112 protein-coding genes, 4 tRNA genes and 1 pseudogene (1 of these 117 running past the window's edge) are annotated in these 113,468 nt (G+C 58.4%); 79 read left to right on the top strand and 38 right to left on the bottom strand.

Annotation, left to right across the window (positions count from 1 at the left end; all coding sequences use genetic code 11):
* Window positions 1–71: 71 nt before the first annotated feature.
* Together PHV01_RS00005 and folE are read right to left on the bottom strand one after the other, a co-directional pair.
* Window positions 72–578 (bottom strand): molybdenum cofactor biosynthesis protein B, encoded by a 507-nt coding sequence (locus PHV01_RS00005; RefSeq protein ID WP_337289086.1) that lies wholly within the window; start codon window positions 576–578, stop codon window positions 72–74.
* Between the two features lie 151 nt (window positions 579–729).
* A complete protein-coding gene (gene folE, locus PHV01_RS00010; RefSeq protein WP_337289087.1) occupies window positions 730–1,284 on the bottom strand; it encodes a GTP cyclohydrolase I FolE in 555 nt (184 codons plus the stop codon).
* A gap of 240 nt (window positions 1,285–1,524) precedes the next feature.
* On the opposite strand from folE, the gene cofG reads away from it, so the two are divergent.
* Genes cofG through cofE form a run of 6 tightly spaced genes read left to right on the top strand, consistent with a single transcriptional unit; the run spans window position 1,525 to window position 7,201 of the window.
* Complete coding sequence (gene cofG / locus PHV01_RS00015; protein WP_337289088.1) at window positions 1,525–2,838, top strand: 7,8-didemethyl-8-hydroxy-5-deazariboflavin synthase CofG; 1,314 nt, start codon at window positions 1,525–1,527, stop codon at window positions 2,836–2,838.
* A gap of 24 nt (window positions 2,839–2,862) precedes the next feature.
* On the top strand, window positions 2,863–4,191 hold the full coding sequence (cofH, locus tag PHV01_RS00020; protein WP_337289089.1) for a 5-amino-6-(D-ribitylamino)uracil--L-tyrosine 4-hydroxyphenyl transferase CofH: 1,329 nt from the start codon (window positions 2,863–2,865) through the stop codon (window positions 4,189–4,191).
* Window positions 4,188–4,850, top strand: coding sequence for an NADPH-dependent F420 reductase (npdG, locus tag PHV01_RS00025; RefSeq protein WP_337289090.1), 663 nt, complete (start codon window positions 4,188–4,190; stop codon window positions 4,848–4,850). The genes cofH and npdG overlap by 4 nt, the downstream gene beginning before the upstream one ends.
* Complete coding sequence (gene cofD, locus PHV01_RS00030; RefSeq protein WP_337289091.1) at window positions 4,847–5,782, top strand: 2-phospho-L-lactate transferase; 936 nt, start codon at window positions 4,847–4,849, stop codon at window positions 5,780–5,782. Before npdG ends, cofD begins: the two co-directional genes overlap by 4 nt.
* The gene (gene cofC / locus PHV01_RS00035; protein ID WP_337289092.1) at window positions 5,758–6,456 is read left to right on the top strand and encodes a 2-phospho-L-lactate guanylyltransferase; all 699 of its coding nucleotides are present in this window, start codon (window positions 5,758–5,760) and stop codon (window positions 6,454–6,456) included. The genes cofD and cofC overlap by 25 nt, the downstream gene beginning before the upstream one ends.
* A complete protein-coding gene (gene cofE, locus PHV01_RS00040; RefSeq protein WP_337289093.1) occupies window positions 6,434–7,201 on the top strand; it encodes a coenzyme F420-0:L-glutamate ligase in 768 nt (255 codons plus the stop codon). Before cofC ends, cofE begins: the two co-directional genes overlap by 23 nt.
* 14 nt (window positions 7,202–7,215) lie before the next feature.
* On the opposite strand, the gene PHV01_RS00045 is transcribed toward cofE, so the two are convergent.
* From PHV01_RS00045 to PHV01_RS00065, 5 genes are all read right to left on the bottom strand, one after another.
* Window positions 7,216–7,824 (bottom strand): hypothetical protein, encoded by a 609-nt coding sequence (locus tag PHV01_RS00045; RefSeq protein WP_337289094.1) that lies wholly within the window; start codon window positions 7,822–7,824, stop codon window positions 7,216–7,218.
* Between the two features lie 49 nt (window positions 7,825–7,873).
* Window positions 7,874–9,112 carry a diphosphate--fructose-6-phosphate 1-phosphotransferase gene (gene pfp / locus PHV01_RS00050; RefSeq protein WP_337289095.1) on the bottom strand — a complete coding sequence of 413 codons (1,239 nt, stop codon included), beginning with the start codon at window positions 9,110–9,112 and terminating at the stop codon, window positions 7,874–7,876.
* A gap of 139 nt (window positions 9,113–9,251) precedes the next feature.
* A tRNA-Gly gene (locus PHV01_RS00055) sits at window positions 9,252–9,326 on the bottom strand.
* A 55-nt stretch (window positions 9,327–9,381) separates the two neighbouring features.
* Complete coding sequence (locus PHV01_RS00060; protein WP_337289096.1) at window positions 9,382–10,917, bottom strand: HD domain-containing protein; 1,536 nt, start codon at window positions 10,915–10,917, stop codon at window positions 9,382–9,384.
* The gene (locus PHV01_RS00065; RefSeq protein WP_337289097.1) at window positions 10,914–11,561 is read right to left on the bottom strand and encodes an endonuclease III; all 648 of its coding nucleotides are present in this window, start codon (window positions 11,559–11,561) and stop codon (window positions 10,914–10,916) included. Before PHV01_RS00065 ends, PHV01_RS00060 begins: the two co-directional genes overlap by 4 nt.
* 305 nt (window positions 11,562–11,866) lie before the next feature.
* Here PHV01_RS00065 and PHV01_RS00070 point away from each other — a divergent pair, with 305 nt between their 5' ends.
* The 38 genes and pseudogenes from PHV01_RS00070 to PHV01_RS00255 all read left to right on the top strand — a co-directional run bounded on the left by PHV01_RS00070 (window position 11,867) and on the right by PHV01_RS00255 (window position 45,470).
* Window positions 11,867–12,070 carry a DUF1858 domain-containing protein gene (locus PHV01_RS00070; protein ID WP_337289098.1) on the top strand — a complete coding sequence of 68 codons (204 nt, stop codon included), beginning with the start codon at window positions 11,867–11,869 and terminating at the stop codon, window positions 12,068–12,070.
* Between the two features lie 14 nt (window positions 12,071–12,084).
* The gene (gene cysE, locus PHV01_RS00075) at window positions 12,085–12,789 is read left to right on the top strand and encodes a serine O-acetyltransferase (protein ID WP_337289099.1); all 705 of its coding nucleotides are present in this window, start codon (window positions 12,085–12,087) and stop codon (window positions 12,787–12,789) included.
* A 511-nt stretch (window positions 12,790–13,300) separates the two neighbouring features.
* A complete protein-coding gene (locus PHV01_RS00080; RefSeq protein ID WP_337289100.1) occupies window positions 13,301–13,888 on the top strand; it encodes a DJ-1/PfpI family protein in 588 nt (195 codons plus the stop codon).
* 31 nt (window positions 13,889–13,919) lie between these two features.
* A complete protein-coding gene (locus PHV01_RS00085; RefSeq protein WP_337289101.1) occupies window positions 13,920–14,921 on the top strand; it encodes a potassium channel protein in 1,002 nt (333 codons plus the stop codon).
* Window positions 14,918–15,178 carry an SHOCT domain-containing protein gene (locus tag PHV01_RS00090; protein WP_337289102.1) on the top strand — a complete coding sequence of 87 codons (261 nt, stop codon included), beginning with the start codon at window positions 14,918–14,920 and terminating at the stop codon, window positions 15,176–15,178. The genes PHV01_RS00085 and PHV01_RS00090 overlap by 4 nt, the downstream gene beginning before the upstream one ends.
* 13 nt (window positions 15,179–15,191) lie before the next feature.
* Entirely contained in the window at window positions 15,192–15,857 is a 666-nt protein-coding gene (locus PHV01_RS00095; RefSeq protein ID WP_337289103.1) for a phosphatase PAP2 family protein, read from the top strand.
* Window positions 15,844–17,544, top strand: a complete 1,701-nt coding sequence (locus tag PHV01_RS00100; protein WP_337289104.1) for a glycosyltransferase family 39 protein — start codon at window positions 15,844–15,846, stop codon at window positions 17,542–17,544. The genes PHV01_RS00095 and PHV01_RS00100 overlap by 14 nt, the downstream gene beginning before the upstream one ends.
* A 30-nt stretch (window positions 17,545–17,574) precedes the next feature.
* On the top strand, window positions 17,575–18,552 hold the full coding sequence (locus PHV01_RS00105) for a polyprenyl synthetase family protein (protein WP_337289105.1): 978 nt from the start codon (window positions 17,575–17,577) through the stop codon (window positions 18,550–18,552).
* 132 nt (window positions 18,553–18,684) lie between these two features.
* Entirely contained in the window at window positions 18,685–20,493 is a 1,809-nt protein-coding gene (lepA, locus tag PHV01_RS00110; RefSeq protein ID WP_337289106.1) for a translation elongation factor 4, read from the top strand.
* Window positions 20,490–21,128 carry a signal peptidase I gene (lepB, locus tag PHV01_RS00115; RefSeq protein ID WP_337289107.1) on the top strand — a complete coding sequence of 213 codons (639 nt, stop codon included), beginning with the start codon at window positions 20,490–20,492 and terminating at the stop codon, window positions 21,126–21,128. The genes lepA and lepB overlap by 4 nt, the downstream gene beginning before the upstream one ends.
* On the top strand, window positions 21,125–22,264 hold the full coding sequence (gene hemW / locus PHV01_RS00120; protein ID WP_337289108.1) for a radical SAM family heme chaperone HemW: 1,140 nt from the start codon (window positions 21,125–21,127) through the stop codon (window positions 22,262–22,264). The genes lepB and hemW overlap by 4 nt, the downstream gene beginning before the upstream one ends.
* A 150-nt stretch (window positions 22,265–22,414) precedes the next feature.
* Window positions 22,415–23,455 (top strand): heat-inducible transcriptional repressor HrcA, encoded by a 1,041-nt coding sequence (hrcA, locus tag PHV01_RS00125; protein WP_337289109.1) that lies wholly within the window; start codon window positions 22,415–22,417, stop codon window positions 23,453–23,455.
* A gap of 87 nt (window positions 23,456–23,542) precedes the next feature.
* Complete coding sequence (gene grpE, locus PHV01_RS00130) at window positions 23,543–24,163, top strand: nucleotide exchange factor GrpE (protein WP_337289110.1); 621 nt, start codon at window positions 23,543–23,545, stop codon at window positions 24,161–24,163.
* A 3-nt stretch (window positions 24,164–24,166) separates the two neighbouring features.
* Window positions 24,167–25,258, top strand: a complete 1,092-nt coding sequence (dnaJ, locus tag PHV01_RS00135; RefSeq protein WP_337289111.1) for a molecular chaperone DnaJ — start codon at window positions 24,167–24,169, stop codon at window positions 25,256–25,258.
* Window positions 25,259–25,382: 124 nt separating this feature from the next.
* Window positions 25,383–28,004, top strand: a complete 2,622-nt coding sequence (polA, locus tag PHV01_RS00140; RefSeq protein WP_337289112.1) for a DNA polymerase I — start codon at window positions 25,383–25,385, stop codon at window positions 28,002–28,004.
* A complete protein-coding gene (gene coaE / locus PHV01_RS00145) occupies window positions 27,997–28,629 on the top strand; it encodes a dephospho-CoA kinase (protein WP_337289113.1) in 633 nt (210 codons plus the stop codon). The genes polA and coaE overlap by 8 nt, the downstream gene beginning before the upstream one ends.
* A gap of 504 nt (window positions 28,630–29,133) precedes the next feature.
* Complete coding sequence (gene rho, locus PHV01_RS00150; protein ID WP_337289295.1) at window positions 29,134–30,381, top strand: transcription termination factor Rho; 1,248 nt, start codon at window positions 29,134–29,136, stop codon at window positions 30,379–30,381.
* 140 nt (window positions 30,382–30,521) lie between these two features.
* Window positions 30,522–30,713: pseudogene (gene rpmE / locus PHV01_RS00155) on the top strand (50S ribosomal protein L31); the annotation flags it as partial.
* A gap of 129 nt (window positions 30,714–30,842) precedes the next feature.
* Window positions 30,843–31,910 (top strand): peptide chain release factor 1, encoded by a 1,068-nt coding sequence (prfA, locus tag PHV01_RS00160; protein ID WP_337289296.1) that lies wholly within the window; start codon window positions 30,843–30,845, stop codon window positions 31,908–31,910.
* Between the two features lie 2 nt (window positions 31,911–31,912).
* A complete protein-coding gene (gene prmC, locus PHV01_RS00165; RefSeq protein WP_337289114.1) occupies window positions 31,913–32,902 on the top strand; it encodes a peptide chain release factor N(5)-glutamine methyltransferase in 990 nt (329 codons plus the stop codon).
* A complete protein-coding gene (gene murA / locus PHV01_RS00170) occupies window positions 32,895–34,151 on the top strand; it encodes a UDP-N-acetylglucosamine 1-carboxyvinyltransferase (RefSeq protein WP_337289115.1) in 1,257 nt (418 codons plus the stop codon). Before prmC ends, murA begins: the two co-directional genes overlap by 8 nt.
* Window positions 34,151–34,828, top strand: coding sequence for an ATP phosphoribosyltransferase (hisG, locus tag PHV01_RS00175; RefSeq protein ID WP_337289116.1), 678 nt, complete (start codon window positions 34,151–34,153; stop codon window positions 34,826–34,828). The genes murA and hisG overlap by 1 nt, the downstream gene beginning before the upstream one ends.
* Window positions 34,825–36,114: a histidinol dehydrogenase gene (gene hisD, locus PHV01_RS00180; RefSeq protein ID WP_337289117.1), complete on the top strand. Its 1,290-nt coding sequence runs from the start codon at window positions 34,825–34,827 to the stop codon at window positions 36,112–36,114. The genes hisG and hisD overlap by 4 nt, the downstream gene beginning before the upstream one ends.
* On the top strand, window positions 36,111–37,235 hold the full coding sequence (gene hisC, locus PHV01_RS00185) for a histidinol-phosphate transaminase (RefSeq protein WP_337289118.1): 1,125 nt from the start codon (window positions 36,111–36,113) through the stop codon (window positions 37,233–37,235). Before hisD ends, hisC begins: the two co-directional genes overlap by 4 nt.
* Window positions 37,235–37,822, top strand: coding sequence for an imidazoleglycerol-phosphate dehydratase HisB (gene hisB, locus PHV01_RS00190; RefSeq protein ID WP_337289119.1), 588 nt, complete (start codon window positions 37,235–37,237; stop codon window positions 37,820–37,822). The genes hisC and hisB overlap by 1 nt, the downstream gene beginning before the upstream one ends.
* 185 nt (window positions 37,823–38,007) lie before the next feature.
* Entirely contained in the window at window positions 38,008–38,640 is a 633-nt protein-coding gene (gene hisH, locus PHV01_RS00195; protein WP_337289120.1) for an imidazole glycerol phosphate synthase subunit HisH, read from the top strand.
* Window positions 38,641–39,366: a 1-(5-phosphoribosyl)-5-[(5-phosphoribosylamino)methylideneamino]imidazole-4-carboxamide isomerase gene (gene hisA, locus PHV01_RS00200; protein ID WP_337289121.1), complete on the top strand. Its 726-nt coding sequence runs from the start codon at window positions 38,641–38,643 to the stop codon at window positions 39,364–39,366. It begins immediately after the preceding gene.
* 4 nt (window positions 39,367–39,370) lie between these two features.
* On the top strand, window positions 39,371–40,144 hold the full coding sequence (gene hisF, locus PHV01_RS00205) for an imidazole glycerol phosphate synthase subunit HisF (protein WP_337289122.1): 774 nt from the start codon (window positions 39,371–39,373) through the stop codon (window positions 40,142–40,144).
* Window positions 40,145–40,150: 6 nt separating this feature from the next.
* A complete protein-coding gene (gene hisIE / locus PHV01_RS00210) occupies window positions 40,151–40,846 on the top strand; it encodes a bifunctional phosphoribosyl-AMP cyclohydrolase/phosphoribosyl-ATP diphosphatase HisIE (RefSeq protein ID WP_337289123.1) in 696 nt (231 codons plus the stop codon).
* Between the two features lie 9 nt (window positions 40,847–40,855).
* Window positions 40,856–41,200 (top strand): histidine triad nucleotide-binding protein, encoded by a 345-nt coding sequence (locus tag PHV01_RS00215; RefSeq protein ID WP_337289124.1) that lies wholly within the window; start codon window positions 40,856–40,858, stop codon window positions 41,198–41,200.
* 102 nt (window positions 41,201–41,302) lie between these two features.
* A tRNA-Sec gene (locus PHV01_RS00220) sits at window positions 41,303–41,397 on the top strand.
* A 354-nt stretch (window positions 41,398–41,751) separates the two neighbouring features.
* Window positions 41,752–42,162: a hypothetical protein gene (locus PHV01_RS00225; RefSeq protein WP_337289125.1), complete on the top strand. Its 411-nt coding sequence runs from the start codon at window positions 41,752–41,754 to the stop codon at window positions 42,160–42,162.
* Window positions 42,163–42,602: 440 nt separating this feature from the next.
* A complete protein-coding gene (locus PHV01_RS00230; RefSeq protein ID WP_337289126.1) occupies window positions 42,603–43,082 on the top strand; it encodes a helix-turn-helix transcriptional regulator in 480 nt (159 codons plus the stop codon).
* Window positions 43,079–43,489 (top strand): hypothetical protein, encoded by a 411-nt coding sequence (locus tag PHV01_RS00235; protein ID WP_337289127.1) that lies wholly within the window; start codon window positions 43,079–43,081, stop codon window positions 43,487–43,489. Before PHV01_RS00230 ends, PHV01_RS00235 begins: the two co-directional genes overlap by 4 nt.
* Before the next feature lie 110 nt (window positions 43,490–43,599).
* Window positions 43,600–43,854 (top strand): type II toxin-antitoxin system RelE/ParE family toxin, encoded by a 255-nt coding sequence (locus tag PHV01_RS00240; RefSeq protein WP_337289128.1) that lies wholly within the window; start codon window positions 43,600–43,602, stop codon window positions 43,852–43,854.
* Between the two features lie 227 nt (window positions 43,855–44,081).
* Window positions 44,082–44,432: a nucleotidyltransferase domain-containing protein gene (locus PHV01_RS00245; protein WP_337289129.1), complete on the top strand. Its 351-nt coding sequence runs from the start codon at window positions 44,082–44,084 to the stop codon at window positions 44,430–44,432.
* A gap of 304 nt (window positions 44,433–44,736) precedes the next feature.
* Window positions 44,737–45,120: a fluoride efflux transporter CrcB gene (gene crcB, locus PHV01_RS00250; RefSeq protein ID WP_337289130.1), complete on the top strand. Its 384-nt coding sequence runs from the start codon at window positions 44,737–44,739 to the stop codon at window positions 45,118–45,120.
* 5 nt (window positions 45,121–45,125) lie between these two features.
* Window positions 45,126–45,470 carry a DUF190 domain-containing protein gene (locus PHV01_RS00255; protein ID WP_337289131.1) on the top strand — a complete coding sequence of 115 codons (345 nt, stop codon included), beginning with the start codon at window positions 45,126–45,128 and terminating at the stop codon, window positions 45,468–45,470.
* A 25-nt stretch (window positions 45,471–45,495) separates the two neighbouring features.
* Here the strand turns inward: PHV01_RS00255 and PHV01_RS00260 are convergent, their stop codons facing one another.
* Window positions 45,496–46,248 carry a DUF3047 domain-containing protein gene (locus PHV01_RS00260; protein WP_337289297.1) on the bottom strand — a complete coding sequence of 251 codons (753 nt, stop codon included), beginning with the start codon at window positions 46,246–46,248 and terminating at the stop codon, window positions 45,496–45,498.
* Between the two features lie 388 nt (window positions 46,249–46,636).
* Between PHV01_RS00260 and PHV01_RS00265 the strand changes: the two genes are divergently transcribed.
* The 6 genes from PHV01_RS00265 to PHV01_RS00290 all read left to right on the top strand — a co-directional run bounded on the left by PHV01_RS00265 (window position 46,637) and on the right by PHV01_RS00290 (window position 51,019).
* Entirely contained in the window at window positions 46,637–47,407 is a 771-nt protein-coding gene (locus tag PHV01_RS00265) for an MlaE family lipid ABC transporter permease subunit (protein WP_337289132.1), read from the top strand.
* Window positions 47,408–47,412: 5 nt separating this feature from the next.
* Window positions 47,413–48,159 carry an ABC transporter ATP-binding protein gene (locus tag PHV01_RS00270; protein WP_337289133.1) on the top strand — a complete coding sequence of 249 codons (747 nt, stop codon included), beginning with the start codon at window positions 47,413–47,415 and terminating at the stop codon, window positions 48,157–48,159.
* Window positions 48,160–48,233: 74 nt separating this feature from the next.
* On the top strand, window positions 48,234–48,674 hold the full coding sequence (gene mlaD, locus PHV01_RS00275) for an outer membrane lipid asymmetry maintenance protein MlaD (RefSeq protein ID WP_337289134.1): 441 nt from the start codon (window positions 48,234–48,236) through the stop codon (window positions 48,672–48,674).
* A gap of 56 nt (window positions 48,675–48,730) precedes the next feature.
* Window positions 48,731–50,128 carry a TolC family protein gene (locus PHV01_RS00280; protein WP_337289135.1) on the top strand — a complete coding sequence of 466 codons (1,398 nt, stop codon included), beginning with the start codon at window positions 48,731–48,733 and terminating at the stop codon, window positions 50,126–50,128.
* The gene (locus PHV01_RS00285; protein ID WP_337289136.1) at window positions 50,125–50,790 is read left to right on the top strand and encodes an ABC transporter substrate-binding protein; all 666 of its coding nucleotides are present in this window, start codon (window positions 50,125–50,127) and stop codon (window positions 50,788–50,790) included. The genes PHV01_RS00280 and PHV01_RS00285 overlap by 4 nt, the downstream gene beginning before the upstream one ends.
* Before the next feature lie 13 nt (window positions 50,791–50,803).
* The gene (locus tag PHV01_RS00290) at window positions 50,804–51,019 is read left to right on the top strand and encodes a hypothetical protein (protein ID WP_337289137.1); all 216 of its coding nucleotides are present in this window, start codon (window positions 50,804–50,806) and stop codon (window positions 51,017–51,019) included.
* A gap of 5 nt (window positions 51,020–51,024) precedes the next feature.
* Here PHV01_RS00290 and PHV01_RS00295 read toward each other — a convergent pair whose 3' ends face one another.
* Window positions 51,025–51,255: a hypothetical protein gene (locus tag PHV01_RS00295; protein WP_337289138.1), complete on the bottom strand. Its 231-nt coding sequence runs from the start codon at window positions 51,253–51,255 to the stop codon at window positions 51,025–51,027.
* Between the two features lie 146 nt (window positions 51,256–51,401).
* On the opposite strand from PHV01_RS00295, the gene PHV01_RS00300 reads away from it, so the two are divergent.
* From PHV01_RS00300 to PHV01_RS00315, 4 genes are all read left to right on the top strand, one after another.
* Window positions 51,402–53,885, top strand: coding sequence for a DEAD/DEAH box helicase (locus tag PHV01_RS00300; protein ID WP_337289139.1), 2,484 nt, complete (start codon window positions 51,402–51,404; stop codon window positions 53,883–53,885).
* Window positions 53,886–53,896: 11 nt separating this feature from the next.
* A complete protein-coding gene (locus PHV01_RS00305) occupies window positions 53,897–55,369 on the top strand; it encodes an HD domain-containing protein (protein ID WP_337289140.1) in 1,473 nt (490 codons plus the stop codon).
* A 137-nt stretch (window positions 55,370–55,506) separates the two neighbouring features.
* Window positions 55,507–55,815 (top strand): hypothetical protein, encoded by a 309-nt coding sequence (locus tag PHV01_RS00310; protein ID WP_337289141.1) that lies wholly within the window; start codon window positions 55,507–55,509, stop codon window positions 55,813–55,815.
* Window positions 55,816–55,930: 115 nt separating this feature from the next.
* Window positions 55,931–56,007 (top strand) — tRNA-Met (locus tag PHV01_RS00315).
* Between the two features lie 139 nt (window positions 56,008–56,146).
* On the opposite strand, the gene PHV01_RS00320 is transcribed toward PHV01_RS00315, so the two are convergent.
* From PHV01_RS00320 to PHV01_RS00340, 5 genes are all read right to left on the bottom strand, one after another.
* A complete protein-coding gene (locus PHV01_RS00320; protein ID WP_337289142.1) occupies window positions 56,147–56,563 on the bottom strand; it encodes a cupin domain-containing protein in 417 nt (138 codons plus the stop codon).
* 155 nt (window positions 56,564–56,718) lie between these two features.
* The gene (locus PHV01_RS00325) at window positions 56,719–57,150 is read right to left on the bottom strand and encodes a DUF6516 family protein (protein WP_337289143.1); all 432 of its coding nucleotides are present in this window, start codon (window positions 57,148–57,150) and stop codon (window positions 56,719–56,721) included.
* The gene (locus tag PHV01_RS00330; RefSeq protein ID WP_337289144.1) at window positions 57,150–57,419 is read right to left on the bottom strand and encodes a hypothetical protein; all 270 of its coding nucleotides are present in this window, start codon (window positions 57,417–57,419) and stop codon (window positions 57,150–57,152) included. Before PHV01_RS00330 ends, PHV01_RS00325 begins: the two co-directional genes overlap by 1 nt.
* A 392-nt stretch (window positions 57,420–57,811) precedes the next feature.
* On the bottom strand, window positions 57,812–58,111 hold the full coding sequence (locus tag PHV01_RS00335) for a hypothetical protein (protein WP_337289145.1): 300 nt from the start codon (window positions 58,109–58,111) through the stop codon (window positions 57,812–57,814).
* Between the two features lie 9 nt (window positions 58,112–58,120).
* On the bottom strand, window positions 58,121–58,453 hold the full coding sequence (locus tag PHV01_RS00340) for a hypothetical protein (protein WP_337289146.1): 333 nt from the start codon (window positions 58,451–58,453) through the stop codon (window positions 58,121–58,123).
* 373 nt (window positions 58,454–58,826) lie between these two features.
* On the opposite strand from PHV01_RS00340, the gene PHV01_RS00345 reads away from it, so the two are divergent.
* Entirely contained in the window at window positions 58,827–60,092 is a 1,266-nt protein-coding gene (locus PHV01_RS00345) for a Glu/Leu/Phe/Val dehydrogenase (protein WP_337289147.1), read from the top strand.
* Entirely contained in the window at window positions 60,089–61,369 is a 1,281-nt protein-coding gene (eno, locus tag PHV01_RS00350; RefSeq protein ID WP_337289148.1) for a phosphopyruvate hydratase, read from the top strand. The genes PHV01_RS00345 and eno overlap by 4 nt, the downstream gene beginning before the upstream one ends.
* 5 nt (window positions 61,370–61,374) lie before the next feature.
* On the opposite strand, the gene PHV01_RS00355 is transcribed toward eno, so the two are convergent.
* The 13 genes from PHV01_RS00355 to PHV01_RS00415 all read right to left on the bottom strand — a co-directional run bounded on the left by PHV01_RS00355 (window position 61,375) and on the right by PHV01_RS00415 (window position 74,564).
* Window positions 61,375–61,818: a hypothetical protein gene (locus PHV01_RS00355; protein ID WP_337289149.1), complete on the bottom strand. Its 444-nt coding sequence runs from the start codon at window positions 61,816–61,818 to the stop codon at window positions 61,375–61,377.
* Between the two features lie 109 nt (window positions 61,819–61,927).
* A complete protein-coding gene (thiL, locus tag PHV01_RS00360; RefSeq protein WP_337289150.1) occupies window positions 61,928–62,965 on the bottom strand; it encodes a thiamine-phosphate kinase in 1,038 nt (345 codons plus the stop codon).
* 30 nt (window positions 62,966–62,995) lie between these two features.
* A complete protein-coding gene (gene rsmA / locus PHV01_RS00365; protein ID WP_337289151.1) occupies window positions 62,996–63,979 on the bottom strand; it encodes a 16S rRNA (adenine(1518)-N(6)/adenine(1519)-N(6))-dimethyltransferase RsmA in 984 nt (327 codons plus the stop codon).
* 31 nt (window positions 63,980–64,010) lie between these two features.
* Entirely contained in the window at window positions 64,011–64,919 is a 909-nt protein-coding gene (locus tag PHV01_RS00370; protein WP_337289152.1) for an outer membrane protein assembly factor BamD, read from the bottom strand.
* A 154-nt stretch (window positions 64,920–65,073) separates the two neighbouring features.
* The gene (gene clpX / locus PHV01_RS00375) at window positions 65,074–66,321 is read right to left on the bottom strand and encodes an ATP-dependent Clp protease ATP-binding subunit ClpX (protein ID WP_337289153.1); all 1,248 of its coding nucleotides are present in this window, start codon (window positions 66,319–66,321) and stop codon (window positions 65,074–65,076) included.
* Between the two features lie 343 nt (window positions 66,322–66,664).
* A complete protein-coding gene (clpP, locus tag PHV01_RS00380) occupies window positions 66,665–67,282 on the bottom strand; it encodes an ATP-dependent Clp endopeptidase proteolytic subunit ClpP (RefSeq protein WP_337289154.1) in 618 nt (205 codons plus the stop codon).
* A gap of 27 nt (window positions 67,283–67,309) precedes the next feature.
* Window positions 67,310–68,605, bottom strand: a complete 1,296-nt coding sequence (gene tig, locus PHV01_RS00385) for a trigger factor (RefSeq protein WP_337289155.1) — start codon at window positions 68,603–68,605, stop codon at window positions 67,310–67,312.
* A gap of 29 nt (window positions 68,606–68,634) precedes the next feature.
* Window positions 68,635–68,721: transfer RNA gene (locus PHV01_RS00390), tRNA-Leu, on the bottom strand.
* Window positions 68,722–68,810: 89 nt separating this feature from the next.
* Window positions 68,811–69,968, bottom strand: a complete 1,158-nt coding sequence (gene alr, locus PHV01_RS00395; RefSeq protein WP_337289156.1) for an alanine racemase — start codon at window positions 69,966–69,968, stop codon at window positions 68,811–68,813.
* A gap of 96 nt (window positions 69,969–70,064) precedes the next feature.
* Window positions 70,065–71,561 carry a phosphoenolpyruvate carboxylase gene (gene ppcA, locus PHV01_RS00400; protein WP_337289157.1) on the bottom strand — a complete coding sequence of 499 codons (1,497 nt, stop codon included), beginning with the start codon at window positions 71,559–71,561 and terminating at the stop codon, window positions 70,065–70,067.
* Window positions 71,562–71,565: 4 nt separating this feature from the next.
* Complete coding sequence (gene cbbX / locus PHV01_RS00405; protein WP_337289158.1) at window positions 71,566–72,528, bottom strand: CbbX protein; 963 nt, start codon at window positions 72,526–72,528, stop codon at window positions 71,566–71,568.
* A gap of 123 nt (window positions 72,529–72,651) precedes the next feature.
* Entirely contained in the window at window positions 72,652–73,074 is a 423-nt protein-coding gene (locus PHV01_RS00410) for a ribulose bisphosphate carboxylase small subunit (RefSeq protein WP_337289159.1), read from the bottom strand.
* A gap of 20 nt (window positions 73,075–73,094) precedes the next feature.
* On the bottom strand, window positions 73,095–74,564 hold the full coding sequence (locus PHV01_RS00415) for a form I ribulose bisphosphate carboxylase large subunit (protein WP_337289160.1): 1,470 nt from the start codon (window positions 74,562–74,564) through the stop codon (window positions 73,095–73,097).
* 437 nt (window positions 74,565–75,001) lie between these two features.
* Between PHV01_RS00415 and rpiA the strand changes: the two genes are divergently transcribed.
* The 9 genes from rpiA to ppdK all read left to right on the top strand — a co-directional run bounded on the left by rpiA (window position 75,002) and on the right by ppdK (window position 86,556).
* Window positions 75,002–75,736 (top strand): ribose-5-phosphate isomerase RpiA, encoded by a 735-nt coding sequence (rpiA, locus tag PHV01_RS00420; RefSeq protein ID WP_337289161.1) that lies wholly within the window; start codon window positions 75,002–75,004, stop codon window positions 75,734–75,736.
* Window positions 75,733–76,752, top strand: a complete 1,020-nt coding sequence (gene fbp, locus PHV01_RS00425) for a class 1 fructose-bisphosphatase (RefSeq protein WP_337289162.1) — start codon at window positions 75,733–75,735, stop codon at window positions 76,750–76,752. Before rpiA ends, fbp begins: the two co-directional genes overlap by 4 nt.
* A 35-nt stretch (window positions 76,753–76,787) precedes the next feature.
* Window positions 76,788–76,994 (top strand): transposase, encoded by a 207-nt coding sequence (locus PHV01_RS00430; protein ID WP_337289163.1) that lies wholly within the window; start codon window positions 76,788–76,790, stop codon window positions 76,992–76,994.
* Between the two features lie 1,020 nt (window positions 76,995–78,014).
* Window positions 78,015–78,575: a ubiquinol-cytochrome c reductase iron-sulfur subunit gene (locus PHV01_RS00435; RefSeq protein ID WP_337289164.1), complete on the top strand. Its 561-nt coding sequence runs from the start codon at window positions 78,015–78,017 to the stop codon at window positions 78,573–78,575.
* A 22-nt stretch (window positions 78,576–78,597) separates the two neighbouring features.
* Window positions 78,598–79,368, top strand: a complete 771-nt coding sequence (locus tag PHV01_RS00440; RefSeq protein WP_337289165.1) for a cytochrome b N-terminal domain-containing protein — start codon at window positions 78,598–78,600, stop codon at window positions 79,366–79,368.
* A gap of 84 nt (window positions 79,369–79,452) precedes the next feature.
* Window positions 79,453–80,262, top strand: a complete 810-nt coding sequence (locus PHV01_RS00445; RefSeq protein WP_337289166.1) for a cytochrome C — start codon at window positions 79,453–79,455, stop codon at window positions 80,260–80,262.
* 21 nt (window positions 80,263–80,283) lie between these two features.
* Complete coding sequence (locus tag PHV01_RS00450; protein ID WP_337289167.1) at window positions 80,284–83,010, top strand: c-type cytochrome; 2,727 nt, start codon at window positions 80,284–80,286, stop codon at window positions 83,008–83,010.
* 72 nt (window positions 83,011–83,082) lie between these two features.
* Entirely contained in the window at window positions 83,083–83,805 is a 723-nt protein-coding gene (locus tag PHV01_RS00455; RefSeq protein WP_337289168.1) for a carboxypeptidase regulatory-like domain-containing protein, read from the top strand.
* A 93-nt stretch (window positions 83,806–83,898) separates the two neighbouring features.
* Window positions 83,899–86,556, top strand: coding sequence for a pyruvate, phosphate dikinase (gene ppdK / locus PHV01_RS00460; RefSeq protein ID WP_337289298.1), 2,658 nt, complete (start codon window positions 83,899–83,901; stop codon window positions 86,554–86,556).
* A 109-nt stretch (window positions 86,557–86,665) separates the two neighbouring features.
* Here ppdK and PHV01_RS00465 read toward each other — a convergent pair whose 3' ends face one another.
* From PHV01_RS00465 to PHV01_RS00495, 7 genes are all read right to left on the bottom strand, one after another.
* The gene (locus tag PHV01_RS00465; protein WP_337289169.1) at window positions 86,666–87,691 is read right to left on the bottom strand and encodes a cytochrome-c peroxidase; all 1,026 of its coding nucleotides are present in this window, start codon (window positions 87,689–87,691) and stop codon (window positions 86,666–86,668) included.
* Between the two features lie 81 nt (window positions 87,692–87,772).
* Window positions 87,773–88,627, bottom strand: coding sequence for a thiosulfate oxidation carrier protein SoxY (locus PHV01_RS00470; RefSeq protein ID WP_337289170.1), 855 nt, complete (start codon window positions 88,625–88,627; stop codon window positions 87,773–87,775).
* Between the two features lie 71 nt (window positions 88,628–88,698).
* Complete coding sequence (locus PHV01_RS00475; protein WP_337289171.1) at window positions 88,699–89,157, bottom strand: hypothetical protein; 459 nt, start codon at window positions 89,155–89,157, stop codon at window positions 88,699–88,701.
* 36 nt (window positions 89,158–89,193) lie between these two features.
* Window positions 89,194–90,312 carry a metallophosphoesterase gene (locus tag PHV01_RS00480; RefSeq protein WP_337289299.1) on the bottom strand — a complete coding sequence of 373 codons (1,119 nt, stop codon included), beginning with the start codon at window positions 90,310–90,312 and terminating at the stop codon, window positions 89,194–89,196.
* Window positions 90,313–90,472: 160 nt separating this feature from the next.
* The gene (locus tag PHV01_RS00485) at window positions 90,473–91,198 is read right to left on the bottom strand and encodes a hypothetical protein (RefSeq protein WP_337289172.1); all 726 of its coding nucleotides are present in this window, start codon (window positions 91,196–91,198) and stop codon (window positions 90,473–90,475) included.
* Between the two features lie 111 nt (window positions 91,199–91,309).
* The gene (locus PHV01_RS00490; RefSeq protein WP_337289173.1) at window positions 91,310–92,266 is read right to left on the bottom strand and encodes a glutaminyl-peptide cyclotransferase; all 957 of its coding nucleotides are present in this window, start codon (window positions 92,264–92,266) and stop codon (window positions 91,310–91,312) included.
* Between the two features lie 115 nt (window positions 92,267–92,381).
* On the bottom strand, window positions 92,382–93,401 hold the full coding sequence (locus tag PHV01_RS00495) for a cytochrome-c peroxidase (RefSeq protein ID WP_337289174.1): 1,020 nt from the start codon (window positions 93,399–93,401) through the stop codon (window positions 92,382–92,384).
* A gap of 260 nt (window positions 93,402–93,661) precedes the next feature.
* Between PHV01_RS00495 and PHV01_RS00500 the strand changes: the two genes are divergently transcribed.
* Window positions 93,662–94,609: a COX15/CtaA family protein gene (locus tag PHV01_RS00500; protein WP_337289175.1), complete on the top strand. Its 948-nt coding sequence runs from the start codon at window positions 93,662–93,664 to the stop codon at window positions 94,607–94,609.
* The gene (gene cyoE, locus PHV01_RS00505) at window positions 94,606–95,511 is read left to right on the top strand and encodes a heme o synthase (RefSeq protein ID WP_337289176.1); all 906 of its coding nucleotides are present in this window, start codon (window positions 94,606–94,608) and stop codon (window positions 95,509–95,511) included. Before PHV01_RS00500 ends, cyoE begins: the two co-directional genes overlap by 4 nt.
* Window positions 95,512–95,648: 137 nt before the next feature.
* On the opposite strand, the gene PHV01_RS00510 is transcribed toward cyoE, so the two are convergent.
* Window positions 95,649–97,016, bottom strand: a complete 1,368-nt coding sequence (locus PHV01_RS00510) for a sigma-54 dependent transcriptional regulator (protein WP_337289177.1) — start codon at window positions 97,014–97,016, stop codon at window positions 95,649–95,651.
* Window positions 97,017–97,276: 260 nt separating this feature from the next.
* On the opposite strand from PHV01_RS00510, the gene recA reads away from it, so the two are divergent.
* From recA to PHV01_RS00570, 12 genes are all read left to right on the top strand, one after another.
* Entirely contained in the window at window positions 97,277–98,332 is a 1,056-nt protein-coding gene (gene recA, locus PHV01_RS00515; protein ID WP_337289178.1) for a recombinase RecA, read from the top strand.
* A gap of 28 nt (window positions 98,333–98,360) precedes the next feature.
* The gene (locus PHV01_RS00520; RefSeq protein WP_337289179.1) at window positions 98,361–99,524 is read left to right on the top strand and encodes a type IV pilus twitching motility protein PilT; all 1,164 of its coding nucleotides are present in this window, start codon (window positions 98,361–98,363) and stop codon (window positions 99,522–99,524) included.
* A gap of 35 nt (window positions 99,525–99,559) precedes the next feature.
* The gene (locus PHV01_RS00525; protein WP_337289180.1) at window positions 99,560–99,988 is read left to right on the top strand and encodes a regulatory protein RecX; all 429 of its coding nucleotides are present in this window, start codon (window positions 99,560–99,562) and stop codon (window positions 99,986–99,988) included.
* 11 nt (window positions 99,989–99,999) lie between these two features.
* On the top strand, window positions 100,000–102,660 hold the full coding sequence (gene alaS / locus PHV01_RS00530; protein WP_337289181.1) for an alanine--tRNA ligase: 2,661 nt from the start codon (window positions 100,000–100,002) through the stop codon (window positions 102,658–102,660).
* Between the two features lie 95 nt (window positions 102,661–102,755).
* Window positions 102,756–103,385, top strand: coding sequence for a phosphatidylserine decarboxylase family protein (locus PHV01_RS00535; RefSeq protein WP_337289182.1), 630 nt, complete (start codon window positions 102,756–102,758; stop codon window positions 103,383–103,385).
* Window positions 103,382–104,182 carry a CDP-diacylglycerol--serine O-phosphatidyltransferase gene (pssA, locus tag PHV01_RS00540; RefSeq protein ID WP_337289183.1) on the top strand — a complete coding sequence of 267 codons (801 nt, stop codon included), beginning with the start codon at window positions 103,382–103,384 and terminating at the stop codon, window positions 104,180–104,182. The genes PHV01_RS00535 and pssA overlap by 4 nt, the downstream gene beginning before the upstream one ends.
* 1 nt (window position 104,183) lies before the next feature.
* Window positions 104,184–105,731 (top strand): 2-isopropylmalate synthase, encoded by a 1,548-nt coding sequence (locus PHV01_RS00545; RefSeq protein WP_337289184.1) that lies wholly within the window; start codon window positions 104,184–104,186, stop codon window positions 105,729–105,731.
* A gap of 15 nt (window positions 105,732–105,746) precedes the next feature.
* Window positions 105,747–106,769 (top strand): aspartate-semialdehyde dehydrogenase, encoded by a 1,023-nt coding sequence (locus tag PHV01_RS00550; protein WP_337289185.1) that lies wholly within the window; start codon window positions 105,747–105,749, stop codon window positions 106,767–106,769.
* A gap of 211 nt (window positions 106,770–106,980) precedes the next feature.
* Complete coding sequence (gene truA / locus PHV01_RS00555) at window positions 106,981–107,742, top strand: tRNA pseudouridine(38-40) synthase TruA (RefSeq protein ID WP_337289186.1); 762 nt, start codon at window positions 106,981–106,983, stop codon at window positions 107,740–107,742.
* Window positions 107,739–109,340, top strand: a complete 1,602-nt coding sequence (locus PHV01_RS00560; RefSeq protein WP_337289187.1) for a multicopper oxidase domain-containing protein — start codon at window positions 107,739–107,741, stop codon at window positions 109,338–109,340. Before truA ends, PHV01_RS00560 begins: the two co-directional genes overlap by 4 nt.
* Before the next feature lie 43 nt (window positions 109,341–109,383).
* Window positions 109,384–110,451, top strand: coding sequence for a thioredoxin domain-containing protein (locus tag PHV01_RS00565; RefSeq protein WP_337289188.1), 1,068 nt, complete (start codon window positions 109,384–109,386; stop codon window positions 110,449–110,451).
* 52 nt (window positions 110,452–110,503) lie between these two features.
* A complete protein-coding gene (locus tag PHV01_RS00570; RefSeq protein WP_337289189.1) occupies window positions 110,504–110,953 on the top strand; it encodes an ester cyclase in 450 nt (149 codons plus the stop codon).
* 37 nt (window positions 110,954–110,990) lie between these two features.
* Here PHV01_RS00570 and PHV01_RS00575 read toward each other — a convergent pair whose 3' ends face one another.
* The 3 genes in view from PHV01_RS00575 to PHV01_RS00585 are tightly spaced (at most 48 nt apart) and all read right to left on the bottom strand, a layout consistent with a single transcriptional unit that may run on beyond the window.
* Window positions 110,991–111,953, bottom strand: coding sequence for an ELM1/GtrOC1 family putative glycosyltransferase (locus tag PHV01_RS00575; RefSeq protein ID WP_337289190.1), 963 nt, complete (start codon window positions 111,951–111,953; stop codon window positions 110,991–110,993).
* A gap of 2 nt (window positions 111,954–111,955) precedes the next feature.
* Complete coding sequence (locus PHV01_RS00580) at window positions 111,956–112,951, bottom strand: NAD(P)/FAD-dependent oxidoreductase (protein WP_337289191.1); 996 nt, start codon at window positions 112,949–112,951, stop codon at window positions 111,956–111,958.
* Between the two features lie 48 nt (window positions 112,952–112,999).
* Window positions 113,000–113,468, bottom strand: the end of a protein-coding gene (locus PHV01_RS00585; protein ID WP_337289192.1) for an ATP-binding cassette domain-containing protein. 1,130 nt of this gene lie beyond the right edge of the window; the window shows 469 of its 1,599 coding nt (coding positions 1,131–1,599); its start codon lies off the right edge, out of view — the gene reads right to left on this strand; the stop codon is at window positions 113,000–113,002.

Below are 113,468 nucleotides of genomic sequence, written 5' to 3' on the forward strand. Positions count from 1 at the left end.
GGGTGGGGTATCGCCGGCCTCGCGTTTTTGCTTTCGTTCCTGCTCCGCCATGTCTCACTCCTCCTTCCGCCTCACCGAGCCGCCTGCCACACGAGGTGTTGCACCTCCGGTATCAGGAGCTTCGTCAAGGCGAGACGGACGGCATGCTCCGAGCCCGGCAGACACACGATGACCTTTCCTTTCGCCGTTCCGCAGAGCGCGCGGCTCATCAACGCGGCGCTTCCGACTTCCTGGAAGGTCAGGCTCCGAAACAGCTCGCCAAAACCGGGCAGCATCTTATCCAGCAAGGGACTGACCGCCTCAATCGTCTGATCCTTCTTGCTGAGCCCGGTCCCCCCGGTCATGATGATCAGATCGACGTCCTCGTCACACAGCTTCTTGATGACATCCCTCAGGCCTTTGGGATCGTTCTTCAGGATCATGGAGGCCTGCTGACAATGTCCGGCCTCATTCAGGAGCGATTCAATGAGTCGGCCTGAGTGGTCGTCTTCCGACTTGCGACTATCGGTGATACTCAGCCTCGCGTATCGGACCGGTCCAACCTTCTTTGCCTCTGCATGATGATCGTGAACGCCCATGGGTTCCTCAATGCAATGAAGGCGATGTTCTGCCTGGGATAATCCCCGCTCCATTCATCATAGTGGAATAACCGATTCCGGTCAATGCGGACTGCCGCAACAGGTCGCGTTCCGTCAGTGTATTCCCTTGCTGCCGAAGAGCACAGTTCCTTTATGTCGCGTGCGACCGGATCAACTGCATGAACTCGTTTCGGCTCTCGATCCGCTCGCGGAAGACCCCGTGCATCGATGAGGTCACAGCCTTGCTGTTCTGTTTCTCTACGCCGCGCATCATCATGCAGAGGTGTTGGGCTTCCATGACGACGGCTACCCCCTTTGGCCGCAGGGCCTCCAGGAGCGCGTTAGCGATCTGGGAGGTCAAACGCTCCTGCACCTGGAGTCGGCGACTGTACATCTCCACCAGCCGAACCAGCTTGCTCAACCCGACAATCTTGCCGTCCGGTAGATAGCCGACGTGGCACTTGCCGAAAAATGGGAGCAGATGATGCTCGCAGAGGGAGAAGAAGTCGATGTCCTTGACCAGGACGATCTCGTCATAGTTGTCTTGAAAGACCGCTTCGTTCAGAACGTCATTGACCTGTTTGTCGTATCCGGATGTGAGGAAGGTGAACATCCGGTCTACCCGCTCCGGGGTCTTGACCAATCCTTCCCGATCGGGATCCTCGCCGATCTCCTTCAGCAGATCCCTGATCAACCGCTCAATCATTCTTTTGTACCTCGTTTTGGCATCATCGATATCTTTGACGCTGCGTTGTGAACACTTTTAGGCTTCACCTAAAATTCTAAATGAGCATGTCTGATTGCGCAAGGAAAACCTCCGAGTCATTCCGTTGGCGCAAGAAGGGGAGCCCGGGATCACCATTGACGACTCTATAGCCCCGATGCTATAAGGTCAACGTCTGTACGGTCCCGCTTGCCTATGGCTCCTCCGCATCGGAGTGATTCCATGCAGCCGTCGCAAGGGTTTCAGGCGTTGATTCAGGCCACGCGCATGGCCAGGATGACCACTCTGCCCGGCGCCGTCCTGCTTCAGTTGGAGCGCAGCAGTGACGATTCGGCGTCGGGCGAAGCCAGCGTGGCTATCCAGGCTGCGATCGAGGAGGTAGGTGCTGGGCAGCCCCTCACGCGCGAACACGCCGTCCTGCTGCTTCAGGCTGAAGGGCGTCACCTGCTGCGTCTCCTAGAACTGGCTTCCGCCACTGCCGACAGCGGCAAGGGGCGGACGGTAACCTTCTCGAAAAAGGTCTTCATCCCGCTGACCCGTCTCTGCCGCGATCGGTGTGGCTACTGTACCTTCCGCCGGGACCCCGGGGAACCAGGTGACGGCTTTCTCCCCCCCGAGGAGGTCCTGGCCATCGCCTCTGCCGGCGCCGCCCTCGGATGTACGGAAGCGCTCTTCAGCCTTGGCGAGAAGCCGGAACTGGCTTTTCCGGCAGCCCAGCGGGCGCTTGCCGAGCGCGGATACCGGACCACGATCGAGTACCTGGCGCGGATGTGCGAGCGGACACTGGCGGAGACAGGCCTCCTGCCGCATGTCAACCCCGGAACAATGACCATTGAGGAGATGGGGATACTGAGAGGCTCTTCTGCCAGTATGGGTCTGATGCTGGAGTCGGTGAGCGCCCGGCTCGCGCAGTCAGGTGGGCCGCACCACGCCTCGCCTGACAAGCACCCGCTGCTTCGGCTCAGGACAATCGAGGGAGCAGGGCGGCTGCGGATCGCCTTTACCACCGGGATCCTGATTGGGATCGGTGAGAGCCTTGAGGAGCGGATCGACTCCCTGTTTGCCATCAAGGCGCTGCACAGGACGTTCGGCCACATCCAAGAGGTCATTGTCCAGAACTTCCGCGCAAAGCCCTTCACCCCGATGCGGGACTATCCTGAGCCGACGTTCCTCGACCTGCTCCGGACCGTAGCGGTGGCGCGTTTGATCCTGGGTCCGGAGATGAATCTTCAGGTGCCGCCGAACCTCACTCCGGATGCCTATCCCTTACTGCTCTTGTCGGGAATCAACGACTGGGGCGGCATTTCACCCCTCACACAGGATTGTATCAATCCCGAGGCGCCATGGCCACAGATTGAGGCTCTTCGCGACGGGACTGCGGCACTCGGGTATCGTCTGAAAGAACGGCTCCCGATCTATCCCGAGTACATCGTCCGCAAAGACGGATTTATCCCCTCTCCCTTGGCTCCCAGGATCATGGCGCTGGTGGACGAGGCAGGCTATCCTAAAGAGCAGGGGTTAGGGGATAGGGTATAGGGTAAAGGGAAGCGGGAGATGCCGGTGAGCAACGTAGTTCCTGACGAGCCTTGCGCACGCGATGAAGGCATTGACGGGCTGCTTGGCCGGATCGAGCCGGATGTCGCACGCCTGCTGGAGGCCGCGCTTGAGGGGCGAGAGCTTACCGCGGAGCAGGGGCTGCGCCTGGCACAGACGCAGGGGTCGGAGCTGCATGCGCTGGTCATGGCGGCCGATGAGATGCGGCGGCGTCAGGTGGGAGAGGTCGTCACCTATGTGGTCAATCGGAACATCAACTTTACCAATGTGTGCATCAAGCATTGCGCCTTCTGCGCTTTCAGCCGGGATTTCCGGGAAGAGGAGGGGTACTTCCTGCCCCTCGAGGAGGTGGTGCGACGGGCGAAAGAGGCCTGGGAGTTGGGGGCTACCGAGATCTGCATACAGGCCGGCCTGCCCCCACAATTGGATGGCCGTTTCTATATCGAGCTGTGCCGCGCCATCAAACAGGAGGTTCCCCAGATCCACATCCACGCCTTTTCCCCCGAAGAGATCCTGTACGGCTCCAGGCAATCCGGCATCCCTATTCCGCAGTATCTCATGGCCCTCAAAGAGGCTGGTCTCGATACCCTTCCCGGCACGTCCGCCGAGATTCTGGACGATGAGATCCGCGACATTATCTCCCGCGGTCGCATTACCTCTCGCCAGTGGATCGAGGTGATTACGACTGCGCACGCCCTCGGTATCCCGACCACCGCCACGATCATGTACGGCCACATCGAACAGCCGATCCATTGGATCAGACACATGGCGCTCCTGCGCGACATCCAGAAAGAGACGGGCGGGTTTACTGAATTCGTCCCGCTCCGCCTGATCCATCACGAGGCGCCGATCTACCGTCACCAGTTGGTGAAGGGAGTACGTCAGGAGGCCGCCGGTAACGAGGCGGTGAAGGTGCATGCGCTTGCGCGCCTGATGCTGGGTGCGACTTTCAAGAACATTCAATCGTCCTGGGTCAAGGAGGGCCCGAAGCTCGCCCAGTATCTGCTGACCGCCGGGGCCAATGATCTTGGCGGCACCCTGATCAACGAAAGCATCTCCACATCGGCCGGCGCACCGCACGGTGAGTTCATGCCGCCTGCCGAGTTGCGCCGTCTCATCCGTGAACTCGGGCGCGTCCCCGCGCAGCGGAGTACCACGTACCAGCTTCTTCGTGTGCACGATGGCCTCGGCGAAGAGGAGGGCCCGCTCGACCTGATCGACGACCCGGCAGCGCGTTTCGGCTCACACCGGACGCTGGCCGCCTCTCACGCCTTCCGGTACGGATATGCGGCTTCCAGCCGGGGATATACAGAGCACGAAGGGCAACAGCCGTGAAGATCGCGATCCTCGGAGGGACGGGGCGAGAGGGAGCGGGGCTTGCCTTGCGTTGGGGTGCTGCCGGCGAGGAGGTCATCATCGGATCGAGGGATGAAAGACGAGCAGTCGCGGCGGCGAAGCGCCTGAACCTGCTGCTGGGAAGGGTCGCTATCCATGGAATGCTCAATCGACAAGCTGCGACGGAGGCGGACGTCGTGGTCTTGACGGTCCCCTACGCCGCGCACCTCACCATACTGATAGAGGTCAAGGATGCGCTCTGCGGTAAACTTCTGATCGATACCACTGTTCCGCTTGAGCCCGAGGCGCTCCAGCGGCTGGTTCCGGCGCATAAGGGCTCTGCTCTGGAGGAGGCGCAGGAGTGTCTGGGGCCGAGCGTGAAGGTGGTGGCGGCCTTCCAGAATATCGCCTTTCACCTGCTGAAGGAGTTGGAGAAGGCCATCGACTGCGATGTCTTGGTGTGCGGGGATGATCCTCATGCGAGGCATCTCGCCGTCCTGTTGGTGGCAAAGGCCGGTCTGCGCGCCATTGATGCCGGCCCCGCGCGGCATGCCAGGACCGTGGAGGGACTGACCCCACTGCTCATAGGGTTAAAGCGACGCTACAAGGCCACGGACGTGGGGATCAGGATCACCGGCCTCCCGGAGCGCGAGCCATGATCCTCGCCCTGGCAGGAGGGATCGGCGGCTCAAAGCTGCTCCTGGGACTTACGCAGGTAATGGACCCTGCCGAACTTACCGTCATCGTCAACACGGCGGATGACCTGATCCTGCACGGCCTTACCATCTGTCCGGATCTGGATACCGTGACCTATACGCTGGCCGGTGTTGCGGATCAGGAAAGGGGATGGGGAATCGCGGGTGACACCTTCAATGCCCTCAGTTGGCTTGGGCGTTATGGTCGAGAAGACTGGTTCCATCTGGGGGACCGAGACCTGGCCACCCACCTGCACCGGACCGCCTTGTTGAGAGAGGGGATCACCCTCACCGAGGCCACCGACGTCATCAGGCGCGCGCTGTCTGTCCGGGTCCGGATCCTGCCGATGTCGAACGAATCGGTCTCGACGATCGTCCTGACCGACCACGGGCCGCAGCCCTTTCAGGCATACCTCGTTCGCGACGGGGCTCGTCATGCTGTGAGGGGGGTGCGCTTCGAGGGGATTGAGGCATCGCGCCCGGCACCCGGCGTGTTGGAGGCGATCGAGACGGCCGATGGGATCATCCTCTGCCCCAGCAACCCGGTCATCAGCATCGGACCGATCCTGGCCGTCCCAGGTATCCGCGAGGCGCTGAAAGCGACGAGGGCGCCCATCGTAGCGATCAGTCCGGTTGTGGGTGGCCGGTCGCTCAAGGGTCCGACCGACAAGTTCCTGGCCGGCCTCGGGCACGAGGTATCGGCCTTGGCGGTGGCCCAGCTCTATCAGGACTTCCTCGACCTGTTCATCGTCGATCGCCTCGATGCCGATCTGCTTCCCACCATCGAGGCGCTGCCGGTCAGGATGAGAGCGGCTGAGACCGTGATGCACAATCTGGAGCGAAAGATCGCCTTGGCCAAAGAGGCCCTGTCGTGTCTGGCCTCTTTTACCACCTGAACAGGCAGATGCTCGTCGCCGTCATCCCGGTCAAGGAACTTTCCCGAGGCAAGGCGCGGCTGAAGCCGTTGCTCTCGGCCCAGGAGCGACACCTCCTCTGCAAGACGATGCTTGAGGATGTGCTGGCCGTCGTGACCACCTCACCGCTGCTTGATCGTGTGCTGGTCATTACGTCGGACGCCGAGGCCGCTGTATGTGCTCGGCAGTACGGCGCTGAAATTATAGGAGAGGTGCGGCAGGTCAGGCAGAGTAGATCGGTAGAGGCTGCCGCCGCTATCTGCCGTGAGAGTGGGGCCGAGGCGATGTTGACCATCCCGCTTGATGTCCCGCGAATCAGGGCCAACGATCTCGATCGAATCGTGGAACACGGGTCCGTACCCAGGGGGATCGTGCTCGTGCCGTCCCGCAACGCGCTTGGAACCAATGCCTTGCTCGCTCGGCCACCCGAGGCGATCCCCTTCCGCTTCGGCTACGACAGCTTCCAGGCCCATCGGCGGGAGGCCGAGGCAAAGGGTCTGCCATGCGCGGTCTGCGAGCTTCCCAACCTTGGGCTGGACATTGACGAGGTTGACGATCTCCGATGCTTCATCGCGCAACCGGGTAAGACCCGGACGGATAGGCTCCTGCATCGGCTTGGGATAGGTGAGAGGCTTGGGATTGAAACAGGCGTCTGAACTGAACCTGACCGGCCTGACCGGCATCCCGGAGATTCAGACGGGCGATGACCTGGCCGCGCTGATCGTTGAGGGGGCGAGAAGGCGTGATCTGATGCTGCAACCGAACGACATCCTGGTCGTGACGCAGAAGATTGTCTCAAAAGCCGAAGGGCGCGTGGTGCCTCTTTCCGACGTGGCGCCCTCGCCGGCTGCCAGCGCCTGGGCCGCTTACCTTGATAAGGACCCGCGTCTGGTTGAGTTGATCCTCAGGGAGGCGCGACGAATCGTGCGGATGGATCGGGGGCTCATCCTCGCTGAGACCCGGCACGGCTTCGTCTGCGCCAATGCGGGGATTGACCGCTCCAATCTCCCTGGCGAGGAGACCGCGTCGTTGCTGCCGCTCGACCCGGACGGCTCGGCCACCGCGATCCGGGATCGAATCCGAACTCTCTGTGGAGTCGATGTCGCGATACTGATCTCTGATACCTTTGGTCGCCCATGGCGCGAAGGGCTGACCAACGTCGCCATTGGGGTCAGCGGCCTGATCCCGCTTTGGGATTATCGCGAGACGACAGATGACTTTGGCAGGAATCTCAAAGCGACACGTATTGCCGTTGCCGATGAGCTGGCAGCCGCGGCAGAGCTGATCATGGGCAAGACCGAGCGAATTCCCGTGGTCCTGATTCGCGGCTACCAATGCGTAAGAGGCGAGGGGCGAGCGTCAATGCTGCTGCGCCCGCCAGAGCAGGATCTATTCAGATAGTATCAGTGCCTTGCCTACCGTGGGGCCGGCGCGGCCAGCCCTTCGAGCGTCAAGGTGTGCAGAACAGACTCGGCCTGTGCTCGCGCCTTGCGGGCCTCTTTCCTTACGGCTTCCTTCGCGCCCAGTTCGCCCAGTAACTGCTCCCGCGTCGAGGTAAAGCGTCGGTTGACATCTGTGTTGAAGGTATCGGCGATCTGCGCTTTGATCGCGATGATCTCTCGATCGGATTTCACTTCTATCGCCTTTGTTCCAGCCACCTTTGCCTGGTACTGCGCCTTTTCCGCGAGCAGGCTGACCGACTCCCCGGACTTCCTGGCGCTGAGCAGGTGAGTGTCCTGCTGAGTCTGTGCCTCGGATCTGAAGGCTCTTACCTCATCCTTGGCTGCCGCAAAATAGCTCAAGGCAAGGGTGAACTCCTCGGGAGCATAGATATCCGCCTCGAAGTCCCTCGCCTCTTGGATGGCTTTTTCCGCCTCATCCAGCGACTTCATGAAGACGAGCTCTTGCGCTTCAGCCACGCCTGCCCTGAGCCACGTCGACTGGCTTGTCCAGAGCGTACACGGAACCAGTACGACCATCACGCCGAAGATCACGCGCTGAATGCCTCGCCTCCAGTCTCTCATTGTGCTGACTCCTTCGTGTGACATACGCTCCCCCTGGTCGCTGCAGGTTCTAAGATCGTCGATTGCCGAGATATCCAAACCGGCTCACGAATTCAGTCTGCTCAAGGTGTCCGCCATGCGCGAGCGTCTCAACCTGGCCTGGCGTCTCAAAATCCTGAGCTTCCAGGCGAATCATATAGGCCCGGAGCGTCTGATACGACTCGGAGTCGATATCGACGTAACGGACACGGATCTTCCCCGTCCGAAGATCCAACATCTCCCGAAACGGGATCGGGACCATCTTCCCCCCCTGGATGGTCACCATGGCCTCCGTCTGACCATCCAACAGAAAACGGGTAGCCCAATAGCCAAGACTGCGACAATACTGGATATCCAGTGCGCCGGGTGGAGCGCAGCGGAGTTCATAGCCAAGATCCTTGGCGACGATCGTGACATCGATACCTCGCCCCCGAAGGCTTTCAGTCACTCGCTCTTTCAGCACTCGTCCTAATACAAGCTCCGAGAGGCGGACATTCCCATAACTATCCCGTTCAACCGAGCCGAAATCGGTAGGATCAAGTTTATCGGCCAGCCCTTCGCTGAGAATTGCCAAGCCATGCCCCTTTCCTGAGGCGCGCCGCTTGATGATTGCTCCTTCCAGAATGTCAACAAGCGCCTGAAGGGGGACCGTCGGTTCTGGAAACTCCTCTCCGATCACCGTTAAGGTGGCGCCGGCAGCGCCACCGATGCCGAGCGCCAGATGACCTGCCCGTCGGCCCATCACTGTGACGAAGTACCACCGGTTCGTCGTCACCGCGTCCTCCATCAGGTTCTGGACGATGTCTTTGCCCAGGTTGCAGGCCGTCGTAAAACCAAACGTCGCCACCTCCTGCGGAAGCGGGAGATCGTTGTCGATCGTTTTCGGCACATGCGCGAGGGCGACCCGATCCTTCATGACCTCCGACAGCCGATAGGCCGCAAAGGCGGTGTCATCGCCCCCGATCGTCAACAGGCATGATACTCCCAGTTTATCAAGCGCCTCGACCACATTACGGAGCCTATCCGGGGATTTAGTCGGATTCTCCCTGGACGTCCGAAGGATAGAACCCCCTTCGAAATGGATCCGGGACACCTCGTCGATTTCGAGTTCCATCACGTGGCTTGTATCGCCTCGCACAAGCCACTTGAACCCATCGTAGAAGCCGAGGACACGCATCCCACGGTTACGCGCCTCTATGGTTGCAGCAGCGATCACGCCATTAATGCCTGGCGCGGGGCCGCCTCCGACCAACATACCAAGCGTTTTCATGCGCCCTCCACTGGGTACAGGAATAACCGCGGGAACATACAAGGCAATAGGTGTAGCATACGAGCAGTAACGCCCGGTGTCAACCGAACTCACAGGCTGTAGGGATAGCGCTTTGGGGGACTGCGGACGAAAATATCTTTGGAGCGGGAGACGGGACTCGAACCCGCGACGTTCAGCTTGGGAAGCTGACATTCTGCCACTGAATTACTCCCGCACCCTCTTCTGTCTAACAAAAGCGCTCACGGTTGTCAATGGTTTTTGGCGCGAGCCTACTGTGAAGAGGGCAGCGTTCCAAACAACTGCTGCCACGAGTCAAGATGCTCCTGGGCATAGGCCAGGGCCTCTTCGCGGCTGTTGGTGAGCCCCGTTGCCTGAGCCTCCCGCAGATGATCAAGCACGAATCCCAGGAAAGGGCCTGGCGCAATGCCGAACAGTTCGATCAGATCGTCGCCCCGTAGGATGGGCTGTAGCCGGCTTGCCAGAAACTCGGTTCTGTAAAATCGGAACGCCTCACGCAGGAAGACCTGATGCCGGCTGAGCTCCTCGGTTTTCCCGCCAAAGGTTGCCAGCAGATCCGCCCAGGAGTGTAACAACACAACGGGAGCAGCCTCACCCACTTCTCGAAAGAAACGATACAGCGCCCTGACGGTGACAGGCGCTCTGCTCGAAAGATGGATCGGTCGCAGATGATGTTGCTCGATGTCGGTTATGAGGCTCTTCGCCCGGCAACCCAGTCGAAGGCGTTCGCACAGGCGAGTGAGGATCGGCAGGCCGGCCTGCTCGTGCCCCAGGAACCGGACGCGACCATTCGCTAGCACGCTCCGGGTCTCCGGCTTGCCGATGTCGTGCAGGAACCCCAGCAGCTTGAGGATGGCGGTCTCGGTGACGCCCGCCTCGATTTCCCGGTCAAGCCGTTCGCGTAACCAGATCGCCTCGTCAGGAAAGAGCTGCTCAAGGTTTGTGAACAGCAGCTCGACAGACTCAAGCGTCTGAAGCGAGTGTTCCCAGAGGGGCAGACGATGCGGCGTGCTCGCCGGAACTGACTTGAGCGCCTCGACCTCCGGGACCAGTCCCTTCAGAAGCTGCAAGGTGTCCAGGTGCTCGATCCAGGGCGCTGCGGGGACCGTATCGAGAATCCTGAACAGCTCGTCACGCAAACGCTCTCCGGCCACTGTCCCGAGGAGTGATGCACGCTCGATGATCCACCGCCGAGTGGCCTCCTCGACGGTGAAGCCAAGCTCTGCAGCCAGGCGGACTGCCCTGATCAGGCGAAGCGGATCACGCTCGAATGCCGATGGGGTAAGGGCTCGCAGGCGCTTTTCCCTCAGGTCGTTCAGCCCGCCCGATGGATCGATCACAGACAGGGGGTTGGAGGTTGGGGGTTGGTGGGCAGGGGTGTCGATGCGTACGGCAAGGGCATTGACGGTGAAATCGCGAGCTACCAGATCAGCCTCGATTGTCTCGCCCTTCGGCCGACTGATGTCGAGCTGGACGATCATCCCTTCAGAGCGGATGATGACTCGAACCGTCTCCGGATCGAGACGAATGAGGCTGCCTTCCAGCGCGGCGATCAGATCGCGACCGAATTGTTCCGGTTTCCCCCAGATCACCAGATCGAGGTCGATCCGCCTCATCCTGCTACGCCTGTCCTGAGCCACGTCGAAGGAACCAAGCAGGAGATCACGCAGGTACCCACCGACCAGATACAGGGGGCCTAGCCTGCCGGCGGCCGCGACCGCCTCGACAGCCCGAAGATATGGGTTGCGCCGAAGCTCATCCACGCCGTAGAAGGATGCCGGTTTCATCGGACAGAGGGGCAGAGCCTGGAGAGGGGACAGTCGTCGCACAGGGGGGTATGCGTCTTGCAGGTTTTTTGGCCAAGCTGCTCCAGGTTCACGTACATGGAGGAGAAGATGGGGGACGGCACTATCAACTGAAGAGAGGCCTGGACCTTTTTAGGGGTCAGCGTCGGGCTCACCAAGCCGAGACGGCGTACGACGCGGCAGATCCGGGTATCGACGGGGAACACAGGTTTCCCAAGCGACACGAGCAAAATACGCGCGACTGTCTTGGGGCCGATCCCGTTGAGACGGCCAAGGAAAGCCGTTGCCTCCTCGACGCTTACGTCCCGGAGGAAGGTGAGATCGAAGTGGCCTTGGGCGTGGTGGATTTGGCTCAGGATCACTTTGATACGCGCGGCCTTGTCGTTAGCAAGGCCTGCGGAGCCGATCGCCTCAGCCAGCGCACTCTCCGGGGCTCGGTGTACCTGTTCCCACGTAGGCAATATCTGACGGAGCATCCGGAAGGCCCCGCGACTGTTCATGTCGCCTGTCTTTTGGGAAAGGATGGTAAGGATCAGGTCGTCGAGTGGATTGCTTGAAGCCCTGCGTGGCGTCTTGGAGCCGTAATGGCGTTCCAGAGCCGCGTGAATCTTGGCTATCCGATTCATTGAGGCCACCCCGTGGTCTTCATGGCTCACGATTGCGGATTGTGGATCGAAGGCGCAAGATTTGCTCCTATTCTCCATTCCGAAATCTGTCATCTACAATCTATACGGAGGGAGGCAACGGCAGGCTACCGGACCTCTGACTGGAAGTCAACAGCAATTGCTCACCAGAAAAATTCCCTTGCCATGACTGATTCTGGCCCTATATGATTAGTCTACAGGTGAATCGAGGAATCACTCACGTTGTCCTGGTGTACGAGTAGGCGACACAGGGCGGACCAGCGGTTCCTCTGAAAGGAGGCAGGTTGATGAGGATCACCGCAGAGATGAAGATCGACAATGTGGTGCGACAGTACCCGGAGACTGTCCAGGTGTTTAACCGTTACGGCGTTGCCTGCATGGGGTGCTCTGCGGCTGAATACGACAATATCGCCACCAGTGCCCAGGTCCACGGCGTCAATCTGGATCAACTTCTGCGCGAGTTGAACGAGACCGTGATCATCCGAAACTAAACCTAAAACGTCGCGTGTTCACCACACTCAAACGAGACATCCGAGCAGCCCTTGACCGAGATCCGGCGGCACGCACCGCGCTGGAGGTCCTCGTATGCTATCCCGGCCTGCACGCCCTCTACTTTCATCGTCTCGCGCATTGGTTCTGGAACGGCAATCTGAAGACCCTCGGCCGCTTCATCGCGCATGTGGGCCGATTCCTGACCGGGATTGAAATCCATCCTGGCGCGAGTCTCGGGCTGGGTCTCTTCATCGACCATGGCATCGGGGTCGTCATCGGCGAGACCTGTCAGATCGGTGAGAATGTGACCATCTATCAGGGCGTGACGCTGGGCGGCACCAGCCTGGAGAAAAAGAAGCGCCATCCGACGATCGGCAACGGCGTCGTGATCGGTGCGGGCGCCACAATCCTTGGGCCCATCAAGGTGGGAGACAACAGTCGTATCGGTTCAGGATCCGTGGTAGTGAAGGAGATTCCTCCGAACTCGCTCGTGGTGGGCGTGCCTGGCCAGGTCATCTATCGCGATGGCAAACGGGTCCCTCAGACAATCGATTTGGAGATGACTGATATGCCGGACCCTGCTGAAAAGGTGATCCGGTGCGTCCTGGAACGTCTACAGGAGTTGGAAAAGGAAGTCGAGATCCTCAAAAAGGAGTTGCCGTCTTCCCCTGCTGCCTATGCGCCTCCCTCAAGATACTATTCCCCGCGAAACGACTAGCCCGCTCCTTCCGACATAATCTTACGTTTATCCTGCCGTCGCGGCGGTGTGATTGTTGGCGACGACGTGGCAGTGACGATCGATTACGAACTCCGGGTCGCAGTAGACCAGCATCAGCACAGGCTGCTGTACTTCTTCCATGGTCAATCAATCATCGTTGTAGCGATTGGCATTCTGAAGAACGAGGGGCGAGTTCCACCGTCGGCGATTGCCCGGGCACGCAAGGCTCATGCGGATTGGTTGGAACGCTTTGGAGGTGAGACATGACGGGTAAGAAGGCAGGTGGGCGTGGCACGACCCTGAAGCAGTATCTGCGCGGCGAAATGAAGGACCCAGAGTTCCGGATCTGCATCCTTACCACGTTGATATCATGCGTATGCCCTGCTTGATGACGCTCGTGAAATCTGCTTGCGGAGTGAGAGTCGCTTTGATAGCCTCGCCCTAGCATATATCCACGGGTTACGGGGCTGCTCGCTGTACCGTGTGGGCTGGAGCTGGAAGGAGGTACGCGATGGCGGTAAAAAAGATTCTGATGCTCGTGGGAGATTTTGTTGAGGACTACGAGGCGATGGTCCCCTTTCAGATGTTGACCATGGTCGGGCATACGGTGCATACGGTCTGTCCCGGCAAGAAGGCCGGCGACACTGTGCGGACAGCCGTTCACGACTTCGAGGGAGACCAGACATACAGCGAGAAGCGGGGTCACAACTTTGCCCTCAACGCCACCTTCGCCAAGATCAGACCCAAGAATTACGACGCCCTGGTCATTCCGGGAGGACGCTCTCCGGAGTACCTTCGCCTGGACGAGAAGGTGCTTGATCTTGTGCGCCACTTTGCGAAGGAAAACAAACCGATTGCCTCCATTTGTCATGGACAGCAACTCTTGACGGCGGCCGGCGTTGTAGAGGGCAGGCGCTGTACCTCCTATCCGGCCGTGAAGCCCGAATTGATCCGGGCCGGCGCCAAGTGGGAAGAGGTGAATGCCACCTTCTCCAATGCGTATGTGGATGGCAACTTGGTCACTGCCGCAGCCTGGCCCGGCCATCCCGAATGGATGCGCAAGTTCCTGGACGTGTTAGGCTCCAAGATCGAGCCCTGAATGTCATCTTGGTGACAGAGGGATATCTCCTTTGGCAAGGCTAGGGGTTGCTGGGCTGTTCCTTGCGGCGGTCGTGATCATAGGGATCGCAGGGTATCACTTCCTTGAGGGGTACACATGGCTTGAAGCCTTCTATATGACGATTATCACCATCTCAACGGTGGGGTTTCGCGAGGTAAGACCTTTAAGTCCGGCCGGCATGATCTTCACGATCGGGCTCCTGTTCGCCGGCCTGGGAGTAGTTCTCTACACAGCAGGAACTGTTACCGCAAAAATCGTGGAGGGGGAATTCCAGCAGTTCTTCGGGAGGAAGAGGATGGAGAAGAGAATCGCCGCTTTGGCAAAGCACTATCTTGTATGCGGCTATGGTCGCATCGGGGAGGTGGTCTGCCGCGAGTTGGCGTCAAAGCCTGTTCCATTCGTGGTCATTGAGCGGAAGGAAGAGCGGGTCCGTAAGGTGGAGGAGGCGGGCCACCTGCTACTCAAGGGGGATGCCACCGATGAGAAGGCCCTCCTGGCTGCCGGGGTGATGAAGGCCAAAGGTCTCTTTGCCACCCTGCCGGTTGATGCGGATAATGTCTTTGTGATCCTCACGGCCAAGGATCTCAACCCCTCCATCTTTGTGGTGGCCAGGGCCGAGACAGAGCGGAGCGAAAGGACGCTCGCCCACGCGGGGGCTGACAAGGTGATCTCGCCCTACGCAATGGGGGGACACCGCATGGCCCAGGCGGCCCTCCGTCCTGCCGTAGTGGATATCATCGAGTTGGCCACGCACTATCAAAGCCTGGAGTTGCAGCTTGAGGAAATTGTGGTGCCGGCGGGGTCTCCCTGTGAGGGAGTCACGCTGCGCGACTCCGGGCTGTGCCAGGAGCCGGGTGCGATTGTGGTGGCGATCAAGCGGGCGTCTGGTGGCATGATTTTTAACCCCTCCACAGATGAAAAGATTGAGGCCGGGGATCACCTTGTCGCCTTGGGAGAGGCTATTCGCCTACGGGGGTTAGAGCGGCGGGTGGAACCGAGCGCGCCACGATGATGATGCGGTGGGAGGAAATGGGCCATGACTCCTGGTTCTGGGGATGGGGCATCCTCTGGATGGTCATGCTGACGGCCTTCTGGCTGCTCATCCTGTTGGCGCTGGTGCTCACGGTTCGCTGGCTCTGGCAGGCCGGTTCCGGGATCCGCTCCGTCCAGCGTCCGGAGGAGTCGGCTATAGAGATCCTCAAGAAGCGGTATGCCCGAGGCGAGATCGGGAAGGAAGAGTTCGAGGCCAAGAAGCGCGATTTGCTGTGAAAGGATAGACAGGATGCAGTCAAGGTTGCAAGATCGCTCGAGACCTCCCGAGCCTCTCGCTCGATTGTTCGACAGCAAGGTGTTGGGTTATGCCGCCGCGTTATTTGTTGTAGTGCCTTTCCTTGTGTTGTATATCGACGGGTCGGTAGCGACCTTCATCCCGTCGGTGCAGAGTGAATGGGGGTGGAAGGTAGCGAGTGCAATTACGATTATGGGATCCGGCCTGACGGACGCCGCTATTGCCGGCGCCCTCTTGGTTGTCGGCCTGAAGGCCGGAAGGCCTCGAGAGGCTGTCGTGGGTAGACTCGGATTGCTTGCGGTGATCGTCGGGAGTCTTTCTGCCCAGATCTTAAAAAACCTGTTTTGTCGGTCCCGTCCTCTGGCTGAAAAGTCGGGCCAGTTTTTCGTAGATTTTCCTTGTCTGGGGAAGGGCTCCGGCTTCATTTCTTTCCCTTCCGGCCATTCGGTAACCGCCTTTGCCCTGGCATTTGTCCTCTCCCGCGCCTATCCCAGGTATGCGTTCCTCTTCTATGGACTGGCCGGCCTGGTCGCCCTCTCCAGGGTCTATCTCGCCAGGCATTTTCCTTCTGATGTTGTGGCCGGGGCCGCTATCGGGCTTCTGGCAGGTTGGATCACCTGTCGGTTTTCGGTTTTTTCCCCTGTGCATGGGCGTACCTGAGAAGGCGGCACCTGCCGTCACCAGCGCCCCCCGATGGGTTCGAGAGGTCGCGGTGACGACCCTCCTGCTTGGTGTGGGATTTCTCCTCTTCTTTTATCGCCTGGATTCGCTCTCCCTGTTTGACGCTGATGAGCCGGCCTACGCCGAGGCGGCGCGAGAGATGCTGATCTCGGGAGACTGGATCACACCCCACTTTAATTTCCAGCCCCGCTTCGATAAACCGATCTTGATCTACTGGCTGATCGCGCTGGCTTACAAAGGCTTCGGGATCGGCGAGTATGCGGCCCGCTTCTGGTCTGCTGTCTTCGCGACCGGCCTGACGCTGTCGATCTACCTGTTCGGACGGCAACGGCTTGGCCGCCGGGGCGCATGTATTGCCGCTCTGGCCTTTGCCGCGAACATCGGGACCGTCGCCCTGGCGCGGGCGGCGGTCACCGATATGACGCTCGTCTTTTGCATGACCTGGACACTCTTCTGTTTTTTCGATGTCTATCTGGCCACAGACAAGACGCACGAGGGTTTCCTCTTTGTTGGATATCTGGCTATGGCGCTCGCCGTTCTCGCGAAGGGCCCGATAGGTCTGCTGCTCCCTGGGTTAGTCGTCGGCCTGTTTCTGATTATTCGCAGAAGGGCGCGAGCGACCCTTTCCAGGCTTCGGTTGCTCAGCGGTCTTGTTCTGGTCACCGTGATCGCCCTGCCCTGGTACGTCTTGGTCCTGCGCGAGAATGGATGGGCGTTTGCTCAAGGATTCTTTGTGCAGCACCACCTGAACCGCTACCTGGGCGTGGTGTCGGGCCATGTCGGGGGCCTCCTGTATTTCTTCCCGGTGGTCATCCTCGGCTTTTTCCCGTGGAGCGGGATACTGCCCAATGCCTTTGGCCAGCTCTGGACTATCCGAAGCCGATTGCGTACTGAACTGACCGGACGGCAGGAGCTGTTGCTCTTTTCATGGGTCTGGTGTGGCGTTGTCGTGCTTTTTTTCTCGTTCTCACGCACGAAACTCCCCTCGTATATTTTCCCCGCTTTTCCTGCGCTCGCCCTGCTGGCAGGGGCTGCGGGAGAAGCCGTCCTCGATGAGCGACAGCAGGGGGGGAGGTGGACGAAGGCATGCGACTGGCTCGTGGGTGGGATGGCCTGTTCGCTTGCCGTGATCCTCTTCTTCATGCCATCGCTTGCCGATCGCATCCGTCTCCGCGAGGCGCCGGACATTCCCCCATTTGACTTGGGGCTTGCGCCGTACGTGTTGGCCGTCCTCCTCTTGGCTGGACTTGCCCTTGCGGTCGCAGCCAGGCGAAGCGGACAGGGGAATGTGGCAGTGGCCTCGATGGCCGTCACGATGGTCCTGAGCATTGCGACGGCCGTCCATCGGGTTGCCCCGGTCGTCCATGCGAGTCTCCAGAAGTCCCTCCACGACTTCGCCCTTGTTGCCAGGCAAGAGCTTCGCCCCGGTGATCTCTTGGTGGCTTATGACCTGAACGCGCCCAGCCTTGTGTTTTACTCGGAACGACAAGTCGCGCTGATCAGAAGGGGCGAGGAAGCAGGGTTTCAGCGTCTTGCCGCCTCGTATGGGCGGCTTCTCATTGTCGCCAAGACCGCCGCAGAGACTCGCTTGCGACAGGTCCCGGACATTTTCCCCTTGGACAGGCGAGGGGGGTATGTCCTATACTCTAATCGTGACGGTTCGTGAGATAGGTCTGATTGGCGTAGAGGCGCGCGTGTGATTGCCGAGACGATTCTTTCCCCTGTGGCTCTTGAACTCGCCCTGGTCGAAGAGCGGTTGCTCCAAGACATCAGCGGCGATGTGGAGTTGATCTCCGAGATCATCCGGTATGTGCTCAAGAGCGGCGGCAAACGGGTCCGGCCTGCGTTGCTGTTGCTCTCGGCAAAGCTCTGCGGCTATGATGGCGGCTCGCGCAACATCGATCTTGCGGTGGTGGCCGAGTACATGCACGCTGCCACGCTTATCCATGATGATATCATTGATCGCGCCGACAAGCGCCGCGGACTCCCGTCGGCGAACAGCACCTGGGGTTCTCAGATCTCCGTGCTGGCGGGTGATTTCCTGTATGCCAGATCGCTTCAGATGCTGGTGATAGATGGCGACCTGGCTGTCATGCGGGCGTTTGCCGACGCGACGGTTCGGATGATTGAGGGCCAGGTACGCGAGGTCCAGATGGCCGGGAACCTCGACCTCACCTATCATGAGTATCTGGACATCATCACGTCAAAGACCGCTGCCCTGATCTCGGTTGCCTGCAGGACCGGCGCTCTGATCGCCGGCAGGCACGCGGATGAGGTGGCTGCGTTGACCGAGTTCGGCCTGAATGTGGGGATCGGGTTCCAGTTGGTCGATGACGCGCTGGACTTTGTCGCCGAGGAGGACCGACTGGGCAAGCCTGTGGGAAACGATTTCAAGGAAGGGAAGGTGACCTTTCCGGTGCTCCATGTGATGCGGGCAGGCTCGGAGGCCGATCAGGGCAGGATCAGAGAGTTGGCCGCGCAGGAGGCCATCGGAGAGTCTGATCTGGCAGAGGTGAAGGCGATAGTGGAACGGTACAGCGCCGTGTCGGCCACGATGGACCTCGTTCGTACCTACCTGAAGAAAGCCAAGACATCCCTCAGCAGCTTTCCGGATTCGGCTGCCAAGCGCTCGCTTGCCCTGATGGTCGACTTTGTCGGAGATCGAGACTGGTGATTTGGGATATAGTTGGCCTCCGGGCGCTCTTACCATGTTGCTTCGCTTTTGAACTGCTGAAAAAAGGCTGAAGGTCAATAGACTGAAGGTCCAAGTATCCTAAAAGCCTTCAGCCTAAACACCTATTTTGGTATGGCGATCAACCTGAAACAGATCCGCAACTTCTCCATCATTGCCCACATCGATCATGGAAAGTCAACCCTGGCCGATCGGATTCTGGAGGCCACCGGGGCGCTGCAGCCTCGTGAGATGGAGGCCCAAGTCCTGGACCATATGGATCTCGAGCGGGAACGGGGTATTACCATCAAGGCGAAGGCCGTTCGTCTCCACTACAAGCCGCCGGGCGGGCAAGAGTATATTCTGAACCTGATCGACACTCCCGGCCATGTGGACTTTAGCTACGAGGTCTCGCGGAGCCTCTGCGCGTGCGAGGGCGCGCTGCTCGTGATCGATGCCGTCCAGGGAGTAGAGGCACAGACGCTCGCCAATGTTCACCTCGCCATGGAGCATGACCTGGCCATCATCCCGGTCATCAATAAAATTGACCTGCCGAACGCCGATATTGCACGGGTGAAGGCGCAGATAGAGGAGACCCTGGCCATCGATGCCTCGGAGGCGATCCTGTGCAGCGCCAAACAGGGGATCGGCACTGAGGAGGTGATCGAAGCGGTCATCAAGCGAATTCCGCCTCCCGGTGGGTCCGCAGACGCTCCGCTGAAGGCGCTGATCTTCGACTCCTCATTCGACCCGTATCAAGGTGTGATCGTGTATGTCCGGTTGTACGAAGGCGTTGTGCGTCCCAGGATGCGGATATCCCTGATGTCCACCGGCGCTGCGTTCGAGGTATTACAGGTCGGTGTCTTCACCCCTCAGATGCGTCCCGTCGATCTCCTGTCAGCCGGAGAGGTTGGATACATCATTGCCGGGATCAAGGACGTACGTCACACCAGGGTAGGGGACACCATTACGGCCGAAGATAGACCTGCAATCAGGCCCCTGCCTGGCTTCAAAGAGGTCCGGCCCATGGTGTTTGCCGGTCTGTATCCGACCGAGAGCGAGCAGTACCTGGAGTTGAAGGAAGCGCTGGAGAAGCTCCGCCTTAACGATTTTTCCTTTAGCTTTGAGCCGGAGACCTCGCTGGCCCTCGGCTTCGGTTTCCGATGCGGTTTTCTCGGCTTACTCCACATGGAGATCATCCAGGAGCGGTTGGAGCGTGAGTTCGGCTTGACGCTGATTACCACCGCTCCGACCGTAGTCTACCGGGTGGCCAAGAGGGACGGATCCGTGGTTGAGATAGATAATCCCAGCGATCTTCCTCTCCAGCAGCAGATCGAACGGGTTGAGGAGCCATACATCAAGGCCTCTATCATGGCGCCGGGTGAGTATGTCGGCCAAATCTTTGGGCTCTGCCAGGAGAAGCGTGGGATTCAGTGCGGTGTCGAGTATATGGAGGGTGGTCGAGTTCTCATTACCTACGACCTGCCGCTCAACGAGATCGTCATGGATTTTTACGATCGGCTGAAGTCGGCAACACGTGGCTACGCCTCCCTGGACTACGAATTCCTCGATTATCGGGAGGGTCACCTGGCAAAGCTGGATATCCTGGTGAACGATGAGCCGGTTGACGCACTCTCCTGCATCGTCCCGAGGGAGCAGGCATATCTGAGGGGCCGAATGCTGGTGGAGCGGATGCGAGAGCTGATCCCCAGGCAGCTCTTCGAGGTAGTCATTCAGGCTGCGCTAGGCGGCAAGGTCATCGCGCGGGACAGCGTGCGCCCTCTGCGCAAAAACGTGACGGCCAAATGCTATGGCGGAGACATCACCCGTAAGCGAAAGCTGCTTGAGCGTCAGAAGGAGGGGAAGCGCAGGATGAAGCAGGTAGGCAGGGTCGAGATCCCACAGGAGGCCTTCATGGCGGTGCTGAAGGTGAAAAGCCCATGAAGCGGGAGATGATGGACGAGACGATAAAGGAGGACCAGGACCGGACCTCGAAGTCAGGCGCGAAGTCGGAGAAGTCGGTTGTTCGCCAGTATGCCGAGGCCATCATCATTGCCGTTCTCCTGGCGCTGGTGATCAGGACCTTTGTCGTTCAGGCCTTCAAAATTCCCTCCGGATCGATGCTCCAGACGCTGCAGGTCGGCGATCATATCCTGGTCAATAAGTTCCAGTTCTGGTTTACCGAGCCGCAGCGCGGTGACATTATCGTGTTCAAGTATCCCCAGGATGAGGGGAGGGACTTTATTAAGCGAGTAGTCGCCCTGCCGGGTGAGAAGCTGGAGGTTCGAGATAAACAGGTCTACATTAATGATAAACCTGTTACTGAGCCGTACGCGGTCCATTCGGATCCTGTCCTCCTCGATAATCCGGGTTCGCTCCGAGACAATTTTGGCCCGGTCGTGGTCGGGCCTGGTCAACTCTTCATGATGGGCGACAACCGGGACTACAGCATGGATAGCAGATTCTGGGGCTTTCTTGACATGAAGAAGATCAGGGGGAAAGCCTTTATTATCTACTGGTCGTGGGATCACGAGCACTTCAGGCCCCGCTGGGAGCGAATCGGGATGTTGGTGCGATGAGGAGTGGGTTTGGATTGTACATCCATATCCCCTATTGCCTGTCACGCTGTCATTATTGCGATTTCAATACCTATCGCATCGATGCGGCTGCCGTAGAGCAGTATCTGGAGGGGCTGGCGCAAGAGATTACACTTCGCGCCTCCGCTATGGCGATCCGGGACCGGCAGATCTGCTCCGTCTTCTTCGGCGGCGGGACGCCCTCAATACTTCACGCATCGCAGCTCATCGGCATTCTCGATCACTGTCGGGCCGCCTTCACCCTCGAGGACGGCGCAGAGGTCAGCCTCGAGGTCAATCCGGGGACGGTGGACCTTTCGAAACTTCGTACACTGTGGGAGGGCGGGGTGACCCGTCTGAGTGTAGGGGTCCAAGCTGTTCAGGACCGACTGCTCCATCGGATCGGTCGCGCCCATACAATCTCCGAGGCTGAACGGGCCTTTTGGTTGATGCGTGAGACCGGTTTCAGCAACATCAATCTGGACCTGATGTTCGGCCTGCCCGGTCAGAGCACGGGTGACTGGTCGGAGACCCTTGACTGGGCCATCAGCGTAGGCCCTGAACACGTCTCTGCATACGGGCTGATCCTCGAAGAAGGGACGCCTCTCCACCAGGCGCATCGTCAAGGGGAGATCGGGCTACCCGACGAAGAGACGGAGGCGGTGATGTACCGGATGGCCGTGGACAGGTTGCGTGCCGCCGACTTCGAGCATTACGAGATCTCAAACTTTGCGCGCCCAGGCTTCCGTTGTCGCCATAATCTGGTCTACTGGCAACACCAGGAGTACCTCGGTATTGGGGCGGGAGCGTACTCATATCTTGCCGGGCGTCGGTTTTTTAACGAGTTGCTGCCTGCCAGCTACATGGGCGCGATCGCCGAGCGTGGGACAGCCGTGGCCGGCGGCGAACAGCTTTCCGCTGAGATGCTGCGATCCGAGCGTCTGATGCTGGGACTTCGACTCCGGGCCGGACTGGACGTAGAGACATTCAAGGACGTACTTGGCGTGGAAGATCTCTCTGCATCTGATCGGGTTGTCCGTCTCTTGGATGATGGGTTTCTCCGCCTGCAGGGGGGGCGGGTGCAGATCACAGAACGGGGACTCCTCGTGGCCAATGAGCTGATTGTCCAGCTCCTCTGATTCCAGAGCGTATTCTCCAGCGTGCGACCAACGGCAAATCCGCTTGACAATAGTAGCCATTTTTCTTACGATTTTTTTGGTACCTTGGTATTCTTGTCAGCGGAGTGCCAAGCGTTGAAAGAATGGTAAGGGAAGGGGATTGAGGAACTGATGCGGGCGTATGAACTTACCCCAAGGGAGCGTGAGATCCTGAGGGTCATTATCCATGACTATATCACCTCCGGCGAGCCTGTAGGATCCCGGAGTATCGCCAGACGCCATCTGGACCACCTCAGCCCTGCCACCATCCGCAATGTGATGGCCGATCTGGAGGAAGTGGGCTATCTCTCTCAACCGCACGCTTCGGCCGGCAGGATCCCTACCGATTCCGGATACCGCTTCTATGTTGATAGCCTTATGCAGCGCCCGAAGTTGTCGAAGGTCGAGGAGAGCCGAATCGAGCAAGGGATCCGTCCGAGCCGAGGTGAGGCTGAGGAATTGGTGCAGGGGGTCAGCCGAATCCTCTCCGATCTATCACGATACGCTTCCGTGGTCCTTGCGCCAAAGTTTGCTCAAAACACCTGGCGACGCATTAACTTTGTTCACCTCAACCGGGAGCGGATCCTGGTGGTCCTTATGGCTGATTCCGGGCTCGTACAGCAGAAGGTCATCGCTATCGATGAGCTGATCGAGCAGCCGGAGCTGGATCGGATCTCTAACTATCTGAACAGTGTGTTGGGCGGGGTGACCCTTCATGAGGTGAGGAAGAGAATCATTGCCCGGATGGCCGAGGAACGCGATGAATTTAACCGTCTAATGCAGCGCGCTCTGGAACTCAGCAACAAGACGCTGGAGGGTGAAGAAGAGCACATCTATATTGGAGGGGCGGCCAACATCGCTCATCAGCCGGAGTTCGCCGACGTTAAAAAGATGAAGAATATCTTCGCGGCCTTTGAGGAAAAATCAAAGCTGGTGATGATTCTTGATCAATGCCTGACCCAGGAGGGATTAAGGATTATCATCGGCCGCGAAAGCGAAATACGAGAGCTGCGCGAGCTCAGCCTGATTGCCTCGCCGTACAAAAGCGGGGATCATGTTGTTGGCGTGCTCGGAATTGTGGGACCGAAACGGATCGCCTACGACCGGATGGTAGCCCTCGTCGATTGCACTGCCAGGCTCGTCAGCAAGCTCCTCACAGAGGCCGATGTGTAGTCTGTTATCAAGAGCGATGGTGGGCTGTGGAGCCAGACGGATTGATCTGATGGGTCTGCGGATGAATGAATGGGAACCGATCGAATAATGGATCAAGAAAGCGAAGAAGCTAAAACATTGACAAGCGACAACGCCCAGGAGGGTTCTGTTGCCCCTGCGACCGAGTTAGAGTCGACGATCAGCACGCTACAGGCCGGCCTCAAGGAAAAGACTGCTGAGATAGAGTCGCTCAACGACCGCCTCCTTCGCTTGCAAGCGGAGTTTGAGAACTACAAGAAGCGAGCGGCCCGCGAGCGGGGCGAGTTCGTAAGGTTTGCGAATGAAGGGCTACTCTTGGAATTGCTGCCTGTCGTAGACAGTCTGGAGCATGCTGTCGTCACGACCAGGTCGGGAATAGACGCTCAAGGTGTCGCCGAGGGTCTTGATGTCATTCGTCGGCTTTTTCAGGCAACATTGGAGAAGGCAGGGGTGAAGTCCATCGAGGCGTTGGGGCATGAGTTCGATCCGAACTTCCATCAGGCTGTGGCTCAGGTGGAGTCGACTGATGGCCGAGACAACATTGCGATCGAGGAGGTCCGGAAAGGGTACCTTCTGGAAGGACGTTTGCTGCGGCCGGCGATGGTGAAGGTCTCCAAGACGAGAGTTTCGAGTTCTGAGTTTCGAGTGTCGAGTGCCGATGAGGATGAACCCGAAACCCGGAACGTGTAAGCCATGAGCAAGCGCGATTACTATGAGGTGCTGGGGGTGGATCGGGAAGCCGCTCCCGAAGAGATCAAGCGAGCCTACCGTCGGTTGGCCCATAAGTATCACCCGGACAAGAATGCCGGCGATAAGGCGTCGGAAGAGCAGTTCAAGGAGGCTACGGAGGCCTATGAGATCCTGAATAATCCCGAGAAGCGGGCAACCTATGACCGGTTCGGGGTTGCCGGCGAAGGAGCTGGATTCGGGGGATTCGGCGATGCCGGGTTTGGGTCCGTTTTTGAGAATCTCTTTGAGGGATTTTTCGGAGGGTCTACCCGGCGGGCTACCTCCCGGGGCGCCGATCTGCGCTACAACCTTGAGATCAGCCTTGAGGAAGCGATCCTCGGAGTAGAAAAAGAGATCACTATCCCCCGGCTGGAGCCCTGTGGCGCCTGCAAGGGAAGCGGCGCAAAACCCGGGACATCCCCAACCGCCTGTCGTTCCTGCCGCGGAAGCGGCCAGGTTCGGTACTCGCAAGGCTTTCTCACGATCAGCCAGACCTGCTCGGCCTGCCGAGGCGAGGGGCGTGTCATCGAGCATCGATGCCGCGACTGTCGAGGCACGGGGCGATCCAGGTCCGATCGGTCCCTCACGGTGAAGATTCCTGCCGGCGTGGAAACGGGGATGCGCTTGAAGCTTCAAGGCGAGGGCGAGGCCGGTCCCCATTGGGGGGATCGGGGCGATCTGTATGTCGTCATCACCGTAAAGGAGCACCCACTCTTCTCACGACAGGGCGACGACCTCTACTGTGAGGTCCCCGTCAGCTTTGTCCAGGCAGCCTTGGGGGCCGAGTTGGAGATCCCGAGCTTTTTCGGGATGGCGAAGCTCAAGATTCCCTCTGGGACTCAATCCGGCGCTGAGTTCCGCATCCGGGGGAAGGGCGTGTCAAGCGTACGCGGCCATGGCCTAGGAGACCTCGTAGTCAGGATTGTCGTTGAGGTACCCAGGCGGCTGACCACGCAGCAGCGTGAGTTACTCGAAGCCTACGCCGCCCTGGAGAATGGAGACGGGAGCCCTCTCGTCAAAGGCTTCTTTGAGAAGGTCAAGAGTCTTTTTGGCTGATCTGTCCTGCCACAGGCGTAGAGGCTGAAGGTAGATAGAAGGTTTTGAGGACTCTTCAGCCTTCAGCCTAAATACCTGCTTTTAGCACTGACCGTTGATCGCTATTCTCCGAGGACGCTAACCCATGGCAGGCAGATCGCTATATCTTATCGACGGAAGTTCCTACCTGTTTCGGGCCTACCATGCGCTTCCACCCCTCAGTAACAGCGAGGGGATTCCGACCGGAGCCGTATACGGTTTCATCAACATGCTCCTGAAGATTATTCGGGATGAGCGTCCGGAGGCCCTGGTCGTGGTCTTTGATACTGCAGGACCGACCGAACGGCATGAGCGATACGCCGACTATAAGGCGAATCGCGCGCAGATGCCGGACGATCTGAGTCGTCAAATTCCTTATATCCATCGGGTGGTGGAGGCGATGCGAATCCCGCTTCTGATGCAACAGGGACAAGAGGCGGATGATCTGATCGGCTCGCTGGCAAGGCAGGCCGAGGCGCAGGACTTTCACGTGACCATTGTCACGGGCGATAAGGACATGCTCCAACTCATTGGACCCGAGATCCGGGTCTATGATTCGATGAAGGAGAAGGTCTACGGCGAATCGGAGGTCCTGGAGCGCTTCGGCGTGCCCCCTGGTCAGGTGGTGGAGGTGATGGGGTTGATGGGCGATCCGATCGACAACATCCCTGGCGTGCGCGGGATCGGGGAGAAGACCGCCAGGAGCCTTATCCAGCAATTCGGGAGCATCGAAGGGATGATCACTCGCCTGCATGAGATCAAGTCCGCGAAGGTTCGGGAGATTCTGAGAAGCCAGGTCGAGCAAGCTCGTCTCAGTCGGGATCTGGCCCGTCTCAGGACGGATCTCCAGGTGAGTGTGGATCTGGGACAGGTTGCGCTACGTGAGCCTGATAACGTCGCTCTCCAGGCCCTCTTTCGGGAGTTAGGTTTCACGGGACTCCAGCGGGCATTTACCCCCGTGACCTCGCGCAGCTCGCTCCGCATGGTCGTTATTGATCGCGAGGAGGAGATCGGAGAGACCGTCAAGGAACTCCTGGATTCCGATAGCGTGGCTATCGCTGTTGCGCGTAATGGTAGCGACTCAGGTGACGGCGAGCTCTATGGCCTTGCCTTCTGTAAAGAGCCTGATGTCGCCCTCTGTTGCTTTCCCAGTGCGATGACCGGCTCTTATTTTGAGCGCCTGCATCCTGTCTTGGCCGGCGAGAAACCCGCGAAGATCGGCCACGACCTCAAGCGGATCATAGCCACCTTCAGGAAGAAGGACGTCGTCCTGGGCGGGCTCTCCTTTGACACCATGGTGGCTTCCTATCTCCTGAACCCTAACCGATCGGATCACTCCCTTGCGGCTTTGGTGCTGGAGCAGTTGGGTATGAAGTACGAGGAGGAGCCGGGGACCAAGGATAGAGGAGACGGACGGGAGGAGGCAATGAGGCGGGCAGCCGAAGAGGCTCACCTTGCGTGGCAACTCAAAAATGTGTTGCTTCCGAGGCTTGAGCAGTCAGGGCTGCTGTCGCTGTTTAAAACGATCGAGATGCCGCTGATCGAGGTCTTGGCCTCGATGGAGGAAGTCGGGTTCAGAGTTGATATCGACCAGCTCGGTGAGCTGGGTAAAGAGTTGGAGAGCCAGCTCGGCAGGCTGGAGTCACGGATCTTCGCTCTGGCGGGCGAGCACTTTAACATTAATTCGCCGAAGCAGTTGGCGGATGTATTATTTCAGCGACTGAAGCTCACGCCGCTGAAGCGGACCAAGACCGGCTATTCCACCAATGTGGAGGTACTTCAGCGGTTGGCCATGACCCACGAGCTCCCTGCGGAGGTCCTCAATTATCGGAGCCTTACGAAACTGAAATCCACCTATGTTGATGTGCTGCTCAGGCTTGCTGATCGTACGAGTGGCCGTATCCATACATCATTCAATCAGACGGTGACCGCCACAGGACGCCTGAGTTCCAGTGAGCCGAATCTCCAGAATATCCCAATTCGCACCGAGATCGGGCGGCGGATCCGACAGGCGTTCGTTGCCTCGGAGGGTCATTGGCTCCTGTCAGCCGACTATTCCCAGATCGAGCTACGGATCCTGGCGCACCTTTCCCAGGATCAGGCGCTCATCGCGGCCTTCACGGCAGGGGCTGATGTGCATCGCAGTACTGCAGCCGAAATCTTCACGGTGCAGCCGGAGGCGGTGACGGCGGAGATGCGACGACGGGCAAAGGTGATCAACTTCGGCATCATCTACGGGATGAGTCCCTTTGGCCTGGCCTCGGAGCTCGATACGTCACAGGAGGAAGCCGCCCTGTACATCGACCGCTATTTTCAGATCTATCACGGGGTCAAGGCCTTTATTGACCGAACGATCCGCGAGGCCAGGGAACTCGGCTTCGTGACGACGCTCTGGGGACGTCGCCGGGCGATCCCGGAGCTCAAGAGCTCCGACCAGGCGGTTCGGCAACTCGGGGAGCGGTTGGCAGTGAACTCGCCGATTCAAGGATCGGCCGCAGATCTGATCAAGGTCGCGATGATCGCCATCTTCCGACGCCTGAGGTCGGAAAGGTTGGGAACCAGAATGATTCTTCAGATCCACGATGAGTTGCTATTTGAGGTGCCCGAAGCGGAGTTGGACGTCGCCAAGCGAGCGGCCACCGAAGAGATGGAGCGAGCGGCCACGCTCCGCGTTCTCCTGCAGGTAGACCTCGGGGTTGGAACGAGTTGGGCTGAGGCCCATGCTTAATGAGCAGGATGCCGAACGAATGATGGTTCTGGGCCTGACGGGGGGCATCTGTTCTGGTAAGAGTACGGTTGCTGAGATGTTTCAGCGCTTAGGCGCTACGGTCATCGACGCGGATCAGGTTGCGCATGAGTTAGTGGAGCCGGACCAACCTCTTTTCGAGGCGGTCGCCTCAGCGTTCGGTCGCGAGATTGTCGGAGCAGATGGTCGGATTGATCGCCGGAGGCTGGGTACCATGGTGTTTGCCGATCACGAGGCTCGCAGACGATTGGAAGCGATCCTTCACCCGGCCATCATTGAGGAGTGTGAACGGCGTATCCGGCAAGCTGAAGTCTCTGGGACATCTATCTGTCTTGTCAACGCTGCGCTGCTGATTGAGAGCGGTTGGCACGCTCGCTGTGACGCGGTGATCCTGGTTGAGGCGAGCGAAGCGATTCAACTCGATCGCCTGGTCAGGTCCAGGGGCCTCAGCCGAGGTGAAGCGCTGCTGCGCATCCGATCGCAGATGCCGCAGCACGAGAAGCGTTGCCATGTTCACTACGTTATCGAGAATGACGGACCGCTTAAAGAGGCAGAGCGCCAGGTGAAAGCGGTATGGAAACAGGTGTGCGCTCAGACTGTGTTGTAGGCGCTCGCCTGCGACTTCGGCAGCCTGTGATGAGCGGCATCGAATTTGGCGCAGTCATACCGAGTGGGAACTGGACCTCGAAAAAAGGCTTGACAAAGTGCATAGGCTCCACTAGGTTTAGCTTGACCATCTCGCTGAGGGTATGACTTCTTCAGAGTGTCGTTTGTCGGTCGGCCCTGAATTACGATAACGAGGTATGAGGGGGACCGACGCTGCCCAAGATCTAACTCATCTTGCTTTCCGATTCAGACCGTTGTTTCCCATGTGTCAGGCAGGGGCCTTATTCCTGGTGACCGGCTTCTAATATTTACGTGCATCACATTGCAGACTGGTCACAGGGAGAGGTGAGTATTGGGTGAAGGTCGCGAAGTAGATTCATCGTCAACAGTCTTACTTAAGGAAGAGGAGTTCGCGTAGATGGCCCCATCAGTGTCTGAATCGACCAGACGGTCCAGTGTGTCAGAAGTGAAGGAGATTGCGGCGGCGCTTCCAAGGGGTGGTTCGATGAATATCGTAGAGTTGAAAGAGAAGACCATCTCTGAGCTGAGCTCCATTGCCAGGACCCTGAACGTGGTGGGTGCCAGTGGCCTCCGCAAGCAAGAGCTCATCTTTAAGATCCTTGAGGCACAAACCGAGAAGAGCGGACTGATCTTCGCGGAGGGCGTCCTTGAGGTTCTGCCTGATGGGTTCGGATTTCTTCGAGCGCCGGACTATAATTACCTGCCTGGGCCGGATGATATTTATGTCTCGCCGTCGCAGATTCGGCGCTTTGACCTGAGGACCGGCGACACCGTTTCGGGACAGGTGAGACCCCCCAAGGAAGGAGAGCGCTACTTCGCTCTCCTGAAGGTCGAGGCGGTCAACTTCGAAAACCCGGAGCTGATCAAGGACAAGATCCTCTTCGATAACCTGACTCCACTCTTCCCGAACCAACGGATCCGGCTGGAGACCACGCAAGACGAGTTGAACATGCGGGTGATGGACCTTCTCACGCCGATCGGTAAAGGACAGCGCGGACTGATCGTTGCCCCGCCGAGGACGGGTAAGACCATTCTCCTGCAAAAGATCGCCAACAGTATTACCAAGAATCACCCTGAGGTGATCCTGATCGTTCTCCTGATCGATGAGCGGCCGGAAGAGGTGACGGACTTCCAGCGCTCTGTAAAGGCAGAGGTGGTCAGCTCGACCTTCGATGAGCCGGCTACGCGTCACGTCCAGGTGGCCGAGATGGTGATCGAGAAGGCCAAACGGTTGGTGGAACACAAGCGGGATGTGGTGATCCTGCTGGATTCTATCACACGATTGGGAAGGGCCTACAACACCATTGTCCCGCCGAGCGGCAAGGTGCTTTCCGGCGGCGTGGACAGCAACGCGTTGCAGCGTCCTAAACGGTTCTTCGGGGCGGCGCGGAATATCGAAGAGGGCGGTTCGCTCACGATCATGGCCACAGCCCTGATCGACACCGGCAGCCGAATGGACGACGTCATCTTCGAGGAGTTCAAAGGGACCGGCAACTGCGAACTTGTCCTGGATCGACGGTTGGTGGATAAGCGGGTCTTCCCGGCCATCGATATCTTCAGATCAGGCACACGGAAAGAGGAACTCCTGCTTACGCAGGAGGAACTCAATCGGATGTGGATTCTCCGCAAGGTCCTCCAGACGATGGGCGTAGTAGAGGCGATGGAACTTCTTCTCGAGAAGTTGAGGGAAGCCAAATCGAACGAGGATTTTATGAGAGCGATGAATTCGTAGGCGATTTCTCCAGGACCGATACAATCGATCAGCCCGTCCTCCGACGGGCTGTATTTTTTATTGAGAGGTCCCAGTCTTAGGGGTATAATAATTCGCGGCTAAGTAACTGAAAAATCCGGAATATCTTGGGAGGGACAACCATGAAGGCAGGCATTCACCCTGATTATCAACTGACTACGATCACATGCGCGTGCGGCGAGGTGATCCATACCCGGTCCACCGTACCCGCTCTCCGGGTAGAGATCTGCTCCAAGTGCCACCCGCTCTTTACCGGTCGACAGAAGCTGATCGACACCGAAGGGCGAGTCGATCGGTTCCGGCGGAAGTATTCCAGGAAGCCGAAGGCGGATAAATCGGCCACAGAGGCCGCCCCCGTGGAACTCCCTGCAGCAGCACCGGTGGAGGAGGCGGCCCCCTGAGCGGGAGGCCGCTCGGTTGGGAAGCTGATGTCGATGCTGCAATTGCTTGAGCGTCTGAACGCTATCGAGCAGCGATCTGCCGAGATCCTGCTGCAGATGAGTGATCCGGCTGTCATCAGTGATCAGCCTCGCTTCCAGCGGCTGGCCAAGGCGTATGCGGAACTGGAGCCGGTGGTGGAGGCATACCATCGGTATCGTAAGCTCCTGCGGAGCGTGGAGGAGGCGAAGACGCTGCTGCATGATGGGGCTGACGACGACGTGCGCGAGTTGGCGGAGGCGGAGCTTGATGAGCTGGCCATCAAGCGGGAGAAGCTTGAGGGGGAACTCACGCTTCTGTTGCTTCCACGTGATCCGGCCGACGAGAAAGACATCATTCTAGAGGTACGGGCCGGAGCCGGCGGCGACGAAGCCGCGCTGTTTGCTGCGGAACTGGTCAGAATGTACAGCCGTTACGCCGAGCTGCATGGCTGGAAGGTGGAGATGCTGTCTTCAAGTCAGACGGGGGTTGGCGGGGTGAAGGAGGCGATCCTGAGCATCGAGGGGCGCGGGGCCTACAGCCGCCTGAAATTCGAGAGCGGAGTCCACCGGGTGCAGCGGGTTCCTGTCACTGAGTCGAGTGGCCGGATTCACACCTCTACCGTCACCGTTGCGGTGCTCCCTGAGGCGGAGGATGTGGAGGTCCAGATTGATCCCAAGGAGCTTCGCATTGATGTCTTTCGCTCAACTGGCCCCGGAGGACAGTCCGTAAACACGACGGATTCGGCCGTACGGATCACCCACCTGCCGACCGGGATGGTGGTGTCCTGCCAGGATGAGAAGTCGCAGCATAAGAACCGCGCCAAGGCGATGAAGGTGTTGCGAGCTCGCCTGCTTGAGGCCGCCACGGCGGAGCAGGCGGCAGAGATTTCGCAAACGCGCCGTCTGCAGGTGGGGACGGGAGACCGGAGCGAACGGATACGCACGTACAATTTTCCGCAGGGTCGGGTCACTGACCACCGGATTGGACTCACGCTCCACAGCCTCCCGAGGATTCTGGAGGGGGAACTGCAGGAACTGATCGACGCGCTTGTGGCCAGCGATCAAGCCGAGCGATTGAAGGCCGTAGTGTGAGGATGGCGTACACGCTTGCAGAAGAAGTGCGAAGCGCGAGGTCCGAGGTGCAAAAGGAGCGTGCCCCGCACGTGTTCACCTATCGCCGTATCGTGAAGCGGCTGGCGGATAGCGGCGTAGAGAGCGCGCTGCTCGACGCGGCGTGCCTTATGGAGGCCGCGTCAGACGTCCCGCGGTGGCAGTTTATCCTGGACCCGGAGCAACCGATTCCCTCGAATAGATCTCGTCTCTTTGAATCGATGCTATCCCGACGCCTTGCCAGGGAGCCGATTGCCTATATCCTCGGGGTAAAGGAGTTCTGGTCTCTTCCTCTTGCGGTGAGCCCAGATGTCCTGATCCCGAGACCGGAAACCGAAACGCTTGTCGAGGCCGCCCTGGAAAAGGTGCAGCGTGCAGCGTGCAGCGTGCAGCATGGACCGGCATCGTCCCCAATCCCCAATCCCCAATCCCCAATCCCTGTTATCGTGGACCTCGGCACCGGTAGCGGCGCGATTGCCTTGGCGCTCGCGGTCGAGATGCCTCACGCGCTCGTGTACGCCATCGATCGTTCGCCGGGCGCCTGCCGAATCGCCCAGCGGAACATAGAAGCGCTGGGGCTGATGAGCAGGGTTCACTGCGTACAGGGTGACCTGCTTGAGCCGCTTCGGACAATCGACGGTGGGGGAGGATGTGACCTGATCGTGTCAAATCCTCCGTACATCCCTTCCGGAGACTGTGGCACCCTGTCTCCGGAGATCGCAGCTTACGAGCCTCTCGATGCCATAGATGGCGGCCCGGACGGTCTACGCTATTACCGGCGAATCATCGAAGAGGCCCCCCACTATCTTCGCGAAGGCGGCTGGCTGGCTTTCGAGGTCGGCGACGGTCAGGCGCCGGCCATAATGGAAATGGTTCGGAAGACAGAAGGCTTCGGGTCGGCCGAGGTGAGGCAGGATGTAGCCGGCCGTGACCGAGTCGTCTGTGCGCCACGGCGGGGGAGGGCGCATGGATAGACTGATTATCAGGGGTGGGGTGCCCCTCAGAGGACAGGTGGAGGCGGCAGGCGCTAAGAACGCAGCCCTGCCCGAGATGGTGGCCTCTTTGCTCACAGGGGAGTCGATCCGGCTTCATCGTGTTCCGCAACTGGGCGACGTAAAAACGATCATCGGCCTGCTTAACCATTTGGGTGTGAGTGTCGAAGGGTATGGCCAAGAGACTCTATCCCTTCGCGCCGATCGTATCGGTCAGTTTGAGGCGCCCTACCAACTGGTCAAGACGATGCGGGCATCGGTACTGGTCCTTGGCCCGTTACTGGCTCGCTTCGGGCGGGCACGGGTCTCTTTGCCTGGAGGGTGCGCGATCGGGCAGAGGCCGATCAATCTGCATCTCGCGGCTCTTGAGAAGATGGGCGCAACGGTCAGTCTTGATGCCGGGTACGTGGAGGCGAAGGCGCCACGCTTGAAGGGCGCCAGGATCACATTCGATGGCCAGACCGTCACCGGCACCGAGAATCTGATGATGGCCGCCACCCTGGCGGATGGGATCACCGTATTGGAAAATGCCGCGTGCGAGCCTGAGGTCACTGACTTGGCCGCCCTGCTGAATCGCATGGGAGCGAGAATCGAGGGTGCCGGAACTCCGACGATCAGCATCGAGGGCGCCCCACATCTGCATGGGGCGGAGCACGAGGTGATCCCGGACAGGGTCGAGACGGGGACCTTTATGGTTGCGGCCGCGATCACCGGTGGCGATGTGACCGTCAATCGCTGTGTGCCGTGCCACCTGGAGGCGGTTACGGAGAAACTGCGGGAGACCGGCGTACTCGTTGAGGAGACGGACTGCAGCATTCGGGTTGTGGGAGATGGACAAGTGCAGGGAGTCAATATCAGGACTCACCCCTATCCCGGATTTGCCACCGATATGCAAGCGCAGTTCATGACCCTCATGTCCATTGCTCAGGGAAGCAGTGTCATCACCGAAACGGTCTTTGAAAACCGGTTCATGCACGTGAATGAGCTGCTGAGGATGGGGGCGGATATCAAGGTGGTCGGCAATACTGCGTTCGTCAACGGGGTTCCCGCGCTGTCGAGCGCACCGGTCATGGCCACCGACCTGCGAGCGAGCGCATCGCTGGTTCTGGCAGGACTGGCCGCCCAGGGGATCACGACCGTCTCGCGTGTCTACCATCTTGACCGGGGATACGAGTTCATCGAGCAGAAGCTCCTCGGTCTCGGCGCCGGCATCGAGCGAGTCGCAGAATAATGGAACCCACAAACAACGACGTGATCGCCATCGCGCTGCCGAAGGGTCGGTTGCTGACCCCTGCCCTTGAACTCTTTGAGGGGATCGGCTTCTCTCGTGTGAGGGAACTTGTCGATTCACGCCGCTTGATCTGCGAGGATCGCGATCGGCAACTCCGATTCCTCATACTTCGACCGGCAGACATCCCGACCTACGTGGAGCACGGGGCTGCCGACATGGGTATCGCGGGAAAGGACCAACTCCTCGAACAGCGCCGGGATGTCTATGAGCCGCTGGACCTCGGGTTCGGTGCCTGTCGGCTTGTCGTGGCCGAGCCGGCTGCACTCCATAAGCAGGATGACCCCCATTCCTGGTCGTACCTGAGGGTGGCTACCAAATATCCGAACCTTGCAGAAGCATACTTCAGTCGTAAAGGGATCCAGGTGGAGATCATCAAGCTGACCGGTTCTCTTGAACTGGCGCCCCTTGTGGGGCTGGCCGAGCGGATTGTTGACCTTGTGGAAACCGGCCGGACCTTGAAGGAGAACGGACTGGTGGAGGTTGAGGAGATCGCCAGAGCTACGGCGCGACTCATCGTCAATCGTGCGAGTCTCAAGACGAAGTACCGCAGGGTCAAGGACCTGATCGAACAGATGCGAGAGCGGGTCGAGACGCCTGCGGCAGGGGCGCGTACATGAGGCTGCTCCAAGCTGGGTCGCAAGCGTGTATGCTGTTCTTCTCGCAGCTCAGGTCCAGACATGGGACTATACCTGCCGAGGTCGAGCAGGCCGTTCACGATATCCTGGAAACGATACGGACAGGCGGCGATACCGCCCTCTTCGAGCAGACGCAGCGGTTCGATGGTGTCCGCCTCGATGCCACCTCAGTGCGGGTAAGGCCGGAGGAGATCGGAGAGGCATACGCGGCCCTGGCACCCGCCTCGCTTGAAGCCCTCAAGATCGCGGCGTCGCGGATCAGGACATTCCATCTGCGACAGCTTCGCACCTCCTGGTTCTCAGAAGAAGACGGGGCGATCGTCGGGATGCTTACGCGTCCGCTCGGGCGGGTGGGGATCTATGCCCCAGGAGGGACAGCGGCCTATCCGTCCACAGTGCTCATGAATGCGATCCCGGCTGCGATTGCCGGTGTACAGGATATTGTGATGTGCACGCCGCCGCGCCGAGATGGCAAGGTAGCTGGAGCGGTGCTGGTCGCCGCCGATCTGTGTGGGGTTCATGCGATCTATAAGGTGGGCGGCGCTCAGGCGGTGGCGGCTATGGCCTATGGGACTGCGTCGATCCCGAAGGTCGATAAGATCGTCGGCCCTGGTAATGTCTATGTCGCGGCTGCCAAGCGTCTGGTCTTCGGGCAGGTGGGGATCGATATGATCGCCGGCCCGACGGAGTTGTTGGTCATCGCCGACGAGGAGGCCAGGGCCGATTGGGTTGCCGCCGACCTCCTTTCTCAGACTGAGCACGATCCACTTTCCAGCGCCATGCTGCTCACACCTTCCCAGCGGCTTGCCGAAGAGGTGGCGGATGAGGTGAAACGTCAGGTAGCGCTGTTGCCAAGGCGGCAGATTGCAGAGACCTCTCTCGAACAGTTCAGCGCGGCAGTCGTCGTGAAAGGGCTGGACGAGGCCGCCACCCTCGCCAACGAGGTCGCGCCGGAGCACCTGGAACTGCTGGTGAAAGACCCTTGGGGACTATTGCCCCAGATCAGGCACGCGGGCGCCATCTTCATGGGGAGCGCCAGTCCGGAGGTAGTGGGCGATTACCTGGCCGGGCCGAATCATGTCCTGCCGACAGGAGGGACGGCGCGCTTCGCCTCCCCCCTTTCCGTGGACGATTTTCAGCGCCGGACCTCGCTGATCGCCTTCAGCCGGCAGAAGCTGGAGACGCTGGAGCCAACATTGGTCGAGCTGGCCCGCTTGGAGGGGCTTGAGGCCCACGCGAGGGCAGCCTCTATCAGGAGGCTCGCATGAAGACGCCACGTCTTCTCGATCTGATAAAACCCGAGGTTCTGAGCCTCACGGCGTATCGGGCCGAGGAGCCGCGCCCCGATCTTATCAAGCTCGATGCCAATGAAAGTCCGTTTCCTCTTCCGGAGGAGCTTCGCCGGGAGCTCCGCCACGCGTTGGATCAGGTGGCAGTGCACCGCTACCCAGATCCGAAGGAGGATCGGCTCCGATCGGTTCTGGCCGCACAGCTCCAGGTGGCGCCTGAGGCGCTTGTTCTGGGCAATGGGTCTGACGAGCTGATTCAACTGTTATTGCTGGCGACGTCAGGACCTGGGACCACGATTCTCGCTCCAGTTCCGACCTTTTCGATGTATAAGCTGATCGCGAGGGCTCAGGGACTACACTTCGAAGGGGTACCTCTCGGGTCTTGCTTTGAGCCTGACCTGCCCAAGCTGATCGAGACTATCGAGCGATGTAAGCCCAAGGTCATCTTTCTGGCCACACCAAACAACCCAACCGGCGGCGTCTTCTCTGAGGCGGAGATCTTCAAGATTTTGGCCGTTGCTCCCGGATTGGTCGTTGTGGACGAAGCCTATGGACCGTACGCCGGGCGGACTATGTTGCCGTACCTGGTCGATCAGGAGCGGCTGGTGGTCCTCAGCTCCCTTTCCAAAATCGGGCTAGCCGGTCTGCGTATCGGCTACCTTGTTGCCCATCCTGCGCTCACGGCCGAATTAGAGAAGGTCCGCCTCCCGTTTAATCTTAACGCCTTCTCCCAGGCAGCCGCCGTCGTGTTGCTCAACCATCAAGAGTGGATCGATGCCAACATTCGTGAGGTGGTCCGGGAGCGGGTGAGGGTGATGAACCACCTAGTTGCGCTGCCAGGCGTCGAGGCTTTCCCGTCAGCAGCCAACTTCATTCTCTTCCGGACGACACGTCCGGGGAATGATGTATTCGAAGCAGTGTTGGGGCAGGGCGTCCTGGTGCGAAATTTAGGGTCAGTACCAGGTCTGCAAAACTGCCTGCGGGTCACTGTGGGTACGAAAGCTGAGAACGATCAGTTTTTGGATGCATTGACGAAGGCACTGAGACAAGGCGCGAGGAGCGAGGTGCAAAGAGGAATGCAAGAGATGGAGGTCGGGTGATGGGTCGGACGGCTAAGGTGTGTAGGCAGACCTCAGAGACCGATGTAGCGGTGGAGCTTAACCTGGACGGGGTGGGTCGACACACGATTCAGACCCAGATCCCATTCCTCGATCACATGCTGGCCCAACTGGCGACGCACGGCCTCTTCGACCTCAGCGTTGAGGCGCGGGGCGATCTCCAGATCGATCTGCACCATACCGTAGAGGATGTCGGGATCGCCCTCGGTGAAGCGTTCGCCCAGGCCGTGGGGGACAAGCGGGGTATTCGGCGGTTTGCCTCAGCGCTTGTCCCGTTGGACGAGGCGCTGGCCCGCGTGGTGGTTGACATCAGCGGCCGCCCCTATCTGGTCTATCAGGCGCCGCAACTGCACGGGGAAATCGGGAGTTTCGATGTCACCCTCGTGAAGGAGTTTATGCGCGCCCTCGCCATGAACATGAAGGTGAATCTTCATGTTGAGGTCCTGCAAGGTGAGAACCTGCACCACTGCGTCGAAGCGATCTTTAAGGCATTAGCCAAAAGTCTTGACCAGGCGACATCTCTCGATGCGCGGATTGCTGACGTCCCTTCGACGAAGGGGAGTCTGTAAGGGTGTGGGGCTTGGAGCTTATGGGTAGACGGCAGGCGGCTCTGCTTTATCTCGCCGTACGTCCCTGTACGGCTCGAATCGGCGATGACGGGCTGCGCTGTCCGTGCTCCGTCCGTCATCGACGACGCGTCGCCACCAGCCGCCTACCCCAGGCATGCGAAGCGTGGGGTGTATAAAGAGATGGCATGATTGCCATTATCGATTCCGGTATCGCGAACCTTCGGAGCGTCCAAAAGGGGTTCGAGCGTGTTGAGGCCGACGCGAAGGTTGTCGAGGATCCGCGGACCCTTCGGGATGCGTCCGGCATTGTCCTCCCTGGGGTGGGCGCGTTTGCCGATGGGATCAGCAAACTTCGGGATGGCGGATTTGTCGAACCGCTGCTTCGGGCGATTGAGGAGGGTAAGCCGGTTCTCGGCATCTGCCTGGGGTTGCACTTCCTGTTCAGCGAGAGCGAGGAGTTCGGGCATCATACGGGCCTCAACGTCATCAAGGGCCGCGTCGTTAGATTTAAGGATGCTGCGGTAGGGGCGATTTGCGAATCGCCCCGACTCAAGATCCCGCACATGGGGTGGAACCGGATCCGGATCGAACAGCAGGCCCCGATCTTTAAGGGCATTCCCGACGGAGGGTTCTTCTACTTCGTCCACTCCTACTATGTGCAACCGGAGGATGAACACGTGATCGCCGCCACGACTGAGTACGGCCTCCGATTCACCTCAGCGCTGTGGCGTGATAACCTCTTTGCCTGCCAGTTTCACCCTGAGAAGAGTCAAGCGTTAGGTCTGCAACTGTTGAAAAACTTCGCCTCCCTCACGTAGATGCTAGTCATTCCCGCGATTGACCTGAAAGGGGGCCAAGTCGTTCGGTTGTCGCAAGGCGACCCCCTGCGTCAAACCGCCTATTCCGCCGATCCGATCGCTATGGCCAAGAGGTGGGAGGATGAGGGGGCATCGATCCTGCATCTGGTCGATCTTGACGGCGCTTTTTCCGGAACGCCGCAGCAACTTTCGGTTGTCGCCCAAGTGGCTCAGTCGATTAAGATCCCAGTACAGCTTGGCGGTGGGTTGCGAAGCCTGGCTGCCTTGGAGCAGGCGTTCGCCTCCGGCATCGAGCGGGCTGTCCTTGGGACTGCGGCAATTGAGAACCAGGCGTTCCTGGCTGCGGCGAGCTCTCGCTACCCCGGTCGCATCCTCCTTGGAATCGATGCCAAGAACGGGAAGGTCGCGGTTCGGGGTTGGGCGGCGGACACTGATCTTCTCGCCTCCGACCTGGCGACACGATCGGCCGACCTGCCGCTGGCGGCGATTATCTATACCGACATCGAGCGGGACGGGATGCTCACGGGGCCGAACATGGACGCCTTGCGTCGACTGGCTGAGGTAACTCGACACCCGATCGTCGCGTCGGGTGGGATTGCGACGCTTGATGACCTCAGAAGGCTCGCCAAGCTGGAGCCGACGTGTATCGTCGCTGCTCTGGTCGGAAAGGCTCTCTATGAGGGTAGATTCTCGCTGAAGGACGCGATTACTGCGGCTGCGAGATAAAACTATGCTGGCCAAGCGAATCATTCCGTGTCTCGATGTCAAGGACGGACGCGTCGTCAAAGGGACGCGGTTTGTGGACCTTCGGGACGCGGGCGATCCAGCCGAGGTCGCGGCCCTGTATGACCAGCAGGGAGCCGACGAACTGGTCTTTCTCGACATTACCGCCTCCTATGAGCGGCGAGACATCTTGGTTGACGTAGTCCGGCGGACAGCCGACATGGCCTTTACCCCGTTGACCGTCGGTGGCGGGGTCCGGACGGTGGAGGACATCCGCACGTTGCTCCTCGCGGGTGCCGATAAGGTCTCGCTCAACACTGCGGCCGTCGAGCGCCCGGAGCTGCTCACTGAGGCCGCCATGCGGTTCGGAAGCCAGTGCATTGTCCTCGCCATCGACGCGAAACGTACCCCTCATTCCTCAGAATCTGCGCTCCGCTGGCAGGTGTACACCCACGGGGGGCGGACCCAGACCGGACGTGATGCAGTCGAGTGGGCGAAGCAAGGGGAGGCGCTCGGGGCCGGAGAGATCCTGCTGACCAGCATGGATCGGGACGGCACGAAAGATGGCTACGACCTTGCGCTCACGCGGGCGGTGGCCGATGCCGTAACGATCCCGGTCATCGCCTCGGGCGGGGCCGGTACAGTGAATCATCTGTATGAAGCGTTGACCGAAGGACGGGCCGATGCTGCACTGGCGGCCTCTATTTTTCACTTCCGCGAATGCTCCATCCAGGATGCGAGGGCCTACCTGCGTGGCCGGGGTATCCCGGTGCGGGATTAAAGGGCTATGGAACGATTCGACCTCACTCAACTTCGGTTCGATGAATCTGGACTGATCCCGGCCATTGTGCAGGATGCGGAAAATGGTCAGGTCCTGATGTTGGCCTATATGAGCCAAGAGTCGTTGCGACTGACTGTCGAGACCGGCCTCACCCATTTTTACAGTCGATCGAGGCAGCGCATCTGGCAAAAAGGGGAGGAGTCGGGCCATATCCAGCGCGTACGCGAGATCTATTTCGACTGCGACGAAGATGCCTTGCTGATCAAGGCCGAGCAGGTGGTGGCGGCTTGCCATACCGGACGACGGTCTTGCTTTTACCGTCGATTGCATCCGGACTCAGAGGCGCCGGAGGAGTTGACTCGACAGCAGTTCGACCCCGAGGCGGTTTACGGCGGAAGCCTCGCGATCCTCCAACAGATTTTCGATGTTATTAAGGATCGAAGGGCCAATCCGAAGGCCGATTCGTATGTCTCAGGCCTGTTCGCCAAAGGACAGGATCAGATCCTCAAGAAGGTGGGAGAAGAGGCGACCGAGCTTGTGGTGGCTTCCAAGAACGGAGGGCCGGACGAGATTATCTATGAAGCAGCGGATCTCTGGTTTCATACGATTGTCCTGCTGGGGCACCACGGGATCACGCCGTCAGAGGTGGCTCGGGAACTGCGCAACCGCTACGGCAAGAAGAGCAAGGCCGAGTACCGATAAGGCGAGGATGTGGATACCTGCCTTTTTTGTCAGATAGCCAACCGGGAACGCCCCGGTAAGATGGTGTATGAGGACGAGCAGTCCGTCGCCTTCGAAGATATCAACCCGAAGGCGCCTGTCCATATCCTAATTGTTCCTCGTCAACACCTCGCGACCATCCTCGATGCGAACCAGGCTGATGATCGGCTGCTTGGGCACCTCCTGCTGGTAGCAAACCGCATCGCGAAGCAGATCGGGATCGCGGAGCGGGGCTTCCGCCTGGTGATCAATTGTAATAGCGACGGCGGGCAGGCAGTTTATCACCTGCATCTCCACCTGTTGGGCGGACGGTCCCTCAGTTGGCATCCGGCGTAGGTCATCCCGCGCCGGTCAGAAGCACTAAGCTGCCAGCATCCTACCTGGCCTGAAACGCTGACCGAATCAACGAAGCGCTCTCAGGTCTTATCGATTCATATTGGAGGCGGAATGGGCCCGGTGGCCCTCCTGGTCTTCAAAACCAGCGCACCCGCTAATACCGGGTTGGTGGGTTCGACCCCCACACGCCTCCGCCACCCTTCCTGCAACCCCTGAAAAACACGTCGGTCCTAGCGCTTATGAAGAGTTAGCAAGGTGGTATAAAGTATGCTAGAGAACGATGGAAAACGACTAAATCGGACCTAGAACGGGTACCTATACCGGCATCAGAGTTTTCGCAGTTTGCCGATAGCCCCTATCGGTGAACTCAACCGCGACGGCCTAGCGTGACGACTCGAAAGGCTGTCTGAAACTGCTTCCGGATAGTGTCCTAGTTTAATCGAATCGATGAAAATTGAGAAGCATTCACCTCTCTGTGCTGAATTCCGAAACCCAGGGTCTCACTTTCGTATTCCTGAACATGAGCAACGATAGGGCAAGAGGAGGCCGTGATGGATGAGCACCCAATGGATACCGTTGTGCAACGGCTAGTGCGTGTGGAGCGAGAGAACCGGCGCTTGAAGCGGCTGGGCGGGCTCATGCTGCTCGGATTCACCGCCGTAGTGCTGATGGGGCAGACCAAGGGCGCAAGAGTTGTCGAGGCTGAGAAGTTTGTCCTTCGGGATCCAACCGGGAAAGTCCGCGCATCACTCAGTACCCTACCAGACAGCTCGGTGGGCTTCGCCATCCTCAGTGCTGACGGGAAAAGTCTTTCGCTGAGTGCCGAGGGAGACGGAACGATGGGCCTGACCATGTACGACAAGAGCAAGAAGCTTCGCGCTGAGATATTCACTCTGGCGGATGGCTCCGGAGGTCTAGCGCTCTACGACGCAAGTGGGAAGGTGGTATGGAAAGCGCCGTAGCCGGAACGTGAGTGAACATTCTAGTGATATATTCATATCGAATGTGATATAATGCCGTTGGGCTATGAGGTCAGAGTCGAGGAGCCTGCGAAATCGGCCTTGTATTCACTTATGAGTAAGGACCCATCCTCAGCAGCGGGAATCGTTCGAGCACTCAAAGTACTCAAGACCGATCCCGACGTCCACATTACGGGAGTCAAGTTCACCGAGTCAAAGGCCGTTGAGATCTTACGTCAACAGGGTTTTAGGGTACGCACTCTGAAAGGGTTCGATTTCTCAAGGTATAGAGTATTCTACTTCGTAGATAGAGCGAGGAGCACGGTGGTAGTCAAAGAAGTGATTCGAAGAGCCGCTGATACTTATGATCCACAGGCGCCGCACATCCAACGCCTACGGAACAACTTTGCAACACATACCTTCTTCCGAGGGAGGGCGCAACAATGAGCCTCCAGGTGGTGCGAAAGGAGTGGCCTCCCGGACCACCCATGATGTATGGCTTCGTGCCGACTACAACTCACGGCCACGTCTGGAATTACCTCATGACCGTGCACAAACGACGCCCGGAGGTCAGCCCACTGCTTGGGCCCCGCGTCCCAGCAGCCGATCCCTATGCCAGGCTCGCGCGACTAGATGACTTGATCGCGCAATTGACATCTACCGAGGCGGGCCGACACGCGTATGAACAGGCTGACCGAGAATGGGAGCAGAAGGCTGAGGAATTGATCGCTAAAGGGCGTTTGAGTCGCCTCCGCTATCGCCGTATCAAGGCAGGCTTGACGCAGGAAGTCTTGGCAGATCGGGCAGGAATTAAACAACCCAACCTCCAGCGACTTGAACGCCCGAGCTACCGAGGCCGTCTCGCAACGTACCAGCGGCTCGCGGCCGTGTTGGGTTGCGATTACCGGGAGCTTTTGCCATGACCCGCAGTAAAGAAGCGAAGCTTGATTACTGGCTGTTATGCGATACTGTCCGCCGGGAGGATAGCGGCAAGCTCATCATCGTTGGTGTGTACATGCCAGACATCGGCGTTCCAGCCGTACCCATGACGCTTCCAATGCTCTCGTTTCTCTTCAAGTGGGATTTAACGCCAGGCCCGTTGCGGGCAGGCGCTATTGCAGTGAATGGTCCCGCCGGACAAGAGATCACGAGATTTCCCGTAGAGGACAACACGTTTGGAGAAGGGCGCCAGACGGGCGTGCTCGCTTTTGGGATCTCGCCGTTCGTCATAGACAAGGCGGGAACCTTTACAGTCATATACCACGTCGGGAATAGATCCAAGACGTTGGGTTCATTCAGAGTCATACTTCAACAAACTGCGAAGCCTTAATCCCATTTCGTGAAAGCCCCGGCCTAGGATCGCTCCAGACGGCCTGGCTGGACGCGCCTTCGGACGCTCTAGGTACGAGCCTTGCGAGTCCTGCCCCCAGCGGGGAGCCCGTGCATCGGCTGCCGCTCGGTCCTAGAGCGCAGAAGGGCCTGGACCGGCTGGTGGGGGACGCCTGGCAGAGGGTGCGCGAGGATCTACTGATGCTCGCCCACACTCCAAGGCCCAAAGGGTGCGTCAAGCTCAGCACCAGTGCGTGGCGGATAAGGATTGGTGACATCCGGGTGCTCTACGACATTGACGACAAGGCGAAGGCGGTGGAGGTCTTGCGGATCAAACACCGGCGGGATGTCTACCGGGGGCTGTAGAGTGGAGGCAGAGGAAATGATCAAGGAACGCATGCCTCGGTTACAGACCGACCAAGCGGCAGCGCGTATTGGGATACTCATAGTTTCGTGGAGGTCGCTCAGGACACCACAGAGGCCACCATCCGCTTCGTCAGGCGGCCCAAGCAGGCGATCAGCATTCGGCTCGATCCTGAGCGCCAAGCTAGAGGCGATAGCAGGGGCCAACTTCTATTGAAAAAGGGAATGCGATGGAGCAAGTCAGCCAAGCGGACATCCTGAACAAAGATCCTTCTCTGGCAGAGATCGTGAGACGGCTGGTGCAGGCCTATCGGCCGGAGCGGATCTACCTTTTCGGATCTATGGCCCGCGGTGATGCAGGACCAGACAGCGACTACGACCTGCTGGTTGTCGTCTCCGATGACGCTTCGATGGAGCGACGAGACAGCGATTTGGCCTATCGGACGCTGCGCGGAACCGGGATCGGCGCTGATGTCGTCGTCTGGACCCATTCGCGTTTTGAGCGGCGCAAGCACGTTGTGTGTTCGCTTCCGGCCACGGTTCTTCGCGAGGGAAGGTTGCTCCATGCCTTGCGACCCTGAGCTTGTTGCAGAAACCCGTTCGTGGTTTGTGAAGGCTGCGCAGGACCTGGGTGCTGCGGCTCACGAGTTCACGGCGGAACCCCCCTTTCTCGCTGACATTGTCTTCCATGCTCAGCAGGTCGCGGAGAAGAGTTTTAAGGGTTTCTTGACACGTCCAGCTACGTGTTGGATATTGCGGCCAATTCAGTTCTGAGTAGCCTGGCAGTCTTAGAAGATAGGCTGCCGACATTTGTAGCCGTCTGAACCGGCTCACTGATAGTTGGCGGGCCAGGGTAATCGTGAATATCGCTGAGGTCGGCGTGAGATGCGTGAGTTAGGGAGCGTCCTACTTGTGGGAACCGGTGGCTTTATCGGTACCGTCGGGCGGTATCTACTGGGTGGCTGGATTCATCGATTAGTTCCCATGGCGTCATTCCCGGTCGGCACCCTCTGTGTGAACCTCTCAGGCTGCTTCTTGATCGGACTGTTGGGCGGTCTTAGCGAGTCTCGTCAGGTGTTCGGGCCGGAGCTTCGCACATTTATCTTCATCGGGATTTTGGGCGGTTTTACGACCTTCTCGAGCTTTGCGTATGAAACACTCGCTCTCGCCAGGGACGCCGAATTCGTCCGTGCGTTGGCGAATATCGGAGGGCAGCTCATCGGCGGCCTGGCGGCTGCCTGGGTGGGCTTTACGCTTGTCCGAGGATAAATGCGATGATACTTCCCCGTGAGGGTCACCTGCTCCGAATCTTCGTCGGCGAATCCGATAAGTACGAAGGCCTCCCCCTCTTCGAGTGGATTGTCCGCAAGGCGCGCGAGCACGGCCTAGCCGGCGCCACGGCGCTTCGGGGTCTCGAAGGGTTTGGGGCGCACAGTCGACTGCATACTGCGAAGGTCCTGCGCCTCTCATCCGATCTGCCCATCATCGTTGAGATCGTTGATACCATTGACAAGATCGAGGCGTTTCTACCGGTCGTCGACGCGGCCATTCAGGAGGGCATGGCGACCATCGAGAAGGTCGATGTACGCTTCTATCGAAGCAGGACTGATGGTAGATAATACCAGACTATCGAGCCTGACCGGCTTAATTGGCCCGTTGGAACTGAAGGTCGGCGAACGACGCCTGGGCAGTTGACTTTGTGTGCTGGGAATTGATCCAGATGGCGACACGCCCCACCTTGGGAAGTGAGTTCTGCCCGAAAAGCCGCACGTAGTCCTCGGCAACATTTCGACGCTCCTGGACCCATTTACCCAACTGCTGTTTTCCGCTCCGCAGGACCATGACCTTGATAGGGGTGACGGGGGAATAGCCGTCGGCCGTCGTTCCTGCGGGGGCATTACTGTCCCAGAGGTAACCGAGCATGGGGCTTCGCAGTCTGATAAGCGAGTTTGGGAAGATGACGTAGATCTGAGCGGCCTGATCGTTTTTACTCTTTTCGCGAACGTCACCTGCCAGAGGAAGGCGATCCACCTTCCACCGCCAGGTCAGTATCGGAAACTCTTTCAGGTCCACCTCTACTGACTTGTGCAGCCCAAAAGAGCTTTCTTCGCTCACGAGGCGGATGCCGAATTGACCATCCTTCAGAGGATCGAGCTTGATTTGATGATGGTTCTGAAAGGTTTCCAGGTCCCAGCCGACCGGGATCCCCTTCTCATCCATCGTCCCGCTGATGGGCAGGGGAATACTCGCCGGGTTGGGGGTGTGCTTTGCTGCAAACGTCATCGATACAAGTCCTAACAGTATCACTGCAAGACCGACGAGCGCAGGCAAGAACCGATGACGCGCCCCGCGTTTTGGGCAGCCCAATGTTGTTGAGGTGGTGGGAATGTGTAACATGCTCAACTCAGCCTCCTCGCCTGGGTATGGCATCCAGGCCCGGTGACGCTGTATTAGCGCTAATCGGCAATCAGCGGTCGGCATTCAGATGTTCCTGGTAGGCTGGCCATTGCACGCCGATGGCTGATGCTTATCTTCAGAAGAAATGCATACTATGATAATTTAGCCATGATTTCGGTACAAGAGTTTTCTTCGGGCAGTGTAGAACGGATAGTGACTCCAGATGGTAGCGGTAGAGGGCGGGGGCGCTCAGGGTCAGGACCAAGAGCAGACCAAGACCTCGATCAGGAAACGATAGGAAACGATTGACAACTCTGGGAGCGTATGTAATTCTACCAGCCGGTCAGTTGCTTCGCCAGCGTGCTGAGAATCTCTCCTGGAGCAGAGAATGCAGAACCCGTTGGAGGCCGTCGGACGCGCGGTTCTCAAGCAAGTTCAAGCCATGGGGCGTATGGCCATCTTCTTGGGTTCCACTGGTTTCTGGGCGGTCCGGCCACCGTTGAAGTTCAGGCGTATTGTCAGTCAGGTCCATTTTATCGGGGTGAAGTCAGGCTCTATTATTCTTCTCACCGCGGGCTTCAGCGGAATGGTCCTTGGGCTTCAGGGGTACTATACGCTCCGAAAGTTCGGATCCGAGGCCCTGCTCGGTCCGGCCGTCGGCCTGAGCCTGATCCGCGAGTTGGGACCGGTGATGGCCGCCCTGATGGTGACGGCGCGAGCCGGATCGGCCTCCGCTGCGGAGATCGGCATCATGAGGATTACCGAGCAGATCGACGCGCTGGAGGCGATGGCCGTGAATCCCATGAAATATCTGGTGGTTCCTAAGGTGATCGCGGGATTGATTGCGATTCCTCTCCTCACAGCCATCTTCGATGTGGTTGGGATCTATGGCGGCTACCTTGTTGGGGTGAAGCTTCTCGGTGTCGGCGCCGGCACCTATTTTTCCGAGATGCGGAACATGGTGGAGATAAGTGATATACGGGGCGGCTTCCTGAAGTCGGTGAGCTTCGGCCTCATTGTCACGTGGGTGTGCACATATAAGGGGTTTTATACTGGATATGGAGCCGAGGGCGTGGGAAAGGCGACAACGGAGGCTGTCGTCCTTTCGTCGGTTCTGATTCTGATCTGGAACTACTTTATGACCGCCGTTCTGTTTTAAAATGAATGATCCAGATCATTGATCTTTACAAAAGCTTTGCGCAACAACAGGTACTCAGAGGGGTCAATCTGACTATTCCCAAAGGTCAGGTTACGGCCATTATTGGACGGAGCGGAGGCGGAAAAAGCGTGCTGCTCAAGCACCTTATCGGCCTTATGCGACCGGATAGCGGTCAGGTGCTGGTCGACGGCACTGACCTTGGCCGGCTCCGCGGGAAGGCCCTGGATCTGGTGCGCGAAAAGTTCGGCGTCCTGTTTCAGGGGGGCGCCTTGTTTGACTCGCTAACGGTGTTCGATAATGTAGCCTTCCCACTTCGGGAAAAGACCAAGCTATCAGAAGGCGAGATTGCTCGGCGCTCAATGCAGCGGCTGGAGGCCGTAGGGCTTGCTGATATGGCGCACAAATATCCCGCAGAACTCAGCGGGGGAATGAGGAAGCGGGCAGCCCTGGCCCGAGCGCTGGTCCATGATCCGGAGATCATCCTGTTTGACGAGCCGACGACGGGCCTGGATCCGATCCTGCTGAATTCCATTCACCGCCTGATTCTGGATGCCCATAAGCGCTTCGGATTTACCGCGGTCGTAGTCAGCCACGAGATCCCTGAGATCTTCGACATCGCCAAGACGGTGGCGATGCTTCATGATGGGGTTATTGTAGAGCATAGCAGTCCGGAGGTGATCATGGCCTCCGCTAATCCTGTTGTTCGGCAGTTCATCACCGGGGCCGGCAATGGTCAAACTGGTCCGGAGTAGGCCAAGCGATCCATCGTGAGGGGCCGGAAAATGTTGATAGAATACCGAACAGTTCAAGACAGAGAGCGAGATCAATGAAGCGACTGACCATGGAAACGCTGGTCGGGCTATTCGTGGTGGTAGGAATCATGAGCCTGGCTTGGCTCTCGATCAGACTCGGTAAGCTTGAGGTTATCAGCGAGCGAGGGTATACTGTCCTGGCCGAGTTCGACTCGGTCGCAGGCCTGAAGAATGGGGCCGTAGTCGAGATTGCCGGGGTCGAGGTGGGCCGTGTGAAAGCGATCGGGTTGGAGAAATTTCGAGCCGTCGTTGCCATGAATATTGACCCCGGTGTCGCGCTTCAGGATGACGCGATCGTCTCGATCCGGACAAAGGGACTGATCGGCGAAAAGTATGTCCGGATCACGCCCGGGGGTTCCGATAAGCTGATCCAGCCAGGCGGTAAGCTCCGAGATACCGAAGACCCTATAGATTTAGAGCATCTCATCTCGAATTATATTTTTGGCAAGCTCTAGGCGGAAGAGATAACCTGCGAGATTACGTAGAACTGCCGCTCTCGAAGGAGGCGCCCATGATGATGAATGCAGGCCGAGTGAGACACGCGCGTTGGATCGTGCTGCCCCTGGCGCTCATGACAACGGTAGCTGCCGGGCAGCCGACGTCGGCGCAACCGCCGGAACCGAAGGCCGTCTACACCCTGAAAGATCTGATCGGGCGTACCCTGGCCACAAGCCCTGAGATCCGTCAGATGCAGAGAGGCGCCGAGGCGGCGATGGCGAAGAAGGATCAGGCCGATGCCGGCCGGTTTCCGCAGATCGAGGTGACTGCGATCGTGGGGCCGTCGTCTCGCGCCCGCGGCACCGTTGAGGGGGGGTCTCCGGACAGAAAGGACAGACCCACTGTCAACAATGTGTTCGAGCGGGTCGAGATGAAGCTGGTCCAACCCCTCTATACGTTCGGAAAGCTGACGGGTTTTCGTACGGCTGCGGAAGAGGGGGTGAAGGTCGAGAAGGCAAAGGTGGAGGAGAAGACCGCGGATCTGATCCTGCGGGTCAAGGAGCTATATTACAGCCGACTGCTGGCGAGCGATATGCTTGGGTTGATTGATGAGATCACTGAGGATCTCGACAAAGCGATCGAGAAGACGCAACGACAGCTCAAGGCTGAGGTGCCGGGCGCTGACGAGATGGATCTGTACAAGTTGAAGGCGTTCCGCGGTGAGGTCTTGAAGAACCGGGAAGAGGCCCAAAAAGGGTTCGATCTGGCCACGGGCGCCCTGATGTTCTACGCAGGTCTTGATCGCACGCAACCGTTCGATCTGGACACGATAGGGTTGGAGGTCGCCGCCAAGGAGGTGGAGCCGGTAGATCGGGGAATGGGCACGGCGCTGGAGCTACGCCCGGAGATGACCCAGGTGCGGGCGGGGCTCAAGGCCATGGAAGCGCTAGTCAAGGCAGAGGAGAGCAACCTGTATCCCCAGTTCTTCGTCGCAGTTGACGGCGTATACGCCCAGGCGGGCAATCGAACCCGGCAGCAGAACCCCTTCGCCTTTGATCCGCTGAACGATCGCTATACGGTGGTTGTTCTTGGCTTCAAGTACGACCTTGACTTCGGGATCACCCGAGGCAAGATCCGGGCGGCTCAGGCAGAGCACCTCAAAGTTGGTGAGACGAAGCAGTTTGCTGAACAGGGGATCCCATTACAGGTGCGTAAGGCTCATCGAGAGCTCGCTGAGGCGCAGGAGACGCTCAAGGCCACGGAGGACGGGTGGCGGAACGCAAAGAAATGGCTGGTGGCGGCTAAAGCGAACTATGACCTCGGGGTCGGGGAGTCCAGAGATCTGGGTCAAGCCGCAGAGGCGTACGCCAGGCTGCGGGCAGACAACTATAAGGCCATGTACAATTACAATCTTGCGCTTGCGAATATCGAGCATGCCACAGGTCGAGCGGTAAAGGAGGAGGCGAAGTGACCGCAAAGTATTCCGATGTCAGGTGCAGATGGAAGACGCTGGTGCTTGTCGGGGCAGTCGTGGGTATCTTGTGGACGCCGGGACTGAGCCTTGCCGGTTCGGCGACAGATCAGGTCAAGGGAACCGTTGACCAGGTGCTAAAGATCTTGACCGATCCGGCTCTCAAGAGTGCGCAAAAGACAAAGGAGCGACGGGCTAAGCTCCGCAAGACCGTGTTGGAGCGGTTTGATTTCTCTGAGATGTCCAAGCGCTCCATGGGCCTGTACTGGAACGAGCGTACTTCAGAGGAGCGTACCAAGTTCGTTGGCCTGTTCACCGACCTGCTGGAGCGGGCCTATATCGACCGAGTTGAAGGGTACACGGGCGAGCAGATCTTGTACCTGGAGGAGACGGCGGATGGCAATTATTCTGAGGTGCGGACGAAGATTGTGACTAAGCGAAACCAGGAAATTCCAATCTACTATCGTCTGCAGAAGGCCGACGCTAAATGGGAGGTCTATGACATTGTTGTCGAGGGTGTCAGCCTGGTGAATAACTATCGCACCCAGTTCAGCAAGATCATCCGCACTTCCTCCTACCAGGATCTTGTAAAGAAAATGCAGGCCAAAGTCGAGGGTGAGGAGGGGGCGGAGATTGGCGCTCCCAAGTCGAAGGTCCGGTGAAGAAGGAGTGGCTATGGCGGGAGATGTGCAGAACCTTTATCATAAGATTACGATCTGGTGCGCCACTGGTCATCCAGCGTACCTCTCGCCGGACATGGCGAAAAGCTTCAGCGACTATCTGCTGAATTTCCTCAAATCGGCTGAGGGGGAGAGATTCCTGCGGACCCTGGGCTATATCCGGATAGTCGAATCAGCATCGGCCGGAGACAAGCAGAGCGGGGAGATCTGATCGACTTACTTTTTCCCCTCCCGCTGTAACTCCAGAAGGATCCCTTCGAGAGACTCCTTGGCGCGTCTCGCCTGCTCCACGTGGGGGCCCAGGAACTGGATCAGCTCATTCCGCATGGTCGGTCTCAGCGGCGTGAGGAAGCGCGCGATCCCTTGCAGCGCTCCGTCGATCGCCTCTACTGCGGCCCGTATCTGTTCCCGGATTGCCTCTTCTGCCTGTGATTGTCCCTCAACCATGTTGATCTCCTTTCTGCCTCTTCACCCTATTCAGCGCTTTCACTGACCAGCTTACACGACGCACCCTCCCGGAGCAAGGGGATCACTCGAGACGAGCCGAGGTAGTTGAAGGGACGGGGGCAATCTGCTATCCTTGACAACAAAAGATGGCAAAAGGAGACAGGCCCATCGAAATCAGTTCATCGGCCCTGCCGCAGGACGCGCAGGCTCTTGTGAGTTCGTTCCGCGATCGGTACCCGTTCCCCTTCGATGCATTCCAAGACGAGGCCATTGCTCTGATCGCGGAGGGCAGCTCCGTGATCGTCTCCGCGCCAACCGGCGCGGGCAAGACCCTCATCGCTGAATTTGCGATCTATAGGGCCCTGGCTCATCAACACCGCATCGCCTACACGACCCCCATAAAGGCTCTGAGCAACCAGAAGTATGCCGATTTCACCCGTCAGTGGGGCGAAGAGACGGTGGGTATTCTCACCGGCGACGTGAAGGTAAATCCCCGCGCACCACTTGTGATCATGACCACCGAGATCCTCCGAAACAAGTTCTACGGGGGCGAGTTCGAGGGGCTTTACTATGTGGTGCTGGACGAATGCCACTACATGGGGAATGTAGGGCGGGGAACGGTCTGGGAAGAGATCATCATCAACTGCCCTCCTGAGGTCCAGCTTGTCGCCCTCTCGGCCACCGTCAGTAATATCAGCGAGATCGCTGAGTGGATCGGTCAGACGCACCGACCGATCCGGCCTATCCATCATCCGGTCCGACCAGTGCCGCTGCAGTACCTGCTCTGCGATAAGGAGGGGCAGCTCTGGCCGCCTGAGCCGGCTTCAGCCCGCCGGATTCTACAAGCTACCTTCTCAGGCCGAAGCATGTCGGAGAGTCGGGGTATCGGCCGATGGGAGCGGCGGGGGGACCGGCGACACCGTATCGTCCGCCGTCGCGGGCTCGACGAGAGCATCGCTATTGCCGTATTGCGGGCGCGCCACTGGCTGCCGGTCATCTACTTTATCTTCAGTCGATCCGGATGCGAGCGAGCGCTCGCTCGCCTCCTGGAGCGTGGCGAACCGCTCTTGGATCCCAGCAGAGGTGAGGAGGTCGAGGAGGCGATTCAACGGACGCTCTTCGACTATCCGAGCATCAGCCCTGAGAGCGATCTGAATCAACTAATCCTGCGTGGGCTCCGTCGCGGTGCGGGGCTGCACCACGCCGGCGTCCTGCCGGCTTTGAAACGGCTCACCGAGGTTCTGTTTGAGCGAGGACTGGTGCGGGTCGTCTTCGCGACCGAAACCATGAGTCTGGGGATACACATGCCCGCCAAAAGTGTGGTGATTGGAGGACTTCGTAAGCGGAGCGATCTCGGGTTCCGGGGACTCACCGTGGGGGAGCTGACCCAGATGGCCGGGCGGGCAGGGCGACGAGGGATCGATCCTGAAGGGACCTGCCTGCTGGCGCTCGATTCCGCTGAGGCGGCCGAGGACGCCGTCCGTCTGGTGCAAGGCGAGCCGGAGCCGATAGAGAGTCGATTCCGAATCAGCTACAGTAGCGCTGCTTTACTCATCGCGCTGCATCGAGAGCCGGAGGCGATCCGCAAGACCATAGAGAAAAGCTTCGGCCAGTTCCAGAATCGTCGGAAGATCGAGGTCAGCCGGAAGGAACAAGAGGGGTTGATCCGCAGGCTGGCCGACGCCGAAGGTATAGCATCCCCCTGTTGCCAGGTCAGCACGCTGATCGAGTATCGGGAGCGGCGCGCTGCGATCGAGCAAGAGCGAGAACGGCTCAGGACACTACGGGTGGCGACCGCGCGGGCCAGTCGTACAGGTGGCCGTAGCCGTGGCCGACCTGGCCCTTCATCGCTCAGTTTCTTTGTCGGAAAATCGGCTGAGGAAGGCAGGGCAAAACTCGACGCGATGGCCCTCGCCCTCTCCCAGATGCCCTGTCACCGCTGCCCGGAACGGGGGCTTCGGGAACGACAGATCAAGCAGTCGCGACGATTGGGACAGATGCTGGGGCGCCACCACCAGATGCAGCAACAACTGCAGGATTCCTACTGGGAACAGTTCCTGCGGGTTGTAACGATCCTCCAGCACTTCGGCTATCTCGAAGATGGGCGGTTAGGCGCGGAAGGCCGCCTCATCGCATCACTGCGTCACGATAACGAACTGTTGGTAGCTCGGGTCGCCTTCTCCGGCCTCCTGGATGGGCTGCTACCAGAGGAGCTCGCAGCGCTGTTCTCATGTCTGGTGGAGGAGCCTCGAACAACCGAGCAGCCTGCTGCCAAGCTGTTCCTCCGCGATCAGGCGCACCTTCGCCGGCGCGTGAAGATGCTGGAAGATCTGAGCCTGGAGGTGGACAGGGTTCAGCGGTCCTATCAGGTCGATCTTCCGGTCTCGATGCACACGACCTATCTGGCGGCCACCCATCGGTGGGCCTCGGGCGAGGACGACTGGTCGACACTGATAGAGCAGAGTTTCGGGGGGCATGAGGGTGACCTCATTCGAGCATTCCGCCGTCTTATCGACCTATGCCGACAACTCGAAGAGAGCCCAGAGTTGCCGGTAGAACTGACGCGAACGCTCTCGCGGGCAACCGCGATGCTGGATCGGGGCATTGTCTTGGAATCCGCATTGATCTAGAGGGGTCATCAATGGCTGCATCGCGCGTTACTACACCGCAGACGACCGCGAGTGGCGAATCGCCACTCGCGTCACCCTACGAAGGGGTGGCGTTACTGGCAGACCCGATCCACCGTTATATCCTTTTCACCGTCCCGATGGGTGACCGGTCGGAACGGACCGAGAAGGAGATCATTGATAGCCCCTGGGTTCAACGGTTGCGCCGTATTCACCAACTCCAGAGCACCTGGTGGGTCTATCCCTCCGGCGAACATAGCCGGTTTCAGCATGTCCTGGGGACCATGCACATGGCCGGTAAGTTCGCCAGACACCTCTATCCCAGCCTGAAGGAGACATTCGGAGAGGCGTTGCCGTCGGAGCCGTTCATCGAAGAGCTTCTGAGGCTTGCCGGGTTGCTCCACGACGTGGGCCACGGTCCCTTCGGGCATTTTTTCGATGACCACTTCCTGCAGCAGTTTCGCGTCGGCGGCGAGCGGCTGAACCACGAAATCCTGGGTATGGCCATCATCATGAAGAGGCTGGGGAGGATCGTCCAAGCGATCCGCCGAAGTCCGAGCGGGCCGTTTCTGCCGAATGAGCGGCTTGACCCCGGACAAATCGCCTTTTTGATCAAGAAGCCGGAGGCCGGCCCCGTAGTCGGTTTTCCGGACTGGTTGCTGGTGCTCCGCCCGCTCTTCTCTGGGATCTACACCGTAGACAACCTTGATTACGTCCAGCGAGACGCCTATATGACCGGCTTCTCGCTTGATATGGTGGACATCGAGCGACTGCTGCTGTACACGTTTTTCACGCCGAAGGGGCTGACCCTGCACAAAGCCGGAGAGTCGGCCCTGATGCGGTTCCTGAATGCGAAGGTTGCCCTCTATCTGAACGTCTACCATCACCGGACGACCAGAGCCATCGACTTACACGTCCAGGAGATCTTCAAGGAGACGATGGCGCGGATTGCCCCGTATAATCCGCATAAGGCGTTGGACCGATACCTGGAACTGACCGATTGGTCCATGCTCGAACGGGTGGGTGAGTGGGCCGCATCGAAGGATCCGCATGAGCGGACGCTGGGAGCGGAATGGGGAAAGATCCTGGGCCGGAACGTCAAGTGGAAGATGGCCTATGACTTTGTCTCCACCATCGAAGAGTCACAGCGGATGGTCCAGTTTCAGACTGCCACACATCTGGAGGAGGCGATCCGCCGCCATCTACCCAAGCGCCTGCATGGGATCGAGTTCAAGGTGGACATGGCTGCGCTCGATCCCCGTCCCATCAACCCGCTGGCCGAAGGGAGTAAGCGGATCTTCATGTACAATCCGGCTACCGGCGAGGTGTCGTCCAGACCCCTCATGGAGCTATTCCGCGATATTCCACCCAAGGTGGCCCGCTACCGGGTCTTCACCACAGATCGCCGGCATGTCAAGGCCCTCAGCGAGGCCTCTGAGAAGGCGCTGACCGGTTCCTCCGGCGAGTCGATCCCCACCAATATCTGAATCGCCGGAAAGCCCTGAAAAACGTTTGACATCTTGGTGAGCGCATGGCAAGCTACACAGCACGAAAACACACCGGTCAGGTGCGGCGGCGAGATGCATAACATCGTGGTCAGGGATACCGCGTGGAGGAATAGGCGATGTTCTATATGATCGAATTTGACCAGAAGCCAGGGATTAAAGGGAAGCAGGTAGCTGAAGCGTATCAGCGGTTTGCCACTCACTTCGCAAAGCTCCTCCCGCAGTTTAAACTTGTCGGTCTTTTCTCTCGTGACCTCTATCTGGGGCATCGCCCTCAGTACCTGGCGCTCTGGGAGTTCTCCGCCTATGCGGATCTCGACGCATGGGAGAAGCTCTGGACGACGGATGAAGAAGGGCGACGACTGGCCCAGGAGTTGAGCGAGCTTGCGCAAGACTGGGATGCCAAGGTGATGGCCAAGCTCATCTGAGATTGTGCTCGCCAAAGCTCCGGCAGGGCAAGTCGCACCATCCAGCCGGGGCTCCTTCCGCTTGACAAGCGTTACACAATACCGTACATACTCATTAAGATTCGCAGGCTATCGCGGCGGTGTAGCTCAGTCGGTCAGAGCACGCGGCTCATATCCGCGGCGTCACTGGTTCGAATCCAGTCACCGCCACCAACTCCTTCCGAACTGCTTCCAAGTAATACCGCATGCGCCTAGGACGCGCCCATGGACATGAAAGTCGGGCTCCGCACCCCCTCCCTCGAAGATCCAAGATCGATCCTGGAAGTTCCAAGAGCGATCTTGGATTATGCTGCTACTTCACGGGGACGGTGAGCGGTAGGTCCTTCTCCGAAATGGTGAACGCCAAGGCCTTGGCCGGCATGGTCGCGCTGAGGTTCTTCACGCGATGCACCTGTTTCGGCGGTTGATGGAACGTATCGCCTGGCTTGAAGGTGACGGGTGGCCTCCCTTTGGCTTCGAAGCTAATTGACCCCTCAAGGAGGTACGCCAGCTCTTCTCCGGGGTGGTAGTGAGGCTCGGTGGCCGCCCCCGGTGCAAACTCCACCAGGGCCAGCACAGCCTCTTTCCCTTCAATTCCTGCTAGATCCGTCTTTATGAGCACGGTCCGTTTCATCGGCGCTTGTTGCGCATTCAAGACCTGAGTCCCGATCACCCCCAGCGCGATCCCAACAATTAAGGTCAAGCTAAGCAGTAACCCCGTTCGCTTCATAATTCCCTCCTTTGTGATGTCAAGTCTTTGGCTCTCAAAGACGCTTGCTCGAATTTTTTGGAACCCGCCACTCTCCCCTCCGAGAGGGGAAGTACTGCACGAGCGCGGGTTGGATGGACGCGGTGTTTGGTATGGTTTCGATTGGAAAACATCTGCTATGCCGTACCGGATACTCTACCAATGTCTTCAATTTCCTGAAAAAGCGCGGGAAGATTGGGACGTTCAAAACTCATGTTTGGAGCAGGAATACGGTGGTGTTTGATGTCCGGTGGAATATGCTTGTGATGGGGCAGCATGGTAACCAACGTCGGGTCATTGGGATGCGGAAAATCATCGTACCAATACAGCCGCTCTTCACCACAATAGACTTCATAGCCATACGAGATGATGAGGCCCGCGTCAAAATCCACTTCTTCTCTCATGCGGAGCCGTAAGCCGTTGGTAAACATCACGTCGCCTTCGGCAATCCCGGTGTACGGGCTATCTGACCAGACGGCAACGGTTGAGCTTTGGATATTGGGCTGACTGAGCAATTCCGTGACAAAGCGACTATAGTCGCCCAGCGACCTGAGTGGGTTAGTGGCCATCAGTAAGCCGGCTGAACACGCAGGACTTTCGCCAGTTCGCGCCCTTCCATCTGCTCACGGTAGGCGGATTTGCGCCGTTGCCAAGTTTCATAAATTCCCTTCCAGCGACTGAAGTCAGCCCGGGTTTCGTCGTAGCCGTCATAATCAGCCAACTTACCAGACATGAGCGCGGCGTAAAAGTCATCACTCAACACGCCGTATTTTTCCTCATAAAGGGTCAGGCGGCGCTCAAGCAGTTTTATCTCAATGACCAACTCATAGATTTCCATTTCCAAACCTCCTCCCACTCGTTTCTACTGTCGATCGCCCAAAACGTCCCTTGACGCCGTTCTGTAATCGTAGGTCGGGTTAGCGTAGCGTAACCCGACAACTCGGCCACGGCGAAAGGCATATCAAAAGTGAACAGCGATGAGATCCTCTTTCCAGAGGGTCTCAAGTATCTCCGGTGTCGTGCTCAACTTGTGCCGGATGAATATCGTGTCTGTGCTCATTCTATCTTTCCTTTCAGGCGAACTACTGCGTATACTGACCGGCATAGTATGCGCAAACAGTGCGAACACGTCCGTGCGATTCTCGTTGCAATATGATGATCTCATGCCTTTTGGTGTCAAGTGGAAAGTGGAGCGATGATGGATAGGTACTGGTAAGGGATGGTACGGCTTTACGGGTGAGGCGTGATAGCAACAACAATAATCTCACCCCGCGTGGTCCCGTAGTGCCAGAAGATCCGGTAGGCCGCCGGCGTCTTACTCTCTGCGTAGGATGCAAAAACCTTTTCACCTAGCAGACCCTTCAGGCTTTTGTATTCGTGGGTATTGAGACTCGGATGGTGCAGGTTGGTTTCTATGAGGCCGAGAGTCTTTCGTATCGCCTTCAGGCGTTTCTCAAGGCCTTTGTCTTGCTCAAGCGCCTCTAGTTGCTTGCCTGCGGTCGGCGTGAATGTCAGCGTGAATCGAGGCAAGTTTAACCACTAATCGGTCTTGTTGTTGGCATGCTGAGCAAACGAGCCGATCTTACGTGCCTTGCCGCGTCCGGCTTCTTCTAAGCCTTGGCGCACACTCTCAAGTGAGGCCTTGCTGCTGTAAAGCCAGGCTTCATGGAGTGGAATGGTAGCTTCTGGAGAGAGCAGGATCTGACCCGCCTTGTTGCAAGCGATCTTGAAGCGCAGCCTTTCCACATCCTCGCCTATTACGGCCTGTAGGGCTTCGATAGCCTTAGTGAGGGCGATGCGCTTCTTGCTGTCCAAGGTGCCCTTTCCAACGAGCGTAAAGTGCTCGTCTAACAAAGCTTCATTGGCTGACATTATTGTGTAATCTCCTTTAGCTTCACTCCCACCGCTCGATCAAGACATACCCTCATGTCTTATCCCTATCTTGTGGACAAAAGGAATTTACCCACTTTCCCACAAATTGTCAAGTCCCGTTCTTCTTTACCTTACGCGGCAACTCGGCCCTCGCGAGATTCCTACGATAATCTCATGCCTTTTGGTATCAAGTAGAAAGTGGCGCCTTGGATAGTGACGCACATGTTTCATCTGGTCATGGAGCCTTGAGCGTGATAGTATTCGAGCGGTTTTGATGCGCTGTTGTTGGTGGAGTGATGGCGGCGCGTAGCGTCGTTGCGTTTGGCGTATAGCCACAGGCGCTAGTAACCAAGCGAGAGCAGAGGACATCAGGATGACGGCAAAGTCGCAAGAAGCTCGTTATAGTATGCTGGAGGTTGCACTGGCACAACTGGATTCGGTGGCGGAGCGACTCGCGCTTGACTCGGGCATTCACAAGCGGCTACGGCAGCCCCAGCGTTCCCTCATCGTGTCGGTCCCGACCCGGATGGACGATGGACAGCTCGAAGTCTTCACCGGCTTCCGGGTGCAGCATGACCTGACCTTGGGCCCGACAAAGGGCGGGATCCGCTATCATCCAGGCGTGGACCTGGATGAGGTGACGGCCCTGGCGATGCTGATGAGCTGGAAGTGTGCGCTGATCGGCCTGCCGTATGGAGGCGCGAAAGGGGGAATCTGCTGCGATGCGACTCGGATGTCGCAGGGCGAGCTTGAACGGATGACGCGCCGCTATACCTCGGAGATCCTTCTCGTTATCGGCCCGGAGCAGGATATTCCGGCCCCTGATCTCTATACCAACGAGCAGATCATGGCCTGGATGATGGATACCTACAGCATGCACCGGGGCATCACGACGCCCGGCGTAGTCACGGGCAAGCCGCTGTTGCTGGGAGGGTCGCTGGGCCGCGCCGAGGCTACCGGCCGAGGTGTCTACTATACTGTGAGGGCGGCGGCCCGTGAACATGACATGCCGTTAAAAGGGGCGAGGGTGGCGGTCCAGGGATTCGGCAATGTCGGTGCCATCGCCGCCAGGCTGTTGTACGAAGAAGACTGCCGGGTGATCGCGGTGAGCGATAGCAAGGGTGGGATCTATAACGCACACGGGCTCAATATTGCTCAGGTGTTGGCTGAGGATGCTGAGGGAGGCTCCGTCACCCAACACCGTGATGGCGATCGGATTTCCAACGAGGAGATTCTTGAGCTCGACTGCGATATCCTGGTTCCCGCCGCGACCGAAGGGCAAATTACGCAGAAGAACGCCGAACGTATACGGGCCAGGATCGTGGCCGAAGGGGCGAATGGGCCAACGACACCAGAAGCCGATCGGATCCTGGCGGCAAAAGGGACGGCTGTTATTCCAGACATCCTCGCCAATGCCGGCGGCGTGGCGGTCTCGTACTTCGAATGGGTGCAAGATTTGCAGCAGTATTTCTGGCACGAGCATCAGATCAATGAACGGTTGTCCGAGGTGATGATCGCCGCGTTTCAGCGGGTAGTGGCGATGTCGCGCAAGGAGCAGGTTGACCTGCGGACCGCCGCGCTGATGCTGGCCGTCAAAAGGGTGGCTGACGGCAAGCGACTCAGGGGGTTGTATCCATGACGCAGATCGCGAGGCTCATCGCCAGGGAGATCCTGGATTCCCGTGGCTACCCCACTGTCGAGGTGGACGCGGTGTTGGAGGACGGCTCCATCGGGCGAGCAGCCGTTCCCTCCGGCGCTTCGACCGGCCGGCATGAGGCGCTGGAACTAAGAGATGGGGATCCGGCCCGCTATGCGGGAAAAGGGGTACAACAGGCGATCCGCCATATCCACGACCTCATTGCCCCTGCCTTGGTAGGAAAACGGGCCGATGAGCAGGCGGCGATCGACCAGGCGCTCATCACGCTTGACGGGACCGAGAATAAGTCGAGGCTGGGCGCCAATGCGGTGTTGGGCGTCTCGCTTGCCGTCGCAAAGGCCGCCGCAGTCGCGCAAGGTTTTCCGCTCTACCGGTATCTGGGCGGCCAGACGGCGACAATCCTTCCGATTCCCCTGATGAATATCCTGAATGGTGGGGCGCACGCCGACACCAACGTGGACTTTCAGGAGTTTATGATCGTTCCTGTCGGGGCACCCACCTTTGCTGAGGCCATCCGGTTCGGGTCGGAGACCTTCCACGCGCTGGGTGGTGTGCTGGCTGGGCGAGGTTACAACACCACGGTGGGCGATGAAGGCGGTTTTGCGCCACGTCTGCGCTCAAATGTTGAAGCGATCGAGCTGATTCTGGAGGCGATCGCAAAGGCCGGGTATCAGCCCGGCAGCGACATCGCGCTGGCGCTCGACCCGGCAGCGAGTGAGTTCTTCGATGGAGGTAAGTACGTCTTCAAGAAATCTGACGGTTCGACCCGGGATGCTGAAGGGATGATTCGTTTCTACAGCGACTGGATCCGCCAGTATCCGATCGTTTCGATCGAGGATGGCTTGGCCGAGGATGACTGGCGGGGATGGAAGGAACTGACCGCTGAACTCGGGAAGAAGACACAACTGGTGGGCGATGATCTCTTTGTCACGAATAGTCACCGGTTGGCCCGTGGGATCAATGAAGGCGTGGCCAACGCCATTCTCATCAAGCTCAATCAGATCGGGACGCTGACTGAGACACTCCAGGCCATGGAGTTGGCGTGGTCTGCCGGGTACCGGAACGTGATCTCGCATCGATCGGGTGAGACCGAGGATACGACAATAGCCGACTTGGTGGTGGCGACGGGCGCCGGTCAGATCAAGTCCGGCTCCCTCAGTCGGACCGAACGGACTTGCAAGTATAATCAACTGCTCCGGATCGAGGAGGCGTTAGGGTCGGATGCGATCCTGGCGGCCCCCTTTGCCAAGGTGCAGTAAGGTGGTCACGGCCGACGGCTCCTTGAGGAGCCGCGTCCGCCAGCGGATTCGGACTCGCTCACTTGGAGTTCAGGCGCGACGCCGAGACCGGCAACCTGCCGTAAGCTCTCTTCGAACTCCTTTAACTTGGCCATCTCAAGCTTGAGTTTGCTCAGTTGTTCGGCTTGTCCTTGCAGGAGCGAGGTCATCGCGCGGTTTTCGCGCTCTAAATATTTCACACGGGTCAGGTAATACTGGCCTCGAACCAGGTTGAACAGCGTCAAGGTCGAGCCAACGGTCAGGCCCATCAGCACAATGCAGGAGAGGGCGATGATCCGCCTCGAAAGGCAAAACTGCCGCATGAGGCCGCCTTCGGTAAAGGCCATGATCGTGATGACCCCCCTAAAGCCGGCGCCGATAAACGATCCCAGCGACAACAGGCCGTGAAATATCCCTCTCAGTACCCGCATGTCCATCCCTCCTTACCAGCCCTCAACAGATTCTTACTCTTGCAGCCGAATAACTTATGGCCCTCCGGGCCATACCTGGCGCTGTCGGCTGAGTGCTGGTCGCTGACCGCTATATTCTCCGGAAATGATCGTAGCCACCGGTTAGTACGGTCGAACTGCCGTCTTGTCGCTCGAGTCGGCATCCTAAACCCGCCTCTCCGATCTTTCCAACCGCTGTGACAGTTGTCCCGTCAGGAAACATGGCGGCAATATCGGCAGGATCCCACGAAGAGGTAAAGAGCAGCTCGAAGTCTTCTCCTCCTTGAAGCGCCATGGCCAGCGGATCTTGACCGAAGCGCTGCGCGACGACTGATGCCGCCTGATCGATCGGGATCTGATCCTCTCTGATCTTCGCCGAGACCTCGCTTTCGCGGCATAGATGTGCCAGGTCAGAAGCCAACCCATCACTCAGGTCAATCATGGCTGACGCGACTCCAGCCTGCGCAAGGGCCCTTCCCTCCCGGATTCTTGGGATGGGGCAGAGATGTCGTTCGATGGTCTGTGTGAGAGCCTCCCGGAGAGAGATGGAGACGTCAAACGAGGTCTCAATCTGATCATCCCGGAGGCGGCAGCCGGCCCTGAGCGCCACGAGACCTGCTGCCGCCGCACCCAACCGGCCCGTGGTCCAAATCCGTTCCCCTGGTTTTGCCCCGGAACGTGTGACAGCCCTCCCTGCCTCCACTTCTCCTACCAGGGTCACGCCGATCGTGAGGGTGGCAGAGGCGGAAAGATCGCCGCCGATGACCTCGACCGCGAATTGCGCGCCTTCCTCCCGGAGGCCACGATAGAGCTCGTCGATGAACTCGATCTCTTCCTCCGGTGGGATGGCCAGTGCGACAAGCGCGGCACGCGGCAGACCCCCCATTGCGGCAATGTCGCTCAGATTTACTGCCATCGCCTTGCGCCCGAGACGAAAAGGCGTGGTGGTCTGCCGTGTGAAATCGACTCCATCAACAAGCAGATCGGTCGTGAGCAGAAGATCTCTGCCTGCTGTAGGCCGTAACACGGCGCAGTCGTCACCGATTCCAAGCAGGGCATCGTGTGGCCGGGGCAGCATGCTCCTGATCCGTTCGATCAGCGCAAACTCCCCAATAGCCGATACCCTCATCGAAGGCCCACCCGCGTGATCTCTTCATGCTTAGTTGTGCGCAACATCTCCTTCCTCAGAAAGAGCTTGTTGAGGTGAGATAACGTGCATCGCATACAGACGATCGGCCAGCCTGGCGAATTCATCGAGGCTCAGGGTCTCGCCGCGGCGCTTCGGATCGATGTCCGCATCCACCAGGGTCCGCTCCAGGGCAGTGGGCTCCGCTATGATGTCGGCGTGCATTAAGGCATTGCGCAGCATCTTCCTGCGCTGTCCGAAAGCAGCCCGCACGATGCGAAACAGCAGATCAGGGGATTGTACCGACACCCTGGGTCCGGGGAGCAGGTCGAGACGAACGAGGGTAGAATCAACTGCGGGCCTCGGGTAGAAGGCTGTCCTTGAGACCTGTGCCACCGCTGACACATCTGCCTCGTAGCGGCAACGGAGCGTCAAGGCACTATACCCCTCTTCATTGGGGGTGGCCAAAAGCCGTTGCGCCACCTCTCGTTGCACCATCACCAGGAGAAAGGAAAAGCACTGCCGTAGCGGGATCAACTGAAGGATGAGAGGAGTAGCCACCGAATAGGGAAGGTTTGAAACCAGCTTGGCCCGTTTATACGCTGGCAACATGTTACCGATTACGTCTATGAAATCGAATTCGAGGGCGTCATCACAGATCAATGAAACCTTAGGATGATTGCTGAGGCGATCCGCCAGCAGTCGATGGAGTCCCGGATCCCGTTCAATGGCGATCAGCCTACCCGCCCGTTCAGCAAGACCATCGGTCAGGACACCCGTACCGGGACCGATCTCCACCACGAGGTCCTGCGGCCCCACCTCTGCGGCGCGAAGAATCAGATCGCGGATCGCAGGGGAAATGAGAAAGCTTTGCCCGAGGCCTCGTTTCGGCAGCAGATGGTATTGACGGAGTAGTGTACGGGTCTCGTGCCCAAGAGAAGGCGGCCGATTCGAGTGGCTGGTCCCGCTTGCAAGGTAGGGGCGGGGTGTATCCCCGCCCGATAAACGGGAGGGCATTCAGCCCTCCCCTACGAACGCATCGCCATGGCTAGGGCGTCCCGGGTTGCCAGATCGAATTATCCAAGATCGCGTCCGTCAACTCTGACATGGTATCAGACATCGTGGAGAGCGTGGTGCTCAGGAAGCTCGCGGAGGGCTTAGGGTTACGCGGATTCTGGACAAAGGTCATGCCGATCCGTGTCGCGGCGAGTGGTGTCATCTCAGAATCCGGAAACTTCGCAATGAGACGATGAAAAGCAGCCTTAGCTGGCTCCTTCTGCTCGAGTTCCCAGAGCGACTCCCCAAGATAGTACAGGGCCTGATCCTCGTACTCGGAGCCTGAGTACTCCTTCAGAACCGACTCGAACCGCGGGATAGCCGCGCCATACGCTTGACGGTTAAAGTAAAACTTACCGACGTACAGCTCCCTCTCGGCGAGTCGCCGCTGACATTCTACTAATATGGCCTGCGCGTCCGACGCGAACTGGGAGTTACGGAATTCGCTGACCAGGGTTTGAAACTCTCTCGCCGCCTTTTTGGTCATCGTCTGATCACGATCTACCTTCTCCATCTGGCGGAAGTAAGACAGTCCCGTGTAATACTGAGCTTCATCAAGCTGCTCATGTTGGGGGAACAGTTCGATAAACCGTTGGTATTCGGCGCGTGCCTCATCGTATCTCTTCTCATCAAAGTAGGCGCGACCTACACTCAGGCGAGCCGTCGGAACCAATTCGCTTTCAGGAAATTGGTTAATCAGGCGCTGCAAGTGTTTGCGCCCATCATCGTACTTCTTCAGGGCGATGGCCGCATCAGCCAGACTCATCAGCTCCCGGTCCGAGCCGCCTTGCGGCTCGACTTGTTTCGGTGAAAGGAAGTCGAGAGTCGCGCACCCCGAGATCGAGAGAAGGAGAATCAGGCAACCCGTTACGAAGAATTGGCACCGCAAATAGGACCTCATATTGAACACCTCTGGCAGTGTGAGAAAAACCCGCCACCATCCTACTGAAGCAGACAAAAGGCTGCCGAAGAGCGATCGGATTGCAGATGTCGGATTGCTGAGTGGGCAAACAAGAGCAGAGGGGGGCGCCGTCAATCCGCAATTGATTTGGCGATCAGGCTGACTCGGCCTTCTTCTTATAGAGGATGATAGGCGGTTTCCGCTCGACCACGGTCTCGCGGTTGACAATACACTCCGCAATCCCCGACTGTGAGGGGACCTCATACATGATATCGAGCATGATCTCTTCAAGGATCGCCCGAAGGCCACGAGCGCCGGTCTGCCGCTTCGCCGCCTCCTGAGCCACAGCGCTGATCGCATCGTCGGTCAGAGTCAATTTCACATGCTCAAAATCGAAGAACCGCTGATACTGCCGCAAAAGGGCGTTCTTCGGTTCGACAAGGATCCGCACCAGCGCCTTCTCGTCAAGCTCGTGCACGACCGCCATGACCGGCAGTCGCCCCACCAACTCTGGGATAAGGCCATACCGGAGCAGGTCTTCCGGTTGGACATCGGCCAGCAGTTCACTGATCCGCCTTCCCCGTCTTGCCTGGATCTCGGCGCCGAATCCCATCGATTTCTGGCCGGTCCGATGTTCAATGGTCTTCTCCAGCCCAACGAATGCCCCGCCGCAGATAAACAGGATATTTGTCGTGTCGACCTGCAGGTACTCCTGCTGGGGATGTTTCCGTCCACCCTGAGGTGGGACATTGGCGACGGTTCCCTCCAGGATCTTTAAGAGGGCCTGTTGAACACCCTCTCCGGAGACGTCCCGCGTGATAGATGGATTTTCGGACTTACGCGCGATCTTGTCGATCTCGTCGATATAGATGATCCCTCGCTCTGCGCGCTCCACATCGTAGTCTGCAACCTGTAGCAGCCGAAGGATGATGTTTTCCACATCCTCCCCGACATATCCCGCTTCCGTGAGGGTGGTGGCATCGGCGATGGTGAACGGTACGTCCAGGATCTTGGCCAGGGTTTGAGCGAGCAGGGTCTTGCCGCATCCGGTTGGACCGATGAGGAGGATATTTGACTTGGTCAGTTCGACGTCGTCGAAGGTCATCCTGGCGTTAACGCGCTTATAGTGGTTATGAACGGCGACCGCCAGGCTCTTCTTGGCCCGGTCCTGACCGATGACATACTGGTCCAGGATCGACTTGATCTCAGACGGCTTGGGGAGCTCGCCGAGACCCTTGCTCTTTTCCTCCTCCCATTCCTCTGCGATGATATCGTTGCAGAGTTCAATACACTCATCGCAGATATAGACTGTGGGACCGGCGATCAGCTTTCGTACGTCGTCTTGACTTTTTCCGCAAAAGGAGCAGGTGAGCTTCCCCCCGCCTTTTACCGCCTTGGCCATCTACCCCTCCCCCTCGCGTTCCAGGTTTTGATCTCGAAGTGCCGGGCGAACGATCCGCCATATGCGGGTCTTCGCTTGCGCCACGCTTCCTGGAACACAATACTGTCCATGTACCCTCGATCGTGCAACGATGTTGCTCACAATGGCTACAGGGTCAACTGTAATTGGCGCAATTCTAGTGTAGTGCATCCAACGGTTCTTTACAAATCCCGTTCGCCCTGAGCCTGTCGAAGGGTGAAGTATTTTAATGGGTTCCGTTCATGGGTTCGACAAGCTCACCGCGAACGGGTTGTAAGGTATTGGTGAGTCACTATGCTAGACGAGTTAGTATAGCGTTGGCCATCTATAGCGCAGGGGCTGCGGCCGACAATGGAAGGCCCTCGCGCGAGTGGATCACCTCGTCAATCAGGCCATATTCTTTGGCCTCCTCAGGCGACATAAAAAAGTCGCGGTCGCTGTCTTTCTCAATCCGCTCCAACGGCTGGCCCGTGTGATTGGCGATAATTCGGTCCAACTCCTGTCGCATCCGAAGGATCTCTTTTGCCTGGATCTGGATGTCGGACGCCTGCCCCTGGGCTCCCCCGTAGGGTTGGTGGATCATGATCCGTGCGTGGGGAAGGGCATAGCGTTTCTTCTTGGCGCCGGCCGCCAACAGGAGCGCAGCGCCACTGGCCGCTTGACCCATACAGATCGTCTCGATGGCCGGCTTGATATACTGCATCGTATCATAGATCGCCAGTGAGGCAGTGACCGACCCGCCCGGTGAGTTGATGTAGAGGTGGATATCTTTGTCAGGGTCTTCGGCTTCCAGGAAGAGGAGCTGGGCGATCACCAGATTTGACTCGGCATCATCGATCGGGGTCCCGATGAACAGGATCCGGTCCTTCAGGAGGCGGGAGAAGATATCGTAAGCTCGCTCACCTCGGCTGGTCTGCTCAACCACCATTGGAATCAGTTGCATCACGTACGTACTCCCTTTATGTGGTGCTCAGGCGAGGGTCACGAGGTTGACCCCATCCACAACATTGGCCCGCTCATACAGAAGATCGAGCGCTTTCCGCTCCAGTAATTGCATTCGAATGGTTTCAATCCGCCCCTCCCGCTCTAGCAGCTTGCGGAAGGCTTCCGGTTTCTGGTTCAAGGCGACGGCGGTCGATTCGACCTCTTCGTGCAATTCCTCATCCGACACAACAATCCCTTCCTGCTTCGCCACCGCCTCCAGCAAGAGAGAATTTCGCACCCGTTTTAAGGCAAGCTCTCCCGCCTTGGTCCGCATCGCCTCTTCTTCACTCTGAGCGGAGGTTGCCTTGTGTCCGCCAACGCTCCGCCTCAAGTCAGTAAGGATCGCCTCGAGCTCCGCATCAACCAGCGACTCTGGAGGATCAAAGGGGTGGGCGGCACGCAATTTCTCAAGGATCTGGCTCTTCAGACGCCCCACCTGTTCCCGCTCCTTGTGCGCCAGCAGGTCTTGCTTTACCTTTTCCTTGAGTTCAGGGACATCCTTGCACTCACCCGCTGATTGCGCGAACGCATTATCCAGTGGCGGTACCCGTTTCTTCTTGACCTCTTTGAGGGTGACTCTGAAGAGTACCCGCTTTCCTGCCAGCTCCCGTCGTCCGTAATCGGTCGGGAATTCCAGGGAGAACTCCTTGACCTCTCCTTTCTTCAGACCATGGAGTTGGGTCTCAAACTCGGGGATGAACTGGTGGGCACCGAGAAGGATCGAGGCATTCCGGCCGCTTACGCCCTTGAGCGGTTTACCACCGGCAAAGCCTTCGTAGTCGACTACCAGGAGGTCTTCCTGCAAGCCGGGCCAGCCATCCATCGGCACGTACTCTGCCGCTTGCTCCCGAAGGTGCTCCAGAGCTCGATCTACCTCCGCATCCGTTGTCTCGACCTTCTCCTTGGTGATCTCAATCCCGGTGTAACCCGAGAGTTGGAGATCGGGTTTTACTTCGAAGGTAGCCCGGTAGCTGAAAGGCTTCCCCTCCTCACAGACTATCTCATCCAGTCTGGGCTCGTTCACCGGATCCAGATTGGCCTCCTTGAGCGCCTGACTATAGCTTTCCGGGACGAGTTCCTGGAGGGCCTCCTGCTTCGCCTCTTCCTTGAAGCGCGAACGCAAAACATCTCGCGGAACCTTACCGGGGCGGAAACCAGGCAGGCGGGCATTTTTGGCGAGGTGCAGATAGGCCGCCTCCAGCTTGTCCAGGAGGCTTTGGGGGGGCAATTCGATTCGAAGCGCGCGTTTGGTGCTGCTGATCTCTTCGATGTCTACTTTCATATGTATCTCGGAATTAGATGCCGGATTCATGGTGCGAGAGGGGGGACTTGAACCCCCATCCGCCAAAGGCGGACTGGATCCTAAGTCCAGCGCGTCTGCCATTCCGCCACTCTCGCGTGAGCCGCCGAGCAGGAACGAGAAAAACTATATCATACGGTGAAGCCTCTGTCTAGAAATCTACTTTCTCTGGACAGAGCTGGTCAGGTCAGTCCTGACAGAAAAGCCTCGGCAGGCGCGGGGAGAGGGCAGTGAGGATCTCGTACGGGATGGTCCCCAGTTGCGCTGCCCATTCTGCGATTGAGATATGTTCCTCCCCGTCGTGCCCAAGGAGCGTAACGATATCCCCATCGGACGCCTCCGGCACATCGGTGATATCGATCAGGCATTGGTCCATCGTGATCGTGCCCACCTGTCGAGCCCGCCGACCCTGAACGAGAAAGTCGATCCTGTTTGAGAGGGCGCGGGAGATTCCATCGCCATAGCCGATAGATACGGTAGCTAGACGCGTCCGGCGCGCTGTCCGAAAGGTATGACCGTAACTGACACCGGTCTCCGGTGGAACGGTTTTGACGAAGACGATCTTTGCTTTGAGCGCAAGGGCAGGGCGAAGAGCAACGACGGCCTGTAAGTGAGAGCTTGGGTATAGGCCATACTGAGCCAACCCGATCCGGACCAGGTCGAAATGGGTGTCGGGGAACGTCAGGGTAGCGGCAGAATTGGCCAGATGTACCAATGGAGGCCGAAGCCCCTGCCGCTGCAGCATATCCACTAACTTTGCGAACCGTGTGAACTGCTCCCTGGCTGTTGTGGGATCGACCGCGTCAGCCGTAGCGAGGTGGCTGTACAGGCTGACAACCGACACGCCCGGCAGGACCCTTATCGCGCTCAACAGCTCCTGAGCCTCCTGCCATGAGACTCCCAGGCGGGACATACCGGTATCGACCTTCAGGTGAATTGGGATCGGCCCCAGACCCGCCTCGGACAAGCGACGGGCCTGGTCGAGGCTGCAGACGGTCGGTTGCAGCCGATACTCGATAAGTGCGTCGATCTCCTCTTTGCAGATAACGGGGCCGAAGAGGAGAATCGGCGCGTCGATCCCCGCCATTCTTAGAGAGATTCCTTCTTCAACTGTGGCGACCGCAAGCCATGAGGCGCCGGCTGACAGCGCAGTCCGAGCGACCGCAACAGCGCCATGACCGTAGCCATCAGCCTTGACGACCGACATGAGCTGGGTTGACGGTTGTAGGAGCTGTCGGATAGCTGCTATATTGTGGCGGATCGCCTCGAGATCGACCTCCACCCAGGCACGGCGGGTCGAGGGAACCCGCTCGGCTGTCCAGCCGAGATCTTGATTAATGCCCATACATTCTGATCCTCAGGTACAACCGATGAGCTGTTGAACCTGTCCTGCGAACTCCCGTTCTCCCTTCGACACGCTTAGGGCGAACGGAATGGGCGTTCAGCCCAAAAACTTTCGTATCCAGGCCGCCCGGAGGATGAGATCGCTGAGGTCCTTGACATTTTCCTTTTCAACCCGTCTGATAATCGTTGCGGTGATTTCCCGGTGGGCGTGATCCTGGGAGAGAGTGGGACGGAGGAGTCGGACAGTCCTCCGGATCTCCTCCGCCTCAGTGAGGGGGAGGAGGGTGTACACCTCTTCGTTCAGATACTGCAGCGCATCCCCCAGGTCGACTTCGAACCCAGGGTCGATCTCCCGAAGCAGGGCCAGATCTTCCTGACCAAGGCAGGAAATGCCGAGGATCTCAGGAGGAAGACCTAAGGAGTAGAGGGCGGCACAGAAGGAGATGGCCCGGGGAAGCGAGACCCCGCCGATGCTCCGGCTGTAGCCGAACAGACCGATATGCAGTTTCCGCATTCGCCGCCTGGGAACGGTGGGGGCTATGTGATTCATCAGGGGAGCGATCGCTCGCACCTGGCGCTGATAACAAGCGGAGATCCGCTCAATCAGATCGACGATCCTCCCCTCCGGCTCCACCGGCTGGGCGCTCTTTCTGGGTGCGCGCTTCAAGGTCTCGATGGCCTGGATGATGGCGGGAGCCGGATAGTCGTACTTGAAGGCCGATTGGATCGTGAACGTCTGAATGCTCGGGTGCTCGGCAAGGTGTCGCTCTACGGTATCGGGTCGGAAGTTGCCCCGAAACGGGGCGCTTCCGGCCCCCAGGATCGGATAGATCGGAATTCCCAACTCCTCTTCCAGCCTGTCCAGGCGACTTAAGGCCGCCTTTACCAGGAGCCTGGCCGCCAGGCTTCCGTAGTTCAAGGCGGGATCGGATCGGGCTAAAAAGACGCGCTGGTACGAGAGGTCTTTGTCCTGAAGGTACGCGCGAATGATGGTATCGGCCTGAAGCAACGACTCCTTATCCTCGATCAAGGGGATGATCTGGATCGCGGTAGGGTGGAACTCGCCAATCCATTCTTTCAGAGGGATATCACCGGGGGTCAGAACCGCCTCCCCCTTCCCCGTGACGAAGACCTGATAGTACCGGCGCACACGGTTCAGCTCCTCCGCCGAGGTGGTCATGGGGAAGATGATTTCGAAGATGGGGGCGACATCCTCTCCGTAGAAGAAGCGGGCTACGTCGTTGGCTCTGGGGATTCCCTGGAGAACCTCAAGGAGGATCTTCCCCTGCGACTTTTCTACAGCAGGGTTTGGGACTCGTAAGGTCAGGAACATCTCCCGTCCCAGGGGAAACGCCCTGAAGAAGCCTTCGTAGGTCGTCAAGAGCTTCTCAACGACGAACTCATCGACCTCCTTCCCTTCGAAGTCCCACATCTGCTCATCACAGCCTAAATGGGAGAAGGCATAGTAGGCCTCACGGATCTCGTCCATTCCCTCCATGACAGGTCCCTGGGCGAAGAAGGGGACAGTGACGTTGTCCGGGTGCTGGGTGCTCATGCAGCGGGGGATGCGGGGGCGGGTCGCGATATCGATCACTGCGCTACTCTCGATCTGTATGCTGACTGGAATCCGGCTGATTATCCCTGAATACACGACTGACGAGAATATCTTCGGCCTCAATCGTGACCAGATCCTTTTTCGTCAGCGTATCTTTGTGCTGAGCGAACAGGCGGTTGGCCTGGCGCAGGCGAGCCCGATCAAGGGCATTCCGCACACTACGGGCATTGGCGAAGTTGGGCATCTGCATGCGCTTGAGGAGGTATTGATAAAAGACCTTCTCGGCCTCAGGGCTGAAACGGTATTGCTGCTTTTCCAACATCAGCTTGGCGATTGCGATCAGTTCTTCCGCCGTGTAGTTCGGAAAATCCAGGTGATGTGCGATACGGGAGGACATCCCCGGATTGCCCTGGAAGAACGTTTCCATACGGTCCTTGTAACCGGCCAGGATGACCACGAGGTCCTCCCGCTGATTCTCCATAACCTGAAGCAGGATCTCGATCGACTCCTGGCCGTAATCGCGCTCATTCTCCGAACGGTAGAGATAATAGGCTTCGTCGATAAACAACACGCCGCCCATCGCTCTTTTCAAGACCTCTTTGGTCTTCGGCGCAGTATGCCCGATGTACTGGCCCACGAGATCGTCCCGCGTGACCGCCGCCAAGGTGCATTTACGGATGTAACCCAGGCGGTGCAGAATCTCGGCCATCCGCATCGCGACGGTGGTCTTCCCGGTACCGGGATTGCCGGTAAAGCACATATGGAGGCTGGGCGGGCCTGACATCAGCCCCAGGCTTTTCCGCACCCTGTCGACCAGCAGTAAGGCTGCGATTTCCCGAATCCGCGTCTTAATCGGCTTCAGGCCGACCAGTTCCCGGTTAAGCTTATCAAGGATCTCCTGAATCTGAGAATCGCGAAAGACAGTATCAAGATCTACCGGCGTATCGTCAGAGAGTTGAGACGGGGTATGCTCTTCGGGGATCTGTTCGACGTTCGCGTCACTCATCGACTTCCTCGTTCAATCCCCCTCGCCCCCTTTTGGGGGAGAGGGCTGGGGTGAGGGGAGCTGTACAGTGTGGGAAGGGAAGGGGTCGAATCCCCTTCCCTTCCCATGATTGCCGATCGGTGCTCAGTCCGTATATCGCTGGCCTTCCGGTTTATCGGTAGCATAGCTGTGCACGACATAGTTGACAGTGCGGCCTTTGACTTCCTGGCGCACAAGGCCAAAGCCCGGCTCATGCGGCGGCCGGTGGACAATGAACGACAGCCGGATAGTTTCCCAGCCTTTGTTATGGTCGAAGGCGTTCACCTTGATATAGTGGTTGGGATAGGCCTTACGGCAGGCATCGATCTCATACATGATCCCCGCCGGGTCTTCCAGGTCGAACATCGGCAAGCCCCACATCTCCCAGAACGTATTGCGGGGGTGCGGGTCATCCGTAAACTCGACACTGACGGCCCATTTATTGTGTAACGCATACTCCACCTGTTTTCTGATCTGGTCGTCGGTCAGATCAGCCAGGAACGAGAACGTGCCTTGGGTAATTCGCATATTGCTTCCTCCCTTCTCACCTACACGGCCGTTGTCGTCGGAACAAAGTCCGCGGTATCGGTCGAGGCATAGTTGAAGGTAATATCCTTCCATACTTCCAGTGCCGTCCGCAATGGCTGGCACCACCGTGCGGCATTCGCCAGGATCTCCGGGCCTTCGTTGAAGTAATCGCGGCCCTCGTTGCGTGCCTGGACCATCGCTTCCAGGGCTACCCGGTTGGCCGTCGCGCCCGCCGCGATGCCGGTCGGATGACCGATAGTCCCGCCGCCGAACTGGAGCACCACGTCTTCTCCAAAGTAGTGGAGCAACTGGTGCATCTGTCCGGCGTGGATGCCGCCTGAGGCGACCGGCATGACCTTGCGGAGCGCCGCCCAGTCCTGATCAAAGAACAGGCCATTTTGCAGGTTCATCGGGGTATGGGTTTCCCGCAGGGTATCGTAGAACCCCTTGACCATATACGGGTCGCCTTCAAGCTTGCCGATGACGGTTCCGGCGTGGATATGGTCCACCCCCGCCATGCGCATCCATTTGCAGATGACGCGGAAGTTGACGCCATGAGTCTTCTGACGGGTATAGGTCGAATGGCCTGCCCTGTGCAGGTGCAGCATCATATCGTTTTTCCGCGCCCACTTGGATATTGACTGGATCGCGGTGTAGCCGATCACCAGATCGATCATAATAATGACGCTGCCCAACTCCTTGGCGAACTCGGCGCGCTCATATATATCTTCCATGGTGGCGGCGCTGATATTGAGGTAATGCCCCTTCACCTCGCCGGTAGCGGCTGAGGCGCGGTTGACCCCTTCCATCGCGAAAAGGAAACGGTCGCGCCAGTGCATAAACGCCTGAGAGTTGATGTTCTCGTCGTCCTTGGTGAAGTCGAGGCCGCCTTTGAGCGCCTCATACACGACGCGGCCGTAGTTTTTACCGGACAGCCCCAGCTTCGGCTTGATGGTGGCGCCCAGCAGCGGACGGCCGAACTTATCCAGACGCTCGCGCTCCACGACGATCCCGGTAGGCGGACCCTGAAAGGTCTTGAGGTAGGCCACAGGGAACCGCATATCTTCCAGACGTAGCGCCTTGAGCGGCTTGAAGCCGAAGACATTGCCGATAATGGAGGCGCTCACGTTGACGATCGAGCCATCTTCAAACAGGTCCAGATCGTAGGCGATGTAGGCGAAATACTGACCCGGGCTGCCCGGGACAGGATCGACCCTGTACGCCTTACCGCGATAGGCATCGTGATCGGTGAGACGGTCGGTCCACACTACTGTCCAGGTGGCAGTGGACGATTCGCCCGCCACGGCCGCGGCCGCCTCGTCCGGATCCACACCATCCTGGGGAGTGATTCGGAACACCGCAATCACGTCGGTGTCCTTCGGCGTGTATTCCGGCCGCCAATACCCCATCTGCTTGTAAGGGACTACACCTCCCGCTTTATACCGGTCTTTTGGATCCTTGTTGGTTCCTGCCTTAGCTGCTCCTGCCATGCTTGCCTCCCTTCAGTCTGCGTGTTGACTTTGTGTTACCGTCCTGATGTTTCGTTCCCTGGAACTCTCGGATGGTTTACTTCTGACCTTTATGCCTCGATGGGTCTGGTTGTTCAAACCCAACCCTGGGATGGCATTACTTTGCCACCCCTAATTATAAAGTCAAATAGAAAATCTTTGAGTCTGTCATAAAGTTTAGTTTATAGTATGTCATGTCTTTAGCGATTCCGTCCGGTCTATCAGTCTCAGGGCCTGAGGCGCTGCTTGACATCTCAACGGCCGACATAGTATAAGCTGTAAAGTGAGCCCGTCCCGTAGACTATTTGTTGTGCTTCGACGGGCTCAGCACGAACGGGAAAACATCAATTATTTCAATACACTTACCGTTCGCCCTGAGCATGTCGAAGGGTGAACGTGGGTTTACAGGACAGGCTTAGATGATCCAGCAACCGCATCCCAACAATCAACAGTTGTCCCCCAATGCCCCCGGCACGCCGAGGGCTCAGTCGTCCATGGAGAGCATAGCCCTCGAGTTCATCAAGGACGGCGATGTGGTCGGTCTGGGTACCGGACGGGCGGCGACCGCATTCGTCCGCGCCTTGGGTGATGCGGTGAAGACAGGTCTTCGGGTCACGGCGGTTTCGACTTCGCAGGTAACGGCCGCGTTAGCGGCGCAGCTTGGGATACCGCTGGCGACGCTCGACGAGGTGTCAAGTATCGACGTTACCTTTGATGGCGCGGATGAGGTTGACCCTCGACTCGATCTGATCAAGGGGTATGGCGGCGCGTTGATTCGGGAAAAGATCGTGGCCGCCTCATCACGACGGCTGGTTATCCTGGTAGGCGCCGAAAAGCTGGTACCGGTCCTGGGGAGCCGTGGCATCCTTCCAGTAGAAGTCGTGCCGTTCGGGCTGCCCCTCTGCAGGCGCCGTCTTGCAGAACTCGGATGCCGGCCGGCGATCCGCGAGCAGAATGGACAGCCGTTTGTAACCGACAACGGTAATCATATTCTTGACTGCAGTATCTCGCCGCTTCCCGACCCGGCCTCTTTCGAGCAAACGATTCTTGGAATTCCTGGAGTGGTCGGAACGGGGCTCTTTATCGGGATGGCTGACACGGTCCTGGTGCAGGACAGTGATACCGTCAGCGTGCAACACCGCGGAGACCGATGATGGGAGATCCCATGATCAATAGAGGCATCACCCTTACCCGTCATCTGCTGGACGACCGGACGCCGCTGGAGGGCGCTCTGGGCGCGCTGCTCATCAAGATCGGCTCCGCCTCGAAGCAGGTGGCGCGGGAGGTCAACCGGGCAGCGCTGCACGGCAGATTGGGCTATACCGGAGAGATCAACGTTCAGGGGGAGCAGATCGCCCAGCTCGATCTCTGGTCGAATGATATGCTCGTGGATGCGCTGAAGGAGACCGGCCTCGTCTGTACGATAGTCTCAGAGGAGATGGAGGCGCCGCTGCATGTCGATCGTAACTGCCATCCCGGAAGCTATGTGGTCTGCTTCGACCCGGTTGATGGCTCGTCGAACATCGACATCAACGGGACAGTGGGGACGATCTTTTCGGTGCGGCATCGGCGTGGTCATGGGCCGGAGCATATGGCGGCGGATATCCTGCGAAAGGGCACCGAACAGGTGGCGGCCGGCTATGTGATGTATGGTCCCAGCACCATGTTTATCTATGCCGCGGGCGATGCCGTGCACGGTTTTACATGGGATCATACGGCGGACGATTACCTGCTGTCGCATCCTGATATTCGGATTCCGCGACGGGGAAAAACGTACAGTGTGAACTGCGGGAACTACCATCGCTGGTTAGAGCCAACTCGCCGCGCGGTCGATTATCTGAGCACGCCGGACAAAGCGACAGGTCGCCCGTATTCGCTCCGCTATGTCGGGTCGATGGTGGCTGACCTGCACCGCACGCTGCTCGAGGGCGGAATCTTCATGTATCCGGGTGAAGCCGGCGGGGGCAAGAATGCCAACGGGAAGCTCCGACTGCTCTATGAGGTCGCGCCGATGGCCTACATCGTGGAGCAGGCTGGGGGACGGGCCAGTACCGGCGATGAGCGGATCCTGGATATTGAACCGTCGGCGTATCACCAGCGTGCGCCGATCATCATCGGCAGTCCCGATGACGTGGCTCTAGTCGAGGAGTTCTACCAGGGGAAGCGGTAGGACGCTTACTCCGCGATTAGTGTCCCCTCCGGGGGATGGTGGAAACCCCTCGCCTTCAGGCGAAACGAAGAGTGTGGGCGTATGGGCGTGCGCCAACATATCGCCTGGGCGCGCACACGACATGCGATCTCCAGGTCCACGTGATCTGGATCCCCAAGTATCGGAAGCCGCTGCTCGTGGGACCGGTCGCCATTCGTGTGCGCGATCTCATCCGCCAGATCGCCATCGAGCATGAGCTGTAGATCATCTCGGGCAAGGTGGCACGCGACCAGCTCCACCTGTTCCTCGTCTACCGTCCCCATCAGGATATCAGCACCATGATGCTGCAGTGGCTTGAAGGGATCAGCTCCCGGATCCTCCTTCAGGAGTCGCGCACCTTCGCAAGCTGTGCTGAGGCCGACATCTCTGGACGCGGGGCTATCTCGCCGTGCGCTCCGGGACGATTACCGATCAGATGGTTACCCAGTATATCGTCGAGCAGGAAAGGGAACCGGTCCAGGACGACAGTCGATGTCAAATCGACGACGGTCCGAAGCTCCCGCCTTCCAGGCGGTAGCTGTTCAGTTCCAATGCCGTCTCAAGCAGTTTTGCAGTCATAGTTACCTCTCGTGCTGGTCAGAGGGAGTATGGCGCCTCATTATACTCACACAAAATTTAAAAGAGGCACAATTTCCGATGATCTCTTTGAACACGGTCTAGCCGACCATTGATGCGCCGGTAGATCTGAAGGTATTGTCGCCTCTCGGCTATGTCCTGGAGGCGGTGCGGCATGAGACCGACTCAACTCCTCCTCATCATGCTGTCTGTCTCGCGTGTAAGTGTATTATTAGCGTGTTCGACGCTGCGTTAGGACGCATGCAGCCACCACAGACGGTGAATGAGCAGTTTCAGGTTCTGGGGTATTGAGTAGATTTGAGTATTACACTGAGTGCCAACTGGTAGGAAGGGCTGATTACTAAAGGGATAGTACGAGCTGCGGTGGGGGCGCACCCCCTATGGGCGCCCTTATATGCTAGGCACGGTGGAGACTGGTTGAGGACTTGACGGGTAGTGTGCTCACATGAGGTTTGATGAAGCCCTTCGGGCTGCTCCTTTTTCGCCTTTTTCATCTTGACAGGTATCCGATGCTATAATATGGATACCGCGTTTGGGGTTGAAGGAGATGGGGTTTGTGGGGAGATAGCCCTGCGAGAGCTGTCGCTGAAGGCGGGCCCAGTGATTTAGTGGCGTCGCGAAATCTGTTGTCACAGTAGAGGTAGGCGTTGGCCGATCAGAGTACCACCGGAGGGGATCGAGAAGATCAGTTGATCGTGACGCCGGAGGAGAGCAATGCGACCCTCTGGTCACGGCGGGATTTCTGTTCTCTCGCAGGGTGGTGTGGGATAGCGGCTTCGCTCGGTGTCGGCGGTGTGGCGTTCGGGCGCTTTATGTTCCCCAGAGTGCTCTTCGAGCCGGTAGCGGTCTTCAAGGCCGGCCTGCCGGAGGAGTACCCGGTCGGAACCGTGAGCGAACGGTGGAAGCAGGAAGAGCGCGTCTGGATCGTCCATGAGCCTGACGGATTTTATGCGCTTCTTGCGATCTGCACGCATCTTGGCTGTACCCCAAACTGGTTAAATGCGGAGAGCAAGTTCAAATGCCCCTGCCACGGCAGCGGTTTCCGCAAGACCGGAATCAACTTTGAGGGTCCCGCCCCTCGGCCGCTTGAGCGCGTCAAGATCACTCTGGGTGACGACGGGCAGCTTGTGATCGATAAGAGCGTACAGTTCCGCTTCGAGAGAGGCGACTGGACGAAGCCTGGGGCGTTTCTCAAGCTTAAGGTCTAGTGGTGAAAGGGTTCGATCCCGGATGCCCAACCTGAGCGAGTTAAAGAAAAAGATCGTCGAGTCCCAGCTATGGCGCTCGATGTTTCGCCATGATTATCTGGATACCCCGCGCAACCGGGTGCTGCAGATTATGGCGAATGTCTGGCTCCACCTGCACCCTCCCAAGATTCGACGTCACGCTATCAAGCTTCGCTTTACCTGGTGCATGGGCGGCATCACCTTCCTGATGTTTCTCGTGACGGTAGTGACCGGTGTTATCCTGATGTTCTACTATCGTCCGGTGGCCGAGTACGCCTATGCCGACATGAAATACCTGCAGTACGATGTCCCGTTTGGTATGATCATGCGCAACATGCATCGGTGGGCGGCCCATGGCATGGTTATCACGGTCTGGCTGCACATGTTCCGCGTCTTCATGACCGGTTCGTACAAAGCACCGAGGGAGTTCAACTGGGTCGTCGGGGTCATACTGCTGACCATCACGCTGCTGCTGAGCTTTACCGGCTACCTCCTGCCATGGGACCAGCTTTCGATCTGGGCTGTAACGGTTGGGACCAATATGGCCCGCGCCACCCCACTTCTTGGGAGTGAGGGCCCATTTGGTGAAGTGGTCGGCGTCACTCCGCGATATGACGCCAGGGCCTTCTTGCTCGGGGGCACCCTCGTTGGACCTCCTGCGCTCCTCAGGTTCTACGTGCTGCATTGTATCTTCTTACCGATCCTGATCAGCCTCCTCATGATCGTACATTTCTGGAGGATTAGGAAAGACGGAGGGATCTCGGGCCCTCTGTAGCTGTCTCGTAGATCGTTGCTGGCGCGGCGTGTTGCGCGGTCATGGTACGACAGATGCTGTGCGTGAAAGGACTGAACGAGAGCGATGGTTGAAGCAAAAGAGAACCCGGAAGCGAAACCGGCCGTACAATCTGAGGGGGCGAGTCAACCCGCAGTGCCCGATAGAGTCCATGTCTGGCCCTACCTTGTCCGCAACGAGTTCATCTGCGCGATCATTGTAATGGTGATTCTGACCGTCTGGTCGATCATGATCGATGCCCCTCTGGAGGAGTCTGCTAATCCCACCCAGACCCCCAATCCAAGCAAGGCTCCATGGTATTTCCTGGGGCTTCAGGAAATGCTGGTCTACTTCGATCCTTGGTTTGCCGGCGTCGTCCTGCCCAGCTTGATCATTGTTGGACTGATGGTCATCCCGTACATCGATATTAACCCCAAGGGTAACGGGTATTACACCTTCAGAGAACGGCCGTTCGCTATTGCGACGTTTCTCTTTGGCTTTTTCTTCCTGTGGGTCTCGCTGATCATCACGGGTGTCTTCTTCAGGGGCCCCGGGTGGAATCTATTCTGGCCGTGGGAGACCTGGGATCCCCACTTGGTCGTTGCGCTCACAAATGTCGATCTTCCCGCCTGGGGTCCGTTCAAGTGGATGGGCAACCCCAAGGTCTTTGGGGTTGAGGTGATCGGGTTTGCGTTGATCGTTCTCTACTTCAGCACGGCGGTCGTGTTTTACTACTTAAGACGGGATATGAGCGACGCTATCCGTCAATTGGGCCCCGTGCGCTACGGAATCGTTGCGTTCCTTTTCCTGACGATGATGAGCCTTCCGATCAAGGCGTTCCTCCGTCTGGCATTCAATATCAAGTATGTCTGGATGACGCCCTGGTTCAATATTTAACGCCACAGTCGAGGATGCCTGGTGCAGTCGTGGAGAGGGTGGCGCACGAGTAAGCTGGCAGAGCAGCGATCCTTACGGGTCGTGTTCTTTATTTCGAGTCTGCTCTTTGTCCTGGTTACCGGCTGGGCAGTATGGAACGAAGCGAAGACCAGGCGCCCGTGGAAAGCATACCAGCAAGAGTTCAACCGGCTGGAACATGATCGGGTCGTTCGTGAACTCGCTGTGGAACGATCGAGGTTTGATGCGCCGGAAGTTCGGACTACCCTCGCCAAGTTGCAGAAGGACCTGAAGGCGGCGCAGGCGAGGTTGGCCGGACCCGAGTCCGCTAAAGCGCAGCAACTCCTTGCGCAACGTGAGGCCGAGTACGCAGAGATAAATATGAAGGCCCAGTTTATCAAGAGCGAGCTGGATGAAGCGCTCTATTGGGTGGAGCATGCCATCCAGAGCAAACAGGACAGCACAAAGCCCCGAGCGAAGGCGGCAGCGATTGAAAAGCAGTTGCAAGGACTCACCGCGCAGGTGAATATGGCGAATACGCGGATGGAGGAAGCGCGGGAGGCCGTCAAGCGGTTTCAGGCCGATGTGGATGCCATTCAGGCCAGGATTGACGAGCTGTCTGCCCCGGTGATGACGCTTGAGCGACGATTGGAGTCAATCAGGGCTCGTCCCCTCGAGGTCAAGCAGATTGTGGTGGAGGGCTTGGCGACCAACGAGTTCAAAGAGCCTATCCTGACCGTAGATCGCTGCACCACATGCCATCTTGCGATCGATCGGCCCGGGTTTGAGCAGGCCAGGCAGCCCTTTCGTACCCATCCGTATCGGGAGGTCCTGTTTGGCCAGCATCTGATCACCCGATTCGGTTGCACATCGTGCCACCAGGGACAGGGGCCGACCCTCGATGTTGAGGCGGCGCACGGCGAGGTCCTTCACTGGGCGCGTCCGCTGCTGCGGGGCGACTTCGTACAGACGAGTTGCAGAAAGTGCCATGCTGAAAAGAAGGAGTTCGCCCTGGCGCCCATCTATTCGCGCGGCAGACAGATGGTGGAGGAGCTTGGCTGTTTCGGGTGTCACATGATGGCGGGATTCGAGAAGGTTCAGAAAGTGGGACCGGATCTGACGCGGATCGCCAACAAGGTCGATCCGAGCTGGCTGGTTCGGTGGATTAACAAGCCGAGAGGGTACCTTCCTAAGACGAAGATGCCTAATTTTGGCCTGTCTGATGAGGACGCATTGAGCATCGCCGCCTATCTTCTCAATACGTCCCAGCCTATTCCGGAGCTTCATGGCGAGTTCAAGGCTCCCGCTTCAGTGGAACGTGGAAGGGAGATCGTAAGCACGGTTGGCTGCCTCGGCTGTCATCGGGTCCCTGGTTTGGAGGCGAAGATCCCGCCAGCCGGCGCTTCGCCCGCTGTGCCGTCGGTCCATACCCTCGCAGTGCCGCCGGATAGCGAAAAAGAAGCACCGGGGGGAGCCGCCAAGACCGCGTCTGAACCGAAACCGATGAAAGCCTGGTTGGTCGCGCCTCCTCCCTCGCCGGAGAATCAGGATTTCGCGCCGGATCTCTCAAAGATAGCCAGCAAGGTGAACGCGGATTGGCTGTTCGCCTGGGTCAAGAATCCGAAACAGTTTCGGCCAACCACCCGGATGCCCAATCTGCGCCTCTCCGACGACGATGCTCGGGCAGTGACCGCCTTCCTGATGACGCTAGGGCAGAAACAAAGGGTTGGCGGTCTGGAGCAGGAGGTGAGGAAGGCCGAGCGGATCGCGGCGGGTGAGCGCCTGATTCGCAAGCGGGGCTGTTTTGGCTGTCACGACATCAAAGGGTTTGAGACGTCGGAGAAGATTGCGCCGGATCTCAGCAACTTCAGCCAGAAGCGATTGCAGGAGCTGTTCTTCGGTGAGGCAGTCCAGGTGAAGCAGACCTGGCAGGATTACACCTTCTGGAAGCTGAAGAATCCCAGGATTTATGCCACCGAACGGGTAGAGCAGTTGATGCCGAACTTCGGCTTCACCGACGAAGAAGCGAAGACGCTGAGGGTCTTTCTCAAGAGCCTCAGCACCGAGCGTGTTCAGCCGCAGTTCCAGCGAAGCCCTTCCGATGAGGAGCTGGCTATTCAGAACGGGCGAACCCTTGTGAAACGCTACAACTGTAACGGGTGTCACGTCATCGAGGGGCAGGGTGGCGCAATTGCTCCGTTCTACGCCAACGAGACCAGGATTCCGCCTCCCCTTGAGGTGGGGATGATGCATGAGGGGGAGAAAGTTCAGGCCACCTGGCTGTACCAATTCCTTGGACGACCTGTACCACTCAGGCCGTGGCTTGACGTCCGGATGCCGACATTCGGCCTCAGCATCGAGGAAGCCACCACCCTGACGAAGTATTTCGCGGTGATGGGCAAGCAGCAGGTTCCCTATGAGTACGTCTCGGTGGGGGAGCCGGCCCCTGAGCTGATGAAGGCCGGTCGATTGCTGATGTCGAAGGACTACTTTGACTGTTTCACCTGCCACCAGCAGGGTGAGAAGAAGCCCGAGGGCCCGTCGGAGGGCTGGGCGCCGGATCTCAGCCTGGCCAAGCGCCGATTGCGGCCGATCTGGATCGGCAAGTGGCTGAAGGATCCGCAGAAGATCCAGCCCGGAACCAAGATGCCCAGCTACTATCCGGACGGTCCGGACGATATTCTTGGGGGGAAGGAAGACCGACAGATTCAGGCGATCACTGAATACCTGATGCACCTGGGAGAGAACTGATTCGTCTTGTCGGCTTAATGAGAGAAGTCCAACGAAACTGAGTTACACACCAGAAGAAGGAGGCGATGCTCCATGCGCAGGAAGCGCGAACTGATTGCAGCGACCGTAATGGCGGGATTCTTCCTTGGGACCGTTGCTCAGGCCCTGGCTTATGAGGGCGGCGAGGTGAAAGACGGCGGGACGATCACCGGTACGATTAAATTTGCCGGGACCCCACCAGTCAGGAAAGAGCTCCAAGTGACCAAAGATAAGGAGGTCTGCGGCAAGGATAAGCACCTGAGCTGGGATCTCATTGTCGGTCCTCAGAAAGGCATTGAGAATGCTGTAGTGCGATTGATTGATGTGAACAAAGGGGAGAAGTGGGCGACCACGAAGGCAACAGTGGATCAGCATGGGTGTGTGTATGTGCCCCATGTCGTCGTGCTTCCGGCTGGTGGCACGCTGGATATCCTGAACAGCGATGGGATCCTCCACAACATCCATACCTATAGCTCGGTGAACGCATCGATCAATAAGGCCCAGCCGAAGTTCAAGAAGGTACTGACTGAGAAGTTCGAGAAACCAGAGATTGTCAAGGTGACCTGTGATGCCCACAGTTGGATGCTTGGCTGGCTCATTGTCTCCGACCATCCGTACGTGGCTGTTACCAACGACAAGGGTGAGTTCACCCTCAAAAATGTTCCACCGGGAAACTATAAGCTCGAGGTCTGGCAGGAGACACTCGGTAAGAAGGTGCAGAACATTACCGTCAAGCCGAAGCAGGAGACCAAGCTCGCTATCGAACTGGCAAAATAGAAGACATTATCCTGCTATGGTTGCAGGACCGACATATAGAAAACCGTAGGGGCGACTCGCGAGTCGCCCCTACTCATGGGGGAGAATATGGCGATCGCAAAGAAATACGCGTACTTTTTCGGAAAGGGTCGGGCTGAAGGAAGGGCCGAGCAGAAGAATCTTCTCGGAGGAAAGGGGGCGAACCTCCATGAGATGACTACCCTCAAGATTCCCGTGCCGCCTGGCTTTACCATCTCTACGGAAGCCTGTATCGAGTACGTGCAGCGCGGCAGGCGTTTCCCTCCCAAGCTATGGGCGGAGGTCGAGGCGGATATCGCCAAGCTGGAACGGGCTATGGGAAAGCGATTCGGCGATTCGAAGGATCCCCTTCTGGTCTCCGTCCGCTCTGGAGCCAGGATCTCTATGCCGGGGATGATGGATACGGTGTTGAACCTGGGATTAAATGACGTAACGGTCCAAGGCCTCATTCAGCGTTCACAAAATCCTCGCTTTGCTTACGATAGTTACCGGCGACTTCTCCAGATGTTCGGAGATGTGGTGCTTGGTATCAAGAAAATAGCCTTTGAGGGGCTCCTCAGCGAAAAGAAGCGGCAGAAGGGGGTCGAGGCCGACACGGCACTCAGCGCCGAAGATCTCCAGGACCTCGTTGAGCAGTTCAAAGGGGTCATTCAGCGCGAGACGGGGCAGGCGTTTCCGCGGGATCCGAAGGAGCAGCTTCGAATGGCCATCGGCGCCGTATTCGAGTCCTGGGACAACAAACGGGCCGTTGAGTACCGACGGATCTATAAGGTTCCGGATAACTGGGGTACTGCCGTGAATATCCAGGCTATGGTCTTCGGCAACCTGGGGGAGAATTCCGGGACCGGGGTGGCCTTTACCCGTGATCCGTCTACGGGGGAGAAACGCCTCTACGGCGAATTTCTTCCTAATGCCCAGGGGGAGGACGTGGTGGCGGGGATCAGGACCCCGCGTCCCATCGTGGCCATGAAGGAGACCTGGCCTCAGGTCTATCGGCAGTTTGAGCGGATCTGCCGAACCCTCGAGCACCACTATCGGGACATGATGGACATTGAGTTTACCATTGAGGATGGAAAGCTCTATATGCTGCAGTGCCGCGTCGGCAAAAGGACTGCCCACGCCGCCATTAAGATCGCCGTTGATATGGCCAAGGAGCGGTTGATCGATCGGAAGGTAGCTGTCCTGCGAGTGGAGCCCTGGCAACTCGAACAGCTTCTGCATCCCGCGATCGATCCGAAGGTCAAGGTCCAGAAGATCGCGAGTGGTCTCCCAGCCTCGCCGGGAGCGGCGGTTGGAAAGGCTGTCTTCACTGCGGAGGAGGCGGTCGAAGGAGCGGAACGGCACGAGAAGGTGATCCTGGTCAGGCCTGAGACCTCCCCGGAGGACATCGCGGGCATGGTTGCCGCGCAGGGGATCCTCACCGCCAGGGGAGGGCTTACCAGCCATGCCGCGGTGGTCGCCAGAGGTATGGGAAAAGCCTGCGTCGTCGGTTGCACCGACATCTTCGTCAACGAGGAAGAGGGATACTTCCAGACAGCGAATCTGACCGTCCGACGAGGAGATCCGATTACCATCGATGGCAGCACAGGTAATCTCATCCTTGGGGAGGTCGCGTTGACCCAGCCTGAAAAACTGACCGGTGAGTTCGGAACCTTAATCTCGTGGGCGGATCGCTTCCGAACAATCGGTGTCAGGACCAACGCGGACACTCCGAGAGACGCGCAGGTCACGCGACAGTTCGGGGCCGAGGGAATCGGCCTCTGCCGGACCGAACACATGTTTTTCGAGGGGGATCGAGTCGTCGCCGTGCGAGAGATGATTCTGGCCAAGGATGCTGATGAGCGGCGGAAGGCCCTGGCCAAGCTGCTGCCCATGCAGAAGCGGGACTTCAAGGCGATCTTCGAACTCATGGATGGCCTTCCTGTTATCATCAGGACGCTCGATCCTCCCCTGCATGAGTTCCTGCCGAGGAAGGACGAGGAGATTCGAAGGGTGGCGGAAAGCATGGGGGTGTCGGAAGAGATCCTCAAAGAAAAGGTCCGCACCCTGCAGGAATTCAACCCGATGCTTGGCCACCGTGGCTGCCGCCTCGGAATCAGCCACCCCGAGATTACTGAGATGCAGGCTCGGGCGATCTTCGAGGCGGCCTGTGAACTGAAAAAGAAAGGGAAGCGTCCATTCCCGGAGATCATGATCCCTCTCGTTGGCCACGTGAAGGAGTTTCAAATCCAGCGAGAGATCGTCATCCGTGTAGCTTCCGAGGTGATGAAAGCGTACGGCGTGAAGGTCCGCTACCTGGTTGGAACGATGATCGAGCTGCCCAGGGCCTGTATTGTGGCTGATCAGATTGGAGCGGCGGCCGACTTTTTCTCCTTCGGGACAAACGATCTGACCCAGACCGCTTTTGGGTTTTCGCGGGATGACGCCGGCCGGTTCCTCCCTCTGTATTTAGAGGAGGGGATTCTCCAGACGGATCCCTTCGCTGTACTCGACGAAGAAGGGGTGGGAGCGCTGATGCGGATAGCGATCGAGAAGGGGCGAAAGGCCAAGCCAAGCCTGGAAATCGGCCTCTGTGGCGAGCACGGGGGGGAGCCCACGTCCGTTGATCTCTGTCATCGGCTGGGCTTGGATTACGTGAGCTGCTCCCCCTACCGGGTCCCCATCGCGAAGCTGGCGGCGGCCCATGCCGTTCTGAAACGACAGGTCAAAGTCAAAGAGATGGGGGAAAAGTAGGTCGAGGAAAGACAGGTAGATAGGCTGAAGGCTGAAGACCGAAGACTGAAGACTGAAAGGAACAGAGGTTCTTACCTAACAGCCTTCAGCCTTCGGTCTAAACCCCTCGTTACTTCGGTAGCGCTGGGGCGGCCATCTGTAGCGTGGGACAGCTCAGCGACTTCAGGAACGCCACCAAATCTGCCTTTTCTGTGGCCGTAAGGTTGAGCGGCTTGATCTCGTTCGACAGATTCGGGTTCTTGATGCCGCCCTTATCGTAGAACTCGATCACGTCCTCCAGGGTCTTGACGCTGCCGTCGTGGAGATAAGGGGCGCTGGCAGCGATGTTGCGCAGGGTCGGCGTTTTGAACGTACCTTTGTCGGACTCTTTCTTGGTGATGGTATATCGTCCCAGATCAGGATTCGGCTTGTCGAAGCCGACGCCGATATTGTGGTATCGTTCATCCGTGAACGCGAAACCGGTATGGCACCGTACGCAATTCGCCTTCTCTCGAAAGAGATGAAGCCCTCGCTGCTCACTCTCTGAGAGCGCCGTATCGTCACCATCCTCATATCGGTCGAACGCTGAATTTCCACACACGAGTGAGCGCTCGAATGCCGCAATGGCCTTTGCCACACTTGATGCGGTAACGTCTGTCCCAAATACTTGTCTGAACTGCTCCCGGTACCCTCGAGTAGCGCTCAGCGTAGCAACCATTTTTTCCAAGGTGTTGCCCATCTCGATCGGGTTCTTGATAGGACCGAGGGCTTGGTCCTCAAGGGAGGCCGCTCGTCCATCCCAGAACTGCTCCTGGCTGAAGAGACGATTGATCGCCACGGGGGCGTTGCGCCCTCCGACCTGCCCTTTAATCCCTGTAGAGGTAGGACGACCGTCGGAGAACCCTTTATCCGGTGCGTGACAGGTGGCGCAGGAAACGGTTCCATCGGCCGAAAGGCGACCGTCAAAGTAGAGCTGTCGCCCGAGTTCGATCTTCTCGGCTGTCAGCGGATTGTCCGGAGGAATGTAGGCGGCTTCTTCCTGCAGTCCCAGGGGTAATGTGAGCTTGTAAGGCCCTTGTGCTCCGCTCTGGCTGAGAAAGCCGCCGACAACAATCAGGGCGGCAATGATCGATACGCCTTTTGCCCATCGCCCCATGTTTCTTTCCCTCCCGGTTTTCAGGGGATTACTGTATCAATATCCCTGCGGTAATTTACAGCCGAATAATCTCTATAACGGTCAAGAAAATATAATCTCTTGTGAAGCCTGAAACTGCTGACCGCGACTATTGGTCACAATAATCCGGATGGTCGACTCCTTCATCGCTCTCAGTTTAAACGTAATGAATGGATTATCGCTGATGGCGGGAGTCATCTCGTAACGACTTACCGGGTCATCCCCATAAAAGACCTTCATCTCTTTCACGTAAAAGGGCTCGGCGGTTTGGAGAAACTTCTCGCCTTGGAACACTAAGCCGGTCCGACTCGGATGCTTGAGCTTTATCTGTACCTGGATAATTTCGCCTCGCCTGATTTTCCCCCGCTCGACCAGCTCGGGAATTCGGATGACCGGCGGATGAATGGTGTCATCGTGTAGTGCGTCGTCCCCCCCTTCCGCAGCGGTTGCGCACCCTCCCCCTCCCTCAGGAATCGTAATCGATTGGCTCGTTGTCCAACGCCCGTGGCGGGTGCACTCGGCAATGACCCGCACAGCGGAGGTACCGCTGTGTATGCGGGCTTGAACCGAGAGATAGGCATGCCCATTGGCTGGGCTCAAGTAGAAGATTCCCTTTGAGGGGATCGGATCGCTTTCATTCAGGATCTGGAGACTCTTGATATAATGATCCGGTTCCATCGGGTGGCGTATCTCGGCTACGATCGGGACATGAGCGCCATTACGCGTAACGGACGGAACCCTGAGGATAGGCAGATAAGACTGGTCGGCAGGGGGCGGAGTGCTCGAATCATTGGGGTGTTGCACCTCAGAGGCGAAGGCATCGGCCAGCCGGCCGGTCTCTTGTGCAGTGTATCCTACAGTTGCCAGGATCGAAGCGAGACGGAGAAAGCCCCGTCTCGACATTGCGCGTTCCCCCATTGAGGTACGCCCTCCGTCTCTGTTCCCGTCCATATCTGGCATCGAACGCCGATCTATCAGAGTGCTCCGAATCAGTGCCGTCCAGGGTCAAGCTTCGAACCACGGGTAGACCAGTAGATATACGTCTCGAGAGCCTTCATGGCGTCTGAATCGGTCTCGATCTTTTCCCCTTCGGCTGCCTTCTCGATACACCAGTTGATCATATCTCGGAGCGGCGCAAACTTATTGACCTGTTCCTGGAACTTTGGAAATGTGTACGGGTGAGTATCCGACGCGAAGGGGTGACACATCGCGCATGCCATCCCGGTGTTGGAAAGGGTTACGCCAAGCCGTTTCTGTGTGGCCTCATCGCCGTGAAAGAGCAGGTCGCCAACCTTGACCTGCTCCATGAAGACCTGCTCGAATGCCTTGAGTTGCTCAGGCGTGTGCTTAGCCTTATGGGCGAATGCCGGATTCGGTCCGGATGTGACGACGAGGAGCAGGCATAGGGAGGCACCCAGTATGGTTTTCATCTTACGTGGACGCTTCATCGTGGTCCTCCTCTTGGATGTGCGACCAACCAGTGGTCACTTGTACGCGCCGTAGTACGGCCACTCACGGTCGGCGAGTCGTGGGCTCAGAATCTGATTGGCGTTATCCGCGCACCCCGAGTCCCATGGCGTCTCCCCAAGGATGTCCTTTCGCCACATCACGTAATCATTTTCGATCTTCTCCGCGGCGCTCACGGTGAGTTTCGACCAACCCACCCCATCGAAGGGATCGCCAGGATCCACTCGGACCACACACTTGGTTAAGGCCGGTACCCCTTCAGGCGCATACGGCCAAGTCCAGGAGGTGGCCAGCATCCCGATCGAACGCACCTTACCGATCTCGTTGTACAGGACTTGATGAGTGTGACCGTGGATATTAGTGACGTTGGTGAACGGCGCGAGAACCTCGTGAACCTCGCGCCAGTCCCGTACCCAGAAGTTCCAAGGCGGGTAGTATTCGTACAGCGGGTTATGGCTGAAGATCACGACCGGCTTATTCTTTGGCCAGGTGGAAAGGGTCGTGGAAAGCCATGCGAGCTGATCGCGGCCGACACCGGCCCACGCGCCGGCCACACTCCCATCCAGGGTCGCCATATGGCCCATCCGCTCTTTGGGAGTCATCTTCTTGGCCGTCCAGTAGTCCGGACCGCGACTGACTGTATCGAGCCCGATAAAGCGGACCCCTTTGTGGTCGAAGGTCCAGGAGGATTTACCGAAGAGTTTCTCCCACTTCACGCCCATATCGAGGTACCAGTCGTGCTCCCCGGGGATGAAGACCTTTTTGATGGTGACCTCTTTCAGGATCTCGGCCCCGAGGTCCAACTCGACCGGATCCCCAAGTTGCGCCAGGTCACCTCCATAGATCAGAAAATCAGCAGGTGGCGACATGGCCTGGACATCTTTCACCGCACGGGTCACCTTATCGATGAAACGCGTGTTGAGCGTTTTTGGGTACAGGTGCGAGTCGGAGATCCAGACAAACTTAAAGGCCTCGGCGCCAAAGGCCAAATCGAGGGTATTCAACCACGGGAACCATCCGGCGGTGGCCGCGCCGGCCGCTGCGCCGGCCAGTAACGATTTATGGATGAACATGCGCCGGGTGATCTCCATGGTCCTGTCAGGATGTTCACCGGGCTGCCTTAATACTCTGTCCATCTCACGGCGCTGGCTCTCGGTCTCTGCGGAAGCGCCGATCTTCCGCCACCACGCGAGTCTTGCCTTTGATCTCAGGAGTCTGAGTCGGTCACGATCACGGCCGTAATCATCCATTGCGCGAACCTCCTTCATGCGTGAGACGCATAGGTTCCGATGCCGCCTATTTCTTCAACTCGATCTGAACCGAAACCACCTCCTTTGCCTTTACGACTACTGGGGTTTCAGTGAGTCCAGTGTACTCTTGCCAGACAACGAGCGTGTAGGTTCCTGGCGGAACATCCGTAATCACGAATGTGCCGTCTTTAGCAGTGAGCGCATAGTAGGGATTATCGGCCGCATAGATCCACCCCAGCATCCAGCCATGCGCATCGCACTCCACCCGGACAATTCCGGATTTCTTGAGGGGTCGTTTGACGCGATCGCCCTGGTTCGGCAATGTGACGCTGAAGACGGTCCGTTTCCCGAGGAACCCGTGCGTGGCATGCAGGACCGGATCAGCACTAATGATCTCGAGGTCCGATCCGGCCGGTACCACCTGAACATGCGGCACGAAGTTACATTTCCGATTGGTCAGTTCGGGTGTTTTCGCGGACTGTTCCCAGGCCTTACCGCTCTCGACTTCTTTCAGGAACACGACCGCATCCTGAAGACCCCGATCCTCGTTGAGGATGATCTGAGGTTCCTCGCGGATACCTCCACAGACCTCCTGGTCTTTCGTAGGAATAATCGTCTTCATTGGCGGGGGCGATCCCTGAAACACAACCTTCCCCTTGATCGTTCCGCCGTCGCCGACTGTGACTTCCTGGTAGGAATAGGCTAGGGGTGTGAGAACGGTGAGTACAACAACAGGAGCAACACAACAGAGCAACATTTTAAAGCATCGCATCTATCGCCCTCCTTGTTGGTGCAATAAAAATTAAAGATTCAAACAGTGTTTGTCAAGATATTTCAGAATATCGCTTTAGAGTATCGACAGGAGTGAGGAACGCTTTGAGGGCTACGGACGAAAGGCGATGCCATGAGGGGCGCTCCCAACCGAAATGATGGCCATGATTTGCGCCGAGACGATATCGATTGCCGAGATCGTATCATCACCTCGGTTCGTCACATACATCCGCCGGCCAGTAGGGGAGAGGGTCAACATATCCGGACTCTTCCCGGTGGGGATGGAACGGGTTATCGTATTCGTCTTGGTGTCGATCACAGAAAGGGTATTAGAGCCCCTGTTGGCCACGTAGACATACCGGCCATCTGGTGAGACCGCCAGTCCATGGGTATCGAATCCGGTCTCGATTGATCTGACCTCTTTTAAGGAGGTCGTATCGATGACGACGACTCGACTTTCCCCTCCTGTTGTCACGTACAGATAACGCCCATCGCTGCTGAGGCCGAGACCCATTGCGTCTTTGCCGGTGGGAATTGTGGCAATGGTCTTGTGCGTGGCCGCATCGAGGACCCGTACCTCTTCATCCCCGCTGAGCGAGACAAAGACCTGCGTTCCGTCCCGGGAGAAGACGACCATTTGTGGGGCCTTTCCAACTGAAATCCGTTCGACCACCTTTTTGGTGAGTACGTCGATGATCCAGAGATCGTTAGAACCAGGGTTGGTGATGTAGGCCAGTGTGCCGTTTGGACTGAAGGTTACGGCATGGGCCCGGGTCCCCGCAGGAAGTATGGTTGTGACCTCCCGCGTTGCTGAATCAATGATGCTGATTGTATTGGAGCCTACGTGGGTCACCCACGCCGCTTTTCCATCAGGACTGAAGGTGATGTTGTGGGGCGCCTTGCCACCAGAGGGGATTGTGGTGAGAACCGCAAGCGTCTCAGTATCAATGATGCTGATGGTATCCGACAACTGATTGGCGACCCAGACCTCGGCCGCGGAAGCTGTCTTCACCCAGAGTAAACCGATGAGGAGGGTGAGGAAGATCCTGCCGACTATCCACCGGTTCATCTGGCTGTGACCATCAGGAGGAGAGGTTCGAGACGATGAGGAAAGACAGGTAAATAGGCTGAAGGCTGAAGGGAACAATGGTTCTTACCTAACAGCCTTCAGCCTAAACCCCTAGTTACTTCGGTAACGCCGGAGCGGCCACCTGCAAGTTGGGGCAGCTCAGTGATTCCAGGAAAGCCACCAGATCGGCCTTCTCTTTGGCTGTGAGGTTGAGCGGCCTGATCTCGTTCGACAAATTAGGGTTCTTGACGCCGCCCTTATTGTAGAGCTCAATCACGTCGTCCAGGGTCTTGGCGCTGCCGTCATGCAGATAGGGCGCGCTGGCCGCGATATTGCGGAGGGTCGGCGTCTTGAAGGTTCCTTTATCAGACTCTTTCTTTGTTACCTTAAAGCGGCCAAGATCCGGGTCCGTCTTGTCGATACCTACGCCGAGGTTGTGGTAGCCTTCGTCGGTGAAGTTGAAGCCGGTGTGACACGCGACACAGTTGGCCTTGCCATTGAAGAGGGTCAGGCCATGTTGGGCGCTCTTCGTGAGCGCGTGTTGATCGCCGGCTTTAAACTTGTCGAAGGCGGAGTTGCCGCAGAGGAGGGTCCGCTCGAACGACGCGATGGCCTGGGCGACGCCTTCTTTCGTTACCTTGGTGCCGAAGACTTTCTTGAACTGCGCCCGGTATCCCTGCACCTTATCCACCGTCGCGACCATCCCTTCCAGAGTATGGCCCATCTCAATCGGATTCTGGACCGGGCCAAGGGCTTGGTCCTCCAGCGAGGGGGACCGCCCATCCCAGAACTGCTCCTGGCTGAAAAGGCGATTGATCGTCACGGGGGCGTTACGCCCACCGACCTGTCCTTTGATCCCTGTGGAGGTGGGGCGACCGTCGGAGAACCCTTTATCCGGAGCGTGACAAGTGGCGCAAGCCACGGTTCCATCGGCTGAGAGCCGCTTGTCAAAATAGAGTTGTTTGCCCAGATTGATTTTTTCGATTGTCAGCGGGTTGTCCGGAGGGATGTAGCTGGCTTCTTCCTGCAGTCCAAGCGGCATCTTCAGTTTGTACGGTCCTTCAGCCTCGCTCTCCCTGATGGACAGACCCGAAACGCTAACCAGTATGCTGAGAATCCAGATCCCCCGTCTCATCTGATCCCCCCCGGTCCTCTGTAGATCACCTTTTACCTCGGCAACTGTCATCAGCAACAGGGCCGTCTGGCTTCATCACGGCGCTCTTTATAGCACATCTGAAGACGTGATACAATTGGGAAAGCCGTACTTATTGCACAGAATGGGTTGTGGGTGGCTGCAGCCTGGAGAGACTCAATGCGATGTAGAGTTTTGTAGTTGACTTCGCGTCGTAGCTCGACTAGAAAACGTAGTCTATGCCGGATCATAGCAAGAGATTAATGCCCGATACCCGTGCGCGAGGCTATAGCCCGTGGCCCCATCGATTCGCCCTGGCGACCGCGGCATCAACGTTGGTGTTGATCTTCGTCGGCGGTCTGGTCACGAATACTGGAGCGGGGCTGGCGGTACCGGACTGGCCAACCACATTTGGGTATAACATGTTCCTTTTCCCGTGGTCGCAAATGGTAGGGGGCGTTTTCTACGAACACAGTCATCGGCTGATCGGTTCCATCGTGGGCCTGCTCACCCTGGCATTGGCCTTTGTGCTCTGGGTGAGGGAGCCGGCGCGAGCGCTTCGATGGTTGGGCGTTGCTGCCGTCGGCGCGGTAATCATCCAGGGAGTGCTCGGCGGCCTTCGCGTGATCCTGATATCGACCGGAAGCGAACTCGCCGTCATCCATGGCCTGCTCGCCCAAGCCTTCTTTGCCCTCACGGTGAGCTTGGTGGTATGTACTTCCCAGGAGTGGAAGTACACGCCTCGACAGGTCCTCGTTGCTGATGCCGGAGCGATCAAGCGTCTTTGCCTCCAGACAACCGGTGTTGTGTACCTTCAGATCTTCCTTGGAGGTATGCTGACACATATCGGTGACTGGTTCCTGGTCCATCTATTCTGCGCTGCGCTTATTACCTTCCATGCTTGGCGTCTGGCGCAACGGCTCCTGTGGCTTCAAATGAATCAGGCGAAACTCGTGTGGCCCGTCACGCTACTCGTCGGCCTGTTGGTGTTGCAGCTTCTGTTGGGCCTCGGGTCGTATGTAAATCGCTTTACGTCCGTCGAAATCCCCTACGCGGTCTTTAGTCGGTTGGCGCTTCCAACTACTCACAGGATCACAGGTGCGCTGATGCTGGCGGCCTGTATTGTGCTGACGCTTCGAGTCTATCGGTTGCTGGCGTCGCGGCAGACCCTGGGCAGTCAGGAATTGCTTGCCGAGCAGGTGCGCGCATGATGCTCACATCTGCAACAGTAGGCGCCGAGTTCACGCGCGCATACAGACGAGCAGCAGATTTCGTATTGCTGATGAAGCCGCGTATCGTGATGATGGTGCTGTTGACTACATTCGTGGGCTTTTATCTTGGTGTGAGCGGCACGCCGGACTACGCGGTACTGTTGCAGGTGCTTGCCGGGACAGCACTGGCGGCGGGTGGAACACTTGCGCTCAATCAGTTCCTCGAGCGGGACACAGACGCGCGGATGGTGCGGACACGGCTTCGCCCATTGCCGGCTGGGCGACTGCAGCCTGCGGAGGCGCTCCTGTTCGGGGTGTCGATCGCAGTTGCAGGCCTGCTGTACCTGGCTATCTCAGTCAATCCCCTGAGTAGTGTGGTGGCGACGGTGATTGTGGGAAGCTATCTCTTCCTTTACACGCCGCTGAAGCGCAGGACCGTTTTCTGTACGGTGGTAGGAGCGATCCCCGGAGCGCTGCCGCCGGTTATCGGCTGGGCAGCGGCCACAGGAAGGCTCGGAATTGAGGCATGGGTGCTGTTCGCCATCATGTTTCTCTGGCAACTTCCTCATACGCGAGCAATCGCCGTGCTGTACAAGGACGATTATGAGCGGGCAGGCATTCGACTCCTGCCCGCAGTCGATCCGGATGATAAGATTACAGGACGTCAGATTGTCTGCGACTGTCTGGTCTTGTTTGTCGTCAGTCTGCTGCCGACCCTCATCGGATTCGCCGGCCCAGTCTATTTTACAGGCGCGCTTATGCTGGGTATTGGCCTGCTCGGGTGCGCGTACGCCTTTAGCCTCTGGCGATCGACGACAGACGTGAGGCGACTGCTGTTTGTATCGCTCGTGCACCTTCCAGCCCTGCTGTTACTGATGGTGCTGGATCGGGTGCCATTCTAACCAAGATGAGCGTGGGCGGGAGAACACGTTGCATGACTACAGCTTTCGAAAGACTCCGATGACCTTACCCAGGATCTGGAACCGTTGCTCTTGCGTGATCCTGATCGGCGCGAACGCCTCGTTCTCTGGTGTGAGGATCAGCTCTTCTCGCGTATCTGTAATTCCTTGATCAGGCGGGCAAGGTAGGTCCGCTGCAGACCGAGGGCGCTCGCAGCCTTTGATTGATTGCCGCCCGAACGGTGCAGGGTCTCACGGATGACCTGTCGTTTGTACGCCGCTACAGCCTCGTGGAAGTCGCGAGGTGTATCTGACGCGGACGACTCCGGTGCGCCGGCAAGGACAGTCAGCGGAAGGTCTTCAGAGGTGATCCGATCGCGGGTACTGAGGACAACGGCCCGCTCGATAAAGTTCGCCAGCTCCCTCACATTGCCTGGCCAGTGGTAGTGTTGCAGTAACTCCCATGCATCCGGTGTGATCTCTTTAATTCGCTTGCCCAGACGGGCGCAGTATTGGGCCAGGAAGTAATTGGTGAGGGGGACGATGTCCTCGGGGCGATCTCGAAGCGGGGGGAGCGAGACGGTAATGACATTGAGACGGTAGTAAAGATCCTCGCGGAACAATCCCTCGCGGATCGCCTTGTCCAGGCGTCGATTCGTGGCGGCGACGAAGCGGAGATCGACTCGTATCGGCTTCGTCCCGCCGACCCGCTCAAACTCATGCTCTTGAAGGACGCGCAGCAGCTTCGCCTGCAGGTGCGGCTTCAGATCGCCGATCTCATCAAGGAACGCGGTCCCGCCGTCGGCCAGCTCCAGCTTCCCGCGCTTGCGCTGGTGCGCGCCCGTAAAGGCCCCCCGCTCATGCCCGAATAGCTCACTTTCGAGCAGCTCTTCCGACAACGCCACGCAGTTTACCACCACAAAGGGCTGATCCCGCCTCGGGCTCCAGCGGTGAATCGAGTTCGCGAACACCTCCTTACCGGTGCCGCTTTCCCCCTGCAAGAGAATCGTCGAACTGCTGGCCGCCGCGCGCTTGGTGAACTCGATAGTATTCAGGATCGACGGACTATGGCCGATGATCGGCAGATCTTTTTCCCTGACCTCCCCCGATAGTAGGAGGTTTTGCCGCTTCAACGCCTCCCGTTCCAGCGCCTTGCCGATGACCACTTCCAGATGACCCGAACTGAACGGTTTGGTCAGGAAGTCATACGCGCCTGCCTGCATCGCCTCCACAGCCTTGTCAATGGTGCCATACGCGGTCATCGCGATGGTTGTCGTCTCGAGTCCCTCATCTTGGATCGCCTTCAGCACCTCCAGGCCGCTTTTCTTCGACATCATAAGATCGAGGAAGGTGATCGCTGGTGAGTCGTCTCTCAGTCGTATCAGGGCCTGCTCACCATCGGTCGCCTCTACGACCTCGAACCCCATGGCCTTCAGGCGATCATGCATCACCTCTCGGATGTCCTGGTCGTCGTCCGCGATCAGGATCTTGCTGTGGCTGGGGATCATTGTGCTTGCTCCGCGTCAACGAGGGTTGTCGTTTCATGAATCTGCGCCAAGGGCCGTCGGGGCAGGGTGAAGGCAATGGTTGGCGGTCTCAACTCGTAGTGAACCCTATAATGACGCTGGTCTGCTGTCAAGCAGCAAGTAGGGATGTCAGCAGCAACTGCAAGCCGCTGCGGTGCTTGACAACCTGGCTGAAATCGCATACGGTTGTCCGGGATGTTTGGGCGAAAGCGGTGCGGCCTTCTGGGCCAAGGAGGGTTGTTATGGCGGAGAAGACAGCAGAACGGGGGGAACGGAAAGAGCGGGAGCGAGCGCTGGATCTGGCAATCGCCCAGATTGAAAAATTATACGGCAAAGGCGCCATCATGAAGCTGGGCAGTTCCGGCGCGCTCCTACCCATTGCGGCCATTTCCACCGGCTCGCTGGAGTTGGACGCTGCGCTTGGGGTGGGGGGAGTCCCGCGGGGCCGCGTCATCGAGATCTTCGGCCCGGAATCTTCAGGAAAGACGACACTGGCCCTGCACATCATTGCCGAGGCGCAGAGGGTAGGCGGCTCCGCCGCTTTCGTGGATGCCGAGCATGCGCTGGATCCCGCCTATGCCCGGGCTTTAGGGGTGAATATCGATGACGTGCTGATCTCCCAGCCGGACACGGGGGAACAGGCCCTCGAGATCACCGAGGTCCTGGTTCGGAGCGGGGCCATCGATGTCATTGTGATCGACTCGGTTGCCGCCCTCGTGCCTCGGGCTGAGATCGATGGCGAGATGGGCGAGCCCACGATGGGTCTTCAGGCCAGACTGATGTCGCAGGCGCTCCGAAAGCTTACGGCGGCCATCAGCAAGTCCAAGACCTGCGTCATTTTCATCAATCAGCTCCGGGAAAAGATCGGGGTCATGTTCGGCAATCCCGAGACCACCACCGGCGGCCGGGCCCTGAAGTTTTACTCATCAGTCCGGCTTGATATCAGGAGGATCTCGAGCATCAAAGAGGGGGAGGATGTGGTGGGGGCGCGCGTGAAGGTCAAAGTAGTCAAGAACAAGGTCGCCCCTCCCTTCAAAGAGGCAGAGTTCGACATCATCTACGGCGAGGGGATCTCGCGAATCGGGGGTCTGCTGGATCTTGGCGCTGAGCACAAGGTCATTGAAAAGAGCGGGTCCTGGTTCTCCTATGCCGGAGAGCGGATTGGCCAGGGACGGGAGAACGCCAAGCGCTTCTTGGCGGACAACCCTGCCCTATGCAACGAGATTGAAGGGAAGGTGCGCGCCGCTCTGGGGTTGACCGGCTCCGTCGAGGCGGAGGTGGCGCAGCAGGCGCGTTAACGCCTCGCGGGCTGAATGGTATCGCATTATGAGTGGAGAGCTGTCTGCAGCGACGCCTTTTGACCTTGATGGTCTGCTGAGGCTGGCCATTGAGCGAGGCGCCTCGGACCTCCACCTGAAGGTCGGCGTCCCACCGGTTCTTCGAATCGACCATCAGCTCGTCCCTGCACAGGACCGACCTTGCCTCACCCAAGCCGATCTGGAAGCGACGGTCCGTCTCGTTACGACGGAGCCACAGCGACAGCGGTTTGCGCAACGCCTGGAAATGGACGTCAGCTACGGCGTTGCCGGGTTGGGACGGTTCCGGACCAACCTCTTTCAGCAGCGGGGGATGATGGGGGCCGCCTTTCGGGTCATCCCGCTCAAGGTTGAGACAATTGAAGAGCTCAATCTGCCGCCGGTCATCGAAAAGCTGGCAATGGAACCCAGGGGGATGGTATTAGTCACCGGCACCGCAGGAAGCGGAAAATCGACAACCCTGGCAGCCATGATCGGTCATATCAACAGCAATAGAACCGGTCATATCGTGACCATCGAGGACCCGATCGAGTTCTTCCATCCGGATGATCGGTGCCTGATCAACCAGCGGGAAGTCGGAATTGATACTGAGTCGTTTGCCGACGCATTACGCAGCGCGCTTCGCCAAGATCCGGATGTGATCATGGTGGGAGAGATGCGTGACCTCGATACCATCAGCACGGCGATCGTGGCGGCCGAGACGGGCCATCTGGTTTTGAGCACCCTGCACACCGTCGATGCGGCCGAGACGGTCAATCGCATCATCACGATCTTTCCGCCCTACCAGCAGAAGCAGATCCGGTTGCAACTCGCCTCGCTGCTTCGGGGGGTCATCTCGATGCGATTGATCCCGCGGGCGGATGGGAAAGGACGCGTACCGGCGGTCGAGGTCATGGTTGCAACCTCCACCATTCGGGAGTGCATCGCTGACCCTGACAAGACCAGAAAGATTTCGGAGGTCATCGCGGCCGGGATGTCGGAGTACGGGATGCAGACCTTCGATCAGTCGCTCATGAGCCTCTATCAGCGTGGCCTGGTGAGTTATGAGGAGGCGCTCCAGTGGAGCAGCAATCCTAATGACTTCGCCCTCAAGGTTCGAGGGATCGAGAGCGGGGTAGATCAACCGTGGACCGCGGAACGGAAGGGAGGCTTTCGCGAACGAAAGCTTCACTGAGGCCGAAATCCACTGAGGCGGCTTACCGGGCCGGCGTGCGCCTCCTGATCATTCGAGACAGAACGTGTGCCGAGCTTGCTCGCCTGCTTGCGGCCAGGGGATATACCCAGGCCGATACGCAGGCGGCGCTCGATCGGTTGAAAGAGCAGGGGTACCTGAACGATCAACGATTCGCGACAGCCTGGGCCACGGGTCGCCTCCGCACAAAGCCGATGGGACAGTATCGTCTGAGTAAGGAGCTTGAGGCCAAGGGGGTTGAGGTGCAACTCGTACATGAGGTTCTGGAGGAGATCTACGAAGAGGGAGAAGAGCCGGTAGCTCGTCGCGCCATGGCAGGCAAGCTGTCGGTACTTGGGCGTCTTCCGGCTTCCTCCAGGACTCTCCGGGTGGCGCGGTTTCTTCAGCGGAGAGGGTTTTCAAACGAAGTCATCTGGCGGCTGCTTCATGAGGAGCAGCGAGGGTAGCGGAACACATTATGGGGCGGTTGACAGGCGGAGAGATCCGCGAGCGGTTCTTACGGTTTTTTGAGCGAAACGACCATACGGTGGTTGCCAGTTCCTCACTGGTTCCAGCCGACGATCCGACGCTGCTCTTTACCAATGCCGGGATGGTGCCGTTCAAAGGGGTCTTCCTGGGGACCGATCCGCGTCCCTATCGGCGGGCCGTCTCGATCCAGAAGTGTCTGCGCGTCAGCGGAAAACACAACGATCTGGAGAATGTCGGTCGAACCGCCCGCCACCACACCTTTTTCGAGATGCTCGGCAATTTCTCCTTTGGCGATTATTTTAAGGAAGGCGCCATCGAATATGGATGGACGTTCCTGACGCAGGAGCTCAAGCTGCCGGCGGATCGGCTCTGGGCCACCGTGTACAAGGATGATGATACGGCATTCGACCTGTGGCAAAGGCTTGCCGGCTTGCCGCCCAATCGAGTCGTTCGCCTGGGAGAAAAAGATAATTTTTGGTCCATGGGCGAGACAGGTCCTTGTGGGCCCTGCTCTGAACTGATCTTCGACCAGGGTCCGATGGTGGGCTGCGGGCGGCCGACCTGCAGCATTGAGTGTGGGTGTGATCGCTATCTGGAACTCTGGAACCTGGTGTTCATGCAGTATAACCGTGACGCCTCCGGGACCCTCACGCCACTGCCGAAGCCGAGTATCGACACTGGCGCTGGGCTGGAGCGAATGGCTGCGGTATGCCAGGGGGTTAAAAGTAATTTTGAGAACGACCTGATCCGGCCGCTGATCGCGACGGTGGAGGAACTCTCGCAGAAGCGCTACGGGGCCGACGAGAACGATGATGTGTCGATGCGGGTGATCGCCGATCACGCGAGAGCGGTCGCTTTTGCGTTGGCCGATGGTGTGCTGCCCAGCAATGAGGGTCGGGGCTATGTGCTGCGCCGGATCCTCCGGCGCGCGCTCCGACATGGCCGCCTCCTTGGGCTGGATGAGCCATTCCTAGCCGCTGCGACCGACAAGGTAATCGACCTGATGACGGATGCGTATCCGGAACTCCCGACGAGTCGGGCGCATGTCGCGCGCCTCGCCTGGATCGAGGAGGACCGGTTCGGCATCGTGCTGCGCGAGGCGCTGCCCCGACTGCATGACCTGATTCAGAAGGTCAAAGATCAGACGGCGGAGGAGCAGGCTATCCTCTCGGGACCGAAACTCTTTGAGCTGTATGACACATACGGAGTGCCTCGGGATCTGATGGACGAGATCGCCGCTGAGCAGTCGGTTGTATGCGATTGGAACGGGTTCGAGACGGAGTTGAGACGTCAGCGGGAAAAGTCGAGGGCGCACCTGAAAGCGTTTGCGGATGTCCAGGGGGTTGCCGAGGCCTTCCACGATCTTGCGAAGGCGAGACGGACGGTATTCCTGGGCTACGAACGCCTCGAGTTGCAGGCGTCGGTCGTCGCGGTCTTGGCTGACGGCAAACAGGTCGAGCGGATCGGCGCGGGGCAGGAGGGCGAGGTCGTCCTCGACCAGACCCCCTTCTATGCGGAATCGGGTGGTCAGGTGGGTGATACCGGGTACCTTCGTGGTGAGGCGCTCCTCGCAGAGGTTCTGGATACGAAACGGCCGCTCGCAGGATTGATCGTTCACCGAGTTGCCGTGAAGCGGGGCGAACTCAGAAGTGGTCAGCGACTCCTGGCTTCGGTTGATATGAGTCGGCGCGGCACGACGGTCAAAAACCACACAGCAACCCACTTGGTCCATGCGGCTCTCCGGCAGATCCTCGGCGATCATGTGCGACAGGAAGGTTCGCTGGTTGCGCCGGATCGCTTACGCTTTGATTTCCGGCACTACGGACCCATGAGTCCCGCCGAGATCGCTCAGGTCGAGGAGACGGTCAATACGCGACTATGGGCCAACCTGCCGGTCGTGGTCGAAGAGATGCGGCTGGACGAGGCGCTGGCGAAAGGCGCTCTGGCCTTCTTTGGCGACAAGTACGGGGAAGAGGTGCGGGTGGTCGGCATCGCCGACTTCAGCATCGAGCTGTGCGGAGGAACCCACACCGAGGCTACGGGGGAGATCGGCCTGTTCAAGATCTCGCATGAGACCGGCGTCGCTGCGGGCATACGGCGAATCGAGGCCTTGACCGGCCCTGGCGCTTTTCAGCACCTGAAGCGTGAGGGGGAGGTCCTGCGTGAATCGGCTGATCGGCTGAAGAGCAAGCTTCTTGAAGTTCCTGAAAAGGTTGACCGCCTCTTCGACTCGACCCGCGCTCTTGAGCGAGAGGTCTTGCAACTTCGGGCCAAACTGGGCGCGGAGGTGGCGGAGGAGTTGCTGAAGAAGGCGATCCAAGTCTCCGGTGTCACGGTGGTGGTGGGTCTCGTCGAGCGGTGCGATCAGCGCACCCTACGGGAGCTCGCGGATCGACTGAGGGTCAAGGTCGGCAGCGGGGTGATCGTTCTGGCGACGTCCTCGGATGGACGGGTAGGCTGGGTAGCGGCCGTGACATCCGATCTTACGTCGCGGCTGCATGCCGGCAAGCTCGTGAAGGAGGTGGCGCACATCACCGGTGGGAGTGGGGGCGGCCGGGCCGATCTCGCCGAAGCCGGCGGGAAGGATCCTGATACGCTGGATCGGGCGCTCCAGCTTATCCCGGAGCTGGTCAAGCGGTTTCTCGCATGAGCCTATTGTAGACCCCATTTCCCTTGCAGGTCACAACCAGCCATGGTATAAATGAGTAAAATCACTGAACAAAAACCTTTCTGTGCGCAGTGTGGATGATGATACCGATTGCGCGGGAAGGGTGGCCATTTATCCTCATACCGCTGAGTCTGGCTGTCATCCTCTGGATTGCAGGATGGCAGGTCAGTAGCGCTATCGCTCTTGTTTTGGCCGTGTCGGTGGCGTTGTTTTTCCGTGACCCACCACGCGATATTCCGAAAGGCGAGGGACTGATTCTTTCTCCGGCCGATGGGACGATCGTCCATGTGGGTCCGTATCTCGGCCGTGAGTTACAAGAACCGGCTACTCAGATCAGCATCTTCCTGTCGGTTTTCAATGTGCATATTAACCGCGCTCCGTTTCCCGCGGTGGTCGAAGAGGTGACGTACAGGCCAGGGACGTTTCGAATCGCGTGGCAGCCTGAGGCGTCGGCAGACAATGAACAGAACCTCATCATGCTGAAGGCGCCGGAAGGTCAGCTATTGGTGAAGCAGATCGCAGGCTTGATCGCAAGACGCATTGTCTGTCGGGTCGTTCCCGGGCAAAAACTTGAGGCCGGAGAGCGGATCGGGCTGATTCGATTCGGATCGCGCGTAGATCTGATCGTCCCGGCGCGAGCGGAGCTGTTCGTAAAACGCGGAGATCGTGTCAAGGGAGGGATCAGTGTGATGGGAGCGCTTCGATGAGAAGGGGTCGTCGCCGGCGCGGGGTGTACCTCTTACCCAGTCTGCTGACCATCAGCAGCTTGCTGTGCGGGGTCTATGCGATCGTCGCCGTACATAATGATGATTACACTCGCGCGGCCATCGCAATCCTTATTGCGCTGATTCTGGACGGCCTCGACGGGGCTGTCGCTCGTCTGACAAATACTCAGAGCGACTTCGGCGTACAACTCGATTCGTTGGCGGACCTAGTTGCATTCGGCGTCGCGCCCGCTATCCTTTCCTATGCGTGGGCGATCAAACCCTATACCAAGATGGGATGGCTGTTCGGATCGATTATCCCCACGGCGCTGTTCGTCTCGAGCGGCGCTTTCAGATTGGCGCGCTTCAACGTGCAGACGCAGACGCTCGATAAGCGCTATTTTGTCGGCCTCCCGATCCCGGCGGCCGCAGCGGTTGTTGCCTCCTTTGTGCTCTTCATGCGGGAGTCGCCTTCGCTGGTCCTCTTCCAGCATGAGTTGCTCTCAGAGCGGGTGATGTCGGCGCTTATGGTGGTCATGGTCTATGCGCTGTCGTTCTTGATGGTTAGCCGGCTCCGGTACCGCAGCCTGAAGGGAATCGAGTTCAAGAAGCGTCAGCCCTTCGCCCTCCTCATCGGCCTGACGCTCGTGGTCCTGGTCATCGCTTCAGAGCCCAGCCTGGTGGCCTTTTTGTTCTTTTCCCTCTTTGCGCTGTCCGGCGTTATTCGCTTGATTCCCGCGATTAGAAGACACGTGACAGAGCCGGTGGAGCATCTGATCGGTGGGGAAGGTGGACCGTAGAATGGGCAACCAAATCCTGATCTTCGATACCACGCTCCGGGATGGCGAGCAGGCGCCCGGCTGCAGCATGAATACCAGAGAGAAGCTGGAGATGGCCCGGCAACTGGCGCGCCTGAAGGTTGACGTGATCGAGGCCGGTTTCGCCATCGCGTCCGAAGACGACTTTGAGGCGGTCAAAACGATCGCCCAGAACGTAAAGGGCGGGCCGATCATTGCTAGCCTTTGCCGGACTCGCGATCTCGACATCGACCGCTCCTGGGAAGCGTTACAGTATGCTGATCGCTCACGGATCCATATCTTCATCGCCACCTCCGAGATTCATATCACGTACAAGCTGAAATCGACCCAGGAGGAGGTCCTGCAGGCCGCCATTGCGGCGGTGAAGCATGCCAGACGCTATACCGACGATGTCGAGTTCTCGCCGGAGGATGCGCATCGGAGTGAGCAGGATTTTCTCTGCAAGGTTGTTGAGGAGGTAATCAAGGCGGGGGCCACCACGATCAACATCCCAGATACGGTCGGCTATGGCCTCCCCTGGGAGTTTGGAGCCCGGATCAAGAATCTGTTTGATCGGGTACCCAACATCGATAAGGCGGTGATTAGTTGCCACTGCCATAACGACCTTGGGCTGGCGGTGGCGAACTCGCTGGAGGCGGTCAGAAACGGAGCCAGACAGGTCGAATGCACCATTAACGGAATCGGCGAGCGGGCAGGAAACGCCTCCCTCGAAGAGATTGTGATGGCGCTGCGGACACGAAAAGACCTGCTTGACTTCGAAACCGGCATCAATACGGAGGAGATCTACCGATCCAGCAAGCTGCTCACCAGCATCATCGGGATCCCTGTCCAGCCGAACAAGGCCATCGTCGGCGCCAACGCCTTCGCGCACGAGGCCGGTGTACACCAACACGGCATGCTGCAGAAGCCTCTGACCTATGAGATCATGACCCCGGAATCGGTGGGGGTTCCTCAGAGTCGACTGGTTCTGGGCAAGCACTCCGGGCGGCACGCCTTCAAGAAGCGACTGGAAGAGCTTGGCGCGATACTGCCTGAGGAGGCTGTCAATAGGGCCTTTACCCGGTTCAAGATCGTGGCCGATAAGAAGAAAGAGGTATTCGACGACGACCTGCTGGCCATCGTCGAGGAAGAAGCCCTGGCCGCCGGCGAGACCTATACCCTTGATTATCTGCAGTTCACCAGCGGCATGAATATCGTTCCCACTGCGACCGTGCGGCTCAAGCGCGACAACGAGATCTTCCAGGAATCAGGCTGGGGGGATGGCCCGGTGGATGCGGCCTACAAAGCGATCGACCAGATCACGAAGGTCCAGGGGCGCCTGGCCGACTATTCGATCAGGGCGATCACGGCAGGGAAGGACGCATTAGGCGAGGTGGTCCTGAAACTGGAGGTCAATGGCCATACCGTGATCGGCAGAGGAACCTCGACCGATGTTATTGAGGCCAGCGTGAGAGCCTACCTGAACGCAGTCAATAAGATTGTCGGTGCGGCGCGGCCGCCAAAAGATGTAGCCGCGCCAAAGGGACTGTAAGCGCGAGGGCGTGACATGGCGAACAGAACGTACACGGTAGCGGTCGCCGGGGCCACCGGCGCGGTCGGAGAGACGATGCTTCGACTGCTGGAAGAGCGAGGCTTTCCCGTCCGACGCCTGAAGCTCTTGGCCTCCGATCGCTCAGCCGGAAAGAGCCTTACCTTTAGGGGGGAGGAGATCAAGGTCGAGAGTCTAAGCGACGGTTCATTCCATGGGATTGAGATCGCCCTCTTTTCGGCCGGCGCTACCCGCAGTCATGAGTTTGCCCCAGCGGCCGTCAAGGCCGGCGCTGTCGTTATCGATAACAGCTCCGCGTTCCGGATGCAGTCCGATGTCCCGCTCGTCGTTCCGGAGATCAACCCGAACGCGCTTGCCGGGTATCAGACCCGCGGCATCATCGCCAACCCCAACTGCACCACGATCGTCATGCTCATGCCGCTGAAGCCGCTGCACGACTATGGCCGGGTCAGGCGCGTCATCGCCTCGAGCTACCAGGCGGTGTCCGGCGCGGGGGCGAAGGGGATCGAGGAGTTGAGACGGCAGACGTTAGCCTGGGCCAAAGGCGAACCGATTGAGGTTGGGGCGTTCCCCAAACAGATTGCATTCAACGTCATTCCTCATATCGACACGTTCCAGCCGAACGGCTATACGAAAGAGGAACTCAAACTTGTCTTCGAGACTCGGAAGATTCTGGGAGACGATTCGATCGGGGTCTCTCCCACGACCGTGCGCGTCCCCGTCTTTACCGCTCATTCAGTCTCCATGAACGTCGAGACGGAGCGGAAGATCGGAGTAAAGAAAGCGAAGGAGTTGCTCTCAAAGATGCCGGGGCTTGTCGTGATGGATGAACCGGAAGCGGGCCGTTACCCGATGCCGATCCTCGCGGCCGGCAAGGACGACTGCTTTGTGGGGAGGATCAGGGAAGATCTTACGAACGATCATGCCCTCAACCTCTGGGTGGTGGGAGACCAGCTTCGAAAGGGGGCGGCCCTGAATGCCATTCAGATCGCTGAGCTGTTAGTTGACCGATATCTCTAATCAGCCGAGAGTCTTGAACTCGTCCCGCAAACTCCCGTTCACCCTTCGACACGCTCAGGGCGAACGGCATGGACATTGAAGAAGTTGACGTTTACCCGTTCGTGCTGAGCCCGTCGAAGCACAACAGAGGATTGGCAGGACTTGGACCAATCGCTCACCCTCAACACCTCACCCCCCACGCTCTTTCGAAACAATGATGTCTACTTTCAAATTGACGATTGAGTACGATGGGACCGACTATCATGGCTGGCAAGTCCAGCCGGGAATGACGACCATTCAAGGAACGCTGGAGGAAGCGGTCGCGCGGATTGTCGGGCAGCGTATCCATGTCATGGGGGCGGGTCGAACCGATGCCGGTGTTCATGCCTTCGGACAAGTTGCCAGTCTTCGAGCGCCGTTCAGTCATCCTCCAGATACCCTCCGGCGAGCCCTGACCAGCGTTCTACCCTCCGATATCGTTGTAAGTCGAGTAGAGGAGGTCGATGAGGACTTTCACGCCCAGCGATGCGCCAGATGGAAGCGGTACCGGTATACCCTCCTAACGCGCCCATACCCCTCCGCTATCGAGCGCCGTTACACCTTATTTGTCCCTCACCCCATAAAGATAGATGCTATGGCTGAGGCCGCGAGGACGCTGATCGGGACACATGATTTCAGCGCCTTTCAAGCGGCCCACAGCTCCGCCGAATCCTCGGTCCGAACGGTCTTAGTGGCCGAGTTTCGACAGGAGGGGGATCATCTGGCCTTTGATATCGTGGCGGACGGGTTTCTCCGCCATATGATTCGAATCATCATGGGGACTTTGCTGGACGTTGGACGGGGAAGATTACGGCCAGAAGATCTTAAAGTGATACTTGAAGGAAAAGATCGTAGTCATGCATCTAAAACGATTTCCCCGCATGCCCTTTGCATGCTCGAAGTGGGCTACCAGCCATTTCAGATGCATCCGGAGCAGGAGGTGTGCTTCCTATGAGTGAAGCGACTGATCTTTCCCGGAGAAGGCTATTGCAGTGTCTCGGTCTTGGCGCGGTAGCTGTGGCAGGGGTTCCGGAGTGGTTGTTTGCGGCAGGCGAACAGAGTTCTCAGGATCACCAAGGTCAATCCGAGCCGGATGTCGAGATCGGGATCACCGCGCAGCCAACCGAGGTTCCGATTCTCTCCGGTCGACCGACGAAGGTCTGGAAATTCTCAGGGGAGCTGATCAAGGGGCCGCCTGGCACCGTGAAGGATATTCCGGATAGCTATCTCGGCCCCATACTACGGTTGCGCCAAGGGCAAAAGGTTCGCATCCGTTTCCACAACAAGCTGCCTGAACCCTGCGTAATCCATCAGCATGGTCTGCATGTACCCGAGAAGGCAGACGGTCACCCAAGGCATCAGATAGGCAGCGGTGAGACCTCTGCCTACGAATTTACAGTCCTCGATCGTGCCGGCGCCTATTGGTTTCACCCGCACACAAACCACCGGACGGCTGAGCAGGCCTACTATGGTCTGGCGGGCTTGATTCTCGTAACAGATACTGAGGAGCAGTTGCTGGATCTGCCGCGCGACGAGTATGATATTCCACTGGTCATTCAGGATCGCAGCTTCGATGACCGCAACCAGTTGCGTTATATCGCGCATATGCATGATCGATGGAGGGGGTTCTTGGGTGATCGGATACTGGTCAACGGGAAACCTGATTTTGTTCTCCCGCTGGCTACCCGAGTGTATCGCCTTCGATTCCTCAACGGGTCTAATTCACGCATCTACAAGTTGGTGTGGAGTGATGGGAGTCCGCTGACCGTAATCGGTACCGATGGAGGACTGTTGGAGAGCCCGGAGATCCGCAACTACGTCATGCTGGCACCCGGTGAGCGGGTAGACCTTTGGGCAGACTTCCGCGGCCGAAAGGTCGGTGAGGAAATCACGCTGCGCAGTACCGTCTTCTCTGGTGTGATGCCCATGATGGGCATGGGTGGTGGCATGATGGGGATGGGGCGCGGCATGAGAGGCGGGATGATGGGCATGATGGGCGCCTCTTTGCCTCAAGGGACGGAGTACCCTATCCTGACGGCTCGCATGGTACGAGAGGAACCTGATCAGCGTGTCCTCCCGCGCCGTTTATCGCAGATTCAGCGCTACCGGCCGCAAGACGCTGCCAATGCCCAGAAACCCAGGTCCATTCACCTGTCGATGAGGGGTATGTCGCCACGACTCAACGGCCGCTCGTTTGAACTGACACGGGTTGCCGAAGACGAGATCATCCCGCTGAATACCTTGCAGCTACTGGAATTCGTGAATCGGGATCACCGCGCCCGCGGGATGATGATGGCCCACCCGATGCACATCCATGGTCAGCAGTTTCAGGTGCTCAAGCGGGAGATGGCCCCCGGATTCGAACGACAGTACGCTTCGGTCAGTCAAGGATTTTTGGATAACGGCTGGAAGGATACGGTGCTGGTGATGCCTGGCGAAAAGGTGACGATCCTCAAGCGCTTTGACCATTTCACGGGTCTGTATCTGTATCACTGCCACAATCTCGAACACGAGGACCTGGACATGATGCGAAACTTTCTGGTACAGGCCTAGCGCAATCTGGTTTCTGAAATCAATAAGTAAGGAGGCTATTATTATGCTGTTCATGGGAAAGAGCGGATCAGCGCGTCGGGCTGCAGCGATTGGTGCGGCCTTCCTCTTATGGGTAGTTGTGGGGCAGCGGTCTGCATTCGGCGGCGAACCGGCGGCTAAACCGGTGGAACCGGGAATGGCCGCAAGGGTGGATGGCCAGGTAGTGACGCTTGATGAACTTGAGAAGGCTCTGGCCCCGCAGCTCGCCAAGCTGCAAGAGCAGAAGTTTCAACTTATGGAGTCGAAGCTGGAGGAACTGATCACGGAGCGCCTTCTGGCGATCGAGGCCAAGCGGCGCGGGATTACGGTTGAGGAGCTATTGAAGGCCGAGGTTACTTCGAAGGCCCCTGAGGTCACTGATACAGAGATCAAGGCATTCATGACACAGAATAAGGCGCGCCTGCAGGGACAGGAAGCTGAGCTTCGCCCTAAGGTTCGCGAGTACCTGGTGGGTCAGAAACTGCAGGAGGCGCGGCATGCCTATCTGACCGGCCTTCAGCAACGCGCCAAGGTCGAGCGCTTTCTGGAAGAGCCGGAGCCGGTCCGGATCCCGGTGAGCGCGGAAGGAGCCTTTGCTCAAGGTCCCAAGGATGCGCCGGTCACTATCGTTGAGTTCTCCGACTTTCAGTGCCCCTTCTGCAGTAGAGTCGTTGCGACACTGAAAGAGGTGGTGCGGCTTTACCCCAAGCAGGTACGGTTAGCGTTCCGGGACTTCCCGATCGCCGGCCTTCACCCCAAAGCGGCGAAGGCGGCCGAGGCGGCGCGATGCGCTGGGGAGCAGGGGAAGTTCTGGGAATATCACGACCTCCTCTTTGGGTCTCAGGCTCAGGCGACGCCCGCAGACTTCAAACGATTTGCCGAGCAGTTGAAGCTCGATGCCAACAACTTCGCGACATGTCTGGATAGTGGAAAGCACGCAGCAGCGGTCGCTTCTGATGTACAGGAGGGGACGCGCCTCGGCATCACCGGGACCCCGACCTTTTTTATCAACGGGCGGCTTGTCGTGGGTGCCCTGCCATTGGAGGCTTTCCAGAGGATCATCGATCGCGAGCTTCGTCGTTCTTCGAAATAACCGACCCTGAGTCCACACTGGGAATGTAGCACTCGTATTTAGGAGGGATGACATGTCGACCGAAGACAACAAACGTCTGGTGCGTCGCCTCTACGAGGAGACCGATAAGCAGAATTTCGCGGCGCTGGATGAGTTCTTCTCCGTCGATCTTATCGACCACGATCCGCCGCCAATCCCTGATCTCAAACCCGGCCTTGAAGGGATCAAGCAGGCATTCAAGGTGTTTGCGACTGCGTTTCCCGACGGCACCCATGTCATCCATGATCTGATTGCCGAGGGGGACCGGGTGGTGGTCCGAGTAAGCGGAACCGGAACGCATAAAGGCGAGTTCAAGGGTATCCCGCCGACCGGGAAGCTGGTAGAGATGGCTGGTATTGTCATCTACCGGATCGAGAGGGGGAAGATCGTGGAGCGATGGGCGCAACACAACTTCCTTGGATTCGTCATGCAGCAGCTTGGGGTGATATCCACGCATAGGCCGGAGTCCTCACCCCCATCCTGACCAACTGAGTTGTCGGGTTACGCTGCGCTAACCCGACCTACGAAAGAAGCCGCTCGCGGATTGCCGAGACCACGGCCCCTGTCGGATCTGGTGGAGTATACGTCCAGGGTTGGAACGTATCGCTCAGCGGCTTGGCTGCGCCATACGCGATGAGTTTGCCGATGATATGGCGATGGTAGATCTCGGTCGCGCAGTCATTTATGTCCACCAGCAGCGGCTTGCCTGTGTAACTGGCTTCGGAACACATGGAGACCGAATCTCCGGTGGCGATAAACAGATCGCCATGGGCGAGGAGCGCGGGATACAAATAGGAGTCGGCTTGTTGCCAGTCGAAAAAGCGGCAATTCAGACTCGCAATCTCGTTCAGTAAGGCGGCCAGAGCTTCATTCGGGGTTCGGCGGCTATTGGTGACCACCAGGCTCCCCTGGAGCGATGTGATGATGCTTGTGACCCGTCTACCTAAGCACCGAGCATGGTCTTCGTGGAAGCCGAAGCAATAGCGGGTGTTGCCGCCAACCAGCAAGCCCACCAGGGGCCGAGTCAAGCCGGCGAACACATCTCGGTGTCGGTGGAACGCTTGGTCCAGCAGGCGGTCCGTCATCCTGTGCACCACGCCCACGGTGGTGACGACATTGGCGCCGCTCAACTGGGGGGAGGCGACCAAATCGTACTCCTGAAGCCGCAGATCGAGTTCGTCCGGAAGGATGGAAGCCAGGTACACGTTCAGCAGCCGCCCATGGAACATACCCTTGAGATCCGCAATAGGACCGATCGTATCCTCACCGGTGCCGCTCAACAGGATCACAGGTCTGGGTTCGCCGTCCCGGCAGGCATGATCGTAGCGGTCTTCCAACAGCCTGGCGTAAGTCCCGGCGTCGTCGTTGGGCAAAGGAATGATCGCGTGGCCGTAGCCCAACTGCTCGGCCACGCCGAGGCGGGCGTGTAACTCGCCGGTGTAGGCGCTGTCCACGATCCAGACCAGCGGCGTATCAACGCCCATGCTTATGCTCCCACGTCTTGGACGATGGCCTGCGCCGCTACCGCGCCGTCGGCAATGGCGGTGACGACGGAGGGATGATCGGGGCTGGCGACGTCGCCGACGGCGTACACGAACGGCAGCGACGCGCGCTTCCAGGCATCGACCCGCACATAGCCGTCGCTATTCCTTTCCAGCCCGGCCAAGGGACCGAGCCCGACGAGGAATTCCGTATTCGGGGCGAAGCCGGTGCGGGCAAAAACCCGGTCAACCTCGATGCGTTCAGCCTTGGAATCGTTTCGGGCCAACGCAATGGCAATAGCGTCGGATCCCTGATAAAAGCCGGTGATGAGTGCGCCTCCGTGTTCCTGGACGCGCCCCTGCTGGATGAGCGCTTCCACCTCTTGACGCACCATGGGCTGCGCCCTGGGCCGCGAGCGGATGATCAAATGGGTGAGGGCGGTTCTGGGGGCGAGATCCTTGACGGTAAAATGGGCGTTGTCGCCGCCGCCTATCACAGCCACCCGCTTGCCCTCAAGGGCTTCCATTGGTTCGAGATGGTCCAGGGGGAAAAACGACAAGAGGCCGGATTCATATAGCGGAAGGGCGCCCGGGATTGGATGGAGGATGTCTGAGGAGTTGACCCGCAACCCTGTTGCGATGACGAGTGCTCGTGCAAGCAGCGATGCCGTGCAGTGATGTTTGCCTTCCCGCACAACCAGGCTAAACCCGGAATCTTCCGTCATTACGGAGTCAAGCCTGGCATCAAGGCGGACGTCGATGGCTTCATCGAACACGTGCCTGCCGTACAGCTCAGCGAGCGCCGACCCCGTTCGTCCCGGGATGCCCAATATCCAACGGTTGATCCGATGAATCCCTAACAATTGCCCGCCCAGCGCCGTGCCTGGCTCGATGAGGACAGGCGAAAAACCCAGATGCTTCAACCACAGCGCGCAGGACATGCCCGCTGCTCCGCCTCCCAGGATGGCGATATTTCGAGAGGAAGAAAGGACGCTAGGCATATGCCGTCCGGGCCGCTGGTCGGCGTGCCATGTCGCCAAAGACGCGCGTCAGACCAGCGACGAAGCGTATTCCTCGTAGCTCCCTTTGAAATCCACAATCTTGCCGTGCTCGAAGTGCCATATCCTCGTACCCACTTCTTCGAGCAGGTCCTGGTCGTGCGTGACCAGCAGCACGGTGCCCTCGAACTTTTGAAGCGCCACGTTCAGCGCGTTGATAGATTCCAGATCGAGATGGTTGGTGGGCTCGTCCAGGACGAGCATGTTCGGTTTCAACAGCATGATGCGGCAGAACAGCAACCGGGCGGTTTCGCCTCCCGAAAGTGCTTCGGTCGGCTTGTGGCCTTCTTCGCCGCTGAACAGCATCTGCCCCAGCAGTCCGTGAATATCCTGCCGTGACGCATCCGGATCGAAGCGGTGCAGCCAGTCCGCCGCAGTGAGCCCCTTCTCGATCTCTCCGGTGTGGTCCTGTGGAAAGTAGCCGATCGACACTCCGTGCCCCCACGTCGACTTGCCGCTG

Source organism: Candidatus Methylomirabilis sp. (assembly GCF_028716865.1).
Lineage (GTDB): Bacteria > Methylomirabilota > Methylomirabilia > Methylomirabilales > Methylomirabilaceae > Methylomirabilis.

Bases quoted from the DNA above. Each gene is read 5' to 3' on its own strand.
- PHV01_RS00570 (WP_337289189.1), top strand. From the start codon at position 110,504: ATGTCGACCGAAGACAACAAACGTCTGGTGCGTCGCCTCTACGAGGAG.
- PHV01_RS00070 (WP_337289098.1), top strand. From the start codon at position 11,867: ATGAGGATCACCGCAGAGATGAAGATCGACAATGTGGTGCGACAGTAC.
- PHV01_RS00545 (WP_337289184.1), top strand. From the start codon at position 104,184: ATGGGCAACCAAATCCTGATCTTCGATACCACGCTCCGGGATGGCGAG.
- hrcA (WP_337289109.1), top strand. From the start codon at position 22,415: ATGCGGGCGTATGAACTTACCCCAAGGGAGCGTGAGATCCTGAGGGTC.
- PHV01_RS00280 (WP_337289135.1), top strand. From the start codon at position 48,731: ATGATGATGAATGCAGGCCGAGTGAGACACGCGCGTTGGATCGTGCTG.
- murA (WP_337289115.1), top strand. From the start codon at position 32,895: ATGGATAGACTGATTATCAGGGGTGGGGTGCCCCTCAGAGGACAGGTG.
- alaS (WP_337289181.1), top strand. From the start codon at position 100,000: ATGGGGCGGTTGACAGGCGGAGAGATCCGCGAGCGGTTCTTACGGTTT.
- PHV01_RS00245 (WP_337289129.1), top strand. From the start codon at position 44,082: ATGGAGCAAGTCAGCCAAGCGGACATCCTGAACAAAGATCCTTCTCTG.
- rho (WP_337289295.1), top strand. From the start codon at position 29,134: ATGAATATCGTAGAGTTGAAAGAGAAGACCATCTCTGAGCTGAGCTCC.
- PHV01_RS00445 (WP_337289166.1), top strand. From the start codon at position 79,453: ATGGTTGAAGCAAAAGAGAACCCGGAAGCGAAACCGGCCGTACAATCT.
- grpE (WP_337289110.1), top strand. From the start codon at position 23,543: ATGGATCAAGAAAGCGAAGAAGCTAAAACATTGACAAGCGACAACGCC.
- hisF (WP_337289122.1), top strand. From the start codon at position 39,371: ATGCTGGCCAAGCGAATCATTCCGTGTCTCGATGTCAAGGACGGACGC.
- PHV01_RS00300 (WP_337289139.1), top strand. From the start codon at position 51,402: ATGGCAAAAGGAGACAGGCCCATCGAAATCAGTTCATCGGCCCTGCCG.
- PHV01_RS00295 (WP_337289138.1), bottom strand. From the start codon at position 51,255: ATGGTTGAGGGACAATCACAGGCAGAAGAGGCAATCCGGGAACAGATA.
- PHV01_RS00230 (WP_337289126.1), top strand. From the start codon at position 42,603: ATGAGCCTCCAGGTGGTGCGAAAGGAGTGGCCTCCCGGACCACCCATG.
- dnaJ (WP_337289111.1), top strand. From the start codon at position 24,167: ATGAGCAAGCGCGATTACTATGAGGTGCTGGGGGTGGATCGGGAAGCC.
- PHV01_RS00100 (WP_337289104.1), top strand. From the start codon at position 15,844: ATGGGCGTACCTGAGAAGGCGGCACCTGCCGTCACCAGCGCCCCCCGA.
- PHV01_RS00065 (WP_337289097.1), bottom strand. From the start codon at position 11,561: ATGAATCGGATAGCCAAGATTCACGCGGCTCTGGAACGCCATTACGGC.
- hisC (WP_337289118.1), top strand. From the start codon at position 36,111: ATGAAGACGCCACGTCTTCTCGATCTGATAAAACCCGAGGTTCTGAGC.
- PHV01_RS00575 (WP_337289190.1), bottom strand. From the start codon at position 111,953: ATGGGCGTTGATACGCCGCTGGTCTGGATCGTGGACAGCGCCTACACC.
- PHV01_RS00355 (WP_337289149.1), bottom strand. From the start codon at position 61,818: ATGCGGGTACTGAGAGGGATATTTCACGGCCTGTTGTCGCTGGGATCG.
- pfp (WP_337289095.1), bottom strand. From the start codon at position 9,112: ATGAAAACGCTTGGTATGTTGGTCGGAGGCGGCCCCGCGCCAGGCATT.
- hisG (WP_337289116.1), top strand. From the start codon at position 34,151: ATGGAACCCACAAACAACGACGTGATCGCCATCGCGCTGCCGAAGGGT.
- PHV01_RS00475 (WP_337289171.1), bottom strand. From the start codon at position 89,157: ATGAAGCGTCCACGTAAGATGAAAACCATACTGGGTGCCTCCCTATGC.
- PHV01_RS00080 (WP_337289100.1), top strand. From the start codon at position 13,301: ATGGCGGTAAAAAAGATTCTGATGCTCGTGGGAGATTTTGTTGAGGAC.
- rsmA (WP_337289151.1), bottom strand. From the start codon at position 63,979: ATGCCCTCCCGTTTATCGGGCGGGGATACACCCCGCCCCTACCTTGCA.
- thiL (WP_337289150.1), bottom strand. From the start codon at position 62,965: ATGAGGGTATCGGCTATTGGGGAGTTTGCGCTGATCGAACGGATCAGG.
- PHV01_RS00410 (WP_337289159.1), bottom strand. From the start codon at position 73,074: ATGCGAATTACCCAAGGCACGTTCTCGTTCCTGGCTGATCTGACCGAC.
- PHV01_RS00305 (WP_337289140.1), top strand. From the start codon at position 53,897: ATGGCTGCATCGCGCGTTACTACACCGCAGACGACCGCGAGTGGCGAA.
- PHV01_RS00535 (WP_337289182.1), top strand. From the start codon at position 102,756: ATGATGATACCGATTGCGCGGGAAGGGTGGCCATTTATCCTCATACCG.
- tig (WP_337289155.1), bottom strand. From the start codon at position 68,605: ATGAAAGTAGACATCGAAGAGATCAGCAGCACCAAACGCGCGCTTCGA.
- hisIE (WP_337289123.1), top strand. From the start codon at position 40,151: ATGGAACGATTCGACCTCACTCAACTTCGGTTCGATGAATCTGGACTG.
- PHV01_RS00255 (WP_337289131.1), top strand. From the start codon at position 45,126: ATGATACTTCCCCGTGAGGGTCACCTGCTCCGAATCTTCGTCGGCGAA.
- PHV01_RS00510 (WP_337289177.1), bottom strand. From the start codon at position 97,016: ATGATCCCCAGCCACAGCAAGATCCTGATCGCGGACGACGACCAGGAC.
- cyoE (WP_337289176.1), top strand. From the start codon at position 94,606: ATGATGCTCACATCTGCAACAGTAGGCGCCGAGTTCACGCGCGCATAC.
- PHV01_RS00480 (WP_337289299.1), bottom strand. From the start codon at position 90,312: ATGGACAGAGTATTAAGGCAGCCCGGTGAACATCCTGACAGGACCATG.
- PHV01_RS00340 (WP_337289146.1), bottom strand. From the start codon at position 58,453: ATGTCAGCCAATGAAGCTTTGTTAGACGAGCACTTTACGCTCGTTGGA.
- lepA (WP_337289106.1), top strand. From the start codon at position 18,685: ATGGCGATCAACCTGAAACAGATCCGCAACTTCTCCATCATTGCCCAC.
- PHV01_RS00345 (WP_337289147.1), top strand. From the start codon at position 58,827: ATGACGGCAAAGTCGCAAGAAGCTCGTTATAGTATGCTGGAGGTTGCA.
- mlaD (WP_337289134.1), top strand. From the start codon at position 48,234: ATGAAGCGACTGACCATGGAAACGCTGGTCGGGCTATTCGTGGTGGTA.
- PHV01_RS00470 (WP_337289170.1), bottom strand. From the start codon at position 88,627: ATGGGGGAACGCGCAATGTCGAGACGGGGCTTTCTCCGTCTCGCTTCG.
- PHV01_RS00550 (WP_337289185.1), top strand. From the start codon at position 105,747: ATGGCGAACAGAACGTACACGGTAGCGGTCGCCGGGGCCACCGGCGCG.
- recA (WP_337289178.1), top strand. From the start codon at position 97,277: ATGGCGGAGAAGACAGCAGAACGGGGGGAACGGAAAGAGCGGGAGCGA.
- PHV01_RS00370 (WP_337289152.1), bottom strand. From the start codon at position 64,919: ATGAGGTCCTATTTGCGGTGCCAATTCTTCGTAACGGGTTGCCTGATT.
- hisA (WP_337289121.1), top strand. From the start codon at position 38,641: ATGCTAGTCATTCCCGCGATTGACCTGAAAGGGGGCCAAGTCGTTCGG.
- PHV01_RS00310 (WP_337289141.1), top strand. From the start codon at position 55,507: ATGTTCTATATGATCGAATTTGACCAGAAGCCAGGGATTAAAGGGAAG.
- PHV01_RS00225 (WP_337289125.1), top strand. From the start codon at position 41,752: ATGGATGAGCACCCAATGGATACCGTTGTGCAACGGCTAGTGCGTGTG.
- PHV01_RS00490 (WP_337289173.1), bottom strand. From the start codon at position 92,266: ATGAACCGGTGGATAGTCGGCAGGATCTTCCTCACCCTCCTCATCGGT.
- eno (WP_337289148.1), top strand. From the start codon at position 60,089: ATGACGCAGATCGCGAGGCTCATCGCCAGGGAGATCCTGGATTCCCGT.
- PHV01_RS00005 (WP_337289086.1), bottom strand. From the start codon at position 578: ATGGGCGTTCACGATCATCATGCAGAGGCAAAGAAGGTTGGACCGGTC.
- polA (WP_337289112.1), top strand. From the start codon at position 25,383: ATGGCAGGCAGATCGCTATATCTTATCGACGGAAGTTCCTACCTGTTT.
- hisD (WP_337289117.1), top strand. From the start codon at position 34,825: ATGAGGCTGCTCCAAGCTGGGTCGCAAGCGTGTATGCTGTTCTTCTCG.
- PHV01_RS00260 (WP_337289297.1), bottom strand. From the start codon at position 46,248: ATGTTACACATTCCCACCACCTCAACAACATTGGGCTGCCCAAAACGC.
- PHV01_RS00235 (WP_337289127.1), top strand. From the start codon at position 43,079: ATGACCCGCAGTAAAGAAGCGAAGCTTGATTACTGGCTGTTATGCGAT.
- PHV01_RS00560 (WP_337289187.1), top strand. From the start codon at position 107,739: ATGAGTGAAGCGACTGATCTTTCCCGGAGAAGGCTATTGCAGTGTCTC.
- lepB (WP_337289107.1), top strand. From the start codon at position 20,490: ATGAAGCGGGAGATGATGGACGAGACGATAAAGGAGGACCAGGACCGG.
- PHV01_RS00580 (WP_337289191.1), bottom strand. From the start codon at position 112,951: ATGCCTAGCGTCCTTTCTTCCTCTCGAAATATCGCCATCCTGGGAGGC.
- folE (WP_337289087.1), bottom strand. From the start codon at position 1,284: ATGATTGAGCGGTTGATCAGGGATCTGCTGAAGGAGATCGGCGAGGAT.
- PHV01_RS00430 (WP_337289163.1), top strand. From the start codon at position 76,788: ATGGTGGAAACCCCTCGCCTTCAGGCGAAACGAAGAGTGTGGGCGTAT.
- PHV01_RS00565 (WP_337289188.1), top strand. From the start codon at position 109,384: ATGCTGTTCATGGGAAAGAGCGGATCAGCGCGTCGGGCTGCAGCGATT.
- PHV01_RS00455 (WP_337289168.1), top strand. From the start codon at position 83,083: ATGCGCAGGAAGCGCGAACTGATTGCAGCGACCGTAATGGCGGGATTC.
- coaE (WP_337289113.1), top strand. From the start codon at position 27,997: ATGCTTAATGAGCAGGATGCCGAACGAATGATGGTTCTGGGCCTGACG.
- PHV01_RS00485 (WP_337289172.1), bottom strand. From the start codon at position 91,198: ATGCGATGCTTTAAAATGTTGCTCTGTTGTGTTGCTCCTGTTGTTGTA.
- fbp (WP_337289162.1), top strand. From the start codon at position 75,733: ATGATGGGAGATCCCATGATCAATAGAGGCATCACCCTTACCCGTCAT.
- hisH (WP_337289120.1), top strand. From the start codon at position 38,008: ATGATTGCCATTATCGATTCCGGTATCGCGAACCTTCGGAGCGTCCAA.
- PHV01_RS00265 (WP_337289132.1), top strand. From the start codon at position 46,637: ATGCAGAACCCGTTGGAGGCCGTCGGACGCGCGGTTCTCAAGCAAGTT.
- PHV01_RS00320 (WP_337289142.1), bottom strand. From the start codon at position 56,563: ATGAAGCGAACGGGGTTACTGCTTAGCTTGACCTTAATTGTTGGGATC.
- PHV01_RS00270 (WP_337289133.1), top strand. From the start codon at position 47,413: ATGATCCAGATCATTGATCTTTACAAAAGCTTTGCGCAACAACAGGTA.
- clpP (WP_337289154.1), bottom strand. From the start codon at position 67,282: ATGCAACTGATTCCAATGGTGGTTGAGCAGACCAGCCGAGGTGAGCGA.
- PHV01_RS00290 (WP_337289137.1), top strand. From the start codon at position 50,804: ATGGCGGGAGATGTGCAGAACCTTTATCATAAGATTACGATCTGGTGC.
- PHV01_RS00325 (WP_337289143.1), bottom strand. From the start codon at position 57,150: ATGGCCACTAACCCACTCAGGTCGCTGGGCGACTATAGTCGCTTTGTC.
- PHV01_RS00520 (WP_337289179.1), top strand. From the start codon at position 98,361: ATGAGTGGAGAGCTGTCTGCAGCGACGCCTTTTGACCTTGATGGTCTG.
- PHV01_RS00440 (WP_337289165.1), top strand. From the start codon at position 78,598: ATGCCCAACCTGAGCGAGTTAAAGAAAAAGATCGTCGAGTCCCAGCTA.
- cofD (WP_337289091.1), top strand. From the start codon at position 4,847: ATGATCCTCGCCCTGGCAGGAGGGATCGGCGGCTCAAAGCTGCTCCTG.
- hemW (WP_337289108.1), top strand. From the start codon at position 21,125: ATGAGGAGTGGGTTTGGATTGTACATCCATATCCCCTATTGCCTGTCA.
- PHV01_RS00415 (WP_337289160.1), bottom strand. From the start codon at position 74,564: ATGGCAGGAGCAGCTAAGGCAGGAACCAACAAGGATCCAAAAGACCGG.
- cofG (WP_337289088.1), top strand. From the start codon at position 1,525: ATGCAGCCGTCGCAAGGGTTTCAGGCGTTGATTCAGGCCACGCGCATG.
- rpiA (WP_337289161.1), top strand. From the start codon at position 75,002: ATGATCCAGCAACCGCATCCCAACAATCAACAGTTGTCCCCCAATGCC.
- PHV01_RS00495 (WP_337289174.1), bottom strand. From the start codon at position 93,401: ATGAGACGGGGGATCTGGATTCTCAGCATACTGGTTAGCGTTTCGGGT.
- pssA (WP_337289183.1), top strand. From the start codon at position 103,382: ATGAGAAGGGGTCGTCGCCGGCGCGGGGTGTACCTCTTACCCAGTCTG.
- clpX (WP_337289153.1), bottom strand. From the start codon at position 66,321: ATGGCCAAGGCGGTAAAAGGCGGGGGGAAGCTCACCTGCTCCTTTTGC.
- PHV01_RS00330 (WP_337289144.1), bottom strand. From the start codon at position 57,419: ATGGAAATCTATGAGTTGGTCATTGAGATAAAACTGCTTGAGCGCCGC.
- prmC (WP_337289114.1), top strand. From the start codon at position 31,913: ATGGCGTACACGCTTGCAGAAGAAGTGCGAAGCGCGAGGTCCGAGGTG.
- alr (WP_337289156.1), bottom strand. From the start codon at position 69,968: ATGGGCATTAATCAAGATCTCGGCTGGACAGCCGAGCGGGTTCCCTCG.
- PHV01_RS00090 (WP_337289102.1), top strand. From the start codon at position 14,918: ATGATGATGCGGTGGGAGGAAATGGGCCATGACTCCTGGTTCTGGGGA.
- PHV01_RS00465 (WP_337289169.1), bottom strand. From the start codon at position 87,691: ATGGGGCGATGGGCAAAAGGCGTATCGATCATTGCCGCCCTGATTGTT.
- PHV01_RS00060 (WP_337289096.1), bottom strand. From the start codon at position 10,917: ATGAAACCGGCATCCTTCTACGGCGTGGATGAGCTTCGGCGCAACCCA.
- crcB (WP_337289130.1), top strand. From the start codon at position 44,737: ATGCGTGAGTTAGGGAGCGTCCTACTTGTGGGAACCGGTGGCTTTATC.
- hisB (WP_337289119.1), top strand. From the start codon at position 37,235: ATGGGTCGGACGGCTAAGGTGTGTAGGCAGACCTCAGAGACCGATGTA.
- PHV01_RS00045 (WP_337289094.1), bottom strand. From the start codon at position 7,824: ATGAGAGACTGGAGGCGAGGCATTCAGCGCGTGATCTTCGGCGTGATG.
- cbbX (WP_337289158.1), bottom strand. From the start codon at position 72,528: ATGAGTGACGCGAACGTCGAACAGATCCCCGAAGAGCATACCCCGTCT.
- PHV01_RS00095 (WP_337289103.1), top strand. From the start codon at position 15,192: ATGCAGTCAAGGTTGCAAGATCGCTCGAGACCTCCCGAGCCTCTCGCT.
- PHV01_RS00500 (WP_337289175.1), top strand. From the start codon at position 93,662: ATGCCCGATACCCGTGCGCGAGGCTATAGCCCGTGGCCCCATCGATTC.